Annotated in this window: 90 protein-coding genes, 7 tRNA genes and 1 pseudogene; 34 read left to right on the top strand and 64 right to left on the bottom strand. The window is 66.6% G+C overall.

The genetic code is table 11. The features are described from left to right. Positions 1–5: 5 nt before the first annotated feature. From UYS_RS0213380 to UYS_RS0213350, 9 genes are all read right to left on the bottom strand, one after another. Positions 6–632 carry a hypothetical protein gene (locus UYS_RS0213380; RefSeq protein ID WP_026068551.1) on the bottom strand — a complete coding sequence of 209 codons (627 nt, stop codon included), beginning with the start codon at positions 630–632 and terminating at the stop codon, positions 6–8. A gap of 69 nt (positions 633–701) precedes the next feature. Next, positions 702–1,511, bottom strand: a complete 810-nt coding sequence (locus tag UYS_RS18695; protein ID WP_192813934.1) for a cation:proton antiporter domain-containing protein — start codon at positions 1,509–1,511, stop codon at positions 702–704. Further along, the gene (locus UYS_RS18690; protein WP_192813933.1) at positions 1,469–1,939 is read right to left on the bottom strand and encodes a cation:proton antiporter; all 471 of its coding nucleotides are present in this window, start codon (positions 1,937–1,939) and stop codon (positions 1,469–1,471) included. Before UYS_RS18690 ends, UYS_RS18695 begins: the two co-directional genes overlap by 43 nt. Positions 1,940–2,000: 61 nt before the next feature. After that, positions 2,001–2,774 (bottom strand): DUF5131 family protein, encoded by a 774-nt coding sequence (locus tag UYS_RS18120; protein ID WP_083868142.1) that lies wholly within the window; start codon positions 2,772–2,774, stop codon positions 2,001–2,003. A gap of 2 nt (positions 2,775–2,776) precedes the next feature. Then, the gene (locus UYS_RS0213370) at positions 2,777–3,160 is read right to left on the bottom strand and encodes a VOC family protein (RefSeq protein WP_016856022.1); all 384 of its coding nucleotides are present in this window, start codon (positions 3,158–3,160) and stop codon (positions 2,777–2,779) included. 50 nt (positions 3,161–3,210) lie between these two features. Continuing rightward, the gene (locus UYS_RS0213365; RefSeq protein ID WP_016856021.1) at positions 3,211–3,858 is read right to left on the bottom strand and encodes a DsbA family oxidoreductase; all 648 of its coding nucleotides are present in this window, start codon (positions 3,856–3,858) and stop codon (positions 3,211–3,213) included. Between the two features lie 40 nt (positions 3,859–3,898). Further along, complete coding sequence (locus UYS_RS0213360) at positions 3,899–4,396, bottom strand: YybH family protein (protein ID WP_083868141.1); 498 nt, start codon at positions 4,394–4,396, stop codon at positions 3,899–3,901. Next, complete coding sequence (locus UYS_RS18550; protein WP_016856019.1) at positions 4,341–4,736, bottom strand: YybH family protein; 396 nt, start codon at positions 4,734–4,736, stop codon at positions 4,341–4,343. Before UYS_RS18550 ends, UYS_RS0213360 begins: the two co-directional genes overlap by 56 nt. Positions 4,737–4,981: 245 nt before the next feature. After that, a complete protein-coding gene (locus UYS_RS0213350; RefSeq protein WP_016856018.1) occupies positions 4,982–5,794 on the bottom strand; it encodes an isocitrate lyase/PEP mutase family protein in 813 nt (270 codons plus the stop codon). 118 nt (positions 5,795–5,912) lie between these two features. Here UYS_RS0213350 and UYS_RS18115 point away from each other — a divergent pair, with 118 nt between their 5' ends. After that, positions 5,913–6,947 (top strand): GlxA family transcriptional regulator, encoded by a 1,035-nt coding sequence (locus tag UYS_RS18115; protein ID WP_083868140.1) that lies wholly within the window; start codon positions 5,913–5,915, stop codon positions 6,945–6,947. A gap of 111 nt (positions 6,948–7,058) precedes the next feature. On the opposite strand, the gene UYS_RS18110 is transcribed toward UYS_RS18115, so the two are convergent. Genes UYS_RS18110 through UYS_RS0213315 form a run of 7 tightly spaced genes read right to left on the bottom strand, consistent with a single transcriptional unit; the run spans position 7,059 to position 14,685 of the window. Beyond that, the gene (locus tag UYS_RS18110) at positions 7,059–7,466 is read right to left on the bottom strand and encodes an SMP-30/gluconolactonase/LRE family protein (RefSeq protein ID WP_272943091.1); all 408 of its coding nucleotides are present in this window, start codon (positions 7,464–7,466) and stop codon (positions 7,059–7,061) included. 31 nt (positions 7,467–7,497) lie between these two features. Continuing rightward, positions 7,498–9,075: a zinc-binding metallopeptidase family protein gene (locus UYS_RS0213340; protein ID WP_016856016.1), complete on the bottom strand. Its 1,578-nt coding sequence runs from the start codon at positions 9,073–9,075 to the stop codon at positions 7,498–7,500. A gap of 9 nt (positions 9,076–9,084) precedes the next feature. Further along, positions 9,085–10,410: a TRAP transporter large permease gene (locus tag UYS_RS0213335; protein ID WP_026068549.1), complete on the bottom strand. Its 1,326-nt coding sequence runs from the start codon at positions 10,408–10,410 to the stop codon at positions 9,085–9,087. Beyond that, positions 10,400–10,936 (bottom strand): TRAP transporter small permease subunit, encoded by a 537-nt coding sequence (locus tag UYS_RS0213330; protein WP_016856014.1) that lies wholly within the window; start codon positions 10,934–10,936, stop codon positions 10,400–10,402. The genes UYS_RS0213335 and UYS_RS0213330 overlap by 11 nt, the downstream gene beginning before the upstream one ends. Then, complete coding sequence (gene dctP / locus UYS_RS0213325) at positions 10,933–11,976, bottom strand: TRAP transporter substrate-binding protein DctP (RefSeq protein ID WP_026068548.1); 1,044 nt, start codon at positions 11,974–11,976, stop codon at positions 10,933–10,935. Before dctP ends, UYS_RS0213330 begins: the two co-directional genes overlap by 4 nt. 40 nt (positions 11,977–12,016) lie before the next feature. Then, positions 12,017–12,943 (bottom strand): CobW family GTP-binding protein, encoded by a 927-nt coding sequence (locus UYS_RS0213320; RefSeq protein WP_016856012.1) that lies wholly within the window; start codon positions 12,941–12,943, stop codon positions 12,017–12,019. Further along, positions 12,940–14,685 carry an amidohydrolase gene (locus UYS_RS0213315; protein WP_016856011.1) on the bottom strand — a complete coding sequence of 582 codons (1,746 nt, stop codon included), beginning with the start codon at positions 14,683–14,685 and terminating at the stop codon, positions 12,940–12,942. The genes UYS_RS0213320 and UYS_RS0213315 overlap by 4 nt, the downstream gene beginning before the upstream one ends. 94 nt (positions 14,686–14,779) lie before the next feature. Here UYS_RS0213315 and UYS_RS17430 point away from each other — a divergent pair, with 94 nt between their 5' ends. Beyond that, positions 14,780–15,847 carry an AraC family transcriptional regulator gene (locus UYS_RS17430; protein WP_016856010.1) on the top strand — a complete coding sequence of 356 codons (1,068 nt, stop codon included), beginning with the start codon at positions 14,780–14,782 and terminating at the stop codon, positions 15,845–15,847. A gap of 920 nt (positions 15,848–16,767) precedes the next feature. On the opposite strand, the gene UYS_RS0213300 is transcribed toward UYS_RS17430, so the two are convergent. From UYS_RS0213300 to UYS_RS0213180, 27 genes are all read right to left on the bottom strand, one after another. Then, on the bottom strand, positions 16,768–17,328 hold the full coding sequence (locus UYS_RS0213300; RefSeq protein WP_016856008.1) for a tail assembly protein: 561 nt from the start codon (positions 17,326–17,328) through the stop codon (positions 16,768–16,770). Further along, the gene (locus tag UYS_RS19080; RefSeq protein ID WP_156821625.1) at positions 17,267–17,446 is read right to left on the bottom strand and encodes a hypothetical protein; all 180 of its coding nucleotides are present in this window, start codon (positions 17,444–17,446) and stop codon (positions 17,267–17,269) included. The genes UYS_RS0213300 and UYS_RS19080 overlap by 62 nt, the downstream gene beginning before the upstream one ends. Before the next feature lie 35 nt (positions 17,447–17,481). Further along, positions 17,482–17,649 (bottom strand): hypothetical protein, encoded by a 168-nt coding sequence (locus UYS_RS18540; protein ID WP_016856007.1) that lies wholly within the window; start codon positions 17,647–17,649, stop codon positions 17,482–17,484. A gap of 208 nt (positions 17,650–17,857) precedes the next feature. Further along, a complete protein-coding gene (locus UYS_RS0213290; RefSeq protein WP_420319340.1) occupies positions 17,858–18,190 on the bottom strand; it encodes a hypothetical protein in 333 nt (110 codons plus the stop codon). Positions 18,191–18,476: 286 nt separating this feature from the next. Then, complete coding sequence (locus UYS_RS17425; RefSeq protein ID WP_016856005.1) at positions 18,477–19,568, bottom strand: phage major capsid protein; 1,092 nt, start codon at positions 19,566–19,568, stop codon at positions 18,477–18,479. Next, entirely contained in the window at positions 19,565–20,029 is a 465-nt protein-coding gene (locus tag UYS_RS18535) for a hypothetical protein (RefSeq protein WP_156821624.1), read from the bottom strand. Before UYS_RS18535 ends, UYS_RS17425 begins: the two co-directional genes overlap by 4 nt. 270 nt (positions 20,030–20,299) lie before the next feature. Then, a complete protein-coding gene (locus tag UYS_RS0213275) occupies positions 20,300–20,596 on the bottom strand; it encodes a hypothetical protein (RefSeq protein WP_016856003.1) in 297 nt (98 codons plus the stop codon). Then, positions 20,596–22,149 carry a DUF3631 domain-containing protein gene (locus UYS_RS0213270; RefSeq protein ID WP_016856002.1) on the bottom strand — a complete coding sequence of 518 codons (1,554 nt, stop codon included), beginning with the start codon at positions 22,147–22,149 and terminating at the stop codon, positions 20,596–20,598. Before UYS_RS0213270 ends, UYS_RS0213275 begins: the two co-directional genes overlap by 1 nt. After that, a complete protein-coding gene (locus tag UYS_RS0213265; RefSeq protein WP_237738467.1) occupies positions 22,127–22,657 on the bottom strand; it encodes a hypothetical protein in 531 nt (176 codons plus the stop codon). The genes UYS_RS0213270 and UYS_RS0213265 overlap by 23 nt, the downstream gene beginning before the upstream one ends. Continuing rightward, entirely contained in the window at positions 22,642–22,815 is a 174-nt protein-coding gene (locus tag UYS_RS18530) for a hypothetical protein (RefSeq protein ID WP_016856000.1), read from the bottom strand. The genes UYS_RS0213265 and UYS_RS18530 overlap by 16 nt, the downstream gene beginning before the upstream one ends. Beyond that, on the bottom strand, positions 22,808–22,987 hold the full coding sequence (locus tag UYS_RS18525) for a hypothetical protein (protein WP_156821623.1): 180 nt from the start codon (positions 22,985–22,987) through the stop codon (positions 22,808–22,810). Before UYS_RS18525 ends, UYS_RS18530 begins: the two co-directional genes overlap by 8 nt. Beyond that, on the bottom strand, positions 22,984–23,277 hold the full coding sequence (locus UYS_RS0213250) for a hypothetical protein (protein WP_016855998.1): 294 nt from the start codon (positions 23,275–23,277) through the stop codon (positions 22,984–22,986). Before UYS_RS0213250 ends, UYS_RS18525 begins: the two co-directional genes overlap by 4 nt. Before the next feature lie 442 nt (positions 23,278–23,719). Continuing rightward, complete coding sequence (locus UYS_RS18105) at positions 23,720–23,899, bottom strand: helix-turn-helix transcriptional regulator (RefSeq protein WP_083868138.1); 180 nt, start codon at positions 23,897–23,899, stop codon at positions 23,720–23,722. A 93-nt stretch (positions 23,900–23,992) separates the two neighbouring features. After that, entirely contained in the window at positions 23,993–24,613 is a 621-nt protein-coding gene (locus UYS_RS0213245) for a hypothetical protein (protein WP_016855997.1), read from the bottom strand. Further along, positions 24,610–25,866: a tyrosine-type recombinase/integrase gene (locus tag UYS_RS0213240; RefSeq protein ID WP_016855996.1), complete on the bottom strand. Its 1,257-nt coding sequence runs from the start codon at positions 25,864–25,866 to the stop codon at positions 24,610–24,612. Before UYS_RS0213240 ends, UYS_RS0213245 begins: the two co-directional genes overlap by 4 nt. A gap of 151 nt (positions 25,867–26,017) precedes the next feature. Further along, positions 26,018–26,105 (bottom strand) — tRNA-Ser (locus UYS_RS0213235). Between the two features lie 121 nt (positions 26,106–26,226). Then, positions 26,227–26,730: a YiiD C-terminal domain-containing protein gene (locus UYS_RS0213230; RefSeq protein ID WP_016855995.1), complete on the bottom strand. Its 504-nt coding sequence runs from the start codon at positions 26,728–26,730 to the stop codon at positions 26,227–26,229. Positions 26,731–26,732: 2 nt separating this feature from the next. Further along, positions 26,733–27,293: a nitroreductase family protein gene (locus UYS_RS0213225; RefSeq protein ID WP_016855994.1), complete on the bottom strand. Its 561-nt coding sequence runs from the start codon at positions 27,291–27,293 to the stop codon at positions 26,733–26,735. 111 nt (positions 27,294–27,404) lie between these two features. Continuing rightward, positions 27,405–28,241, bottom strand: a complete 837-nt coding sequence (gene queF / locus UYS_RS0213220) for an NADPH-dependent 7-cyano-7-deazaguanine reductase QueF (protein ID WP_016855993.1) — start codon at positions 28,239–28,241, stop codon at positions 27,405–27,407. Positions 28,242–28,243: 2 nt separating this feature from the next. Next, the gene (locus UYS_RS0213215; protein ID WP_016855992.1) at positions 28,244–29,017 is read right to left on the bottom strand and encodes an ABC transporter permease; all 774 of its coding nucleotides are present in this window, start codon (positions 29,015–29,017) and stop codon (positions 28,244–28,246) included. Beyond that, on the bottom strand, positions 29,014–29,970 hold the full coding sequence (locus UYS_RS0213210) for an ABC transporter ATP-binding protein (RefSeq protein ID WP_016855991.1): 957 nt from the start codon (positions 29,968–29,970) through the stop codon (positions 29,014–29,016). Before UYS_RS0213210 ends, UYS_RS0213215 begins: the two co-directional genes overlap by 4 nt. A 258-nt stretch (positions 29,971–30,228) precedes the next feature. Continuing rightward, positions 30,229–30,303: transfer RNA gene (locus UYS_RS0213205), tRNA-Gly, on the bottom strand. Positions 30,304–30,324: 21 nt separating this feature from the next. Then, a tRNA-Glu gene (locus tag UYS_RS0213200) sits at positions 30,325–30,400 on the bottom strand. A gap of 112 nt (positions 30,401–30,512) precedes the next feature. Then, positions 30,513–30,587: transfer RNA gene (locus UYS_RS0213195), tRNA-Gly, on the bottom strand. A gap of 27 nt (positions 30,588–30,614) precedes the next feature. Further along, positions 30,615–30,690: transfer RNA gene (locus tag UYS_RS0213190), tRNA-Glu, on the bottom strand. Between the two features lie 4 nt (positions 30,691–30,694). Then, a tRNA-Gly gene (locus UYS_RS0213185) sits at positions 30,695–30,769 on the bottom strand. Positions 30,770–30,793: 24 nt separating this feature from the next. Next, a tRNA-Glu gene (locus UYS_RS0213180) sits at positions 30,794–30,869 on the bottom strand. 171 nt (positions 30,870–31,040) lie between these two features. Here UYS_RS0213180 and msrB point away from each other — a divergent pair. The 4 genes from msrB to htpX all read left to right on the top strand — a co-directional run bounded on the left by msrB (position 31,041) and on the right by htpX (position 34,866). Next, a complete protein-coding gene (msrB, locus tag UYS_RS0213175; RefSeq protein ID WP_016855990.1) occupies positions 31,041–31,442 on the top strand; it encodes a peptide-methionine (R)-S-oxide reductase MsrB in 402 nt (133 codons plus the stop codon). 76 nt (positions 31,443–31,518) lie between these two features. Further along, on the top strand, positions 31,519–32,487 hold the full coding sequence (gene ylqF / locus UYS_RS0213170; RefSeq protein ID WP_040478464.1) for a ribosome biogenesis GTPase YlqF: 969 nt from the start codon (positions 31,519–31,521) through the stop codon (positions 32,485–32,487). A gap of 105 nt (positions 32,488–32,592) precedes the next feature. Continuing rightward, the gene (locus UYS_RS0213165; RefSeq protein ID WP_016855988.1) at positions 32,593–33,822 is read left to right on the top strand and encodes a pyridoxal phosphate-dependent aminotransferase; all 1,230 of its coding nucleotides are present in this window, start codon (positions 32,593–32,595) and stop codon (positions 33,820–33,822) included. A 144-nt stretch (positions 33,823–33,966) separates the two neighbouring features. Further along, positions 33,967–34,866: a protease HtpX gene (gene htpX / locus UYS_RS0213160; RefSeq protein ID WP_016855987.1), complete on the top strand. Its 900-nt coding sequence runs from the start codon at positions 33,967–33,969 to the stop codon at positions 34,864–34,866. Between the two features lie 95 nt (positions 34,867–34,961). On the opposite strand, the gene pdxB is transcribed toward htpX, so the two are convergent. Beyond that, positions 34,962–36,125, bottom strand: coding sequence for a 4-phosphoerythronate dehydrogenase PdxB (gene pdxB / locus UYS_RS0213155; RefSeq protein WP_016855986.1), 1,164 nt, complete (start codon positions 36,123–36,125; stop codon positions 34,962–34,964). Between the two features lie 120 nt (positions 36,126–36,245). Between pdxB and UYS_RS0213150 the strand changes: the two genes are divergently transcribed. Beyond that, on the top strand, positions 36,246–36,527 hold the full coding sequence (locus UYS_RS0213150) for a hypothetical protein (protein ID WP_016855985.1): 282 nt from the start codon (positions 36,246–36,248) through the stop codon (positions 36,525–36,527). 5 nt (positions 36,528–36,532) lie between these two features. Here the strand turns inward: UYS_RS0213150 and UYS_RS0213145 are convergent, their stop codons facing one another. Both UYS_RS0213145 and rlmKL read right to left on the bottom strand, forming a co-directional pair. Further along, the gene (locus tag UYS_RS0213145) at positions 36,533–36,874 is read right to left on the bottom strand and encodes a glutaredoxin family protein (protein ID WP_016855984.1); all 342 of its coding nucleotides are present in this window, start codon (positions 36,872–36,874) and stop codon (positions 36,533–36,535) included. After that, positions 36,871–39,069: a bifunctional 23S rRNA (guanine(2069)-N(7))-methyltransferase RlmK/23S rRNA (guanine(2445)-N(2))-methyltransferase RlmL gene (rlmKL, locus tag UYS_RS0213140; protein WP_016855983.1), complete on the bottom strand. Its 2,199-nt coding sequence runs from the start codon at positions 39,067–39,069 to the stop codon at positions 36,871–36,873. Before rlmKL ends, UYS_RS0213145 begins: the two co-directional genes overlap by 4 nt. A 259-nt stretch (positions 39,070–39,328) precedes the next feature. Between rlmKL and rmf the strand changes: the two genes are divergently transcribed. After that, positions 39,329–39,535, top strand: a complete 207-nt coding sequence (gene rmf, locus UYS_RS18100) for a ribosome modulation factor (protein WP_083868137.1) — start codon at positions 39,329–39,331, stop codon at positions 39,533–39,535. A 91-nt stretch (positions 39,536–39,626) separates the two neighbouring features. On the opposite strand, the gene UYS_RS0213135 is transcribed toward rmf, so the two are convergent. Continuing rightward, complete coding sequence (locus tag UYS_RS0213135) at positions 39,627–40,643, bottom strand: quinone-dependent dihydroorotate dehydrogenase (RefSeq protein ID WP_016855982.1); 1,017 nt, start codon at positions 40,641–40,643, stop codon at positions 39,627–39,629. Between the two features lie 175 nt (positions 40,644–40,818). On the opposite strand from UYS_RS0213135, the gene mgtE reads away from it, so the two are divergent. Both mgtE and UYS_RS0213125 read left to right on the top strand, forming a co-directional pair. Then, positions 40,819–42,171 carry a magnesium transporter gene (gene mgtE / locus UYS_RS0213130; protein WP_016855981.1) on the top strand — a complete coding sequence of 451 codons (1,353 nt, stop codon included), beginning with the start codon at positions 40,819–40,821 and terminating at the stop codon, positions 42,169–42,171. Between the two features lie 207 nt (positions 42,172–42,378). Beyond that, positions 42,379–42,780: a hypothetical protein gene (locus tag UYS_RS0213125; protein ID WP_016855980.1), complete on the top strand. Its 402-nt coding sequence runs from the start codon at positions 42,379–42,381 to the stop codon at positions 42,778–42,780. Between the two features lie 120 nt (positions 42,781–42,900). Here UYS_RS0213125 and UYS_RS0213120 read toward each other — a convergent pair whose 3' ends face one another. The 4 genes from UYS_RS0213120 to UYS_RS0213105 all read right to left on the bottom strand — a co-directional run bounded on the left by UYS_RS0213120 (position 42,901) and on the right by UYS_RS0213105 (position 50,691). After that, positions 42,901–47,742, bottom strand: a complete 4,842-nt coding sequence (locus tag UYS_RS0213120) for an NAD-glutamate dehydrogenase (RefSeq protein WP_016855979.1) — start codon at positions 47,740–47,742, stop codon at positions 42,901–42,903. A gap of 251 nt (positions 47,743–47,993) precedes the next feature. Next, complete coding sequence (gene trmA, locus UYS_RS0213115) at positions 47,994–49,100, bottom strand: tRNA (uridine(54)-C5)-methyltransferase TrmA (RefSeq protein ID WP_016855978.1); 1,107 nt, start codon at positions 49,098–49,100, stop codon at positions 47,994–47,996. Positions 49,101–49,194: 94 nt separating this feature from the next. After that, the gene (gene murI, locus UYS_RS0213110) at positions 49,195–49,971 is read right to left on the bottom strand and encodes a glutamate racemase (protein WP_016855977.1); all 777 of its coding nucleotides are present in this window, start codon (positions 49,969–49,971) and stop codon (positions 49,195–49,197) included. A 174-nt stretch (positions 49,972–50,145) separates the two neighbouring features. Continuing rightward, on the bottom strand, positions 50,146–50,691 hold the full coding sequence (locus UYS_RS0213105; RefSeq protein ID WP_026068546.1) for a hemerythrin domain-containing protein: 546 nt from the start codon (positions 50,689–50,691) through the stop codon (positions 50,146–50,148). 195 nt (positions 50,692–50,886) lie between these two features. On the opposite strand from UYS_RS0213105, the gene UYS_RS0213100 reads away from it, so the two are divergent. Then, a complete protein-coding gene (locus UYS_RS0213100; protein ID WP_016855975.1) occupies positions 50,887–52,224 on the top strand; it encodes a replication-associated recombination protein A in 1,338 nt (445 codons plus the stop codon). Between the two features lie 243 nt (positions 52,225–52,467). Here UYS_RS0213100 and lolA read toward each other — a convergent pair whose 3' ends face one another. Together lolA and UYS_RS0213090 are read right to left on the bottom strand one after the other, a co-directional pair. Beyond that, positions 52,468–53,097, bottom strand: coding sequence for an outer membrane lipoprotein periplasmic chaperone LolA (lolA, locus tag UYS_RS0213095; RefSeq protein WP_016855974.1), 630 nt, complete (start codon positions 53,095–53,097; stop codon positions 52,468–52,470). Positions 53,098–53,204: 107 nt separating this feature from the next. Continuing rightward, positions 53,205–56,531: a DNA translocase FtsK gene (locus tag UYS_RS0213090; RefSeq protein WP_016855973.1), complete on the bottom strand. Its 3,327-nt coding sequence runs from the start codon at positions 56,529–56,531 to the stop codon at positions 53,205–53,207. A 237-nt stretch (positions 56,532–56,768) separates the two neighbouring features. On the opposite strand from UYS_RS0213090, the gene aat reads away from it, so the two are divergent. The 3 genes from aat (at position 56,769) to infA (ending at position 58,617) form a co-directional block, all read left to right on the top strand. After that, positions 56,769–57,548 (top strand): leucyl/phenylalanyl-tRNA--protein transferase, encoded by a 780-nt coding sequence (gene aat / locus UYS_RS0213085; protein WP_016855972.1) that lies wholly within the window; start codon positions 56,769–56,771, stop codon positions 57,546–57,548. After that, positions 57,538–58,275 (top strand): arginyltransferase, encoded by a 738-nt coding sequence (locus tag UYS_RS0213080; protein WP_016855971.1) that lies wholly within the window; start codon positions 57,538–57,540, stop codon positions 58,273–58,275. Before aat ends, UYS_RS0213080 begins: the two co-directional genes overlap by 11 nt. Before the next feature lie 123 nt (positions 58,276–58,398). After that, entirely contained in the window at positions 58,399–58,617 is a 219-nt protein-coding gene (infA, locus tag UYS_RS0213075) for a translation initiation factor IF-1 (protein WP_013332816.1), read from the top strand. 125 nt (positions 58,618–58,742) lie between these two features. Here infA and clpA read toward each other — a convergent pair whose 3' ends face one another. The 3 genes from clpA to UYS_RS0213060 form a co-directional block, all read right to left on the bottom strand. Continuing rightward, entirely contained in the window at positions 58,743–61,019 is a 2,277-nt protein-coding gene (clpA, locus tag UYS_RS0213070) for an ATP-dependent Clp protease ATP-binding subunit ClpA (RefSeq protein WP_016855970.1), read from the bottom strand. A 135-nt stretch (positions 61,020–61,154) separates the two neighbouring features. Next, a complete protein-coding gene (gene clpS, locus UYS_RS0213065; RefSeq protein ID WP_016855969.1) occupies positions 61,155–61,517 on the bottom strand; it encodes an ATP-dependent Clp protease adapter ClpS in 363 nt (120 codons plus the stop codon). A 222-nt stretch (positions 61,518–61,739) separates the two neighbouring features. Next, positions 61,740–63,974, bottom strand: a complete 2,235-nt coding sequence (locus UYS_RS0213060; RefSeq protein WP_016855968.1) for an NADP-dependent isocitrate dehydrogenase — start codon at positions 63,972–63,974, stop codon at positions 61,740–61,742. A gap of 275 nt (positions 63,975–64,249) precedes the next feature. Between UYS_RS0213060 and UYS_RS0213055 the strand changes: the two genes are divergently transcribed. From UYS_RS0213055 to UYS_RS0213010, 10 genes are all read left to right on the top strand, one after another. Next, positions 64,250–64,900 carry a pseudouridine synthase gene (locus tag UYS_RS0213055; RefSeq protein WP_016855967.1) on the top strand — a complete coding sequence of 217 codons (651 nt, stop codon included), beginning with the start codon at positions 64,250–64,252 and terminating at the stop codon, positions 64,898–64,900. Beyond that, complete coding sequence (locus UYS_RS0213050; protein WP_016855966.1) at positions 64,897–65,346, top strand: NUDIX domain-containing protein; 450 nt, start codon at positions 64,897–64,899, stop codon at positions 65,344–65,346. The genes UYS_RS0213055 and UYS_RS0213050 overlap by 4 nt, the downstream gene beginning before the upstream one ends. Before the next feature lie 101 nt (positions 65,347–65,447). Continuing rightward, positions 65,448–66,578 (top strand): tRNA 2-thiouridine(34) synthase MnmA, encoded by a 1,131-nt coding sequence (gene mnmA / locus UYS_RS0213045; protein ID WP_016855965.1) that lies wholly within the window; start codon positions 65,448–65,450, stop codon positions 66,576–66,578. Next, the gene (gene hflD, locus UYS_RS0213040) at positions 66,575–67,216 is read left to right on the top strand and encodes a high frequency lysogenization protein HflD (protein WP_016855964.1); all 642 of its coding nucleotides are present in this window, start codon (positions 66,575–66,577) and stop codon (positions 67,214–67,216) included. Before mnmA ends, hflD begins: the two co-directional genes overlap by 4 nt. Positions 67,217–67,259: 43 nt before the next feature. Next, entirely contained in the window at positions 67,260–68,639 is a 1,380-nt protein-coding gene (purB, locus tag UYS_RS0213035; protein ID WP_016855963.1) for an adenylosuccinate lyase, read from the top strand. Between the two features lie 309 nt (positions 68,640–68,948). Further along, complete coding sequence (locus UYS_RS0213030) at positions 68,949–70,133, top strand: ribosomal protein uL16 3-hydroxylase (protein ID WP_016855962.1); 1,185 nt, start codon at positions 68,949–68,951, stop codon at positions 70,131–70,133. An 18-nt stretch (positions 70,134–70,151) separates the two neighbouring features. After that, complete coding sequence (locus UYS_RS0213025) at positions 70,152–70,583, top strand: GNAT family N-acetyltransferase (RefSeq protein ID WP_016855961.1); 432 nt, start codon at positions 70,152–70,154, stop codon at positions 70,581–70,583. A gap of 372 nt (positions 70,584–70,955) precedes the next feature. Further along, the gene (locus UYS_RS0213020) at positions 70,956–72,554 is read left to right on the top strand and encodes an isocitrate lyase (RefSeq protein ID WP_016855960.1); all 1,599 of its coding nucleotides are present in this window, start codon (positions 70,956–70,958) and stop codon (positions 72,552–72,554) included. Positions 72,555–73,035: 481 nt separating this feature from the next. Further along, positions 73,036–73,254: a hypothetical protein gene (locus UYS_RS0213015; RefSeq protein WP_016855959.1), complete on the top strand. Its 219-nt coding sequence runs from the start codon at positions 73,036–73,038 to the stop codon at positions 73,252–73,254. A gap of 280 nt (positions 73,255–73,534) precedes the next feature. Continuing rightward, the gene (locus tag UYS_RS0213010) at positions 73,535–74,002 is read left to right on the top strand and encodes an outer membrane lipoprotein (RefSeq protein ID WP_016855958.1); all 468 of its coding nucleotides are present in this window, start codon (positions 73,535–73,537) and stop codon (positions 74,000–74,002) included. An 81-nt stretch (positions 74,003–74,083) separates the two neighbouring features. Here the strand turns inward: UYS_RS0213010 and UYS_RS0213005 are convergent, their stop codons facing one another. Then, entirely contained in the window at positions 74,084–74,365 is a 282-nt protein-coding gene (locus tag UYS_RS0213005; RefSeq protein ID WP_016855957.1) for a hypothetical protein, read from the bottom strand. A gap of 207 nt (positions 74,366–74,572) precedes the next feature. On the opposite strand from UYS_RS0213005, the gene UYS_RS0213000 reads away from it, so the two are divergent. After that, the gene (locus UYS_RS0213000) at positions 74,573–75,055 is read left to right on the top strand and encodes an FKBP-type peptidyl-prolyl cis-trans isomerase (protein ID WP_016855956.1); all 483 of its coding nucleotides are present in this window, start codon (positions 74,573–74,575) and stop codon (positions 75,053–75,055) included. Positions 75,056–75,148: 93 nt separating this feature from the next. Here the strand turns inward: UYS_RS0213000 and UYS_RS0212995 are convergent, their stop codons facing one another. Together UYS_RS0212995 and UYS_RS0212990 are read right to left on the bottom strand one after the other, a co-directional pair. Then, complete coding sequence (locus UYS_RS0212995; protein ID WP_016855955.1) at positions 75,149–75,775, bottom strand: CDP-alcohol phosphatidyltransferase family protein; 627 nt, start codon at positions 75,773–75,775, stop codon at positions 75,149–75,151. Further along, on the bottom strand, positions 75,775–78,036 hold the full coding sequence (locus UYS_RS0212990; RefSeq protein WP_016855954.1) for an FAD-dependent oxidoreductase: 2,262 nt from the start codon (positions 78,034–78,036) through the stop codon (positions 75,775–75,777). The genes UYS_RS0212995 and UYS_RS0212990 overlap by 1 nt, the downstream gene beginning before the upstream one ends. 141 nt (positions 78,037–78,177) lie before the next feature. Here UYS_RS0212990 and msrA point away from each other — a divergent pair, with 141 nt between their 5' ends. Then, positions 78,178–78,819, top strand: coding sequence for a peptide-methionine (S)-S-oxide reductase MsrA (gene msrA / locus UYS_RS0212985; RefSeq protein ID WP_016855953.1), 642 nt, complete (start codon positions 78,178–78,180; stop codon positions 78,817–78,819). On the opposite strand, the gene UYS_RS0212980 is transcribed toward msrA, so the two are convergent. Continuing rightward, positions 78,741–80,006 carry an MFS transporter gene (locus tag UYS_RS0212980; protein ID WP_016855952.1) on the bottom strand — a complete coding sequence of 422 codons (1,266 nt, stop codon included), beginning with the start codon at positions 80,004–80,006 and terminating at the stop codon, positions 78,741–78,743. The two genes, msrA and UYS_RS0212980, sit on opposite strands and share 79 nt — an antisense overlap. Before the next feature lie 87 nt (positions 80,007–80,093). Here UYS_RS0212980 and UYS_RS0212975 point away from each other — a divergent pair, with 87 nt between their 5' ends. Further along, positions 80,094–80,972 (top strand): LysR family transcriptional regulator, encoded by an 879-nt coding sequence (locus UYS_RS0212975; RefSeq protein ID WP_016855951.1) that lies wholly within the window; start codon positions 80,094–80,096, stop codon positions 80,970–80,972. Between the two features lie 260 nt (positions 80,973–81,232). On the opposite strand, the gene UYS_RS17420 is transcribed toward UYS_RS0212975, so the two are convergent. Then, the gene (locus UYS_RS17420) at positions 81,233–81,847 is read right to left on the bottom strand and encodes a C40 family peptidase (RefSeq protein WP_337587464.1); all 615 of its coding nucleotides are present in this window, start codon (positions 81,845–81,847) and stop codon (positions 81,233–81,235) included. Between the two features lie 85 nt (positions 81,848–81,932). Continuing rightward, positions 81,933–84,395 (bottom strand): DUF1266 domain-containing protein, encoded by a 2,463-nt coding sequence (locus tag UYS_RS0212965; RefSeq protein WP_016855949.1) that lies wholly within the window; start codon positions 84,393–84,395, stop codon positions 81,933–81,935. A 194-nt stretch (positions 84,396–84,589) separates the two neighbouring features. Between UYS_RS0212965 and UYS_RS0212960 the strand changes: the two genes are divergently transcribed. Together UYS_RS0212960 and UYS_RS0212955 are read left to right on the top strand one after the other, a co-directional pair. Continuing rightward, a complete protein-coding gene (locus tag UYS_RS0212960; protein ID WP_016855948.1) occupies positions 84,590–86,035 on the top strand; it encodes an NAD-dependent succinate-semialdehyde dehydrogenase in 1,446 nt (481 codons plus the stop codon). Between the two features lie 33 nt (positions 86,036–86,068). Then, positions 86,069–87,361 (top strand): aspartate aminotransferase family protein, encoded by a 1,293-nt coding sequence (locus UYS_RS0212955; RefSeq protein WP_016855947.1) that lies wholly within the window; start codon positions 86,069–86,071, stop codon positions 87,359–87,361. A gap of 90 nt (positions 87,362–87,451) precedes the next feature. On the opposite strand, the gene UYS_RS0212950 is transcribed toward UYS_RS0212955, so the two are convergent. Beyond that, positions 87,452–87,694, bottom strand: a complete 243-nt coding sequence (locus UYS_RS0212950; RefSeq protein WP_016855946.1) for a GlsB/YeaQ/YmgE family stress response membrane protein — start codon at positions 87,692–87,694, stop codon at positions 87,452–87,454. Positions 87,695–87,764: 70 nt separating this feature from the next. Continuing rightward, complete coding sequence (locus UYS_RS0212945; protein WP_016855945.1) at positions 87,765–88,313, bottom strand: DUF924 family protein; 549 nt, start codon at positions 88,311–88,313, stop codon at positions 87,765–87,767. Between the two features lie 98 nt (positions 88,314–88,411). Between UYS_RS0212945 and UYS_RS0212940 the strand changes: the two genes are divergently transcribed. The 5 genes and pseudogenes from UYS_RS0212940 to UYS_RS17415 form a co-directional block, all read left to right on the top strand. Beyond that, positions 88,412–88,630 (top strand): hypothetical protein, encoded by a 219-nt coding sequence (locus UYS_RS0212940; RefSeq protein ID WP_016855944.1) that lies wholly within the window; start codon positions 88,412–88,414, stop codon positions 88,628–88,630. A 152-nt stretch (positions 88,631–88,782) separates the two neighbouring features. Beyond that, positions 88,783–90,375 carry a solute:sodium symporter family transporter gene (locus UYS_RS0212935; RefSeq protein ID WP_016855943.1) on the top strand — a complete coding sequence of 531 codons (1,593 nt, stop codon included), beginning with the start codon at positions 88,783–88,785 and terminating at the stop codon, positions 90,373–90,375. 184 nt (positions 90,376–90,559) lie between these two features. Next, positions 90,560–91,738 (top strand): MFS transporter, encoded by a 1,179-nt coding sequence (locus UYS_RS0212930; RefSeq protein WP_016855942.1) that lies wholly within the window; start codon positions 90,560–90,562, stop codon positions 91,736–91,738. A gap of 22 nt (positions 91,739–91,760) precedes the next feature. Beyond that, on the top strand, positions 91,761–93,137 hold the full coding sequence (locus UYS_RS0212925; RefSeq protein ID WP_016855941.1) for a YcjX family GTP-binding protein: 1,377 nt from the start codon (positions 91,761–91,763) through the stop codon (positions 93,135–93,137). Beyond that, a pseudogene (locus UYS_RS17415) lies at positions 93,134–93,337 on the top strand (hypothetical protein); the annotation flags it as partial. The gene UYS_RS0212925 and the pseudogene UYS_RS17415, both read left to right, overlap by 4 nt.

The raw sequence follows: 93,337 nt of genomic DNA, 5'->3' as shown, positions 1-93,337 counted from the left end.
GGGAATCAAGCCCCCTTCTTTGCCATCATCAACAGAAACCAAGTAAAGGCAGCATTATTATCCCCGAGAGCACTATCCACCTTTCCCTTCATCCTGATTATTCTCTCTCTAAAGGAACGGTAAAATTCGTAAGTCGGAAGCGGATCGTACTCGATATCCTCAATTTCATAGTAATTAAGGATCCCTTTGACGGTCGTTGGTTTCACAAACACCTCATCAGCGGGCGCGTAGTAATAGGGAATCACGGTTATCAACGGCCATTTCGCCATTCTCTCGCGCTTCAGGAGTTCTACCATAGTGTTGAAACCCTGCTCCTGGTCTCCATGGAGCATGTCGCGCAACGCAAGAGCGTAACTTTCCCTGTCTTCCGATGTCATCCCGTCAACCAACCTCTTCAACCTCGGTTTTTCGAACCTCGATACCAAGGATGATTGAGTGATAACCTTCACCATGTTGTCAGCCACAGCATGAGGAAAGGCAAAGGCTTCTTTGGAAAAGAATTCTCTTGCTTGTTTCGTCCGACGCGATGTGTGGTGTTTTTTTCCTTCCTGAACTAGGGCTGGATTTTCGAATCCGTCAGGGAACATGGAGAGAAACTCACTCTCAGCTTCTTTAAGCTTTTTCTCATTCATTGCTTCACTCCTCCTGAGACAAGTTGATATCACAGAAATAACGCCGCTTAAAAAGCCTATCACAACGACTCAACATCGTTTACTCACATGACACAAAAGAAAACTAGATAAAGGCTTAGCGCTAATGCCATGCAGAAAGATACTGCAGGCAACGGTCAGAGCGACGACAGAAGTGATTGGTGATCTTTCAGAGATAACACCGCGGTCAACGAGCAACATCATGAAAGCTACCGTCGCCAGTCCCTTTGGCCCGAACCAGGCCATAAACAGGCGGTCAGCTTTCGGCATACCGGAAAAACCTAGTGAAATCAAAACTGATAGAGTCCTTACCAGGAACACACTCGCAAACGCATAAATCACCACGGAACCCGACAGGTTGTTGGCGACCAGAGGCACCAACAACACCCCAAACGCAATCCAGGCCAACGATGAAACAATGTTGGCAAGGCTCTCCGTTTCATCAATCAACTTGAACCGCCTTTTCTGATCATCAAATGACACCACGCATCCAGCGGCGAAGGACGCGATCAAACCACTGCCGCCGAGCCATTGAGCCACGCCAAAAGACGAAAGCGCCAAGGAGGCAAATGGCAATACTCGCCAACTGCCCCCCACAAAAAACTGGCCATGCGTGCCGCGGGCTATGCCAACAAAAAATATCGACAGAATAACTCCGACCAAGAGACCGACACCGAACTCACTCGCCAGAAATTCCAAAATAAAAAATGGTGAAAGAGACTCTCTACTCTCGCTTGTAAGCGTCAATGCCGCCAACGCTAACAGGAGCGGCAGACACAGACCATCGTTCATTCCACTCTCAATCTCGACGCCAAGAATCACTTTTTCCGGGAGACCTTCGGTAGAGGTGATGGGGCGCACGAGGTCGGCATCCTCGGAGCGAGTATTACCGAGAGGATTGCCGCTTCCAACCAAATCATATCCGGAAACACAACAACGGCGAGGACGAAGCCAAGCATCATGGAGGCAGGAAGCCCGATTGACAACAGGCGCAGAGGTACTGTCAAAACCCTTCTGAATGCCCTGAAATCGATTCGAGCCGCCTGAGTGCACAACACCAGGGCCAGTGTAAGCTCCGCATAAACTCTCAGGAGCACTCTCGACCCATCGCTGGAGACAGCATCCACTCCCAGAGGACCGACAAAAACCCCCGTCAACGTAAAGAACATCGCACTGGTGAGCGAGAAACGCTCGAACAGCTGCCCCATTGCCCCATAAACAAGAAAAGCAATCCCTACCGCAGAAATGGCGAGGTAGGTCGAGGATGTAATGGTATAGAGCTCGTTCACCAGGAAATATCTTCTCTGAACTTACAGGGCTATTCAGGGAACATGTCCGCAGCCAAATTCGTCATAGTGCAAGCTCGTCGGGAATGGAAAGATACGACTTTCCTTCAATCAAGTGCCCCGTTCGGCTTTTGCTGCTGCGAGAGCCATCAGGTCCATAGGTTCCCCATTGTTTCCAATACAGATGGACGTTCTGGGCAAGGCATTGATCTCGGAGAGAACTTACCCATTCGGGCATCGCGCGCCGAGCCTCTGGTCCACTTTCTCCGCCGCCTACCACAAGCCGTATGCCCGACAAGTCCAGCTCATCAAGGTCACCCAGGAGAGGCTCACAACAGATATGCTTGTTCCTCACCCTTGTTTTCTTGAGATCTTCAAGGCGCGGGAGGCCATACTTCCGGTCTTCAACAGTCACTCCCGCCCACAGATTTTCGGGAGCCTCTCGCCTGTCGAAATACGCTCGCATGTTTTGGCTTCGCTTGGTCAGAATGTAGAACACATGCCAGTGTGCTTTTCTGACAACATCCATCACCTGATCGATGCTCTCATCATCCGCTTCTTCGTGAAAGATGTCGCTCATGGAGTTGATGAAGTAGAAAGTTGGCTTCTTGCGTTTCATGGGAGCTGCTTTTGCTATGCGGTCCGTATGAATCGTGAACTCGAAGCCGTTTTCGTAGCCCGACGTGCCCCATTTATGTAGTTTCTGGGCGATGGTTTCTGCGTAGCAGTGCTTACAACCCGAGGAAACTTTCGTACAGCCGGTAAACGGGTTCCAGGTCTTGGCGTCGATCTTCATCTCCTCATCGTAGGAGATCTTTCCATTGTCCGTCGTTGTCATGGTTACTCAGGCCCTATTTCACCAGCTTTCTCATAGTCCCAATAAGCCGCCTCAATATTGTGACCGTCCGGGTCGATGAAGAAAGCCGCATAATATCCTGCCCAGTAGTCCGCGCGGTAGCCGGGACCACCGTTGTCCGTCGCCCCCTCGGCCAAGGCGGTTTCATAAAAGGCACGAACCTCTTCCTTGGACTTAGCCTCGAAGGCCAGATGCGTCGGAACGACGTCCTCTTTCAGAACCCAAAGATCAGTATTTTTTCCGTCGAAAAAACCTGCAGCCTGACCAAACTCCATGTTGTTCGTGTAGCCAAGAGTGGCGAGCACCTTTGTGTAAAAAGCTTTGGACGCCTCGTAGTCACTGACGTGCAGATGGGCATGGGCGATCATGACGGCTTCCCTTTACAGGCCTATTATATCGTGAAAGCTGTTTACAGGTGTTAAGCTACTCGGCATTCTATCATACGGTTCAGCGTACGAGCATACGCTTCCACTCCCTGGACACCGCTGATCAAATGCTCATGCTCGAAAAGCATGGTCGGAACACCAGAAATACCAAGAGATTTTCCAAACGCTTCATGCTCTTTGACTATCTCGGCATGGCTTCCTGACTGCAGTACGTCCGAAGCAGACTCAGGATTGAGACCTGCCCGTGAAGCGGCAGCAACCAGGACTTCTCTTTCGTCGAGGTTTTCAGCGAACGTGAAATACGACTTGAAGATTTCCAACGTCATTTCGAGGCCAAAACCCTGTTCTGAGGCCCACTCGATCATTTGATGCGCCTGAAATGTGTTCATCAAACGCAATTCGTCTGTGAAATTGAAGGAGAAGCCGAGGTCATTCCCCATTTCCGTCAGGTTCTTTCGCAAGTGACGAGTCTCTTCGGCAGAGACCCCGTAATTTTCTACCATATGCTGGATCAGGTTTTCCCCACCAGACTCCATTTGAGGGTTCAGCTCGAACGGATGCCAATAAACCTCGATGGGAATGCCAGCTTGGGTCGACGCACATGCCAACTGATGATATCCAATAACACAGAAGGGGCAGACGACGTCAGACACAATATCCACACGGACGGGCCTGGTCATATGGGATCCTTTGGGGTAAGTTAAACGACTGCGTTTTGGCTTACTCATTTGCATTGCGTGCTTGCAGAACGACCTGCCACTTTCCGTGCTTCTTCCTCCAGATAGTGACATATTTTTCTGTCTGCTGGCTTCCGTCAGGAAGTTTCATGGAAATTTCACCGTAGGCGAAGGCCATGTCACCGGATGAGCTGATCTCGGCACCCGTCGGTTGGAATGACATGTCCAAGCCTTCGGTGTCCCGGGCCGCCTCCAGGCCTTCTTTTTCGTGGTGATTACCGACAAGAAGTTCCATTCCCGGGTTAAGGAGCTTCACGTCTTCAGCCATGTATTCCATCATCTTGTCCACATCCCCCGACGCCAACAGCCTCGAGTTCATGCGTTCCAATTCCAGGATGTGGTCTGCAGTATCAATTTGGTCTGTCATCTCAACCTTCTCCATTTTTTCTGGGCGGTCGCTCAACCCTGTAAATATCTCTGCCAGGCTATGCGTCGTTGAAATTATTGGCCTCAACAACACAGCGCCACTTTCCGTTTCCATCGATATCTCGCCAAATGGAAACGAATTTACCGATACGGGCGTGTTCTCCGGCTTGCTCCAACTTGGTTTCACCGATGACGTAAGCCATTTCGCCAGACTCACTGACTTCAATGTTCGTAGGCTCGAAGCTGAAGTTGAGACCTTCAACCGCAGAAATTTCCCGCATCCAGCTGGAGTAGCCAGTGCCGTCCATTAGCGCCATCCCGGGAGTAAGCTGAACAGTTTCAGGAATAATGATTTCATTATCTAAAAAATCGAGATCGCCTTTTTGCCAGTGTTCATTGGCAGCGCGTTCGAGCCTGAAAATTTCATCACGGATTTTCTTTTGAACGTCATTCATCGGCTTACTCCTGGTGCTTCAACTATCTCAGATATGGACGTGCCAGTGAAAACGATAAGCACACAAACCTCATGACATAATGAGACAAAATAGACCGGCAGTTAATTTTGGCGCTTCAGGCTTGACCCTTAATAGTCATTCATCATCTTCAAGCCGCATTAGAAGGCCTACGACTGCATAACCCCAAGTTATTATAACTTCAGATAAAACAACGTTAGATGCATGCGCTTTGTGATTGCTTCGAATTAACGCCGAGACGTGAGCAACGGCTCTATGGCGTTTTCCGATGAGAGATTTTTCATCCAATCGAAAGTGCCCTCTTCCTTCATCTCGCGCGCCCCCTCGATCAGGGCGGCGTAGGCAGCCATCGCCATGGCGGCTCCGATACTTACCCTTCTTGCACCGGCCTCGGCCAGCTTGGCAACCGAGAGATCGGGCGACATTGCCACAACGCTCAGCGGAGTCTTGATCTCATCCACCACCGCTTTGACTTCCTCCGCCGTGCGCAAACCGGGAGCAAACAAGACATCAGCGCCTGCAGCTTCATAGGCTTTCAAGCGGCGAATGGTATCGTCCATGTCATTCTTCCCGCGAAGCAAATTCTCACAGCGGCCAATGACGGCAAACGGAATATCGAGCGTCCTCGCAGCCTCGACCGCTGCCTCGATCCGTTCGACAGCATGGTTGAAGTCGTAGATGCCCTCACCACTCCAGTCCTCTATAGACCCACCAACAACGCCCGTTTCTGCAATCCGGCGAATCGTTTCCGCAACACCGTCCGGGTGGTGAGAGTAGCCATTCTCCAAATCGGCCGTGATCGGGATCTGGGTAGCCGCTGAAAGAGCGCGGCAATGGGCAAGTTTCTCATCGAGAGTGACTTCCCCATCAAGCTTGCCCAGGGCGTACGCCAGCCCACCGCTCGTCGTGGCCAGCGCCTGAAATCCGAGTGCCTCGAATACGCGCGCCGAGGCAACATCCCACGGCCCTGGTATCAGGAAGGTCTCAGAACCTTCGTGAAGGGCCTTCATTGTCTGAGCTTTCTCCAGCTGTGTCGGCATTTCTCGCCCTCTCAGTAACTGCGTTTTTCAATCCTAGATGGTGTAACTGTCAAAGCCGTGTCACAATGACAGATATCCCGACGATCGTGCCATATTGCTCCCCCCCTTTGGATTGCCCATGCCTCACTACCAAGTTCCCACGCTACAAACCACGTTGAATGGAGATGGCTTCCCACGACGTGTCGTCATTGTCACCAACCATGCCTCTTCTTCTTTGGAATATATTGATTTTATAAGAACTTTTTCAGAAACGACGTTCTTTTTGGAACAGGCCGGTCAACCTCCCGCCTATCAAGTGGAAGTCGTATCACGTGGAAAGGGAACGATTTACAACGTCCAAGGGCTCAGCATCGTGGCATCCAACGCCTATGATGAGCTCGAGGGCGCAGTGGACACACTGATCGTCCAGGCTGCCGATGATGACGATGAATGCCTAAATGACACCGACTTCATTGACTGGATCAGGAAGATGGTGCCGCGCGTTCGCCGCACCGTCAGTGCCTGCACCGGGGCGTTCATCCTGGCTGAGGCGGGGCTTCTCGATGGAAAGTCAGCAACCACGCACTGGGCCGCGGCTAACGACTTCCGGAAGCGGTACCCCAAGGTCAAACTCATTCCGGAACGTATGTATATCAGGGATGACGGTGTTTATACGGCGGCTGGCGTCACGGCTGCTATAGATCTCGCTATCGCATTGATTGAAGAAGATCTCGGCCCCGAATTGGCACGAAGGGTTGCTCAGGCGATGGTGATGTTCATGAAGCGTCCCGGCAACCAGGCTCAATTCCATGCCCAAACGGCTCCCCACGATTTTGATACCCCCGCGGATCCTTTCGTGCAATATATCGTGGATCATCTTGAAGGTGACTTGCGCCTTGAAAAACTCGCTGATCACTTCAATCTTAGCCTGAGGAGCTTCAACCGAAAATTTCGAGAACGAGTGGGTATTCCTCCGGGTCGCTTCATTGAGCAACGTCGAGTAGATCGCGCGCGGCAGTACCTTGAAAGCACTCACGAACCGATTTCAAGAATCGCCAACTGGTGCGGCTATGACACATCAGATGGCCTTTTACTTGCTTTCGAACGCCACCTGGAGATTTCTCCTCGTGAATATAGAAAGCGCTTTACCAGTTCGATAGATATCGAGTATTGAGCCACTTAAACCTTCATAAATAAGTTTATTGGTCAACGTATGGGGCTTTTTTCTCAAATATCGCCTGACTAGATGTCAAACAATAACCAGGCGATAACCTAGGCAATCAGTTTAGCTATACATGCACAACTTCCCAGGCGCGTCTACCTGAATCGTTAACAGTGAACCCGTTGCTGATTCCGTCATATAGAGCGTGCGCCGGTCCGGGCCACCGAAGGCCAGATTGGTGAGCGTTCGCCCCTCGGTCGGGGAACGCAGGCGCCAAAGTGGCACACCATGACGATCAAACACCCATACGCAGCCATTACCCGCGTCACATACGAAAAGGTTGCCGGCCTCATCGAGCGCGAGGCCATCGGCGCCGGAGACACCACCCGCCAGAGCCACGAAGAGCCCCACTTTTCCAATGGGGCCGTCGTCGCGCAACGGCAGCCGCCAGACGCCGTTGCCTCGGGTCATGGCCACGTACAGGGCCTTTCTCTCAGTCGTTGCCCCTCCAGTGGGGCGTAGCCGCAACACCGTTTCTTGTGTCTACCTCAACCGAGAGGGTTTAGCCTTGGCGTGGAATCCACCAGTCGTCGCCACGCACCGTTTGCACATACTCCGGCCAGCGGAAATCATGTGGCACGGGATAGTCGCCTAGCGGTTTCAACCACTGGCTACCGCCGATACCACCACCCGTGCGCTCCTCGAACTCGGCCCAGGCTCGCCGGCGGGCATCCTCGTCGGTGAGCAGGCGCAGCATGGTGTAGGCGATAGTCTCGGCCGCGCATTCGATCATCGGATCGATGGTCTCGCGCATGCCGCCCAGGGCGTTCATCACCCAGCCGGGGTAGCGATACCCTTCCGGCGCGCGCAACGCAGGACGGGCGATGTATAGCCGCACGGTGGGGGTGTGCCAGCACATCTCGGTGTAGTCGTCGGAGGTGAAGTTCTTCTGCTCGGCCGGCAGGGTTCGGCGTAACTCGGCCTCTGCCTCACGCGGATCGCGCAGGCGCTGGCACGCTTCCAGTAGGGGATCATCCATCGGCGCCAGCCCCAGCGATGCCTGGATCGCACGGGCCTTGTCGCGCGCCGCCTCGCCCCACTGCGGCGCTCCCACTTCCTGCAACGCCTCCCAGGTGAGCTCGGCCATGGCGTGATTGGGTAGCCCCGGGCGCGAGCGCGACACCCAGTGGCGCTCCCAGCGGCAGTGCGTGGCCAGTGCCGACGCCTCGGCGTTACGGTCCAGCGCCTCGCGCACGCGCTCGGCCATGTCGAGGTCGGCCACACGTATCATGTACTGGATCTCGGCGGTGCGCGCCGGCAGGTTGTCAGCGGTGGCCTGCCCCGCGGTAAGGATCGCCTCGCTGATCGACCAGCCGCCCATGTGTGGCAGGATGCTGTCGCGGATCTGCTTGGAGGTGTTGTACATCAAGAACAGCGCGTCGGTGGCACCCGGTGCCCGAGTCGCAGCATGCGACTGGGGAATCGGGCTGGCCAGGCCATCGTGCTGCCAGGTCTCGGGATCGTCGCAGACGAAGCGATAGACCATCGCATAGCAGGCCCCGCAATGGGTGTCCCATCGCACGGTATTGCACAGTGGCAACATGTAGAAAGGGTGGAAGCTGATCATGGCGTCCAGCCCGTTGTAATAGCCGCGCGCGGCGTGGATCGGCTTGGAACCGCGCACCTTCTCCGCCGGTTCGCCGAAGAATTTCAGCGTGCCGGTGATGCCATTACGCTCCATCGCCGCCTTGGTCGCCAGCAAGCCGCCGAGCGACGAAATGCCCAGTGCCGAATGCGGATCGGTGTGCCCCGGCGCCTCGGGGTGTAGGCCTTCCCGTGTGGCGGCATGGGGCTCGGCGACCTGGCAGTTGCCGGGCACCGCATCGTACTCGGCATAGCCACCGATCGTCGGCCCCGGGCCGTTGGTCCAGGTAGCGGCGAAGGCCGTGGGCATGCCCCCGCTACCTTCCTCGACCTCGAAGCCCTCAGCGCGCAGGAGTTCGACGTACCACTGGCAGGAGCGGTACTCGCGCCACGCCGGCTCGGCATAGTGCCAGATGCGTTGATGCCAGTCGGAGAGTGCCTGGCGGTGTGCCTCGATCCAGCCGCGCGCGGTGTCCTTGGCGGTGTTGAGTTTCATGATCGTCCTCTAGCCAAACAGCTTTTCGGGGAGCCACAGCGCGATCTGCGGAAACGCCACGACCAGTGCCAGGCCCGTGATCTGCAGCAGGATGAACGGCACCACCGCCTTGTAGAGATCCACTGTGGTGATCTCGGGTGGCGCCACCGAACGCATGTAGAACAGGTTGTAGCCAAACGGTGGCGTCAGGTAGGCAGACTGCATCGCCAGGATGAAGACCACGCCAAACCACACCGGGTCGAACCCTAGGTTGGCGACGATCGGCACGAACAGCGGAATGGTGATGAACATGATCGACGAGTCGTCGAGGAACATGCCCAACGCGAAATAGGTCAGCAGGATCACGCCGAGCACCAGATAGGGCCCCATGCCGGTATCAGCGATCAGATCCTCGACCACGCGCCCGGCGCCGAGGCCGATGTAGACCTTGGAGAAGATCACCGCCGCAACCATGATCCACATCAGCATGCCCATGATGCGGGCCGTCTCGTGTAGCGCGCTCTTGACCACCTCGCGCGACAGGGTGCGGTAGGCTGCGGCGCACACCAGGCTGCCGGCGGCGCCGATGGCTGAGGCCTCGGTCGGCGAGGTGATGCCGAAAAAGGTGAAGCAGAGCACCGTCGCGATCAGCAGTCCCGGCAGGGCCAGCGAACGAAGCGAGGCCAGCTTGCCAAGCCAGTCTACGCGCTCGGCCTCATCGATAGGCGGGCCGAGGCTAGGATTCAGTCGGCAGCGGATGCCGATGTAGATCATGTACAGCACCGCCAGCAGCAGGCCCGGGCCGATACCGGCGGCGAACAACTTGCCCACCGACTCGCGGGTCAGGAAGGCGTAGAGGATCATGGTCACGCTGGGCGGGATAAGAAAGCCCAGCGCTCCGCCGGCCATGATGCTGCCGGTGACCAGACGCTTGTCGTAGCCCCGCGCCAACATCGCCGGCAAGGCGATCAATCCCAGGCTCACGGTGGCGGCGCCGGTCACTCCGGCCATCGCCGCGATGATCGCGCAAATTAGCACCGTGCCCATGCCCAGGCCGCCGCGCACGCCGCCCATTAGCTTGTGAATCATCTGGAACAGCGCGTCGGTGATGCCCGAACGCTGCAGAATCAGGCCCATGAAGATGAACAGCGGCAGCGCCACCAGCACGAAGGTGTTCATCACTCCGAATGCGCTGAGCACCATCATGTCCAGCGAGAACGGCCCCCACAGCAGCCAGGCCGAGCCGGTACCCACGATCAGTAGCGTCCAGGCCAGCGGCGTGCCGATCAGCATCAGCACCAGCATCGCACCGAACATCGCGAGCGTCGTCGCACCAGGACCGAGATCAAGTAACATCCCAGACCTCCTCATCCACCAGGGAATGACCCAGTACGCGGCAGAAGCTTTCCAGCCAGCCAGCGACGTGCTGCAGCAGCAACAGGCACACGGTGAGCGGGATGACCGCCTTCAATGGCCATAGCACCGGTGCCCAGGGGCTACGCGACGACACCTCGCCACGCTCCCAGGACTGCCAGGCGAAATCCCACGACACCTCGAGCAGCACGATCAGCGCAGCGATCAGCAGCGCTCCCGAAATGCAGTCGAGCACGGCGCGGCCGCGCGGCGGGAACAGGTTGTAAACCACATCGACCCGCACGTGGCCATCGTGGCGCTGGGTGTAGACGCCGGCGGCCAGGCAGAAGGCACCGTAGATCATGGTCGAGGCCTCGTGCGCCCAACTGGTGGGCGAGGAAAAGAGGTAGCGCGAAGCTACCTCCCACACCAGTACCGCGATGATGGCTAGGTTCGCCCAGGCAATCAGACGACCGAAGGCGTCCATGGCGCGGCGCTGCCAGCGTAGCCAGTGGATCAGCCAGGTCATTGCAGGCGCCCCGAGGTCGTGGCCATGTCACGCAGCATCTCGATGGCCTTGGCATTGCGATCGCTGCGCGCGGCCTCCTCGTCCCACAGCGCCTGAGCCGACTCGGTCAACTGCTTGACGTCCTCGTCGGGCAGCGAGTGCTGGACGAAGAAATCCTTCTGCAGGGTGTTCCGCGTCCCGGCCTCGAACCAGTCGTGGTGGCGCCGCGCCAGGTCCCGCGCAGCCAGGCTGACGACAGTCTTGAGATCTTCGGGCAGCTGGTCCCAAGCCCGTTGGTTGACCAGGAGGTTGTCCACATAGCCCGGATAGAGTAGGCCCAGCTCGGTGTAGTGCTCGGCGGTCTCCTGCAGCTTGAGCAGCTCGTAGTCGAAGGCCCCACCGTAGATCACTCCGCCGATGGCGTTGGTGCTCATCGCCACGTAGAGCTCTTCCGGCGGCAGATAGACGGTCGGCACGCCGAGCGGGTCGAGCACTTCGGCGAGCGTCGAGGTGGCGCGGATCTTGATCTCGCGCATGTCGTCGAGCGATTCTACCGGCTCCTTGGAAAGCAGCTCGTAGGGGCCACCGAAGACCGGTGTCAGATAATGCACGCCTCGCTCGGCGTAGGCCTCATCGAGCATGTCGCCGAAGCCCAGCTCGCCCCACAGGTAACGCACGTCGTCCAGCGACGTCCAGGCCAGCGGCAGCCCTGCTTCGATGCGGCCCAGGTCGAAGTTGCCGGCCCAATAGGCGCCGTGGCCGTAGGCCATCTCGATCAGCCCACCACCGGTGGCAGCAAGCAGCTGTTCGTTGGGGACAAGTTCGCCGCCACTGAACAGGGTGATCTCCAGGCGACCGTCGCTCGCTTGCTTGACCTGCTGGGCGAAAGTCTCGAACAGCTCCGCGGTTTCGGGGCCAGTATAGCGCTGCATGCGCCAACGGAACTCAGGTTCCTGCTGGGCGTACGCCAGGCCGCTGGCAAGGGAGAGGGTCGTCGTCAGTCCCAGCACGGCGCCCAGCTTGGAGAGAGAGTGGGGCCAGCTCATCGGTTGCGTTGTCATGGGATCTCTCGCGTTGTTGTAGTGAATGTCCATGGCACCTCTAGGAGGCGTCTTGCGTTGCCCGACAGGCGTCGAGCGTCTGATGAAGCCGTTGCGGATCGGCGCCGTCGCGACGCTGAATAACCACCAGCCGCGAGGTCGCATCCGCCGCATGCGCGGTCGTCGGTTCAAAGCGGTGGCGCGGACCGACACCGTGCAGCCGGTACGGGCGTTCGCGGCCGGTGAGCCACACCGTGCCCTTGAGACGAAAGACGCTCGAAGGCAGCTCGTTCAGCCAGCGACGCAGGGCCGCCGCTTCCAGCGGGGTCTCGCTGGTCCAGTGCCAGGTCGTGAAAAGCCCCGCGTGCCGCGGCACCACCGCGTCATCCACGGCGTGGGCCTTGTGCTGGCCGGGCTCGAGCAGCACCTCCGGCGGCACGCGACCGTACTTCGCGGAGAGCCGGCGCACGCCAGGCGGCAGTAGCGCAGCCAGGGCGTCGAGGACAGCCGCAGACGCCAGGTCGATCTTGTTGACGACGACGATATCGGCGGCGGCGACCTGCGCCCGGGCGAGCATCGCATAGTCACCCTCCAGCGCAGCATGGTGCTCGGCGTCGACCACCGTGACGACGCAGTCCAGTCGCACCCGGCCGGCGAGCTGCGGGTAACCCAGCGTCTGGACAATGCGCTGCGGGTCCGAGACGCCGGAGCACTCGATGATCAGCTGCTCGGGGGGATCGGCCAGGTCGGCGAGCCCGGCCAGTTGCGCCAGCAGATCGGATTGCACGCTGCAGCAGATGCAGCCATTGGCCAGGCTGTAGACGTTGTCCACGATCTCGCCGACGATCTCGGCGTCGATGTCGAGCTCGCCGAAATCGTTGACCAGCACCGCCACGCGGTGCCCGCTCAGTTCGCCGAGCAGGTGGTTGAGCAGCGTGGTCTTGCCGGCGCCGAGAAAGCCGGCGACCAGGGTGACGGGAATGCTCATGTCGCCTCCACCTCCGGGGCTTCGCCCCGCCAGCGCGCGGTCATGTGCTCTGCCGGCCACCGACTCAATCGATCATGCACCAGTTGACCGTCGAGGAAGGTCAAGTCGACCTTGGTGCGATGCAGGTAGCCCCGGGACGCGGCGGCGAAGGGGTCGCGATCGAGCACGATCAGGTCGGCCAACTTGCCCACCTCGAGACTGCCAGTGTCGTGCTCGGTCCCCATGGCGTAGGCCCCGTTGAGCGTCGCGACCCGCAGCGCCTCCTCGAGGGTGATCGGCTCGCCGAAGCGGGCCGGATCGTCGCTCCAAGGATTCTGTCGAGTGACCAGGGTCTCCAGCGCCAGCCATGGGTCGATCGAGGCGACCGGCCAATCGGTACCCATCGCCGCGATGCCGCCGGCGTCGATCACGCCACGCAGGTCGTAGATGCGCCGGAGGCGCTCGGCCCCGTAGCCGGAGCGCGCCCCGCTGGCATAGGGCGTGGGATACCAGGCGGCGGGCGAGAACTCGGCGATGACGTCGAGACGCTTGAAGCGCGCCAGATTGTCGGCGTGCAGCAGCGTGCTGTGCGCGCACTGGTGGCGAATACCCGAGAAACCATTGCGTTCACGCGCCGCCTCCACGGCATCGAGGAACACGTCCGAGGCGGCGTCGCCGGTGCAATGCGCAATGACGCGAATGCCGCGGCGGTCCATGTCGCAAACCATGTCGGTCAAATGCTCCGGCGTCAGATTGAGCTTGCCCCGCCACTGGGTCTCCCCCGGCCACGGCGACAACAGAAACGACGAACGCGGCTCGACGGTACCGTCGAAGTGGAACTTGACCGCGTTGGCGTTGAGCCGACGGCTGCGATAGTAATGACGCTCGCCGGCGAGCAGTTCCCAGCGCCGGCGCACCGGGAAGATATCGTCCTGCCAACTGATCGCCGCCTCGACGCGCACCGTCAGTTCGCCGTCGTCGTCGAGCGACTTGAGAGCCTCGAGGCGCTGCTCGCAGACATGCACGTACTTGCTCGCCGTCACGCCGCGTGCGCTCTGGAAGCGCACGCCGTCGCGGTAGGCCTGACGCAGTACCTCGACCGGGGTCGGCGGCATCGCCGCATGCACCATCGCGTAGGCGCCATCAATCAAGAGCCCCGTCGGTGTGCCGTCAAGCGAATCGCGCTCGAGGTAACCATTGCGCGGATCACGGGTCGCGGCTTCGATACCGGCCAGTTCCAGAGCCTTGGAATTGGCCATCATGGTCCCCCACATGCGATCCATCAGGGCCACCGGACGATCGGGCATCACGCTATCGAGCCACTCGCGACCCGGCTCGAGACCCGCCTCGCGGAAGGTGTAGCGCACCCAATACTGGCCGTAGATCCACCCATCGCCGGGATGCGCCTCGGCATAGGCGTGAATCGCCCGAGCCACCTGAGCCGGCGTGGGATCCTCGATGCCAACGTCGAGATCGTCGGCGTAGCGCGGCGCCAGGGCCAGGTCGGGATGGGTGTGCATGTCATGCAGCCCGGGCATGGCGAAGGCGCCATCGAGATCGTGCACCCGCGTCTGCGGTCCGATGAACGCCTCGACCTCGCCGCGCTCGCCGACGGCCAGCAACCTGCCTCCGCCGATCGCCACCGCCTCGGCCCAAGGCCGTGCGGGATCGACGGTATAGAAGCGCCCATTGACCAGTGCCAGGTCCGCCTGGTGAGGCGTCTCTTCTGAGTGAGTCGAGGCGTAATCATCGAAGCCGCGCATCAAGTTCCACTCCATTGTGCTTGTCGTTGCAGTGGAGTATAAAAACGCTTGAGCATCATCTAACTAGCATTACATGACAAAGAGCTAGCATTTTATGACAATCGGCGCGACGACCACCGCCCCGCCCTTCGACCTCAACTACGCCGCGCGTCAACTCTACGGTCGCTTCTTGGCCATGGCTGAGGCCAGCGGCAAACGCGATGACTCGCTGATGGCGTTGATCCAGGGGCTCAAACTGCCGCGCGACGCCGCCGACCACGGCATGACCATCAGCCTGACGCAGTACTTTCGACTGCTTCAGGAGAGCGCGCCGCTGCTCTCCAGTGAGCATTTTCACCTGCGTCTGGGCCACAGCTACGACATCTTCGACCTAGGCATCCTCGGCTACGCCTTGATCAGCGCCTCCAACCTACAGCGTTCCTGGGACATCTCGCTAGGACGCTGGGGCGCTGGCCTGCTGCCACATCCCTTGAGAACGCAACGGGAGGTCAACGAGCGTCACGCCAAGCTGCTGCTCGTCGTGCCGGCGATGAGCGCCTCGGCACGCGACGCCTTCTGTGACGAGTGGCTAGCCGGCACTTGGCGCTGGATCTGCCAGCGCCTGCCCGAATTGACGTCGGACACACACATGGAGGTACACTTTCCTTATGCTAGGCCCGGCGATACCAGGCTATATCATGAGATCTTCCCAGGCCGGGTAGTCTTCGCCGCCTCGCAACCGGGCCTGTATGTGCCGGTCGAGTATTACCGGCGGCGTTTCTCGTCGGCCAATCCCTCGGTATCCCGGCTATGCAACGAGTATGCGCTGGAGGCCCGCGACAAGCGGCAAGCCCAAGCCTCACTGGTCGAGGATGTGCGCTATTACCTGGTGCAGAACGCGCGCATTCCTTTCCCGACCCTGGAACAGACGGCGGTGCATTTCCGCCTGCCACCGCACACGCTGCGCCGGCGACTGAGGGAACAGGGACGCACCTTTCGCCATATCAACTACGAGGTCAGGATGAGATTGGCCAGACGCTATCTGCTGGGCAGCGATCTCAGCGTGCAGGAAATCGGATTTCTGGTGGGCTATGAACAGGCCACGAGCTTTCATCGCGCCTTCGTGAAATGGTTCGGCCAGACGCCCCTGGCGCTCCGTCAAAAACATTGGGCTGACGGTTGAGAGCTTTCCCCGAATGCGACTCGGGGCCCTTGAAAGGAGCCCTGGGCCGCACCTCCAGCCCTTCAGGGACGCTCCCGATGAATAACCTACAGAGAGATCACACCTAGCGGTGGAGTCAATACGCGGCAACACGCTGGGCCCTGTAAAAGACGAGGCGATCCTGTTCCAGAGCAACGACATCAGCCAGTGGCTGCAACTGGCGCTGGCTGCCGATACGTCCGTTGCTAGAGCTGTTGGGCGAACCCAACTTCTCTTTTCCTAGCATCCTGCTAGATGCACTACGGCCTGTGTAGCTCAGTAGGGAGCGCTTTCGAAGGAGTGGAGCAACGCGGCAGAAAACACTATCCAACGGCATCCAGGTCGTACCTAAGAAAGCCAGGCACAAAGTATGGGCTGGAGTATGGGTTGTGAGGATATAGATAAAGAAAAAGCCGCTGATTTCTCAGCGGCTTTTCTCAGAATTCGTGGCGGAGGGGGAGTCTGCTTTCATGCTTTTTTAATCAGCGACTTATGAAGCCTATATATACATACCCAACATTAAAGCCAACATATACGATGATCTCCTATGATACGCCATGGTAGGGGCCGGCCACGGCGTCGGAGGTATAGCCACGCCTGCCGGCTGACGGGGTTTTGTCCATGCGGGGCACTCTCCGACTGATCCCCGTCCAGCTACTACGGTCCAGGCAGGCTCACATGCCGAGCCCTACCCGATGAAAGTGCAGCAGGCGTTCGTCCGTGATGCGTCCCATCACCTGGGCTTCGCGGTTCTCGTGTATCCACCAGAACAAAGCCATCCATCCTCACCGTTGTCCGATTCTCGGACATCAGCGCCAGCAACATGCCCCCAGACATGCCCCCTTACGCGAGAGCTTGCGGCTGGCGACTCGAACGCATCCGGCATCCTGTTTGGTCGCGGTTCAAAGCTCCTCGGCGTTCATCCCGGCACTGATCACCACGCTGCCGGCGCGCACGCGGCCATAGACCAGCGGCACTGGCAGCCCTTGGGTCGAGGTGTTCACAGGGCCATCGAAGAGGAAAGACGGCCGCTGATCGGGGCGCTCACGGTTGCCGTAGTCGCTCACCTGGGGCGAAGGGGCCAGCATCTGAGAGGCCCCGCCCAGAGCGAGGCCGACGCCTGCTTTGACCATCCAACCCTGCTTCGTATAGAAGCCGACCGCGGCGATGACGACGCCGGCAATGGTCTGGAAGATGCCATCGCCACCGGCACCGGCCACGGCCGGCATCAGGTGAAGCTCGCCGGCCGCGCCCAGCCCAACCGTCAGATCGTTCTCGCTGAGCGATTCTCCGTCCTCGAGCGAGCCACGGATGACGTGCCAGTCGCCGGCGCGAATCGCGGCGTCGAAGCCAGGCAGTTGGATCGACAGCGCGCGCACCGCCTCGGCCGGGTCGCGAACATCAAGCGAGAAGGATTCGCCAAACTGTTTGGCCAGCGCGCCGTGTAGATGGATCGTCTTCATAGGTGCCTCGCAATAGCCATGCTGATTCGGGAAGGGGTGCGCCGAGGTAGAGGGCGACATGCTCCTGTGCGGCCTCAATCAGCGCCGTGATGTGGGCGTCCTCGGCGGTATCGTCCACGCGGAGATACGCTTACGCTTCGTCCAGGGTAATCATCAGACTTGCGACACGGTGACGATGGCTCGATGCCAGTTCATCGCAGAGGCGTAGCGGTGGGCGCGTTCTTTCAGCTCCTCGGGATCTCGCCCGCAAAGGGTGGCCATCACCCGCGAGCGGTTCACGATCTGGGCTTCATAGGTGGGCGCGGTCAGCGGTTCGTTCATGCGTCATTCTCCTTGTTCGGTTGCCCCCAGCACGACAGCGCCCAATCTCCCGGACGGGTGCGGAGGTGTTGATCGCCGTGCTCGTCCCATAGGCGCTTGAACTCGTCATCGCCGATGGTGCTGTGGCCGCAGCCAACGTCGAACAGGGCTTGAATATGGGCCGGCAGGGCCGATTTCCGGCGTCCTCGGCGTGTTCTGGTGGTAGGCATCAGGCAATCCCCGGCGGGCGGCCTGGGCCGTCTCTCAGCGGCTCCAGGTCAAGATTCATGGCCTTGAGGGCGGCGAGCATCTGCGAGCGGGAATCACGCTCCCCGTTCAGCAGCGGATGGGGCTTGATCTGCTCGAAGCGGTCCACGATCGACACCCCGTCGCGGGCAATCGCGGCCTGGCATTGGCGCATCCGGTCGAACGCCTCGAGGGCGGTTTGCAGCAGCAGTAGACCGGCCTCGTCGTCGATGCCGTACTCGTCAGCCAGCTTGCCCCACCAGGCGCGGGCCTCATCGCTCAGGTGCTCTGGCGCGGAATTTTTCAAAGCGGGCACTCCATTTGATGAAAGCGAGACTTCGTCGGCGGTCTGGGCCGGGTCGCTGTGGAGGATCCGACTACCCCTCCCCCTTGCTGCCTCGTCATCCAGATACAAAAATCCCGGCCATTTCCCGCCAGGCCAACGCATGCCGGCCGGGTAGCATGCGAGGGTGATTACCCTGGCGGGCGCGGGATGCAGGCTGTCAGACGGACCTGCATGCGCCGCTACCAGCTTGACCCCGTGGGCTGGTGGCCACGTCCAGGTCATACGCTCACGCGCCCCGCCTGGCCCGGGTCATTCCTTACGCGACCGGGATGGTGAACTTCTGCACCGCGGTCGGAGCCATCACAGCCAGGCCGGCACGCAGCTCGGCGCGCCCGGTGATGACGTTGGTGGTGAAGCCATCGCCGGAGTAGTTGAAGGCAAAGCCAGCCGACATGCGGTCGAGCATCACGGTCTGCGCCGGATCCATCACGACGACCGTGCCCTCGGTCATGGCGGAGGTAACGACGGCAGGCACGCCCCAGACGTTCGGGCCGGCGGGGGAATCCCAGCCGGTGGCCACATACTCGCCACCAGAGGTGCGCTCGCTACGGATGGTCTGCCAGTCGTTGGGGTGCAGCAGCACGGCGCCGGGCATCCAGCCAAGGGACTCGAGGTGCGCGATGGCTTCCCCGATGGCGTCGGCACTCGCAATGCTGGCGGTCGGGGTGAAGGCGGTCGCCTCGGTCAGCAGGCCGCTAATCTGTCCGGTTCCACCAGCGCCCGCGACAATCTCGGCCTCGAGCTTCTGGCGAACGCCATAGACCAGGCGGGATTGAATGAACTGCGACAGCGCCGGGGTGTCGGCCAGCACCTGCTCAGAGGCATGCAGCACGGCCGCAATGGTGGCGATGTTCGCGGTTTGCAGCGCGGTCGGCATGGCCTGCTCGGCCTTGGCGTCACCCTCGGCCAGCTGGTAGGCGGCAGCGTCCACGAAGCCGTCCAGCGAGACGAACTCAAAGCTGTTGGTGCTCACCTGGATGGTCGGCAGCAGGTCCAGCAGGGACAGGCGGCGGCGCGGGTCGTTGAAGACACCCGTGGCGCGGTTCGGTTGGACGTTAAAGGCATCGTCACCGTCACCACCTGCATCGCCGACCACGGCCTTGATGCTCGCGTCACTCGGCACGATCACCGACTTCACAGAGCGGTCGCGCAGGGCTTGCAACTTCTCGCTAGTGGCCACGGTGGTAGACACAGACTTCTGCCCGGTCTGGCCGAAGCCGGCCGGGGTGCCGTTCTTTTGGGCCAGCTCGTCAATCTGGTCCTGCATCTTCTGGTAGTGCTCATTGAGCCGGCCGTTGAACTCGTCCAGGGCGTTCTCTACCAGCTGCACATCATTTGACTTGGTCATTGCGGTGTTTCCTGTTCGGCTTGGGTTGGGTGCTCGTTCCCCAAGTCGCGGCGAGACTCGCTCACGCCTGAACTCGCAGGGTCGCCACCAGCGGCCGAGCCAGCCTTGCCGGTGGTTTCGGCAGGTGCGGCATCACGCAGCCCTTGCCCTTGCTGAAGTCCAGCGGCATCGCGCGGCTGGTCTTCGTCGATCTGTTCGGCCAGGTCCAGCAGGTAGCGCCGGCCCCGGCCAAGAATCTCGCTCATCGTCCCGCCTTCGCTCTCTAACTCACGGCGCAGTCGATCCGTGCGCGCCTGTCGGCAGTGGCGGTCCACGGTGTCGTTCATCACCAGCACGCCAGCAGCCAGGGTGTCGCCCTGGTCGGCAGCGCCCTGGAGCAATCGGTAATAGTTCGCCACGGCGGCCTTGCTGGGCTTGGTATTGGGTCGGCCACGCGGGCGGCCTGGGCGGGTATCAGTCATGGCAGGCATCAGACTGTGGATTTATACAGTCAATGTTAGTCGATAAAATCGAATGCATCCAGCGATTAATGTGCTATTTATTCAATTAAATAGAATAGATGGGCGGCTTACAGACGGTGGCGGTGATCTCGTACAGCAGGAGGCCACGCCTGGGGGCCATGCTCAAGGTGGCGCCTTGGACTGCGAAAACGCCTACGGGATGCGCCGGAGGGATGGCTGCTCTTGCTCCTTGCAGCCCCGACCACGGATGGTCAGCCCCGGCGCTTTCATTCACCCCTTGATGCGGGCGTCAGTCCAGCGGGACCGGGCGGCTTCCAGCGCCTCCTCTGGCGAAAGCAGCCGATCCCGCGACACCATGGTCATGGCCTTGCCGCCGACGATCACACGCCAGCTTCTTTGCCGGTCGCTGTTCGCCGGGGACAGCTCTCGCAGCAGATCGGCCTTGTGTGACTTGATCCAGACGCGGGCCTCATCGGTGATGTTCTCGGAAGGCCACACATAGAGGCGCCCGCCCGGCATTGGCTCGGCGTGAAGGTCGTGGGCTCGGAGGTAGTCGAGGGCAGCCATCAAAACTCCTCCCCGTTCTTTTCGCTGGCATGGGGGGATCCAAGTGGAACATTGGAACAATTCTTTATTTTCAGTGGCTTAGCATCGAATCCATCTGGAACATCGACCCCCTGTGTTCCACTTCCAAAACCATCTAACTGGCTGTTTTCATTGGAATGTTCCATTGTTCCACTTGGAGAGGGGGTGCCCGGAGAAAGATACCTCTGGAACGCGTCCTTGAAGTCAGCCAGCTCGTACCCGCGCTTGTTCGTTTCCCCGATACGCAGCCGCTTTGACTTGATGCCGAACTCGACCAGCTTGGCCGCCACCTGACGGTCAGTGATCGGCTTGCCTCGATTCCACGAGTTCCAGGGGGCCTCTGGCGTACCGTGCAGCGCCTCCACGAGCGAGGCAGTATGGATACGCTGAATCATTCGCTCATCGAAGACCGACTTGATGTCCTTCAGCAGCTCGGTCCCGATGTCCGACGCCTGATCCTCGTCATCCATCCTTGCAACGGTGATGGCGACCACCTTGACCCGCTCCGGCCACTCTCCGCCGATGGCCTCGGCCACTTGCTGCAATGGCTCCCAGTTGTCGGCAGCACGGTTGCTCAGACCAGGAACGGGCTTTGGCCGGCACGCTGCCACGGTTGGGGCTAGATCCTCGTGCAGACGAGCTAGCTGCCGCTGTAGGCGGTCACGCAACTCGGGCTCCATGAAGCGGATATTCTCCGCCGACTCGTCGGGCATCTTGCGGCGAAGCTCCAGGCGGATCGACCGACTGGCGAGCGTGCTGGCAATGCTGCCGATACCGCACAGCGCCTTGGCTCCCCATGTTGCGAACCGCTTAGGCTCGTGGTCATCCCCCACCACCCGGATGATGAAGCCATTGCGGCGATGTCCTGAGTTGAGCACGCCCCTGGCGTCTTCGTTATCGCGCAGGAAGGTATCCACCTCGTCCACCAGCATCGTCGGCTGCCACTTGTCCATGGACCGGAACAGCGCGGCGGGACTGATCCCGTCGCACTTGAGCGGCTGGAAGACGAACGTTTCGAGGAACTCGAGCAAAGTGGACTTGCCGCAGTTCGGTAGCGGCGCGGTAATGTTTGCGATGGGCGCGACATGCACCTCGTCAATGAACCAAGTGAAGGTGATCCATAGCGCAGCCGCGTCGGCCACTTCTGGCTCACAGACCACGAAGCGCCGCAGGGTGCTAGACAGCTCCCTGACCAGGGCGGCCCCGTCTACTGGCTCCGCCCATGGCTGAATGGTCGGGAAAAGCTGGTCACTCTCCCCGCTACCCATGGTCCGCGTCAGCTTGTCGAGTTCGCCAACCTGCACCCTGGCTTTCTTGGCGGCTGCCCTGACACGCTGCCAGTCCGCCGGGCTCTCCTGGCGGATGGCGGTGATGTCGTCAAGGATGCTCTGCTCGAATAGTGCGCCTGGGTCATCTTCCAGCCGTGAGATGGCGGCCTGTACGCGCTCGAGGCGACCGCCCTCCTGCTGGTGCTGATCTACAAGGCTGTCCAGGTAGGCGATGCCTCGATCCTCAATGGAAGCGGCTGAAGTCATACCCCACCTCCTCAGCAGCGGCCCGCAGGCGGCCAGCAGCCGCCATCAGGCGTTGACGATCATTACCCGACAGGGCTACTCCCTTGGCGGCCTCCTCCGCCCCGAGAGCGGCGATAAGCGCCTCGTGAGCCAGTGACGCAAGCACGTCACGAGGAACCCATCGCTGGCTTGGCGATACCGGCTTGCTCCAGGTGTCGCGCTCGCGTCGGGGGAATAGGTCGGACAGCTCCATACCCACGGCGGCCACGATGTCGGCGGCACCGCACCCGGTCCAGCAGCGGACCAGGATCTTGCCGTCATCAGCCAAGCGGATATTGAGCGAGGGGCGGCGGTCGTCATGCGCTGGGCAGCAGGCTACCCAAGCATCACTCCGGGTCTGCTTCACCTTATCCAGCCGAGCCAGCAAGGCATGCACATCGGCGGGGCCGGTGCTAACATATGAGGTGCCTGCATTACCCTTGAGCGCCTGCCCCTGCCGGGGGGCGGGCGTTTTCATTGGATCGACCATTCGCGCCCCTCCATCTTCTTCGCCAGCTTCTCCAGGCGCTCGGCGTAGCTCATGAGCGCCCACAGTCCGATGGTTGCCCTGCCAGCGCTCTCGGCACGCTGCAAGTCGTCGCGGATTTCAGCAGCCAGCAGGGCGATTTGATGCGCGTCCTCAGTCATCTGCGTCCCTCCAGCCGAAGGAATCCAGCTCGGCGTCGAGTTGACGTTTCTCGGCGTCAGTCACCAGGCCACGGTCGAGCGCATCGGCGGGCAGAATGAAGGCGCCCAGCTCCTCGAAGTAGTAACGGACTGAGCCTTCACGCATGTCACGGTGCAGGGCGGTCGGCATCATGATTTTCCCTCCCCGGCTTTCAGCTTCCGGGCGGTGCTATCAACCAGCCGCTCGAACTCTTCATCGCTGCCCATCACCTCGTCGCGGAGGTAATCGGCGCGTTCGTCCAGGGTCTCGGCGGCAAGCTCCAGGGCGGTCAGCAGTCGGGAGCGGGTGATATGGCATTCCGCGACCTCATCGGATCGCAGGGCCGCCACGATGCCGGTGATAGCCGAGGAGGCACGGCCCATGGTGCGGGCATCGCCACCGAAGGCGGCGCGGTCGAGGTTCAGCTTATCGACAGGGCTCATGACGCCACCTGGCCGGCAGTGCGGGCTTCCAGGCGGCGAGCCTTGGCCATGTGCGCGTTGTAGCGGCGCAGACGGACGCGGGCGCTTGAGTCGGAGAAAAGGGCAGCGCGGGCCATCGCTCGATGCGCGGCGGCGCGTGATTTGGACGGATTGAGGGAGGGGAATCGCATGGGTGACGCTCCTTTCGTTGTGGAGCCGTCCCCGGATGCGGCCAAGCATCGGATGGGGGCGGCTGTACGCGGGTTGGCCGACCGGGACGAAAGGAACCCGGCACGCCCGAAGGCGTCCCACGCACAGCCACCATGACGCATGGCAGGCACAAAAAAAGCGCCTGACATGGCTGGGGCGCTTGTGCGCCTTTCGTATTCCGACCGGCCAAGGTCGGCCGCCGATTTTGCGGCAGCGAGGTAAGAATAGCCGGGGGCGAGGATGAGCGTCAACATCAGGCAGCACCCCGCTCGGCTTCCCATGCCTCGATGTCTTCAAGTTTCCAGCGGGTGCAGTTGGAGGACAGCTTCACCGGCTTTGGAAAGTTGGTTTCTGAGTCCCGACTCCAGCGCCAAATGGTCGGCACTGAGGCACTGTAGCGGGCGGCGAGTTGTTTAACGGTGAGGTAGGTCATTGATGATCTTCCCGTGTTGCGTGAGTACGGGAACGATCATGTCGGGTTACGGGATTAGCCTCGCGGGGGCATTTCGCAAGTATTTTTGTAGACTTAGCCCCCGGCAAGTGCTCGGCGGATCAGGTCGCGATGATCCTTAACGGTCGGTATAGCGACCTCGATGATCTGGTGGAAGTGTCCGCGATCGCTCGTGCCGACGATTATGCAATGGTCGCGGCAAACCCTCGCGACCTCCTGAACCAGCCACAAATCGAAGCGTTGGCGATCTCCGGGTCTGGGCGCATGTTGCTCGAGATAGGTGTCAGCAAGGGATTCCAGCAGCAGCAGCAGCTCCTCCGGTTCGACCAGGGCGATTTGCCGACACAGCTCCGGCGGCAAGGTGCCCTGGTAGACCATCGCGCTCGATTGCATGGCATCAGCCACTTGAGGCGGTAGGGATTTGCACAACCGGCGAGCCTTGGCGAGCGTGTCGCGGTATCGCTCCAGCTCGATACGCTGCTCCCTGGCGGTCAGGTTAGTAGCTTCCTCCTGCCGGCACAGCTCGCTATAGGCGCAAGCGCGATCAATTTCATCGGCTAGGCCGGCAGGGTCGTCAGGTCGTCCAGAACGCCACCCCTCGAACATTTGCTCTAGTTGCTCGCGGCGGGTTTTACTTAGCGGCAACGCTCCATAGCTCATGCTCTCACCTCGCCAGCATGACTTCATGATGTTCATGACTTCGGTTCGGCAACTTTCTTTTGCCGTATCGGGGTGATGTTCTCGCCCTTGGCCGGCTTGGTGTCAATGAAGTCTGCCCACTGCTTCATGAGCGTCGCCCGCTTCTCCAGCAGGTCGCCACGCCGGTAGGCGGCTTCCACGCCGTTGGCGATGGTATGGGCCAGGGCCATCTCCGCAACATGGTGCGGGGTGCTGGTGCGCTCGGCGGTCCAGTCGCGGAAGGTGGAGCGGAAACCGTGGACCGTCACCTTGTGCCCCATGCGCTTGAGCACGGCACCCATGGCCGCGTCGGACAGCTTGCCGCCCCTGGGCGCGGGGAACACCAGGGCGTCGTCTTCGCCCCTTGGCAGCGACTCCAGCAGCCGGACGGCGGGCTTCGACAGCGGGACTTGATGCTTCTTGCCGGCCTTCATGCGCTCGGCTGGAATGGTCCATACCGCCTTGTCGAAGTCGATTTCCGACCAGACGGCGCCACGGGCCTCGCCGGAACGCACAGCCGTGAGAATGACGAACTCCAGGCACCGGGCGGCCATGCCCTGCCGCTGGCGAAGGTCGGCCATGAAGTCGCGGGTAGCGTCGATGTCCAGGGCGCGGTGGTGCTCCACCTTGGCGATCTTGGCCGGCGCCGGCAGAATGGCGTCGAGGTTATTCTTCCAGGCGGCCACGTTCGGGCCTTCACGGTATCCATGGGCGGAGGCCCACGACAGCACGGCCTCGATGCGCTGACGAACTCGGGTCATGGTCTCTGTCTTCTCGGACCAATGCGGCTCCAGCACCTCAACAATGTGCGCCAGCTCGATGTCGTCCACCCCCATCTTTCCGAGGATCGGGAAAGCATAGGTCTCCAGGGTGGTCTCCCATTGCTTGCCGTGCTTCTTGTTGCTGGCCTCTTTCTTTTTCTTGTCGATCACCTTTCGGGCGCACTCCTCGAAGGTGATGGCCTTTGCCTGGGCGGCCAGCAGGGCACTACGGGCGGCCTGGCGCTCGGCTACCGGGTCGATGCCCTCCTCCTTGATCTTGCGCTTGATCTCCAGGGCGTACTCCCTGGCCTTGGCCACGGACACCTCCCTGGCGCTGCCGAGGCCGATGTCCCGGCGCTTGGTGCCGACCATCGTGCGCAGAATCCACGAGCGGGCGCCGCTTTTCGTCACTTGCAGGTGCAGGCCCGCCGCGCCCCCGACCGAATAGAAGCCAGGCTCCACGAGCCGCTTGATCTCCAGCGGTGTCAGCGTCTTCGCAACTCTCGGCATCTATCCCCCAACTTCCTACCCAACATAAAAAGGTGCCATTGGATGATAGTAGGCGATTCGGCGTGATACAAGCGAATAGGCCAGGAATGGCGCAGTGGCGGGGCTCAGACACGAAAAAGCCGCCCCGGAGGGCGGCTTAATCTTGGTGTTCTGGCGGAGGGGGAGGGATTCGAACCCTCGAAGCCTTTCGACTTACACACTTTCCAGGCGTGCTCCTTCGACCACTCGGACACCCCTCCGCATTTTGGCTCTCGAACCGTTTGGCTTGCTGCCTTTGCCTCGAGAACGGGGCGTATATTATCCACTTAAGTCCGTGTACGCAAGTGGTTTTTTCGATTTCTTGCGGATCGGGCCGACGGCTCAGCCTGCCGGGCGCACGGCGTAGTCGCCGCGGGCCTCGAGGCACAGGGTCTCGCCGCAGTACAGGCGCTGCACCAGGGCGATGCGCCCCCTGCCCCGCTCCGCCAGCTGCTCCTCGAGGCGAGCCGGGCCGTCCTCGCTCTCCGGCGTGCAGACCAGCCGATAGTCGCCGGTCACCGGCGCCAGGAAGCGCTGGCTGGCCTCGGCCACCACCACGTCGCGCTCAACGCCGTGTCGCCGCAGCCAGAGCGTGGCCCAGCACCAGCCGAGCAGCGTGGTCTGGGCGGTCAGGGCACCGCCGAAACCGGTGCCCTTGTCGTTGAGGCTCGGGGCGATGGCGAGCCGCCATTCCAGCGCCTCGCCGTCGCGCCGCATGGCCTCGACGCCGAGATGCGCGGCCAACGGGATGGCCTCGCGCAGCCAGGCCAGGAAGGCCGCCGGATCGTCTTCCCCGCCGGCCGACGGCAGCGGCAGGCGGGGATGAGGAACGCCGAGCTCGCGCATGCTCAGCTCCAGCGTTCGACGAAGGCGTCGAGGTCGTGCTCGGGCACCGGGCGGTGGCGGCCGCCGACCTGCCCCAGGTAGAGGAAGCCGACCAGCTCGTCCTGCTCGGCCAGGCCGAGCCCTTCGCGCACGGTGGCGTCGAAGGCGTACTTGCCGGTGCGCCACATGGCGCCCAGGCCCTGGGCGTGCGCGGCCAGCAGCAGGCCATGGGCGGCGCAGCCGGCGGAGATCACCTGCTCGACCCGCGGCACCTTGGGCTCGTCCGGCGTGACCCTGGCGACCACGGCGATGATCATCGGCGCGCGCCTGGGCTTCTTGCGCGCGCCCTCGAGCACGGCCTCCGGGGCATCGGGGTTCTCGGCCCGCTCGGCCTCGGCGAACAGCTCGCCGAGGCGGTCGAGCCCGTCGCCCGAGAACTCGATGAAGCGCCAGGGGCGGAGCTCCTTGTGGTCCGGGGCGCGCAGCGCGGCCCGATACATCGCCTCGAGCTGTTCCGCGTCGGGGGCCGGGGCCATCAGCTTGCCCATGGAGCTGCGTTGTTGCAGCAGCGTCATCGCATCCATCGGTGTCTCCTTGCCGAGGTCAGACGAGAAAGGTTCTCGATACTCTATCAAGCCGCTCGATGGCTGTCGCGCCGGGCCGGGCGGCGAGACACGCCTACTGCCGCGCCAGGCCTACTGTCTCGCCAGACGCAGGGGCGTCGGCGGCTGCTCGCCGGGGGTGCCGCGCCAGGGGCTGATGTCGAGGCCGCCGCGGCGCACATAGCGCGCCAGCACCAGCAGCCGCTCGGGGTTCGCCCGTTCCATCAGGTCCATGAAGATGTGCTCGACGCAGTGCTCATGGAAGTCCTGATGCTGGCGATAGCCGATCAGGTAGCGCAGCAAGCCGTCACGGTCGAGGCGCGGCCCGCGGTAGCGGATCATCACGCTGCCCCAGTCGGGCTGGCCGGTGACCGGGCAGTTGGACTTGAGCAGGTGCGAGTGCAGCGTCTCCTCGACGATCTCGTCATCCGTGGTCAGATGCTCGGCGCTGGGCGTGTAGCCCTCGACCTCGATGTCACGCTCGTCGATGCACTCCCCCGGCAGGCGGCGCAGGGCGAGCGCCTCGTCGTCGACGCCGAACAGCTCCACGGCCACCGGCGCGCCGGCCGCGGCGGAGAGGTCGCGCGCCATGATCGCCCGGGCCTCGTCCTGCGAGGCCAGGCGGGTCTGGTTGAAGCTATTGAGGTAGAGCTTCCAGGACTTGGACTCGATCAGCCGCGGCGACTCGGCCGGCAGCCGGAAGCGCGCCACGGCGACGATCGGCTTGCCGCGGGCATTGAGCCAGGAGACCTCGAAGGCGTGCCATTCGTCCTCGCCGACGAACGGCAGCGCGCGCTCCTCGATGCCCAGCGGCGCGCGGTTGGCGGCGCGGGCAATCGGGTACAGCAGCCCGGCGTCGTAGTGCTCCGGGTAGGCGGACTCGCGGCCCAGCGGGGCCTCTGCGAGCGTCTCGGGTCGTTCGTGTGCCATGGTCAACTCCTGATGCCCTTGCCGTTGTTGAGCATCCACAGGGCGATGCCGAACAGTACCACGATGAAGCCGAGGATGGCGGTCAGGGCCCAGCCTACGGGGATGTCGGAGACGCCCAGGAAGCCGTAGCGGAAGACGTTGACCATGTAGAGGATCGGGTTGAGCATCGAGGCGCCCTGCCAGAAGGCCGGCAGCAGCGAGATCGAGTAGAACACCCCGCCCAGGTAGGTCAGCGGCGTCAGCACGAAGGTCGGCACGATGGAGATGTCGTCGAACTTCTTGCCCAGCAGCGCGTTGATGAAGCCGCCGATGGCGAACAGCGCCGCGGTCAGCACCACCACCCCGATGGTCAGCAGCGGGTGGGCCACGTCGATGCGGGTGAAGAACAGCGACACGCAAGTGACGATGACGCCCACGCCCAGGCCGCGCGCCATGCCGCCCAGCACGAAGCCGGCGAGGATGACCCAGTTGGGCATCGGCGAGACCATCATCTCCTCGACGCTGCGCTGGAACTTGTTGGAGAAGAAGCTCGAGGCGACGTTGGAGTAGCTGTTGGTGATCACCGCCATCATGATCAGGCCGGGCACGATGAAGTCCATGTAGCTGTAGCCATCCATGGCCCCGATGCGCGATCCGATCAGGTTGCCGAAGATGATGAAGTACATGGTCATGGTGATCGACGGCGGCAGCAGCGTCTGCGGCCAGATCCGGGTGAAGCGGCGGATCTCCTTGGACACCAGCGTCCAGAGGGCGATGGCGATCTGGGTGGCGTTCATGAACGGGCCTCCTGGTCGGATGTCGCGGTTTTCTGCCCCTCTTCCACCATGGAGACGAACATTTCCTCGAGTCGGTTGGCGCGGTTGCGCATCGAGACCACCTCGATGCCCTGCCGGCCCAGGGCGTCGAAGACGTCGTTCAGGCGCTGGCCGCGATGGACCATCACCGCCAGCTGGGCGTCGTCGGACTGGCGCACGTCGAAGCCGTCGATGACGGGTGCGTCCTCGAGCGGATGCGCCAGGTCGAGCAGGAAGGTCTCGGTGTCCAGCTCGGCGAGCAGGTCACGCACGCTGGTGTCACGGATGATCTCGCCGTGGTTGATGATGCCCACCCGCCGGCACAGGCTCTCGGCCTCTTCCAGGTAGTGGGTGGTGAGAATGATGGTGGTGCCTTCCTTCTCGTTGATGCGGCGCATGTACTCCCACATGCTGCGGCGCAGCTCGATGTCGACCCCGGCGGTCGGCTCGTCGAGGATCAGCAGCTTGGGGCGATGCATCAGGGCGCGGGCGATCATCAGCCGGCGCTTCATGCCGCCGGAGAGCATGCGGGCGCTGCCGTTGCGCTTGTCCCACAGCCCCAGGTCGCGCAGCAGTTCCTCGGCGCGCGGCAGGGCCTCGCGGCGCGACATGCCGTAGTAGCCCGCCTGGGCCAGCACGATGTCGATGACCTTCTCGAACTGGTTGAAGTTGAATTCCTGGGGCACCACGCCCAGATGGTACTTCGCCTTGGCGAAGTCCTTGTCGATGTCGATGCCGAAGATCGAGACCTTGCCGGCGGTCTTCTGCACCAGCGAACAGACCACCCCGAGGGTGGTGGACTTGCCCGCACCGTTGGGGCCCAGCAGGGCGTAGAAGTCGCCCTGCTCGACATCGAGGTCGATGCCCTTGAGGGCTTGGAAGCCATTGCCGTAGACCTTGGTCAGGCCACGAATGGACAGCGCCGGTTCGGCCATGAGCAGTCCTGTGTACTTGGATGAATGTCGTCGAAGGCCCACTACTATGGGGGCGATTCCGCCAGGTTCAATCGCTGGCGAACGAGTTGGGCCGTTTGCCGGGAGGCAAGCGCTTGCGGCACGGCGAGGAAAGACGCCTATCGACAGACGCCAGGGGCAGAAAAACGACATCCCGGGCAGGCGCATTGGGCCGGACCGGTGATCAGAGAAGTGCTTAAGACAATCTGGAGCGGGAAGAGAGATTCCCTGGAGGCCTACTGGAGCGGGAAACGAGATTCGAACTCGCGACCCTCGCCTTGGCAAGGCGATGCTCTACCACTGAGCTATTCCCGCTTGGAAGGGAGTACTGCGTAGTGGCGTCCCATAGGGGGTTCGAACCCCTGTTACCGCCGTGAAAGGGCGGTGTCCTAGGCCACTAGACGAATGGGACGCAATCATTGCTCTATGAGCAAATGGAGCGGGAAACGAGATTCGACCGGGCTGGCGCACCAGCTCGCGACCCTCGCAGGCCCTACTCTAAAACCCATCATCCCGAAGGAAGATGGAGCGGGAAACGAGATTCGAACTCGCGACCCTCGCCTTGGCAAGGCGATGCTCTACCACTGAGCTATTCCCGCAGCTTTCGCATTGTCAAACACCGGAAGTGGCGTCCCATAGGGGGTTCGAACCCCTGTTACCGCCGTGAAAGGGCGGTGTCCTGGACCACTAGACGAATGGGACGCATTGGAGCGGGAAACGAGATTCGAACTCGCGACCCTCGCCTTGGCAAGGCGATGCTCTACCACTGAGCTATTCCCGCGCTCCGGTATCTCATCGAGAAGAGTGGCGTCCCATAGGGGGTTCGAACCCCTGTTACCGCCGTGAAAGGGCGGTGTCCTGGACCACTAGACGAATGGGACGCTGTGTCTCGCCTCGTCGAGATGGCGCATATAGTACTGACACGGCGGGAAAGTGTCAAGCATGGGAGTGGCACGACGATCTAGCGTTAACGATCGGGCTGGAAAAAACGCCGTGTCTTGATGTCACAATGAGGTGCACGCACCTGGCGACGCAACCGAGGAGTAGAGGCCATGCGCAAGAAGCTAGAGAAGAGCGAGGCCGAATGGCGTGAACAGCTCACCCCCGAGCAGTACCACGTGACCCGAGAGAAAGGCACCGAGCGCCCCTTCTCCGGCGACTACCGAGTCAACGACGAACAGGGCATCTATCACTGCGTGTGCTGTCACGCGCCGCTGTTCGAGAACGAGCACAAGTTCGACGCCGGCTGCGGCTGGCCGAGCTTCGACCGCCCCCTGGGCACCGGCTGCGTGGAACACCAGGCGGATTCCAGCCATGGCATGCAGCGCGTCGAGGTGCTCTGCGCCCGCTGCGACGCTCACCTCGGCCACGTCTTCCCCGACGGTCCGCAGGAGACCACCGGCCAGCGCTTCTGCATCAACTCGGTGGCCATCGACTTCCACCCCGGCGAATAGCGCCCTGCCCCGCCCTGCAGCGGCCGGCCATCTGCTATGATGGTCGGCCGTTTCATTGAGTAGCAGGAGAGGGATGATGCTCGGCTGGTTCCCGGGACACATGAACAAGGCGCGCCGGCAGATCCTCGAGGCGCTGCCGGAGATCGACGTGGTGATCGAGGTGCTCGACGCCCGTCTGCCCTACTCCAGCGCCAACCCCATGCTGGCGGAACTCACCCGCCACAAGCCGGTGCTCAAGATCCTCTCGCGCGCCGACCTGGCCGATCCGGTCCGCACCAAGGAGTGGACCGCCCATTTCGACGCCCAGCCCGATACCCGCGCGCTGGCGGTGACCACCACCCAGTCGCGCGAGCTCAAGCGCATTCCCAAGCTGTGCCACGAGCTGGCCGGCCAGGTGCGCGCCGACCGCGACGTGCGGGTGATGGTCATGGGCATTCCCAACGTCGGCAAGTCGACACTGATCAACGGCCTGGCCGGACGCACCATCGCCAAGACCGGCAACGAACCGGCGGTCACCAAGCGCCAGCAGAAGGTGCGCATCAACGGCCAGGTGGCGCTGATCGACACCCCCGGGGTGCTGTGGCCGAAGATCGAGGATCAGGCCAGCGCCTATCGCCTGGCCGCCAGCGGCGCGATCCGCGACACCGCCATCGACTACGTCGACGTGGCCGTGGTGGCCGCCGCCGAGCTGGCCAAGCGCTATCCCGAGGCGTTTTCCGCGCGCTACAAGCTGAAGGCGCTGCCGCCCTACGAGGGGCATCCTGACGCCGACCGGGTCGAGGCCGACGGCGACGCCCAGCTCGATCTGCTGGCCGAGGCCGGCTTCGACGGCCACGCCCTGCTCTCCACCATCGCCAGCAAGCGCGGTGGCCTGCGCCCCGGCGGCGAGGTCGACCTGCACCGCGGCGCCGAGGTGCTGCTGCACGAGCTGCGCGACGGCAAGCTCGGCCGCGTGACCCTCGAGACCCCCGCCGACATTCCGGCACAGGCGCCCGAAGAGGACGCCGACGCCTCGGCCAGCGCCGACGACGAAGCGGCCGGCTGAGACGGCTCGCGTGACCGGTGTCACGCGCCCTTCTCGCGCACCTTTCTCTCACCAAGACGATCACCCCGCCGCCCGGCGGCCCTGGACACCACTGGACTCGACCCCATGGACACTGCCTCGCTCAGGAAATCGCACAAGCTCGACAACGTCTGCTATGACATCCGCGGCCCGGTGCTCGACCACGCCAAGCGCCTGGAAGAGGAGGGTCAGCGCATCCTCAAGCTGAACATCGGCAATCCCGCGCCGTTCGGCTTCGAGGCCCCGGAGGAGATCCTCCAGGACGTGATGCGCAACCTGGCCACCGCTCAGGGCTACTGCGATTCCAAGGGGCTCTACTCGGCGCGCAAGGCGATCATGCAGGAGTGCCAGCGCAAGGGCATTCCCGGCGTCGGCGTCGAGGACGTGTTCGTCGGCAACGGGGTCTCCGAGCTGATCACCATCTCGCTCCAGGCGCTGCTCAACGACGGCGACGAGGTGCTGATCCCGGCGCCGGACTATCCGCTGTGGACCGCCGCCACCAACCTCTCCGGCGGCCGCGCCGTGCACTACCTGTGCGACGAGCAGGCCGACTGGGCGCCCGATCTCGACGACATCCGCAAGAAGGTCACCGAGCACACCCGGGCCATCGTCATCATCAATCCCAACAACCCCACCGGCGCCGTCTATCCGCCGGAGGTGGTGCGCGAACTGCTGGCGATCGCCCACGAGCACAACCTGGTGGTGTTCTCCGACGAGATCTACGACAAGATCCTCTACGATGGCACCGAGCACGTCTCCACCGGCTCCCTGGCCGGCGACGACCAGCTGGTGGTGACCATGAACGGGCTGTCCAAGAGCTATCGCTGCGCCGGTTTCCGCAGCGGCTGGATGACGCTGTCGGGCAGCATCGCCAAGCAGCGCGCCCAGGACTACATCCAGGGCCTCAACATGCTGGCCTCGATGCGCCTGTGCGCCAACGTGCCGGCCCAGCACGCCATCCAGACCGCGCTGGGCGGCTACCAGTCGATCAACGACCTGGTGCTGCCCGGCGGCCGGCTGCTGGCCCAGCGCGACATCACGCACGAGAAGCTGAACGCCATTCCCGGCGTGTCCTGCACCAAGGCCAAGGGCGCGCTCTACGCCTTCCCGCGCCTCGACCCCAAGGTGTTCAACATCCAGGATGACCAGCAGCTGGTGCTCGACCTGCTGCTGCAGGAGAAGATCCTGCTGGTGCAGGGCACGGCCTTCAACTGGCCCGAGCCGGACCACGTGCGCATCGTCACCCTGCCCTGGGCCGAGCAGCTCGACGACGCCCTGGATCGCTTCGCGCGATTCCTGTCGCGCTACCGCCAGTGAGCCGCATGGCCATCGTCGATGAGCCCACGGCGACGTCGCGCTTGAAACCCTCGACGAAAGTCCGTATCTAAGCAGTTGCTTCTACTCGCCGCGCCCATCCGGGCGCGGCGCCTGCACGACAACCCTCATGGGAGAGTTCCGGCAATGATGAGAATCCTGCTGTTCCTGGGCACCAACCTGGCGGTGATCCTGGTGGCCAGCATCACCCTGCGACTGCTCGGCGTGGAGCCCTACCTCAGCGCCCAGGGCATCAACTTCAACAGCCTGCTGATCTTCTGCTTCATCTTCGGCATGGCCGGCTCCATGGTGTCGCTGTTCATCTCCAAGTGGATGGCCAAGCGCAGCACCGGCACGGTGATCATCGAGCAGCCCTCCAACAGCACCGAGCAGTGGCTGCTGGACACCGTGGGCGAGCTGGCCCGCGAGGCCGGCATCAAGATGCCGGAAGTGGGCATCTTCCCCGCCGAGCAGTCCAACGCCTTCGCCACCGGCTGGAACAAGGACGACGCCCTGGTGGCGGTCTCCGCCGGCCTGCTCAACCGCATGCGCCCGGAAGAGGTGCGCGCGGTGCTGGCCCACGAGATCGGCCACGTGGCCAACGGCGACATGGTGACCCTGGCGCTGGTTCAGGGCGTGCTGAACACCTTCGTGATGTTCTTCGCCCGCGTAGTGGCCCAGCTGGTCGACAGCTTCCTGCGCAAGGATGACAACGAAGGCCTGGGCTTCTTCGGCTATTTCGCGGTGGTGATCGTCGCCGAGATCGTGTTCGGCCTGATCGCCTCGGCCATCGTCGCCTGGTTCTCGCGCTTCCGCGAGTACCGCGCCGACGCCGCGGGCGCCAGGCTGGCCGGCAGCGGCGCCATGATCAATGCCCTCGGCCGGCTCAAGGCCGAGACCCAGATGGCCGACCAGATGCCGGACACCCTGACCGCGTTCGCCATCACCACCGGCCAGACCCGCAAGCTGATGGAGCGGCTGTTCGCCAGCCACCCGCCCCTGGACGACCGCATCCGCGCGCTCAAGGAAGCGGCCTACCGGCAGTAAGCGGCAACGCGACAGCGTGAACCGACTGAAGCAAACGAAAACCCGAGGGCCTTGGCCTTCGGGTTTTCTTGTGGCTCGGCGCTTGTGGCCCGGCGCTAGGCGCTTGTGGCCACCCGGAAGCCGGCGGCCGCAAGCGGCGCGGCCAGGGCCTCGGCCGCCGGGCGCAGCCCGACGGCCAGGGTCGAGAACTCCCGGCGCAGCGGGTAATTCGCGCGGCAGTCGTCGAAGCCGACCGCCATGCCCTGGCGGCGGCTCTCCCGGTGCAGGGCATCATGGTCGCGGCGCACGTCGTAGACCGCGCGCATGCACAGCCGCAGCGCCTCCTCTACCGTCAGGCCGCCGTCGAGGGTCAGGGCGGCCAGCGGCGGCGCCGGCGACAGATCCGCCAGGGTCAGCCGCGCCGGCAGGCCGAAGCGCTGGGTCAGCGCCTGATAGATGGCGTGGGTGCCGCGCAGCTTGCCGTCGCGGCTGTGGCCGGCGATATGCGGCGTGGCGATCGCCGCCAGGTCGCACAGCGCGGCGTCGATGCCGGGCTCGTCCTCCCAGACATCGAGCACCGCCGTGATGTCGCCCCGCCCCGAGAGCCGCGAGCGCAGCGCCTGGCCGTCCAGGCAGTCGCCGCGCCCGGCGTTGAGCACGATGGTCCCCGGCGCCAGCTCGGCGATGCGCCGGGCATCGAGCAGGTGCCGGGTGGCGTGGTGGCCGTCGCGCACCAGCGGGGTGTGCAGGCACAGCACGTCGCAGGCGTCGATCAGCGCGTCAAGCTCATGGAAACCTGCCTCGCCCTCCGCCTCGATGCTCTCTGCTTCCACCCTGGGCGGGTCGCAGGCCAGGCAGGCGATGCCCATGGCCTCCAGGCGCGCGCGCAGCCGGCCGCCGACGTTGCCGACCCCGACGATGCCGACCGTGCGCTCCAGCAGCGAGAAGCCCTGGCGCTCGGCCAGGGTCGCGAGGCTCGTCAGCACGTAGTCGACAACCGCCTCGGCGTTGCAGCCCGGGGCGCTGGCGAAGCCGATGTCGCGCGCGGCCAGCGCCGCCTGGTCGACGTGGTCGGTGCCGATGGTGCAGGTGCCGACGAAGCGCAGCCGGGAACCGGCCACCAGGGCCTCGTCGACGCGGGTGATGGAGCGCACCACCAGCGCATCGGCGTCGCGCACCGTGTCGGCATCGATCTCGCGGCCGGGCACCCGGATCACTTCGCCCAGCGGCCCGAAACAGGCCTCGGCGGCCGGCACGTTGGCGTCGACGACGATTCTCATGGGTCCTTCCTCTCGATTGACTTGTCCATGGAAACTTGTCCATGGAACACAAGGCCTTACAATACGGGTCATGTTACACGAGCGGTGCGCGTCGCGCCGCCGCCGACCTCGGGAGTCGCCGTGATCGTCCGCTGGGAAACCGACCATGACTATGTGCTGGTACATGTCCATCAGGACATGTTCGGCGACTGGATCTTCAGCCGCGCCTGGGGCCAGATCGGCACCCAGTTCGGCGGGCTCAAGCATCGGCTCGCCGACGACCACGGCCAGGCCATGATGTGGCTCGAGGACGAGGCCACCATCCAGGCCTCGCGCGGCTTCCACAAGGTACTGGAAGCCGACGACCACAGCCCGGAAGGGCGCGATGCGGTCAACCAGCTGTCGCTGCTCGACCCGCTCTAGGCTCGTCAGCTCAGGTAGCGCCGCCCCCGGCGCATCACCGCGCCACCCGGCTCCGACGGCGCCTCGCTCTCACCACCCGGCATCGCCTGCCAGGCGTTTTCGTCCAGCCAGCCCCGTGCGGCCAGCCACTCGGCCAGCCCCGCCGGGGAGACGGCGCCCTCCAGCGCCGCCCCCGTCTCGTCCACCAGCACCGGAATGCGCTCGCCGAAGCGCGCCAGCAGCGCCTCGTCGTCGCCGATCTCGACCCGCGTCAGGCAATACTCGACGCCGGCCAGGCGCGAAAGCCCGGCCTCCAGCGTCTCGCAAAGGTGGCAGCCGAGCGTGGTGTAGAGCGTCAGCTGGATCATGCCTCGGCGGCACCCTCCTTGTGGCGAATCAGGAAGACGTGATGCAGGTCCGGGCGACGATTGAAGTCCGGGTCGAACGTCTTCGCCGAGATGTCCTCCACCGCGTAGGCCTCGCCCAGCTCGGTGTCGAGCTTGAAGCGGCGCTGGTTGTTGGAGAACACCAGGGTGCCACCGGGCGCCAGTCGCGCCATGGCCAGGCGCACCAGCCGGCCGTGGTCGCGCTGCACGTCCAGGGTGTCGGCCATCTTCTTCGAGTTCGAGAAGGTCGGCGGGTCCATGAAGATCAGGTCGAAGTGGACACCGGCGGTCTCGAGCCACTGGAAGCAGTCGTCGCGCACTACGCGGTGACGCGAGGGATCGAGCCGGTTCAGGGCGAAGTTGTCCCGGGCCCAGTCGAGGTAGGTGTTCGACAGGTCCACGCTGACGCTGTCCGAGGCGCCGCCGAGGGCGGCCTGCACGGTGGCCGTGGCGGTATAGCAGAACAGGTTCAGGAAGCGCTTGCCCTGGGCCATCTCGCCGAGCATGCGCCGCACCGGACGGTGATCGAGGAACAGCCCGGTGTCGAGGTAGTCGCGCAGGTTCACCCACACCCGGGCCGCCCCTTCCCGGACCTCGAAGCGCTCGCCGCTGGCGGCCTGCTTCTGGTACTGGGCGCGGCCACTCTGGCGCTCGCGGCGCTTGACCACCACCCGGCTGGCATCGACCTCCAGCTCTTCCGGAATCACCGCCAGCGCCTCGAACAGCCGCTTCTGGGCCTGGCCGGCATCGATCGACTTCGGCGGCGCGTACTCCTGCACGTGCACATGATCGCCGTAGACGTCGATGGCCAGGGCGTATTCCGGCATGTCGGCGTCATACAGCCGGTAGCAGGTCTCGCCGGAGCGCTTGAGCCACTTCTTCAGCCGCTTGCGGTTCTTGGTCAGGCGATTGGCGAACATCTGCGCGCCCTCGGAGCGCGGCGGCGGAGCGGACGCTGCGGGCTCGCCGTTGCCAGCGTCATGGGCGCCCTCCGGCACGTCCATCAGCAGCAGCTTGGCGTCCAGCGGGCCGTTCTTCAGCGAATACTGCTTGTGGGCGCGCAGCCCGGTGCGATGGCCGAGGTCCGGATTGCCGGTGAACAGCGCCAGGCGCCAGCCCGGAAAGGCCTGGCGCGCCCGCTCGCCGAGATCGGCGTAGAGGCCGACCAACTCGGGCAGCTCGCCGAGACGCTCGCCGTAGGGCGGGTTGGTGATCACGAGGCCCTTCGCCTCCGGGTCGAGATCCTCGGGGCGCTTGAGCTCGGTGAGGCTCGCGCCCTTCAGGGTGATCAGCGCCGGAATGCCGGCGCGCATGGCGTTGGCCTTGGCCGACGACAGCGCCGGCGGGCTCTGGTCGAAGCCGTGGATCCGGCAGCGGCAGCGCTTGCGGCCGATGCTGGCCCGGGCCTCGGCCTCGCGCTTGATCTCCTGCCAGCGGGCCTTGTCGTGGCCGGCCCAGCCCTGGAAGCCGAAGCGCTCGCGGTTGAGGTTGGGCGCCATGTCGGCGGCCATCATCGCCGCCTCGATCAGCAGGGTGCCGGCGCCGCACAGCGGGTCGACCAGCGGCTGGCCCTCGCGGGCCCGCTCGGGCCAGCCGGCGCGGATCAGCAGCGCGGCGGCCAGGTTCTCCTTGAGCGGCGCGTGGCCCACGTCGCGGCGATAGCCGCGGCGATGCAGGCTGTCGCCGGCGAAGTCGATGCCCAGGGTCAGCCGGCCGCGATGCAGGTGGGCGTAGAGGCGCAGGTCCGGCTGGCGGGTATCGACGTTCGGCCGCGGCTGGCCGTCGGCCTGCAGGCGATCGACCACGCCGTCCTTGACGGTCTGGGCGCCGAAGCGGGTGTGGCGAATCTCGGTGGAGCGGCCGTGGAAGTCCACCGCCAGGGTCGCGCCCCGCGGCAGGTGCTCGCCCCAGGCCACGGCGGCCGTGGCCGCGCGCAGCTGGTCGGGGGTCTCGATGCCCTCCTCGCGCACCAGGCACAGCACCACCCGGTTGGCCAGCCGCGACCACAGGCAGGCCCGATAGGCCGTCTCGAGATCGGCCTGGAAGTGCACCCCGGCCAGGGTCGTCTTGCCGGGCGTGGCGCCCAGCGCGGCCAGCTCGTCGGACACCAGCAGTTCCAGCCCCTTGGGACAGGTGGCGAGGAAGGCCAGAGAGTCGGTAGCTCGTCGTTCGGTCATGAGAAATCCATCGGGTGGCTTCAGGCCCGCCACGTCCGCGTGACGCCTGAATGTACGCTTTGTTACAAATCACCTGTCGACGGCATCGACCAGGTTGCGCTATGAATAAAGTGGTAGCTACCAGACAACGCATGCGTTCCTGTCATGAGGGCAAGGACCTGTCGACACAGTACGCGCTGTGCCGTATCGACACCCTCAAGTCACGGTCGTGACGCCCAGAGCGTCGCTGCCATCGGTGCCTTTAGCAAGAGGTAGACCAATGAAACGACAGAAACGTGATCGCTTCCAGCGTGCCTTTGTTCACGGGTACAAGGCGGGTGTCTCAGGTCGTTCCCGCGATGATTGTCCGAACCAGGACATCAACCTAAGAGAGTACTGGATGAGCGGTTGGCGTGAAGGTCGTGGAGACCAATGGTCCGGAATGACAGGGGTCTCCGGTATTCACAAGAACCCCATGGTGATCTGACCCCGATCAGGCAGATCGTCCCTTCGTTCCCCAGACGAACCCAACCTCCCAAGCCCGCGCCCAGCGCGGGCTTTTTAATGCGTCGCCCGCCTCAGCGACGACGGTCGCGCAGCGCCCGGGCGCATTCCCCGACCAGCGCCGGCCCGCGGTAGATGAAGCCGGAATAGAGCTGGACCAGGTCCGCCCCGGCCTCGCTCTTGGCCGCCGCCGCCTCGCCGCTGTCGATGCCGCCCACGCCGATGATCGGCAGGGTCGGCAGATGACGGCGCAGCTCGCGAATCACGGTGTTGGAGGCCTCGAACACCGGCCGGCCCGACAGCCCGCCCTGCTCGTCGCCGTGGGTCAGCCCGACCACCGCCTCTCGCGCGATGGTGGTATTGGTGGCGATCACCGCGTCGATGCGATTGGCCTCGAGGCTGCGCGCCACCAGGGCGACCTCCTCGGCGTCCATGTCCGGCGCGATCTTGACCGCCAGCGGCACGCGACGCCCGCTGTCGCGATCGAGCCGGTCCCCCGCCTCGCGCAGCGTGCCCAGCAGCTCGTCCAGATGCTCGCCGAACTGGAGGTTGCGAAGCCCGGGGGTGTTGGGCGAGGAGATGTTCACGGTGATGTAGTGGGCGTGGGCATGCACCTTCTCCAGGCAGTGGAGATAGTCGTCTACCGCCTGCTCCACCGGCGTGGTCAGGTTCTTGCCGATGTTGATGCCGATCACGCCCCGGTAACGGCTGGCCTTCACCCTGGCGATCAGGTGGTCGACGCCGGCGTTGTTGAAGCCCATGCGGTTGATGATGGCGCCGGCCCCGGGCAGGCGGAACAGCCGCGGCTTCGGGTTGCCGTCCTGGGGCTTGGGCGTCACGGTGCCGACCTCGACGAAGCCGAAGCCGAGCGCGCCCAGGGCGTCCAGATGGTCGGCGTTCTTGTCGAGCCCGGCGGCCAGTCCCACCCGGTTGGGGAAACGCAGCCCCATCAGCTCCACCGGATCGTCGACGCGCTCGCCCATGGCCTTCGCCAGGCCGAGGCGGTCCGCCAGATCCAGCCCCGACAGCGCCAGGCCATGGGCCTTCTCGGCATCGAGACGGAACAGCAGCGAACGGGCGAGGGAATACATGGCGGCTCCTGAGACGGCGGCGGAAAATCGGGCGCGAGTATAGCGCAGCCGACCCGCCACGACGAACGCCAATGCCAACGACCGGCCGGCACTTCTTGTATGATGGACCGACCGGACATCGGAATGTCCGACACGGAACAGACCGCGGGCGACGCCGCCCCGCCAGGGAGACGCCATGACCGAAACGACCGAGACGCTGGAACACCGCCTGTCGCGCATACACCTGGCGCTGGAGAAGGAACACCTGGAGTGGGTCGACGACGTGATCGCCGACCTGGAACCCGCCGAGGTCGCGCTGCTGCTGGAGTCGCTGCCGCTCGACGCGCGCATCCGGCTGTGGGAGCGCGTGCCTCAGGAGGTCGACGGCGAGGTGCTGCTGCACGTCCACGACGAGGCGCGCAGCACCCTGATCGACGACATGGACCACGCCGAGATCGTGGCCGCCACCGCCGGGCTCGACACCGCCGACCTGGCCGAGCTGTTCGAGGACCTGCCGCAGCAGGTCGCCGAGGACATGCTGCGCTCCATGGACGAGCTGCAGCGCGCCCGCCTGCAGGAGACCCTGGCCTTCGAGGAGGACTCCGCCGGCCGCCTGATGCGCACCGACACCATCGCCGTGCGCGCCGACGTCAGCCTGGAGACCGTGCAGCGCTTCCTGCGCTGGAAGCAGGAGGTGCCCGACAACACCGACAGCCTGATGGTGGTGGACCGCAACGGCCTGTTCATGGGCGTGCTGCCGCTGGCCCGGCTGGTGGCCAGCGATCAGGAACAGGCCGTGGCCGACCTGATGGACAGCGACGTGGACAGCATCCAGGTGACCATGAAGTCCCTCGACGTGGCCACCCTGTTCCAGACCCACGACCTGGTCTCGGCGCCGGTGGTGGATAGCCGCGGCCTGCTGCTCGGCCGCATCGTGATCGATGACATCGTCGACGTGATCCGCGAGCAGTCCGAGCAGGCGCTGATGAACATGGCCGGCCTCGACGAGGAGGAAGACCTGTTCGCCCCGGTGCTGCCCAGCGCCAAGCGCCGCGCCGTATGGCTCGGCATCAACCTGCTGACCGCCTTCCTGGCCGCCTGGGTGATCGGCCGCTTCGAGGCGGCCCTGGATCAGCTGGTGGCGCTGGCCGTGCTGATGCCGATCGTCGCCAGCATGGGCGGCATCGCCGGCAGTCAGACCCTGACCCTGGCGATCCGCGGCCTGGCCCTGGGCCAGATCAGTCGCACCAACAGCAACTGGCTGCTGCGCAAGGAAGTCGGCATCGCGGTGCTCAATGGCCTGCTGTGGGCGCTGGTGGTGGCGGTGCTGGCGGTCATCTGGTTCGGCAGCATCGGCATCGGCGCCATCATCGCCGCCGCCCTGGTGATCAACATGCTCGTCGCCGGCGTCGCCGGCATCGTCATCCCGCTGCTGCTCAAGCGCCTCGGCATCGACCCGGCGCTGTCCGGGTCGGTGGTGCTGACCACGGTCACCGACGTGGTCGGCTTCATGTCCTTCCTGGGCCTGGCCACCCTGTTCCTGCTCTAGCCGCTCGTCGAGAAGGCGCGTCGCGTTTCGCCCGCGGCGCGCCCGTTCAGACCGTCGTCGATGTGCGACGCCTGGCGTCGCCGCCACGACACTCTTGCACCCTGCCTTCAGCTCGTTAGCATGAAAGTGGTCGGGTCGCCGCAGGCGGCCATCGTCGATGCGGGGAAAGGCTTCCCCCCCAGGTGCGACGGAGATAAGGAGAGACCCATGTTGACCAAGACACAGTTGACCAAGACAGCGCTCACCAAGACACGCCCCCTGATGATCGCGGCCGGCGCCATCGCCGTGATGGGCATCGCCGGCTGCGCCAGCGACAGCGCCTCCATGGAGATGAAGAGCACCGACTACGTGGTGACCGGCCTCGGCGACGATCGCCAGGAAGCCCTGGAAGAGGCCAAGGAGCGCGCCCTGGAGGTCTGCGAGGCTCGCGACCGGGACGAGTTCATCATCCAGGACCAGCAGGTGCTGGGGCCCGACGCCAGCGACGAGAAGCGCGACAAGGCCGAGGCCATGGTGGAAGGCGGCACCGTCAACGAGGACACCAACCTGGCGGCCCTGAACGATGACGGCGAGGACTACAAGGCCATCTGGAGCATCAGCTGCCGCTGATCGCTGGCAAGCCGGAAAAGTCAGGCATGAGAAAGGGCGCCCCGCGGGGCGCCCTTTTTCGTGTCGGCACGAGTCAGCGGCGTGCGTGCCGACCCGTCATCGGGCCGGCACGCTGCCCGGCTAGGCCTCGCTGTTGCTCTCGGCCAGGTCCACCAGCTCGCGCACGGCCACGGCGAACAGCGGGAAGCCACCCTGGCTGCCGCCGCCGACCTCCTCGAGCAGGCGTCCCCAGCGCTGGTGCATGCTCTCGTGGAGCGACAGCCAGCGCTCGACGCGCTCGGCGCTGTCGCGCGGCCCCCCTTCCATGCTCAGCACGCTCGAGGTCAGCGCCAGCTGCTGACGCTCGATGTCGTCGCGGAAGGTCTCGCGGGCCTTCACCTGCCAGCCGTCGCGCACCTCGAGCCGCGTGACCTGCTGCAGCAGCCAGGGCAGCTCGAGGCGGGCGCCCACCTCGTAGAACACCTCGGCGACGCGCTGCGGCTTGTCGTCGTTCTGGCGCGCGGCATGGATGATGCCCAGCGCCGCATAGAGGCTGTTGGCCGCGGCCATCGTGGCGGCCAGGGCCTCGGGCACGCCGGCCTCGACCAGCTCCTGGCGCCGCGCGTCCCACTGGGCCTTCTCCTCGCCGCGCAGGCGCTTGCCGATGCCCTCCTGCAGCTGGGCCAGGCGCGGGCCGAAGTACTCGATGGCATCGCGGGTGCTCATGCTGGTGCGATGGCGCAGGAACCAGCGGGTGGAACGGCGCAGCATGCGCATCAGGTCGAGCATCATCGCGTACTGGACGTCGCTGGCCACCTTGTTGTCCAGCGCCTCGACCTGCTCCCACAGCTTGGGCAGCTGGAAGCTGTCGCGGGCGATCACGTAGGCCCGGGCGATATCGGCGCGACCGGCACCGGTGGAGTCCATCAGCCGACGCATGAAGACGATGCCCATGTGGTCGATGATGTCGTTGGCCAGCTGGGTGGCGACGATCTCGCGCTTCAGGCGGTGATCGTACATCTCGTCGCGATAGCGCTCGGCCAGCATGGTCGGGAAGGCGCGTTCGACGAAGCGGATGATGGTCGGATCATCCGGCACGTCGGAGGCGATCAGGTCGCCCTTGAGCACGCTCTTGGCGTAGGAGATCAGCACCGACAGCTCGGGCGGCGTCATGCCCTGCTCCTGCTGGGCACGCTCCTGGAGCTCCTCGTCGCTGGGCAGGAACTCCAGCTCGCGATCGATCTGGCCGGCGGCCTCCAGCTCGCTGATGAAGCGGCGGAAGGGGCCGATGCCCTCGCGGGTCAGTCGCTCGGCCAGGTCGAGGGCCTGGGTCTGGCGATAGTTGTCGAGCAGCACCAGTTCGCTGACCTGGTCGGTCATGTCGGCGAGCAGCTGGTTGCGCTGCTTCTCGGTCATGTCGCCGCGGGACACCACCTCGTCGATGAGGATCTTGATGTTGACCTCATGGTCGGAGCAGTTGACGCCGCCGGCGTTGTCGATGAAGTCGGTGTAGACCCGCACGCCCCGGGCCGCGGCCTCCATGCGCCCACGCTGGGTGAGGCCGAGGTTGCCGCCCTCGCCGACCACCCGGCAGTTGAGCTCGCAGCCGTCGACGCGCAGGGCATCGTTGGCCTTGTCGCCGACCTGGGCATGGGTCTCGGCGCTGCCCTTGACGTAGGTGCCGATGCCACCGTTCCAGATCAGGTCGACCCGGGAGACCAGCATGGCGCGGATCAGCTCGTTGGGCGACAGCTTGTCCTCGCGGATGCCGAAGGCCTCTTTCATCTGCGGCGTGATGGCGATCGACTTGGCGCTGCGCTTGAACACGCCGCCGCCCTCGGAGATCAGCGACGCGTCGTAGTCCTCCCAGCTCGAGCGCGGCTGATCGAACAGGCGCTGGCGCTCGGCGAAACTGGCCGCGGCATCCGGGGTCGGGTCGACGAAGATGTGCAGGTGGTTGAAGGCGCCCTTGAGCTGGATCTTGTCGGACAGCAGCATGCCGTTGCCGAACACGTCGCCGGCCATGTCGCCGACGCCGACCACGCTGAACTCGTCCTCCTGGGTGTTGATGCCCAGCCCACGGAAGTGGCGCTTGACCGACTCCCAGGCGCCCTTGGCGGTGATGCCCATCTTCTTGTGGTCGTAGCCGTGGGCGCCGCCGGAGGCGAAGGCATCGCCCAGCCAGTGGCCGTACTCGACGGAGATCTCGTTGGCGATGTCGGAGAAGGTCGCCGTGCCCTTGTCGGCGGCCACCACCAGATAGGCGTCGTCGTCATCGTGGCGCACCACGCGCTCGGGCGGCACCACCTCGCCGCCCACCAGGTTGTCGGTGACGTCGAGCAGCGCCCGGATGAAGGTCTGGTAGCAGGCGATGCCTTCCTTCTGCACGGTCTCGCGGTCCGCGCCTTCCGGCATGCGCTTGCAGACGAAGCCGCCCTTGGCGCCGACCGGCACGATCACCGCGTTCTTGACCTGCTGCGCCTTGACCAGCCCCAACACCTCGGTGCGGAAGTCCTCGCGACGATCGGACCAGCGCAGCCCGCCGCGGGCCACCTTGCCGCCGCGCAGGTGCACGCCCTCGACCCGGGGCGAGCAGACGAAGATCTCGAAGGCCGGACGCGGCTTGGGCATGCCGGTGACCTTCGACGGCTCGAGCTTCAGGGCGATGTAGTCCTTGACGCCGCCATCCTCGGTGCGCTGGTAGTAGTTGGTGCGCAGGGTCGCCTGGATCAGCTCCATGTAGCGACGCAGCATGCGGTCGTCGTTGAGGCTCGGCACCTCGTCGAGCATGGCGCGGATGCGCGCCTCGCACTCGGCGATGTCGTCGCCCTCGGGGCGATCGGCGGGGTCGAAGCGCAGCTCGAACAGGGTCACCAGCTCGCGGGTGATCTCGGGATGATTCACCAGGGTGGTGGCGATGTAGTTCTGCGACATGCCGAAGCGAATCTGCTTCAGGTAGCGCGCGTAGGCGCGCAGCATCGCCACTTCCCGCCAGTCGAGGTTGGCGCCGATGATCAGCCGGTTGAAGGGATCGTTGTCGGCCTGGCCGGTCCAGATGCGCTGGAAGGCCTCGATGAAGGGCTCGCGCATCTCCTGGAGGTTCACCTCCACGCTGGTGTGGTGCTCCAGAGTGAAGTCGTGGATCCAGTAGTCGCGGTCCGTGGCGCTGACCTCGTAGGGGCGCTCGCCGAGCACCCGCAGGCCCAGGTTCTCCATCATCGGCAGCACGTCGGACAGCGGGATCGAGGCGTCGGGATGGAACAGCTTGAGGTTGACGCCGCTGCCCTCCTCCTCGATCAGCCGGTACAGCGACAGCGCCAGCGGCGCGCCGTCGTCGAGCTCGCCGAGGTGCTGCAGGTCGTAGACCGCGGTGCGGGCGCTGAAGTCGTCGCGATAGCTGGCCGGGAAGGCGTCGCGGAAGCGCCCCAGCATCAGGTTGGCCTGCTCCTCGCCGAAGCCCTCGATGGCGGCATTGAGCAGGTCGTCACGCCAGTTGCGGGCCAGCTTGACCAGCTTGTCCTCGAGGCGCTTGATGTCGTAGTCCGCCGGGCCGTCGCCGTTGAAGCGCAGGATGAACTGGATGCGCGCCAGCACCGACTCGGAGAGATAGGTGTTGAAGTCGCCGAAGGTGGCGTCGAGCTCCTCGCACAGCAGCTCCTGCAGGCGCAGGCGCAGCTCGGTGGAGAACACGTCGCGCGGCACGAACACCAGGCAGGAGAAGAACTTGCCGAAGCGGTCCTCGCGGATGAACAGCCGCACCCGGCGGCGCTCGCGGATGTCGAGGATGCCCAGCGCCGTCTGCGCCAGCTCGTCGACGTCGATCTGGAACAGGTCGTCGCGGGGGTAGACCTCGAGGATCTGCAGCAGCTGCTTGCCGTTGTGGGCCTTGGGATTGAAGCCGGAGATCTGCATCACCGAGCGCAGCTTGCGGCGCAGGATCGGCACGTGGCGCGGCGAGTCGTTGTAGACGGTGGCGGTGAACAGCCCCAGAAAGCGCCGCTCGCCGACGATGTTGCCCTCGGCGTCGTAGCGATCGATGGAGATGTAGTCCGGGTAGGTCGGACGGTGGATGCGCGCGTGATGGGCGCTCTTGGCGAACGACAGCAGCTGGGGCACCAGCACGAAGCGGTCGCCCTCGACGCCCAGGTCGGTGCGGATGCGTTCGCGATAGCGCGGCTGATCGAGGCGGAACACGCCGAGCTCGCTGTCCTCGACCTTGTCCAGGCGCTGCCGGCTGCCGTCCTCGTGGACCTCGTACTCGTCGTAGCCGAAGAAGGTGAAGTTGTCCGCCAGCAGCCACTCGAGGAAGGCGATCGCCTCCTGGTGATCCTCGACCTCGACCTGCTCGGGACAGCCGGACTCGAGCTCGGTGATGGCCTCGCGCACCTTGTCGCGCATGGGGTCGAAGTCGGCCACCGCGGTGCGCACGTCGCCCAGCACCTCCTGCAGGCTGGCCTCGATCTCCTCGAGCTCGGCCGGGTCGGAGTGGCGATCCACCTCGATGGCGATCAGCGATTCTCGGGTGGCGGGAGCGCCGGGCGTGCCGGGATCGCTCACCCGGGCCAGGCGATGCTCGGCGTCGCGCTCCACCGCCAGCACGGCGTTGTGGATGGCGTGCACGGTCATGCCGCGGCGGTTGAGCTCCACGCGCACCGAGTCGACGAGAAACGGCATGTCCTCGTGCAGCACGGCGATGAAGGTGTGGGTGGACTGCCAGCCGTGCTCCTCGAAGTCCGGGTTGAAGACCCGCACCTTGGGCGCGCCGGGATCGAACTGCTGGATGAAGTGCCACACCGAGAGGGTCGCGCCGTAGAGATCGTCGAGGCGACGGTCAGCGAGGTCCTCCAGGGGCACCGCGGCGTAGAAGTACCGCGAAAAGGCCTCGACCGCCTCGGCCTTGCCCTGTTCCAGACGGCTCTGCAGCCGTTCCTCGAGCTGCTTGAGGAGATCCTGACGGCTCTCCTCGTGTGCGACTTGTAGCATCCATCACCTCGACTGCCAGCGGCCGCCTCATGCGGCCGGATCATTGGACCGGATCGACGGGTCCCGGCACGCCGTGACGCGCCTCGACTCGCGAGGCGCCACGGTCCTGGCCAAAGACCTGCATTGCCAACAGCTTACGCCTCTGACACGAAACACCCCAGCCACATGCCGGTTCCCTCATGTCCATGTCGGTTGCGCATCGCCCTTGACAATCCTTCTGGCAGCGAGGCGTCCCTTTCGGGCGGGCCGGGCTAGCGGCGCCGCTCCAGCAGGACGCCGCATTCGCAGTGGTGCGTCCAGGGGAACTGGTCGAAGAGCGCGAAGCGCACCACCTCATGGGTGCGGGTCAGGGTCTCCAGGTTGTCGGCGAGCGTATCCGGGTTGCAAGAAATATAGACGATACGCTCGTAGTCACTGAGTTGGCGACAGCTGTCCTCGTCGAGCCCGGCCCGCGGCGGGTCAACCAGCACGGTGGAGAAGTCGTAGTCGTCGAGGCCGAACTCGGCGACCCGACGGCCGCCCTTCTCGCCGCGCAGCGCCTGGGAGAATTCCTCGGCGGACATGCGACCCACGACGGCGTTGTCGACGCCGTTGGCGGCCAGGTTCTCGCGGGCGCTGGCGACCGAGGTGCGCGAGATCTCGGTGGCCAGCACGCAGCGGAAGTTCTCGGCCAGGGCGATGGTGAAGTTGCCGTTGCCGCAGTACAGCTCCACCAGGTCGCGCTCGGCGCTGCCGGCGGTGACGTCCCGGGCCCAGGACAGCATCGAGCGGCAGATCTCGGCGTTGGGCTGGGTGAAGCTGTTCTCGACCTGCTGGTAGACGAGCTCGCGGCCGTCGACGGCGAGCCGCTCCCAGACGTGGTCGCGGGTCAGCACCAGGCGCTGCTTGCGGGCCCGGCCGATGATCATGATGCCCAGCGCCTGCTCCAGCGCGCGGGCCTCGGCCTCCCACGCCTCGTCGAGCTGGCGGTGATAGATCAGCGTCACCAGCGCCTCGCCGGTCAGGGTGGTGAGAAATTCCACCTGGAACAGCCGATGGCGCAGGGTCGGGTTGTCGAGCAGCCGCTCGCGCAGCGCCGGCATCAGCTCGTTGATGCGCCGGCCGGCCACCGGGTAGTCGTCCAGGCGCACCACGGTCTTGTGCTTGGGGTCGTCGGGATCGACCTCGAACATCGCGTAGTAGAGATCGTCGCCCTCGTGCCAGACCCGGAATTCGCAGCGCTGGCGGTAGTGGCTCGAAGGCGACGGATACACCTCCAGCGACGGCGGGTTGAAGCGGGCGAACTGGGCGGTCAGGCGGTCGCGCTTGGCCGCGAGCTGCTCGTCATAGCGGTCGGGGTCGACAACGGGAATGGCCACGGCGGCTCCTGGAAGATGGTCGGTCGAAGGAAAGGGTCGAATACGGGCAGAAAAGACGGAAGGCGCGGCGCCCCGAGGGGGATTCGCCTCGGCCTCAGGGCAGCACGAGCGGGTGCGTCTCGACGAAGCCGAAGCCGGCGAGCCCGCGGGCCAGCGCCGGATCGGGGCCGGTGACCCAGCCCCGCTCGACGGCCGGGCGGCGCTGCGGCGCGGCGATCACCTGGCCGGTGCGCCGGGCGATGGCGTCGCCGGAGTCGACCCAGCGCACCGGATGCGGCACCGCGGCCTCGAGGCTCTCGCGCAGCAGCGGGAAGTGGGTGCAGCCGAGCACCAGGGTATCGAGATCCGGCAGCTCGGAAAGCGGCGCCAGCACCCGGCGCAGCACCTCGGGGTCCGGCGACTCGCCGGCCACCAGACGCTCGGCCTGGCCCACCAGCGGATCGGCGGCCAGGCGCGTCACCCGGCAATCGCCGGCGAAGGCCTCTATCAGCCGCGCGGTGTAGGGCCGCGCCACGGTGGCGCTGGTGGCGAGCAGGCCGATATGGCGGCTCTCGCTGGCCCCGGCGGCGGGCTTGATCGCCGGCACGGTGCCCACCACCGGCACCGACAGCCGCTCGCGCAGGGCGTCGAGGGCCAGGGTGCTGGCGGTGTTGCAGGCGACCACCAGCCCGCAGGCGCCGCTGGCGGCCACCGCCGCCTCGCACACGGCGAGGATGCGCCCCACCAGCCAGTCGTCCTCGCGCACGCCGTAGGGCAGCATGGCGTTGTCGCAGGCGTAGGCCAGGGCGACCTCCGGCAGGCGGCGGTGCAGCGCCTCGACCACCGAGAGCCCGCCGACGCCGGAATCGAACACCAGCACCGGCCCCGTCATCGGCACGCCACCACGCGTTCGCCCCCCGGGCGGATCGGCACGGGGGGCGAAGTGACACTGTGGAGGATCGAGGCGAACATTGGCATCGCAGGCCTTCCGTCAGACGATGCGGCGCATTCTACCTCAGTGGCGCCGGGACTCGAAGCCATCGCCCGGCGGCGGCGGCGGCGAGGATCAGGTCACGGGCTCCGGCGCATCGCGCAGCTCGGCGTAGAGCTCGGGATAGGCTTCCTGCAGGCGCTCGAGCTGTGCCGTGGCGCCATCGGGCAGCGCCTCGGCCAGCCGTTCGAGGTCGCCCTCGGCGAAGTGCTCGCGGATCAGCGGGAAGAGCAGCTCGCGCTCGTCGCGCAGATAGGCCCGGTGCGCGTCGAGATAGGCCTTGAGGTCGTCGGCGAAGCGATCCATGGGCATGACGGCATCCATGAGGATCATGTCGAGGTCGCCGGAGAGCCGCTTGAGCTGGGCCTTGAGGGCGCGATAGTCCTGGGCCAGCCGCTCGGTCACCTCCTCGGTCTGCGGGGCCAGCTCCTTCAGGCGCTCGGAGCAGACGCTCTCCAGCGGCTGACTGAAGCCGTCCTGATAATCAAGAATATAATCCACGACTTCCCGCACCAGCTGGAAATTGGGGCGTTCGCCCTCGGCCAGGGTCTTCTGCTTGAGCTGTAGAACGTGCAACATGCGGGCCATGTTGGCATGATCCTGGCGCAGTTGGTTCAGCATGGGCATTGCGGCAGCCTCCTCAATATCGGTCATGGACGGAAGGCACGGGTGTTAGACGCGCCTTCGCCCTCCGGGTTCCTGGCCAATGGCACCGGCCGTCAGGGTTCGCCCACCTCGTTCGGGATCTGGCGATGCCGGGAGCGAATGCCCGACATCGCGTATCCAACATAGCAGCCGTCAGCGAAGGAGTCAGAAATGGACCTGTTCCAGCAGGCCAGCAGCGAGGAGAGCGCCCCCCTGGCCTGGCGCATGCGCCCCCGCCGGCTGGCCGATTACGTGGGTCAGCCGGCGCTGGTCGGCCCCGGCAAGCCGCTGCGCCGCATGGCCGAGGGCGGCCCGGTGCGCTCGATGATCCTGTGGGGCCCGCCGGGCACCGGCAAGACCACCCTGGCCGAGATCCTCGCCGAGGAGTCCGGCGCCCACCTCGAGCGCCTCTCGGCGGTGATGGCCGGGGTCAAGGACATCCGCGCGGCGGTGGACCGCGCCCGCGCCGCCCAGGGCCAGGACCGCCCCACCCTGCTGTTCCTCGACGAGATCCACCGGCTCAACAAGAGCCAGCAGGACGCCCTGCTGCCCCATGTCGAGTCCGGCCTGCTGACGCTGATCGGCGCCACCACCGAGAACCCCTCGTTCGAGGTCAACTCGGCGCTGCTGTCCCGGGCCCGGGTGCACGTGCTCAAGTCGCTCACCGACGACGACGTGACCGAGGTGCTCAGGCGCGCGCTCGCCGACGCCGACCGCGGACTGGGCGCCCGCCACATCGCCGTGGACGACGAGGTGCTCGCGCTGCTGGCCCGGGCCGCCGCCGGCGACGCCCGCCGCGCCCTGGGCCTGCTGGAGACCGCCTGCGACTTCACCATAGCGGAAGGCAACGGCGAGCGCCTGCCCCGCGAGGCGCTGGAGGACGTGATCGGCCACCAGGCCAGCGCCTTCGACAAGCAGGGCGACCATTTCTACGACCTGCTCTCGGCGATCCACAAGTCGGTCCGCTCCTCGCGGCCGGACGCCGCCCTGCTCTACATCGCCCGCTTCATGCAGGGCGGCGGCGACCCGCTGGACGTGATCCGCCGGCTGACCGCCATCGCCTCCGAGGACGTCGGCAACGCCGACCCCAAGGCGCTGCCGCTGACCATGGCGGCCTGGGACGCCTACCTGCGGCTCGGCGACCACGAGGGCCAGCGCGCCATCGCCCACGCCGCCGTGCACCTGGCGGTGGCGCCCAAGAGCAACGCCGTCGACCAGGCCTGGCATCGCGCCAAGGCGTTCGCCGCCGCCCAGCCGCGCCTCGAGGTGCCCACCTACCTGCGTAACGCCCCCACCAAGCTGATGGAATCGCTGGGCCACGGCGACGGCTACCGCTGGGCCCATGCCGAACCCAACAGCTACCCCGCCGGCAGTGCCCATAATTGCTGGCCGGACGACGTGCCCCTCGAGCGCTTCTACGAGCCGACCGCCAACGGCCAGGAGAAGCGCTACGCCCAGATGCTGGAGTGGCGCGCCGAGCTCGACGCCCAGGCCGATCGCGGGGAATAGCGACAAGCGGCACATCCCCGGCGTGACACCGCCCGAAGCAAAAGAAAACCCGAAGGCCAGGGCCTTCGGGTTTTCTTGTAGCTCGGCGCTTGTAGCTCGGCGCTTGTAGCTCGGCGCTTGTAGCTCGGCGCTTGTAGCTCGGCGCTTGTAGCTCGGCGCTTGTAGCTCGGCGCTTGTAGCTCGGCGCTTGTAGCTCGGCGCTTGTAGCTCGGCGCTTGTAGCTCGGCGCTTGTAGCTCGGCGCTTACCGCGATTCGCGGATCACGTCGGTGCCTTCCGGCAGATCCATGTCGAAGCGCGAGTCCTCCACCGACACGTTCTGCTCGACGTCGTCGAACTCGATGGCGGTGCGCTGGCCGGTGCTGTCGGTCATCTGCAGGAAGCCGAGCCGTTCGCCGTAGAAGGTCAGCTTGAGCTCCTCGAACAGGGTGTCGGGACTCTTCGGCACCAGCTCGAAGGTCTCGGCGGTGCCCTGCTGGCTGCTGGAGACCTCGTAGCTGTCGGTCAGCTGGTCGGCGCTGCCGGACAGCAGCAGCGCCGGGGTGTGGGTCACCCGGTCGTCCAGCGGCTGGACGGTGGCCTGCTGGAGGTCGGGGTCGTAGAGCGTGACCTCGTCGCCGTCGGAGACCACGACCTGCTCATAGGGCGCGTTCACCTCCCAGCGGAAGCGGCCCGGGCGCGACAGCCACATGCGGCCGCTGGCCTCCTGCAGGCGCTGGCCGGAGCCGTCGAGGATCTGCTGCTCAAAGTCGGCGACGTAGGTATCCAGCGGCTCGAGCATGCGCGCCAGCCGCTCGGCGCCTTCGTTGGCCATGGCGGTCAGCGGGGTCAGGGCCACCAGGGCCAGCGCGGCGAAGGATCGTTTCATGGTCATCTCCTGTTTCCCTGAGGGTCTAGGGCATCCTGCCCGATAAGACTGCACAAGCCGCGGCGGGTTGCCTCCCCGCCGCGGCTTGCATGGTGGTTGCACGATCGGCGGGCTCAGTCGCCCGCCGGGGGCGGCGCCAGCACCTCGCGGGCGCCGTTGGTACCCATGGTCGAGACCACGCCGGCCGTCTCCATCGTCTCGACCAGGCGCGCCGCCCGGTTGTAGCCGATCTTGAAGCGCCGCTGGACCGCCGAGATGGAGGCCCTACGGCTCTCGGTGACGAAGGCCACCGCCTCGTCGTAGAGGGCATCCTGCTCGGCGTCGTCGTCGCCGCCACCGCCGCCCTCGGCTTCGAGGCCGGCCAGGGCGTCGGCGGACACGCCGCCGGAGAGGATCTCGTCGATGTACTCCGGCTCGCCGCGACGCTTCCAGTCCTCGACCACCCGATGCACCTCGTCGTCGTCGACGAAGGCACCGTGCACGCGGGTCGGCATGCCGGACCCGGCGGGCAGGTAGAGCATGTCGCCGTGGCCCAGCAGGTTCTCGGCGCCGCCCTGGTCGAGGATGGTGCGCGAGTCGACCCGGGAGGAGACCTGGAACGCCATGCGGGTGGGGATGTTGGCCTTGATCAGGCCGGTCACCACGTCCACCGAGGGCCGCTGGGTGGCGAGGATCAGGTGGATGCCGGCGGCACGGGCCTTCTGGGCCAGGCGCGCGATTAGCTCCTCGACCTTCTTGCCGACGATCATGAACATGTCGGCGAACTCGTCGATCACCACCACGATGTAGGGCAGCTTCTCGAGCACCGGCGGCGCCTGGTGCATCTCCCACGGCTGCGGTTCCCACAGCGGATCGGCGACCTGGGCCCCGGCGCGCTCGGCCTCGTCGAGCTTGGCGTTGAAGCCGGCGATGTTGCGCACCCCCATGGCGGCCATCAGCTTGTAGCGCCGCTCCATCTCGGCCACGCACCAGCGCAGGGCGTTGGCGGCCTCCTTCATGTCGGTGACCACCGGGGCCAGCAGGTGTGGAATGCCGTCGTAGACCGACAGCTCCAGCATCTTCGGGTCCACCATGATCATGCGGACCTCTTCCGGCTTGGCCTTGAGCAGCATGGAGATCAGCATCGCGTTGACCCCCACCGACTTGCCCGAGCCGGTGGTGCCGGCCACCAAGAGGTGCGGCATCTTGCCGAGGTTGGCGACCACGGCGCCGCCGCCGATGTCCTGGCCGAGCGCCATGGTCAGCGCCGAGGCCTCGTGCTGGTAGCGGTCGGAGTCGATCACCTCGCGCAGGCGGATCATGGCGCGGTTGGGGTTGGGGATCTCGATGCCCACCGTGGGCCGGCCCGGGATCACCTCCACCACGCGCACGCTCTTGACCATCAGCGAGCGCGCCAGGTCCTTGGCCAGGTTGCTGATCTTGGAGACCTTCACCCCGGCCGCCGGCTTGATCTCGAAGCGCGTGATCACCGGCCCCGGCCAGGTGTCGACCACCTCGGCCTTGACCCCGTACTCGCGCAGCCGCACCTCCAGCAGTTCGGCCATCTCGGCCAGCTGCTCGTCGGTGTAGTTGGGCTGATGGTCCTGGGGCGGCGTCAGCAGGCGCAGGCTCGGCAGCTCGCCCTCGGGCTCGGCGAACGCCTCCACCTCGGCGCCCTGGTTCTGCAGGTGCTCCACGGTCCACAGCGTCGGGCCGTCGGGCTCGTCGGCGGCCTGACGCGCCTGCTCGGCGGTCGCCACCTGCGCGGCGGGCGTCTCCTGCGGGTGCGGCGTCTCGGTCGACCGCGAGGCGGGCGCGGCCGGCATGGAAGACGACGTCAGCGGCGCCTCGTCATCGTCGTCCGGCAGCACCGGGTCGGGGATCACCTCCGGCACCCGGCGCGGCTCGGCCCGCTCGGGCGGCGGCGTCGATACCGGCTCGCTGCGCTCGCGCTCCGCCGGCGCGGCCGGTTCGGCCGAGGGCTCGGGAGCCGCCGGCTCGTGGGGCGCCTCGGGCGCCTGGGGCTCGGCCGGCTGATTCGGGGCGGGATCGCGCTCGGCCCGGGCCGAGTGGTCGATCTCGTCACGCGACCAGGGCGGCGCGGCGGCCTCGGACGGGGCGTCCTCGACCGGTTTCCCGGACGACGGCATCCCGGATGACGGACGCTCGGCCGTAGACGGTGCGGGCTCGCGCGGCGGCTCGGCCTCCGGCGCCGGCGCGCGGGACGGCGACAGCGCGGGCTCCCGAGACTCCGGTGCCGGCTCCTCGTTCTTCTCCTCGTTCTCGCGCGACACGAACGACTCGTGCCGCGACTCCCGAGGCTCGACCGGAGCGCTCTCCCGCGGCGCGAAGGCCTGGGGCGACGGCGCGACGGTCTCCCGGGCAGGCTCGGCGGGCGAACGCGCCGCTTCGGGCGACTCGCGACGCGGCGCCGGTTCCTCGGCCTTGGGATCGGGGGCGGACTCGACCGCACGAGACGGCGTCGGCGCTGCCGGCGCCTCCGGCTCGGTGGCGCGCAGCGGCATGGCGGCGACGGGCTCGCTGGCCTGGCGCGGCTCGCGGCGTTCGGCGGACAGCGAGAGGCTCGGCTCCTGGGCGGTATAGGCCGCCTCCGGGCGCTTCGCCGAGGGCGTGCGCTCGGGCACCTCCCAGGGAATCTCGGTATTGCCGTCGTCGCCGAAGCCGGGCTCGCGGCGTCCGCTCTCGGCGGCCAGCGCCGGGGCCGGCTCGCGACGCGCCGGCAGCCAGCGGCGCCACCAGGGCGCGCGTTCGGGGATTGCCTCGTCGTCGTGCCCGGGCCGGGCCGAGTCGTCGGCGCTCTTGCCGTCCGGCGAGGCGTCCTTGGCCGGCGCGGGTTCGGCGTCGTTCGCGTCGTCCCGGTTGAAGGCGAAACGCTCGCTGATGCCGGCCCACAGCGAAGTGGCACGCCGGCCCAGCTCGTCCATGATGGTCAGCCAGGACCAGCCACTGAACAGCGGCACGCCGCACAGGATTGCCACCAGCGACAGCAGCGCGGTGCCGCCGGCGCCGACCAGCGGCAGCAGCGCACCGACCAGCCCCTCGCCGAGGATGCCGCCGGCCCCGTAAGGCAGCAGGCTCTCGGGATCGTAGAAGTGCAGCGCACCCAGCGTGGTCGAGCCGAGCAGCAGCAGCATCAGGCCGCCGCAGCGCACGGCGAGCGCCGTGGCGTCCCACTCCAGGCGCACCTGCCCGGCGCGGATCAGCCACCAGGCGGCGAAGCCGAGCATCGCCGGCCACCACAGGGCACTCCCGCCGAACAGCGAATAGAGCACGTCGGCCAGCCAGGCGCCGATCTGGCCCATCCAGTTGGCCACGTCGGTCTCGGGGCCGCTGCGCGACCAGCCGGGGTCGTCGGGACGAAAGCTGTACAGCGCCAGCAGCAGGAACACGCAGCTCGCCAGCAGCAGGATCACCACGCCCTCGCGCACCGATCCCTGCAACCGCAGTCCGAAGCGTCTGGCCGTTTCCCTGGCAGTCGCCGCGCGTTCGCGCGGCGACGTGGTTGTCTTCTTGGCACTCAAGCTGCCAACCCCCTTGCGCCGAGATGGCGTCTTCCAAATCCAAGGCCATCAATCATACCGAGCCAGCCGCGCCCGTCACAGGGGGCAGACGACGACTTGAGCCCCGCCATCGCGCCGGTCACACTTGGGCTTCCACGCCCCGAGGATGTCCGCCCCATGCTGCCCTGGCTCCCCGAGCTTCCCGTTCGCTTTCCGCCGGTCGAGTCCGCCCTCGACGACCCCGGCGGCCTGCTGGCCGCCGGCGGCGATCTGAGCCCGGCCTGGCTGCTCAGCGCCTATCGTCACGGCATCTTCCCCTGGTACAGCGAGGGCCAGCCGCTGCTGTGGTGGAGCCCGGACCCGCGCATGGTGCTGTTTCCCGAAGAGGTCCGGGTGCGGCGCAGTCTGGCCAAGCGGCTGCGCAACGGCGGCTTCACGGTCACCGGCGACCGCGACTTCGAGGCCGTGATCACCGCCTGCGCGGCGCCGCGTGACGACGAACCCGGCACCTGGATCACGCCCGAGATGGCCCGGGCCTACGGCCGGCTGCATGCGCTGGGCGCGGCGCACTCGGTGGAGGTGTGGCAGGGCGAGACGCTGGTCGGCGGCCTCTACGGCATCGCCCTGGGGCCGGTGTTCTTCGGCGAATCGATGTTCTCGCGAGTGCCCGACGCCTCCAAGGTGGCACTGGCGTGCCTGGCCCGCACCATGGCGGCCGAGGGCGGCCGGCTGATCGACTGCCAGATGCACACCGCGCATCTGGCGAGCCTGGGCGCCCGGGACATCGCCCGGGCGGCGTTCATCGGCTATCTTGATGAGTGGCTGGACGATGCGATGCCGGCGCCACGCAGCGACGCCAGGCTCGCCTTTCCGCCGCCGGCATGGTCGTTCGAACGCCTCGACGCCGCGAGACAGATGCCCCCGGGAGCCACAGGAGGCGGCCGCCTTGAGCAGTAACACGCCCCAACAGCCGATTCGCGACCTGCGGTTCTTCCTGACCGTGCCGCACGCCTGCAGCTATCTGGAGGGACGCGAGGCCACCACCCTGTTCCTGGACCCCCAGGAATCGCCGGGCAGCGGCGTCTACGACTCCCTGGCGCCGCTCGGCTTCCGGCGCAGCGGGCGCCACCTGTACCGCCCCCACTGCGAGGGCTGCAACGCCTGCGTCTCGGTGCGCATCCCGGTCAGGGGCTTCGCCCCCAACCGCACCCAGCGCAAGCTCTACCGCCGCAACGCCGACCTCGAGATCCGCATCCGCCCGGCGCTGTTCGATGCCGAACACTACGGGCTCTACGCCCATTACATCCGCACCCGGCACGCCGACGGCGACATGTACCCGCCCAGCCACGAGCAGTACCGCACCTTCCTGACCCTGAACCAGGACTACGCGCGGATGCTGGAGCTGCGCCTCGACGGCCGGCTGCTGGCCGTGTCGGCCTTCGATCAGCTCTCCCACGGCCTGTCGGCCATCTACACCTTCTTCGACCCGGCCGAGGAGTTCGACCGCCGCTCGCTGGGCACCTACGCGGTCCTGGCACTGGTGGAACACGCCCGCGCGCTGGGACTGCCCCACGTCTATCTGGGCTACTGGATCGAGGAGTGCCGCAAGATGGCCTACAAGCAGGCCTTCGCTCCCCTGGAACGGCTCGAGGGACGCCACTGGCGGCGCCTGATCCCGACCTGACGTGGCGGCGCTTTTTGCCTTGACGCCCGGCATGCGGCACAATATCGCGCTATCCTGATCGGCACGAGCGGACACACCGCCATTCGTGCCGCCGTTTGTTATCACCAGCGAGGAATTGCCTATATGGCACGCGAAGACCATATCGAAATGGAAGGCGTCGTCGTCGACACGCTGCCCAACACCATGTTCCGGGTCGAACTCGAGAACGGCCACGTGGTGACCGCCCACATCTCGGGCAAGATGCGCAAGAACTACATCCGCATCCTCACCGGCGACAAGGTCAAGGTCGAGCTGACCCCGTACGACCTGTCCAAGGGCCGCATCGTCTACCGCTCTCGTTAAGAGCGGCTGCGCAGCGCCCACCTCCTGGGCGCCGGCGCCTCCCCCGCCAGCACGGCTCCCAGACGCACAACGCCCCGTCCGAAGACAGGGCGCTGATGGTTGGCGGGAGCGATCGACGCGCCGCCTCAGGGCGCGTCGGCCAGTTCCGACTCCGATGCCAGGTGCAGCTCGCCGTCCTCCACGCTGACGTGCACCACGCCACCGTGCTCGGCCAGCTCGCCGAACAGGATCAGCTCGGCCAGCGGCTTCTTGAGCCTGTCCTGGATCAGGCGCGCCATCGGCCTCGCCCCCATGTCGGGGTCGTAACCCTTCTCGGCCAGCCAGTCCCGGGCCTCGTCGTCCACGTCGAGCTGCACGCGCTTCTCGTCGAGCTGCGCCTGGAGTTCGATCAGGAACTTGTCGACCACGTTGCGCACCACCTCGGTGGGCAGGGCGTGGAACTGGATGATGCCGTCCAGACGGTTGCGGAACTCCGGCGAGAAGGTCTTGCGGATGACCTCCATCGCATCGGTGGAGTGGTCCTGGGTCTGGAAGCCGATCGAGCGCCGCGTGGCCTGCTCGACCCCGGCGTTCGAGGTCATGATCAGGATCACGTGGCGGAAGTCCGCCTCCCGACCGTTGTTGTCGGTCAGCCGGCCGTGGTCCATCACCTGCAGCAGCAGGTTGAAGACTTCCGGGTGCGCCTTCTCGATCTCGTCGAGCAGCAGCACGCAGTGCGGCTGCTTGGTGATCGCCTCGGTCAGCAGACCGCCCTGGTCGTAGCCGACATAGCCCGGGGGCGCACCGATCAGCCGCGACACGGTGTGGCGCTCCATGTACTCGGACATGTCGAAACGCACCAGGTCGATCCCCATGATATGGGCCAGCTGGCGAGCCACCTCGGTCTTGCCGACGCCGGTGGGGCCGGCGAACAGGAAGCTGCCCACCGGCTTGTCCGGCGCCTTGAGGCCGGCCCGCGACAGCTTGATGGCCGCCGACAGGCCATCGATCGCCTCGTCCTGGCCGAACACCAGCATCTTGAGGTCGCGGTCGATGTTGGCCAGCAGCTTGCGATCGGAGCTGGAGACGCTCTTCGGCGGAATCCGCGCGATGGACGCCACCACGGCCTCGACCTGGTCGGTGTCGATGGTGTCGACGCGCACCTCGGGCGGCAGCAGCCGCTGGTGGGCGCCGGCCTCGTCGATCACGTCGATCGCCTTGTCGGGCAGGTGGCGGTCGTTGATGTAGCGATCCGCCAGCCGCGAGGCGCTTTCCAGCGCGGCGTCGGTGTACTTGAGGCGGTGGTGCTCCTCGAAGCGCGAACGCAGCCCCTTGAGAATGCGGATGGTGTCCTCCACCGAGGGCGCCATGACGTCGACCTTCTGGAAGCGACGGGCCAGCGCACGGTCCTTCTCGAAGATGCCGCGGAACTCCTGGAAGGTGGTGGAACCGATGCAGCGCAGCTCACCGGAGGACAGCAGCGGCTTGAGCAGGTTGGAGGCATCCATCACGCCGCCCGAGGCCGCCCCGGCGCCGATCACGGTGTGGATCTCGTCGATGAACAGGATGGCGTTGGGCTGCTTGCGCAGCTCCGCCAGCAGCGCCTTGAGACGCTTCTCGAAGTCACCGCGGTACTTGGTGCCGGCCAGCAGCGCGCCCATGTCGAGGGAGTAGACGACGGCGTCACCGATCACCTCGGGCACGTCCTCCTCGACGATGCGCTTGGCCAGCCCCTCGGCGATGGCGGTCTTGCCCACGCCGGCCTCGCCGACCAGCAGCGGGTTGTTCTTGCGCCGCCGGGCGAGGATCTGCACCACCCGCTCGAGCTCGTGATCGCGCCCGATCAGCGGGTCGATCTTGCCCATGCGGGCCTGCTCGTTGAGGTTGGTGGCGTAGCCCGTCAGCGGATTGCCGCCCTGCTCGCTGCCGGCCTCCTCGGCGTCCTCGGCCTCGGGTGACGGCGAGCTCTGGCTCTGGCCGTGACCGGCGACCTTGGAGATGCCGTGGGCGATGTAGTTGACGGCGTCCACCCGGGCCACGTTCTGCTGCTTGAGGAAGTAGACGGCCTGACTCTCCTGCTCGGAGAAGATCGCCACCAGCACGTTGGCGCCGGTCACCTCGCTCTTGCCGGAGGACTGCACGTGGAACACCGCGCGCTGCAGGACGCGCTGGAAGCCCAGCGTCGGCTGGGTCTCGCGGTCGGCCTGATCCTCGGGAATCAGCGGCGTGGTGGAATTGATGAAATCCTGCAGGTCGGACCGCAGCTTATCGAGGTTGGCCCCGCAGGCTCGCAGCACGTCCGCCGCCGAGGCGTTGTCGAGCAGCGCCAGCAGCAGGTGCTCCACGGTCATGAACTCGTGACGCTTGGAGCGCGCCACGGTGAAGGCCGTGTTCAGGGTCAGTTCAAGTTCTTTGCTCAGCATGGCAGTCCCCTTCTCGCCGCTTAGGGCTTGCGTCGGATCCTTCTGGGTCCGGCATCATCAACATCGAGCACAAACATCGGCGTTGCAAGTCGCCCCGCCAACGCTGGCGATTTCCTTACTTCGACACGCCGACGCTCAATCCGTTGCCTCGATGTCGCACAGCAGTGGATGCTGGCACTCCCGGGCGTATTCGTTGACCTGATGGCTCTTGGTCTCGGCGATGTCGCGAGTAAAGACCCCGCAGGTCGCCTTGCCCTGGGTATGCACGGCCAGCATGATCTGCACCGCTTTCTCGTTGTCCATGTTGAAGAACGTCTGCAACACTTCCACCACGAACTCCATGGGGGTGAAGTCGTCGTTGTGCAAGACCACCTTGTACATCGGCGGCTGCGCCAGCGCCGGCTCCGACGCCTGTACCGCCAGGTCGTCATCGCCCTCCTCGTCCGGCCCCGGGGGGCGCGTCATGCCGGCATGAACCGACGCGCGCGGCGACGTCATGCCCTCTTCCTGTGTCTTGAACATAATCTTCACTGTCGCTATCGACAAGCCGGCCGTTGCCGGGCATTCCAACCGTGTTTGGACGCCGGCGTGACGACCGGGTTCATCGGGGTTCGTTCACTGTGCCGTCTTTGTCCGCCGCCAGCAATGCAACGGCCCCCGCCCGGGAACGGGCGGGGGCCGGAACACGTCGTCAACGTGCCTGTCGCGGGGCGGTCGCGCTTAGCGCTCGGCCACCAGCTCCAGGGCCGCGTTGAGGGTGCGGCTGGGGCGCATCACGGCGTCGGCCAGCTCGCCGTTGGCGTGATAGTAGCCACCGATGTCGACCGCCTGACCCTGCACGGCGTTGAGCTCCTCGACGATGACCGCTTCCTTGGCGGTCAGCTCGGCGGCGAGCTTGCCGAACAGCGCCTTCAGCTCGGCGTCCTCGTCCTGGGCGGCCAGCGCCTCGGCCCAGTACATGGCCAGGTAGAAGTGGCTGCCGCGGTTGTCGAGCTCACCGACCTTGCGCGACGGCGACTTGTTGCTGTCGAGGAACTTGCCGTTGGCCTCGTCCAGCGCCTTGGCCAGCACGCGGGCACGGGAGTTGTCGAAGGTCTTGCCCAGATGCTCGAGGGACGCGGCCAGGGCCAGGAACTCGCCCAGCGAATCCCAGCGCAGGTGGTTCTCCTCGAGCAGCTGCTGGACGTGCTTCGGCGCGGAGCCGCCGGCGCCGGTCTCGAACAGGCCGCCGCCGTTCATCAGCGGCACGATGGACAGCATCTTGGCGCTGGTGCCGAGCTCCATGATCGGGAACAGGTCGGTCAGGTAGTCGCGCAGCACGTTGCCGGTCACCGAGATGGTGTCCTCGCCGCGACGGATGCGCTCGAGGGAGAGCTCCATCGCCTCGACCGGCGCCATGATGCGGATGTCCAGGCCGTCGGTGTCGTGTTCCTTGAGGTAGGCCTCGACCTTGTTGATCAGCTGGGCGTCGTGGGCGCGCTCGGCGTCGAGCCAGAACACCGCCGGGGCGCCGCTCTCGCGGGCGCGGGACACGGCCAGCTTGACCCAGTCGCGGATCGGCGCGTCCTTGGTCTGGCACATGCGCCAGATGTCGCCCTCTTCCACCGCGTGCTCGAACAGCACCTCGCCGGCCTCGTCGGTCACGCGCACGGTGCCATCGGCGGGAATCTGGAAGGTCTTGTCGTGGGAGCCGTACTCCTCGGCCTTCTGCGCCATCAGGCCGACGTTGGGCACGCTGCCCATGGTGGTCGGATCGAAGGCGCCGTTCTTCTTGCAGTCCTCGATGGTGGCCTGGTAGATGCCGGCATAGCAGCGATCCGGGATCACCGCCTTGGTGTCGTGCAGGGCGTCATCGGCGCCCCACATCTTGCCGGAATCGCGGATCATCGCCGGCATGGAGGCGTCGATGATCACGTCGCTCGGTACGTGCAGGTTGGTGATGCCCTTGTAGGAATCGACCATGGCCAGGCTCGGGCGCTCGGCGTACAGCGCCTCGACGTCGGCCTCGATCTCGGCCTGCTTGTCGGCCGGCAGCTTGGCCATGGTGGCGTACAGGTCGCCGATGCCGTTGGTGGCGTCGAAACCGACCTCTTCCAGCGCCTCGGCGTGCTTCTCGAGCACGTCGCGGTAGAACTCGTCGACCACCATGCCGAACATGATCGGGTCGGAGACCTTCATCATGGTCGCCTTGAGGTGCAGGGAGAACAGCACGCCCTGGGCCTTGGCGTCGGCGATCTGCTCGGCGACGAAGGCGGACAGCGCCTTGCGGCTCATCATGGCGCCGTCGATCACCTCGCCGGCCAGCACCGGGGTGCGCTCCTTGAGCACGCTGACACTGCCGTCCTGGCCGACCAGCTCGATCTTGAGCGCGCCGTCGGCGCCGATCACGGCGGACTTCTCGCTGCCGTAGAAGTCACCCTCGCTCATGTGGGCGACGTGGGAGCGCGAATCGGCCTGCCACTCGCCCATGCGGTGCGGGTACTTGCTGGCATAGTTCTTGACCGAGCGCGGCGCGCGGCGGTCGCTGTTGCCCTCGCGCAGCACCGGGTTCACGGCACTGCCCTTGACGCGGTCGTAGCGGGCCTTGGCCTCGCGCTCGGCATCGCTGCTCGGCTCGTCCGGGTAGTCGGGCAGCGCATAGCCCTGGCCCTGGAGCTCCTTGATGGCGGCCTTGAGCTGCGGCAGGGAGGCGCTGATGTTGGGCAGCTTGATGATGTTGGCTTCCGGCGTCTTGGCCAGATCGCCCAGCTCGGCCAGGTGATCGCCCAGCTGCTGCTCGTCGGTCAGGACATCGGGGAACTGCGAGATGATACGCCCGGCCAGGGAGATATCACGGGTCTCGACGGTGATGCCGGCGGAATCGGTGTAGGCGTCGATGATCGGCAACAGGGAATGGGTCGCCAGAGCCGGCGCTTCGTCGGTCAGCGTATAGATAATCTTCGGCGTTTTGGACATGTGGCGTAGATCTCTCTGGTCACTGCGGTACATGAAACGGATCGAAGCGCACACTCTCGATGTCGGCAACACGGGCAACCAGGGCGACCGCCGCTCGGCACGATCGCCGACACTGCGGCATCGGCCATCCCTCTGAGCGGGTCACGCCAGGCCCGGAAAATGACGAGGGCGCTCCGGCGAGCGTCGCGCAGTATACCAGCCCGCCGCCCACGACGCATGGCAGCGATCGTCGCCGATCCCTGCCATCCCGCCGCGCCGGGCGGTAAGATAGGCCCATGAGCCGCTTATATCTCTTTCACAAGCCCTATCGGGTGCTGTGCCAGTTCACCGACAAGGGCGACGCCGAGGGCACGCCCCGCGCCACCCTGGCCGACTATCTCGACGTGCCCGGCATCTATCCGGCGGGCCGACTCGACCACGACTCCGAGGGCCTGCTGCTGCTCTCCGACGACGGCGAGCTGATCCACCGCATCAGCCATCCGCGCCACAAGCAGCCCAAGACCTATCGCGTGCAGGTCGAGGGCCGGCCCGACGATGCCGCCCTGGACGCCCTGCGCCGTGGGGTCGAGCTCAAGGACGGCCCGACCCGGCCGGCCCGGGTCCGCCGCCTGGAGGCCAGCGAGCTGCCCGAGCGCGAGCCGCCGCTGGACCCGAGGCGCCACCCCGACACCTCCTGGCTGGAGCTGGTCATCTCCGAGGGCCGCAATCGCCAGGTGAGACGCATGACCGCCCATGTGGGCCACCCCACCCTGCGCCTGGTGCGGGTGGCGATCGGCCCCTGGTCGCTCGACGGCCTGGCCCCCGGCGAATGGCGCCGCGAGACCCTGCACGCGCCCGCGCCGCCCTCGAACCGTCGCGATAGCGGCCGCCGGGACGCCGGCCGCCGGAACGGCAAGCCACGCCCCGGCGGGAGGACGCGCCGATGAGTCGCTGGCACCCCCTCGTCACCGTGGCCACCGTGGTCGAACGCGCCGGACGCTTCCTGATCGTCGAGGAAGACCGGGGCGGGCCGCACACCGTCTTCAACCAGCCCGCCGGGCACCTGGAACCGGACGAGCGCATCCAGGACGCCGCCCTGCGCGAGCTGCGCGAGGAAACCGCCTGGCAGGTCGGTCTCAGCGACTATCTGGGCATCTACGTCTACCGAGCACCGGACGGCACCACCTTCCACAGCCACGGCTTCTACGGCATGGCGCTGGCCCGGCTGGGCAACGAGCTGGACCCGGCGATACTCGCCACCCACTGGGTGACGCTGGAGGAGCTGGAGGCGCTGGAGCGCCTGGGCCGGCTGCGCAGCCCGCTGGTGCTGCGCCGCGTGCGCGACGCCCTGGCCGGGCGCTTCTATCCCATGGACGTGATTCACGAACGATAGCCGCGCAAGCCGCCCCGAGACGACACCGATGGCGCTCGAAGCGCGCCATCGGTGTCGTGTATAATCCCGCCCATTTGCGACCACCCCAATCCGAGAGCGTCATGACAGCCACCCAAGGCAAGGTGATCGTCGGCATGTCCGGCGGCGTCGATTCCTCCGTCTCCGCCCTGCTCCTGCTCGAGCAGGGCTATGAGGTCGAGGGCCTGTTCATGAAGAACTGGGACGAGGACGACGGCACCGAATACTGCACCGCCAAGGAAGACCTGGCGGACGCCGAGGCCGTATGCGCCAAGCTCGGCATCACGCTGCACACCGCCAACTTCGCCGCCGAGTACTGGGACAACGTCTTCGAGCACTTCCTGGCCGAATACCAGGCCGGGCGCACGCCGAATCCGGACATCCTCTGCAACCGCGAGATCAAGTTCAAGGTGTTCCTCGAGTACGCCGAGATGCTCGGCGCCGAGCGCATCGCCACCGGCCACTACGTGCGTGGCGGCCACGCCCGCGGCGAGCTCGACGGGGTCGAGCGCCCGCGGCTGCTCAAGGGGCTCGACGCCAACAAGGACCAGAGCTACTTCCTGCACGCCGTGCCCGAGGCGGCCATCGCCCGCACCCTGTTCCCGGTCGGCGAGCTGGAGAAGCCCGAGGTCCGCGCCCTGGCCGAGCGCCATGACCTGGTGACCGCGCGCAAGAAGGACTCCACCGGCATCTGCTTCATCGGCGAGCGCCGCTTCCGCGACTTCCTGCAGCAGTACCTGCCCGCCCAGCCCGGCACCATCGAGACCCCGGACGGCGACGTCATCGGCGAGCACATGGGCCTGATGTACTACACCCTCGGCCAGCGCCAGGGACTCGGCATCGGCGGGCTCGCCAACTACTCCGACGCGCCCTGGTTCGTGGCCGACAAGGACCTCGAGCGCAACGTGCTGGTGGCCGTGCAGGGCAAGCATCACCCGCTGCTCTACACCGACAGCCTGGCCACCGAGCCGATGGACTGGGTCGCCGGCGAGCCGCCGGCCGCCGAGGGCCGCCTCACCGCCAAGACCCGCTACCGCCAGGAAGACGTGGCCTGCCGCTTCGAGACCACCGAGGACGGCGGCGTGCGGGTGCGCTTCGACGAGCCCCAGCGCGCCGTGACCCCCGGCCAGTCGCTGGTGCTCTACGACGGCGAGATCTGCCTGGGCGGCGGCGTGATCAAGGCCATCTGGAACGCCGAGGAGCGCGCGCGATGAACGGCACCACGCCCATTCACCGCGCCCCCGACTCGCCCGTCGCCCGCCAGGCCCTGGCACTGGCCGGGGTCTTCCAGGCCGCCAGCCAGGTCGACCAGCTGGCCCGCACCGGCCAGGTCGACCAGCGCGCCTGGGAGACCCTGATCCACGCCACCCTGGACACCGACCCGGCCAGCTTCGAGGCCATCTACGGCGGCCATCCCAACAACCTGCGCCAGGGCATCGAGACCCTGGAGGGCATGCTGGGCCGCCGCCAGGCCAACCCGGTGGTGATGCGCTATGGTTTCTCGCTGCTGATGCTGATGAGCAAGCTGAGAAACGACGCCGACATGATGGACACCCTGGGCACCCGGCTGACCCGCATCCAGGGCCAGGCCGAGCACTTCGGCGAGACCCACGAGAACGTGGTCGCCAGCCTCGGCGAGGCCTACCAGGACACCATCTCCACCTTCAAGAGCCGGATCGTCGTCCAGGGCGATCCCTCGCTGCTGCAGAGCCGCATGATGCCCGAGCGCGTGCGCGCCTGCCTGCTGACCGGCATCCGCTTCGCGCTGCTGTGGCACCAGCAGGGCGGCCGCCGCTGGAAGCTGATGTTCCAGCGCGGCGCCCTCAAGAAGGCCCTGGACGAGCTGAACTGATTTCCCCCACTGATTTCTCCACCACGCCACCCGGAATGCGACCATGCAGCCCAAGTCACTCCCCCTGACCGCCCTCACCGCCCTCTCTCCCGTCGACGGCCGCTACGGCAGCAAGGCCGAGGCCCTGCGCGAGCACTTCAGCGAGTTCGGCCTGATCCGTGCCCGCGTCATCGTCGAGGCCCGCTGGCTGCAGCGCCTGGCCGAGCAGCCGCAGATCACCGAGGTGCCGCCGCTCTCGGCCGGGGCCACCGCGGCGCTGGACGCCATGGTCCGCGACTTCTCCGTGGAAGACGCCGAGCGCATCAAGGACATCGAGCGCACCACCAACCATGACGTCAAGGCGGTCGAGTACTTCATCAAGGAGCGCATCGCCGACCAGCCCGAGCTGCACGCCATCACCGAATTCGTGCACTTCGCCTGCACCAGCGAGGACATCAACAACCTGTCCCACGCGCTGATGCTGCGCGGCGGCCTGGATGCGCTGCTGCCGGTGATGCACCAGGTGGCCGATGAGGTGGCCCGCCTGGCCGAGGAACACGCCGCCCAGCCGATGCTGTCGCGCACCCACGGCCAGACCGCCAGCCCCACCACCCTCGGCAAGGAGATGGCCAACGTCGCCTACCGGCTGCGTCGCCAGCTCAAGCAGATCGAGAGCGTGGAGCTGTTCGGCAAGATCAACGGCGCCGTGGGCAACTACAACGCCCACCTGGCGACCTACCCGGAGGTCGACTGGGAAGCCAACGCCCGCACCTTCGTCGAGGGCCTGGGCCTGACCTTCAACCCCTACACCACCCAGATCGAGCCGCACGACTACATCGCCGAGCTGTTCGACGCCGTGTGCCGCTTCAACACCGTGCTGATCGACTTCGACCGCGACGTCTGGGGCTACATCTCGCTGGGCTACTTCAAGCAGAAGACCGTGGCCGGCGAGATCGGCTCCTCGACCATGCCGCACAAGGTCAACCCGATCGACTTCGAGAACTCCGAGGGCAACCTGGGGCTCTCCAACGCCGTGCTGGGTCACCTGGCCGAGAAGCTGCCGATCTCCCGCTGGCAGCGCGACCTGACCGACTCCACCGTGCTGCGCAACCTGGGCGTCGGCATGGCCTACGCGCTGGTGGCCTACCAGGCCTCGCTGAAGGGCATCGGCAAGCTCGAGGCCAACCCGGCCCGCCTGGCCGAGGACCTCGACAACAGCTGGGAAGTGCTGGCCGAGCCGATCCAGACCGTGATGCGTCGCTACGGCATCGAGAAGCCCTACGAGAAGCTCAAGGAGCTGACCCGCGGCAAGCGCATCGACCAGGCCGGCTTCGCCGCCTTCATCAACACCCTGGAGCTGCCGGCCGAGGTGAAGGGCGAGCTCAAGCAGCTGACCCCGGCCAACTACATCGGCAACGCCGAGGCCCAGGCGCGCAATCTGTAAGCGCCCGGCCGGTCAGCCGATCAGGGGCGGGCATCTTAGCGATGCGATATCTACCCGGGGACGCTGACACCAGCGCAGCCGCGCGCGTGGCTCGCCAGGGATGGCGAGCCAGCTTCACCCGTGAGGGATTATGTTGTGAAGCGACGCGCAGGCGGCAAGCGCAGTGTCAGGGTTTCGTTCCCGGGATCGCGAGCACGAGGCCCGACCCTTAATCAGCCATGCCCCTCGTCGGCTGGCCCCACATGCTAGTATCCCGACAGGCGCCACTCGGCGCCTGTCGCCGTTTCATCCCTTCGCGAGCGCGAGCCAATGTCACGACAGTCCCGAGACGAACCCCTCACCCTGCTCGGCGGCCGCACCGCCGCCGACTTCCTGCGCGACCACTGGCAGCGCCGGCCGCTGCTGATCCGCGGCGCCATCCCCGACTTCCAGAGCCCGCTCGAGCCCGACGAGCTCGCCGGCCTGGCCTGCGAGGAGAACATCGAGGCGCGTCTGGTCGAGGAAAACGGCCCCGACGGCCCCTGGCAGGTCAGCCACGGCCCCTTCAGTGATGCCACCTTCGCCCGCCTGCCGGAGCAAGACTGGACCCTGCTGGTCCAGGCCGTGGACCACTACGTGCCCGAGGTCGCCGAACTGCTCGAGACCTTCGACTTCCTGCCCGGCTGGCGCCTCGACGACATCATGGTCAGCTACGCCCCGCCGGGCGGCAGCGTCGGCCCCCACGTCGACCAGTACGACGTCTTCCTGCTCCAGGCCAGCGGCCAGCGCCGCTGGCAGCTCGGCGGCAAGGTCGGCGACGACGCCCCGATCCTCAAGGGCATCGACCTGCGCATCCTCGAGACCTTCGAGGTCGAGGCCGACGCCGACTGGGTGCTGGAACCGGGCGACATGCTCTACCTGCCGCCGGGCTGGGCCCATCACGGCGTCAGCCAGTCCAGCGACTGCATGACCTTCTCGGTGGGCTTCCGCGCCCCCTCCGCCGACGAGGCCGTGACCTCCTACGCCGACTACATCGGCGAGCAGCTGCCGCCCTCGCTGCGCTACGCCGATGCCGGCATGGCGCAGCCCGCCGACCCGGCCGAGCTCGATGACGCGGCCCTCGAGCGCATGCGCGCGCTGATCCTCGAGACCCTGGACGACCCGGCCCAGCTGGCCCAGTGGTTCGGCCGCGTGATGACCCAGCCCAAGTACGTCGACCAGCTGGTAGCCAGCGAGACGCCCACCGACCCGAACGACCTTGTCGCCGCACTACAGGACGGCGAGACGCTGGAGCGGCCGCCCGGCTCGCGCTTCGCCTGGCGCGCGCTGGACGACGCACGCGCCACCCTGTTCGTCGACGGCGACGGCGTCGAGTGCTCGACCGCTCTGGCCCGCGCCCTGGCGGGCGGCGAGCCGGTCGACGCCGAGCTGCTGGCCTTCGACGACGCCCCGCGCGTGCTGACCCACCTGCTCGACGCCGGCAGCCTGGCCTGGTGGAGCGACGAAGAAGAATGAACACGGAGGAGTGAGCGCATGAGCACCAGCGTCGAGATCCGCGAGGGCGACTGGCAGACCCTCGGCGAGGCGGCCGGCGAGATCCGCCGCGTCGTCTTCATCGAGGAGCAGGACGTGCCCAGGGACGAGGAATGGGACGGCCGCGATCCCGAGTGCCTGCACTTCCTGGCCCTGGCCGACGGCCGCGCCCTGGGCACCGCCCGGCTGCTGCCCGACGGCCATATCGGGCGCGTCGCGGTGCTCGCCGAGGCGCGCGGCCTCGGCATCGGGCTGGCGCTGATGGAGGCGGCGATCGCCGCCGCCCGCCAGCGCGGCCTGCCCGCCGCCGAGCTCGCCGCCCAGACTCATGCCCTGGCGTTCTACGAACGACTGGGCTTCGAGGCCTTCGGCGAGACCTTCATGGAGGCCGGGATTCCGCACCGCAACATGGCGCTGCGCCTCGACGCCTGAGCGTTTTCTCCCTTCCGTTTTCCGACCCCATCGGGAAACCCGACTACAGGAATGGCGATTCCCGCCCCCGTCCTGTAGTCGGACTACAACCCTCGCTGCCCCCAAGGATCAATTGTTGAGCCGCGCCATGCCGGCCCATAGTGATATCCAAGGCGAGCGAGGGACGCCCGGCATCAACGGTTATGCCATGTAGTCGCCGGGCACCTTCCTCTCTCGACGAGGTTCGACCAACACCCTAGAGACAGACTCGGGAAAGCGGACGAACCTGATAGCGCTTCGCGGTCGCAGCATAAGGCTTCGTCGAGAAGAAACGGCGGTGACGCCGGGACGAGACCGGGCGACCTTCCCCCTGAAGGCAGAGAGGATGGCTCCATGGCAACGTTTCAAGATCAACTCAAGACCCTGGCCCAGCTGCGCGAAGGCCAGCGCGGCAAGTGGGACAACATCACCCCCGAGCATGCCGCCCGGCTGCGCGTCCAGAACCGCTTCCAGACCGGCCTGGACATCGCCCGCTACAACGCCCGGATCATGCGCGAGGACATGGCGGCCTACGATGGCGACACCGCGAAGTACACCCAGTCGCTGGGCTGCTGGCACGGCTTCATCGGCCAGCAGAAGATGATCTCCATCAAGAAGCACTTCGGCCAGACCAAGGGCCGCTACCTGTACCTGTCGGGCTGGATGATCGCCGCCCTGCGCTCCGAGTTCGGCCCGCTGCCCGACCAGTCGATGCACGAGAAGACCAGCGTGCCGTCGCTGATCGAGGAGCTCTACACCTTCCTGCGCCAGGCCGACAGCTGGGAGCTCAACCACCTGTTCCGCGACCTGGAAGCGGCCCGCGAGGCCGGCGACAGCGCCCGGGCCGCCGAGCTCGAGGGCAAGATCGACAACTTCGAGACCCACGTGGTGCCGATCATCGCCGACATCGACGCCGGCTTCGGCAACGCCGAGGCCACCTACCTGCTGGCCAAGAAGATGATCGAGGCCGGGGCCTGCTGCCTGCAGATCGAGAACCAGGTCTCCGACGAGAAGCAGTGTGGCCATCAGGCCGGCAAGGTCACCGTTCCGCACGAGGACTTCATCGCCAAGCTCAACGCCGTGCGCTACGCCTTCCTGGAGCTCGGCGTGGAAGACGGCGTGATCGTCGCCCGCACCGACTCCCTGGGCGCCGGCCTGACCCAGAAGATCGCCGTCAGCCACGCGCCGGGCGATCTGGGCGACCAGTACAACGCCTTCCTCGACGGCGACGAGATCGCCTCCGCGGACGACATCGCCAACGGCGACGTGGTGATCAAGCAGGACGGCAAGCTGGTCAAGGTCAAGCGCCTGGCCTCGGGCCTCTACCAGTTCAAGCCGAACACCGGCGAGGACCGGGTGGTGCTGGACTGCATCACCAGCCTGCAGAACGGCGCCGACCTCTTGTGGATCGAGACCGAGAAGCCCCACGTCGGCCAGATCAAGGGCATGGTGGACCGCGTGCGCGAGGTCTGCCCGGACGCCAAGCTGGTCTACAACAACTCGCCGTCCTTCAACTGGACGCTGAACTTCCGCCAGCAGGTGTTCGACGCCTGGGAGGCCGAGGGCCGCGACGTCAGCGCCTACGACCGCGCCGATCTGATGAACGCCGAGTACGACGCCACCGAGCTGGGCCGCCAGGCCGACGAGTGGACGCAGAACTTCCAGCGCGACGCCGCCCGCGAGGCCGGCATCTTCCATCACCTGATCACCCTGCCGACCTACCACACCGCGGCCCTGTCCACCGACAACCTGGCCAAGGGCTACTTCGGCGACGAAGGCATGCTGGCCTACGTGGCGGGCGTGCAGCGCCGCGAGATCCGCGAGGGCATCGCCACCGTCAAGCACCAGGACATGGCCGGCTCCAACATCGGCGACGACCACAAGGAGTTCTTCCACGGCGAGGCGGCGCTCAAGGCCGGCGGCAAGGACAACACCATGAACCAGTTCGGCTGATCGAGCACCGCGACGACACGGCGACAGGACCCTCGGGGAGGCTTCGGCCTCCCCTTTTTGCTGCCGGCCCGCCCGACGCGCGCACCTCTGGCGCCGTCTTCTGCCCTCCGTCCCTCGCCGCCTGGCTCTCGTTCCGCGACCCGCGAATCGCGCTTCTGAAGGGTACCGACAACAACCGCGATGATCCTTACACGATGTAGTCGGGTTACAACGCCGGCTGCGGCCAAGGAGGCATGGTCGATTCTGCCGTGCTGCACCATAGTCAACTCACAGCGCAGGACAACGCGTCGCTACCCCGACCGGCGACCTGCTCTGAAAGCTACAACGAAGGCGCTTTCACGATGATCCAGGCGCCGTAGGCGATGGTCTTTCCAAGCTTGTGACCACTTCGCGACTGCAGCACCGGGCGCTTACCCGGCCCGGCATGAGTAGCAAACGCCCATCACGCCATCGACGATGGCCACCGCACGAGGTGTTACACATGAACTGCATCGAACTGAGCCACCAAGCCGACCTCATTGCCAGCACGTTCAGCAAGCAGGAACTCGCCAAGCTGGTGCTGGCCCTGAAAGGCAACCGGGAATCCCTGCAGCACGCCGTCGAGGTGATCGACACCGTCGACAGCCGCGCGGGCTACTCCCTCGACGATGCCTGGGACGAGGTACTGACCGGCGACGCGTCACAGCTCGAGGAGGAGTGAGGCGGCAAGGAAGCCGCCTGGAGCGGAATGACTCGCCTCACCGATACCCGGCTTGACTAGCCATTGCCCATCCCGCCCGGCGGGGTGGGCTTTTTCATGCCCGACGGCGTCGCATGACGGGATGCCCTTCGCCGCTGCACCTCTTCGCCTTTCACTGGTCAAAGCTTCCATCCACAGGCAGGCTATCGGGCAAAGGCGAGCGCGCCCGCCGCGCCATGCCCACGGAAGCCATACGGCGAGACGCCCCCGGCGTCGCTCACCGACTCCAAGGAGGTCACCCATGAAGCGTTTTCTTCCCCTCGTCGCCCTCGGCGCCCTGACCCTGGCGGGCTGCGCCAACACCTCGCCCTACTCGGGCAACGTCTACAGCGGCAATCAGGCTCAGGTCGCACAGAACGTGAGCGTGGGCACCATCACCGCCATGCGGCGGGTGCAGATTCAGGCCGACGATCAGAACAGCGGCGCCCTCGGCGGCATCGGCGGCGCCGTCATCGGCGGCCTGCTGGGCAATCAGATCGGCGGCGGCTCGGGCCGGACCCTGGCCACCGCGGCCGGTGCCATCGGCGGCAGCGTGGCCGGCAAGAAGATCGAGGACAGCGCCAACCGCACGGATGCCTGGGAGCTCGAGATCCGCAAGCAGACCGGCCAGACCGTGGTGGTGGTGCAGAAGGCCGACCAGCCGTTCCAGGTCGGTCAGCAGGTGCGCCTGATCGGCACCGGCAGCCGCGTCAGCGTGGCGCCCTACTGAGCCCCGACGGTTCGACCACGCCCGACGCAAAAGGCCCGCGGCAGACGCCGCGGGCCTTTTTGATCGCAGGCGATGCCTTCCTCAGTGGAAGTTGGCCTTGCGCATCGCCCAGCACGCCAGCTTGCCGCCCACCAGCGCGATCACCGCGATGATGATCAGCGTCAGCAGCAGGTCCACCGGCCGCACGATGGCGGTGGCGCCCAGCACGGCGATGGCCGGGCTCCAGACCCAGCGGTCGTCGTCGCTGCGCAGCACGGCGGGCATCAGCTTGTCGAGCCCCGCGCTGACAGAGGCCTCCCAGCGGCTCAGGCACAGGAAGAGGATCACGGCAAAGGCGATCAGCCAGATGACGGTCACGGTCATGGAGGGTCTCCAACAGGGAACGAAGGACAAGGGGAAAAGATGTCGCAGCAAAGGGTATCCCTGCCTTCGGAAGCACGCAACCACGGGACATGGCGTGAATCGCGCTCAGGATCGTCCCGGGCAAGCTGAAAAATCTCCTTGCGCCACTGACAGTCCCCGGGAAGCCACGTTACCATGCGCGCACACGCACTCATCGATAGGTTCATCATGCAAATCGCACAGAACGCCGTTGTGGCCTTCCACTACACCCTGACCAATGACGCAGGGGAAGTGCTGGACAGCTCGGAAGGCCGTGAGCCGCTGACCTACCTCCACGGCGCCGGCAACATCATCCCGGGCCTCGAGAAGGAAATGGAAGGCCGTGCGGCTGGCGACAAGCTCCAGGCCAAGGTCGCGCCTGAAGAAGGCTACGGCGAAGTCCAGCCGCAGCTGGTGCAAGAAGTCCCGCGCGACGCCTTCCAGGGCGTCGAGAGCATCGAGCCGGGCATGCAGTTCCAGGCGCAGACCCAGGGCGGCCCGCTGATGGTCACCGTGACCCAGGTCGAAGGCGACACCGTCACCGTCGACGGCAACCACCCGCTGGCCGGCCAGACCCTGAACTTCGACGTCGAGATCGCCGAAGTCCGCGAGGCCAGCCAGGAAGAGGTCGAGCACGGCCACGTCCACGGCGAAGGTGGCCACGAGCACTAAGCTCGCCGCCAGCCGGAACGAAAGAGGGGCAGCCCATGGGCTGCCCCTTTTTCATGCCCGCCCGATACCTGCCGGGCGGTCAGCCGCCCCGTCTCACTCCGAGGCCGGCATCGCCTTGAGGGTCAGGTAGCCGCCGGCCAGCCGGGTCGCGGTGGTGATCAGGCAGGCCGCCGCGAAGAGACCGGCCAGCAGCGGAAAGTGCGCCGGCCACAGGCAGAAGCTCACCAGCGCCAGCACCGTCTCGGTGCCCTCGGTGAGGCCGTTCAGATAGTAGAAGGCCTTGCGCGGAAAGCGCGGCCGGTCCAGCGCGTGGCGGGCGGCCATGATGGCGAAGGCCAGGAAGGAGGTGCCGGTGCCGATGAAGGCGAACAGCAACAGGCTCGCGGCCAGGGCGTTGGCCCCCGGATCGGCCAGGGCGAAGCCCAGCACCACCGCCGCATAGAAGACGAAGTCCAGGCCGATGTCGAGAAAGCCCCCGGCATCGCTGTCATGATCGGTCAGTCGCGCCAGGGTACCGTCCAGGCCGTCGCCCAGCCGGTTGAGCAGAATCGCCACGAGCGCCGCGCCGTAGGCCTCCATGGCCAGCAGCGGTAGCGCCAGCATCCCGACCGCGAAGGCCGCGACGGTCACCTGGTCCGGCCGCACGCCGGCCGTCGCCAGCCCCCGGGCCAGCCATCTCAGCGGCCGCTGGGTCAGCGGCATGGTCCAGCGATCGAGCATCAGGCCTCCCTTTTCTCATTCACACCGTGCTTGTCCGACGGCTCGCTTCCCGTCGCATCGCGATCCGCCCTGCCCGGGGCGTTCGACGCCTGCCCCTTGCCGCGTCGCCAGGCGAAGTAGCGCTGAAGCCAGCCCAGCACGCGCTCCGGCTTGTGGGCGTTCTTCCATACGCCCGCCGTGGCCTTCACCGCCTCGCTGTGGGTCGGGTAGGGATGGATGGTGCCCAGCAGCTTGTTGAGGCCGATGCCATGGGTCATGGCCAGGGTGAACTCGGCCAGCATCTCCCCCGCCCCCGGACCGACGATGGTCGCGCCCAGCAGGCGGTCGCGACCGGGGACGGTCAGCACCTTGACGAAGCCGCGGGTCTGGCCCTCGGCGATGGCCCGGTCCAGCTCGCTCAGCGGGTAGTGGGTCACCTCGACCGCCACGCCCTGCTGCTCGGCCTCGCGCTCGTTGAGGCCGACCCTCGCCACTTCCGGGTCGGTGAAGGTCACCGCCGGCAGGGCCCGGTAGCTCACGCGGAAGCGCTTGAACTCGCCGAACAGCGCATTGACCGTGGCGTGCCAGGCCTGGTGGGCGCTGGCGTGGGTCAGCTGATAGGGACCGGCGACGTCGCCACAGGCCCAGACATTGGGCAGCACGCTCTGCAGCGCCTCATCCACGGCCAGGGTGCCGTTGGCACGCGTCTCGACCCCCAGCGCCTCGAGGCCCAGCCCCTCGACGTTGGCCTGGCGCCCCACCGCCACCAGCAGGTGGCTGAAGGGCAGCCGCTCGAGGCGTGCTTCGCCGTGGTCGTCCTGATATTCGACCTCCAGCAGGTGCCCGCCGTGATCGTCGGGCAACACCCGCCGCGCCCGGGTGGCGAGGCGCACCGCGACGCCCTCCTCGGCGAGGCGCGCCTCGACCTCATCGGCCACGTCGCGATCCTCCCGAGGCAATAGCTGCTCACCCATCTCGACGAGCGACACTCGACTGCCCAGCCGGGCGAAGCTCTGACCCAGTTCGCAGCCGATCGGTCCGCCGCCCAGCACCACCAGCCGCTCGGGGAGCGCCTCGAGCCGCCAGAGGTTGTCCGAGGTCAGCACCTCGATGGCCTCGAGCCCCGGCAGCGGCGGCACCCGGGGACGAGCCCCACTGGCGATGATCACGTGGCGCGTGGTGATGACCCGCTCCGTCTCGCCCTCGCGGATCCGCACCCGCCAGGGGTCGTCGAGGACGGCGTCACCGGCGATCACCTCCACCCCGAGCCCCTCGTAGCGCTCGCGACTGTCGTGGGGCTCCACCTCGCGGATGGCCCGGTGGACGTGATCCATCACCGCGCGGAAGTCCACCTCGGGCTCGCCGGCGGTGACGCCGTAGCCCGGCGCCTCGCGGATCTCGCGGGTGAGACGGGCGGCGCGAATCAGCGCCTTGGAGGGGACACAGCCGGTGTTGAGGCAGTCGCCGCCCAGCCGGTGACGCTCGACCAGCGTCACCTTCGCCTTCACCGCCGAGGCGATGTAGCTCGCGACCAGCCCCGCCGAGCCGCCCCCGATCACCACGATGTCCTGATCGAAGCGGGCCGGACGCGCGAAGCGACGCGTCAGCTGGCGCCGCTTGCCGATGGCCACCAGGCCCCGGGCCAGCCAGGGGAAGAGGCCGATCAGCACGAAGGAGCCGATCAGGCCCGGCGAGAGGATGCCACCCAGCGACTCCAGCTGGCCGAGCTCCCGGCCCGCATTCACGTAGACCGCGGTGCCGGGCAGCATGCCCAGCTGGCTGACCCAGTAGAAGGTGGTGAGCCGCATGCGGCTCAGGCCCAACACCAGGTTGATCACGAAGAAGGGAAAGAGCGGGATCAGCCGCAGGGTGAAGAGATAGAAGGCCCCCTCGCGCTCGATCCCCGCGTTGATGCGCGAAAGCTGGGCAGCGAACCGCCGCTCAAGCGGCTCGCGGGCCAGGGTGCGGGCGATCAAGGCGGCCAGGGTGGCGCCCAGGCTGCTGGCGAACGAGATCAGCACCAGCCCCCAGCCGAAACCGAACAGCGCGCCGCCGAGCAGCGTCAACAGCACGGCGCCGGGCAACGACAGCGCCGCCATGGCCACGTAGATCAGGAAGAAGCCACCGGCCACCGTCAACGGGTCCTCGGCCAGCCAGGCCTGGAAGCGAACCTGCTCGGCCTTGAGGTTGTCGAGTGTCAGTGCCTGATCGGCACCAGAAAGAAAGAAGCCGGCGAAGACGAGGGCAATGAGGCACAGAAGTATCAGGCGTCGCTTGGTCAAGTGGGTCTCCCTGTTCCATGGTGGGGTATCGCGTCTTGAGTCGACGCCACCCCGCTCTCCTTACATCCGGTTCCACAACATCGTGTAAGGACGGACGGCCAAGGCCGACTACCCTACACGCTGCCCTTAACGAGGTCTTTCATGATGACAGTCAACACGCTCCTTCGCCCTGCCGCCCTGCCCTTGCTGCTCCTCGCCTCCGGCCTTTCGGCCCCCGCCTGGAGTGCCGACGGCGACGCCCCCGACACGCAAAGCGCGATATTCGGCGGCGGTTGCTTCTGGTGCGTGGAGCAGGCCTACGACAAGGTCGACGGGGTGGTGGCGACGATATCGGGCTATTCCGGCGGGGAGATCGAATCCCCCAGCTACGAGCAGGTCTCCGCCGGCGACACCGGCCATATCGAGGTGGTGAAGGTCGAATACGATCCCGATGTGGTCGACTATCGCGCCCTGTTGCACGTGTTCTGGCGCAATATCGACCCCTTCGCCGTGGACCGCCAGTTCTGCGACCAGGGCCGCCCCTATCAGAGCGCCCTCTTCCCGATGGACGCCGAGCAGCGCGCCATGGCCGAGGCCAGCCGCGACGCCGTGGCCGAGCGCTTCGATCGCGAGATCGGCGCCGAGATTCTCGACTTCGAGGCCTTCTACCCGGCCGAGGACTACCATCAGGACTACTACGAGAAGAACCCGGTGCGCTACAACTTCTACAAGTCGGCCTGCGGACGTTCCGACCGCCTAGAGGAGGTCTGGGGCGACGAGGCCGAAGCCTCCGCCATGCCCTGAGTCGACGGCTCGGCGGCTGCCCTGCGTCGCAGCCCCCAGGCCAGCGTCAGGGTCACCACCAGCACCAGGCCGCCGCCCACCAGGACGCCCGGCCATGCCCCCGCGCGCCAGAACGGCTCGAGCCAGAGGCCACCGAGGCTCGCCCCCAGGTAGTAGAAGACCAGGTAGAGGGCCGAGGCGCTGCCGCGCGCGCCCCGGGCCCGTCGACCCACCCAGCCCGAGGCCATGGAGTGAGCCAGGAAGAAACCGAAGGCCGCGAGGGTAAGCCCCACCAGAATGACCGCCAGGGAGGGTGCCAGCGTCATCGCCATGCCCGCCGCCAGCAGCAGCGTTCCCAGCGCCATGCAGGTCGGCGGCGCGGCCCGCCTTGCCAGACGCCCGGACAGCGAGGACCCCAGGGTTCCGCCCAGATAGGTCAGGAACAAGAGCCCCAGCCAGCGCGCATCCAGCGAGAAGGGCGCGGCCGACAGCCGAAAGGTCAGGTAGCTGTAGAGGTTGATGAACACCAGGAAATTGAGCCCGCCCAGCAGATAGGCCCCGCGCAGGTCGGGCTGGCGCAGATGGCCGGCCAGATCGCCGAGCGCCTCGCTCAACCGGAAGCGTCGCGGCGCGAAGCCACGGGCCGCGGGCAGCAACCGCCAGAACAGCGCCACCCCGACCAGCGTCAGGCTGCCGACCGTGAGAAAGCTTGCCGGGATCCCGGCCACTGCCGCGACCCAGCCGCCGATCACGCGACCGGCGATGCCGCCCAGCGAGTTGGCGGCGATGTAGAGCCCCACCGCCGGCAGCATGGCCGAGCGCTCGAACTCATCGCCCATCCAGGCGATGGCCACCGCCGGCAATCCCCCCAGCACGAAGCCCTGCAGCACACGCAGGCTCAGCAGCACCTCGAAGTTCGGCGCGAGCCCCTGGACCAGCGACAGCCCACCGGCCGCGAGCAGGGTCAGGCGCATGATGCCGCCGCGGCCGATGGCATCGGACAACGGGCCGAAGACCAGCAAGGCCGCGGCCAGCGACAGCGTCGCCAACGACATGGCCAGGTTGGCGACCAGGGTCGAGACGCCGTGCACCCGATGAAGCTCGGGCAGCAACGGCTGCACCGCGTAGAGATTCAGGAACACGAGGAAGGATCCCAGGCTCAGGGCCAGGGTCGCGCGCCACCAGGCGCGACTGTGAGCGTCGATCATGAGGGCCTCCGGGTTGGCCGACCATGATCGAAGGCGCACAATGATAAGCCAAGCAGAAGTTAATGATCGAACTCATCGGATTGTCTTATGGCCTTGCCCTTCGACCTGCGCAGCCTCGGTGTCTTCCTGGCGGTGGTGGACCAGGGCGGCTTCAGCGCCGCCGCCCGTTCGCTGCACCTGGCCCAGTCCGCGGTCAGCCAGACCGTCGCCAACCTGGAGCATCGCCTCGAGCTCACCCTCTTCCACCGTCACGAGCGGCGTATCGGCCTGACCGCCGAGGGCGAGGCGCTGGTCGAGCACGCCCGCGACCTGCTGGCCCGGGCCGAGGCGGCCGAACTGGCCATGCGCGAGCTGCACGGGCTGGTGAAGGGCGAACTGCGCATCGGCATTCCCTCGATGCTGGGCTCCTACTATTTCCCGCCGCTGCTGATGGGCTTCAAGGAACGCCATCCGGGCATCCGGCTGACGGTGGTGGAGGCCGGCGCGCGCCGCCTGCAGCGCATGATCGCCGCGGGCGAGCTGGACCTGGGCGTGGTGATCGACGACGGCGAGAGCCGCCATCTGACGCGACGACAGCTGGCGCGGGAGGAGATGGTGGTGTGCGTGCCCCGGGAGCATCCCTTCGCCGGACGGGATCACGTCACGCCCGAGGCCTTCTTCGCCGAGCCGCTGGTGCTGTTCCAGGACGGCTACTTCCATCGCGAATTCATCGACGCCCTGGCGCGGGACACCGGCGCCAGCGCCAACGTGGCCTTCGAGTCGAACCTGATTCCGCTGACCAAGGCCATCGTGCGCCAGGGCTACGGCATCACCACCTTTCTCAGGCGCGTGGTCGAGGAAGCGGAGCTGGCGGCGGTGCCCTTCGACCCGCCGGCCTGGCTGGCGCTGTCGCTGGCCTGGAAGGAAGGCGCCTACCTGTCCCGGGCGGAACAGGCGTTCGTGGAATTCGCGCTGGAGAACCGCTGAATCAAGACCACGGGACGAGGCTCGCCAACATGCCCCAGCCGATGGGCTTTACCGACGACAAGCCTTCGCGAGGGCGCTGTGAACCCATCCCTGGGAGCTACTTTTGCTCTGCTTCGCTATCGCATCCTGCTCCGCTTGCAGAGCCGGTGCTGGCCATCCATGGCCAGCCCGTTCGGCGAAGACGCCTCACCCATGGCAAAAAATCCTCGCTATACCTTGTCCTCGGCGCCCATCACTTCCAAGCGGCCAGGAAGACAGACTCAGCCCTCGCCGCGATCGTACTGGATATCGTCGAGGCGCTGGGCCAGATGCACGTCGTCCAGCGGGCGGCGCGCCTGCCAGTAGTAGTGGCGCCAGTAGCGGTTGTCGAGAGAGGAGATCTTGACGCCGCGGGAGGTCGAGGCGTGGAGGAAGCGCCCCTGTCCCACGTAGATGCCGACGTGGTGGTAGTAGCCGGGCGGCTGGAAGAACACCAGGTCGCCGGGCCGCAGGGCGTCGCGCGACACCGACTCGCCCTCGCGCACCTGCTGGGTGGTGGTGCGCGGCAGCTCCAGGCCGAAGGCCTCGGCGAACACGCGCTGCACCAGGGCGGAGCAGTCGATGCCGCGGCGGGTGGTGCCGCCGAGCCGGTAGGGGGTGCCGAGCCAGCGTTCGTGCTCGTCGAGCAGCGCCTGGCGCACCTGGGCCGGCGGCGGATGACGCAGCCCACGCAGCTCGAGGACAGGATTGTCGACCGGCGACATCTGACCGGGCAGCCCCGGCATGTCACGGGCGAAATAGTCGTCCACCGGCGCCTTCGTGCCGCCGCTGCCAACACAGCCGGTCAGCAGCAGCAGCGTCATGCCTGCGAGTGAAGCGCGACTCCAGGTCGGCATCCCTGTCCCCCTTTCCGTCCTTGAACCCCAGTGATCATCGAGCCGACCAGCGCCGGCAGTCACGCATCATACCCAGCGCGAGGGTTTAATGCAGCTGTCGGCCGTCACCGGGCAGCGTGTCCACGTGCATCGGCGCCCAGTGACGCGGGCGCGCGCCGGGGAAATCCAGGCTCGCCCAGGCACCGGCCATGGGGGGCGCGGCGGACAGCCAGCTCACCAGCGCCTGTCGGAAGCCACCGAGGAAGGCCTCGCGCTCCGGCGTCTCGCCCATGAAGAAGGAGAAGCCGGCGAGCAGGCCGCGGGCGTACTCTTCCCAGCCGCCGTAGTGGCGCGCGGCCAGGGCGTGGGCTCGGCCCAGGAAGGCCAGGAAGTCGCTCTCCGTGAGCCAGCCGAGCTGGCGTCCGGCGATCGCCAGATCCACCGCCTGGGCCAGATCCCAGGCGGTCATGTCGAGCTCGTTGCAGCCGTCCTCGCCCTCCCGCACGCGGATCAGGCGCAGCAGATGGTTGCGCTCCTCCTCGCTGCACTCGCCGGACTCCAGGGTGGCGATCTCCGACAGCAGACGGCTGCGGTTGAGCGTGTAGGGCGCATAGTTGATCTGGTATTCCTGGCGGTCGCCCGCCTCCAGCAGGTAGTCCACGAAGTCGGTGAGCTCGCCGGCCGTATGCAGGGCGTAGTGGCCGTCGACCCACTCGCGGATCGAGGCGCACTCGCGCTCGCTCTCCGGCTGGGGCAGGCTCCAGGCCGGGCTGTTCAGCGGCCCCACCAGCGCCATGGCGGTGAAATGCGACAGGCTCGGCCGTGGACCGGGCTCCTGCCACTCGCCGCCGGTCCAGTCCAGCCAGTGGAACAGGCTGCCGGGATCGTCCTGGTGCCAGCGGATCTCGGCCACCAGCGACGGCTGCTCGGGCTCGGGCAGCAGCGCCTCCCACTGCGCCCAGGCCGCCAGCAGGCGCCGCGGGCTGGTGTAGAAACGGCTCAGCGACCCGTGCAGGGCCCGGGTCAGCTCGGCCAGCCGAGCGCTATCGAACAACCCGCTGTCCATGGCCATCTGCAGGTGAAACGCATACTTCTCGGCCATGTGAATGGTCGCCGCGTGGCGGCTGGCCTGGCCCAGGGCATCGCGGTCGGCCAGGTCCTGCTTGCCGGGCCGGCCGAACGGCGTGGCGGCCGTCGACAGGGCGCCGTGGGCGCCGTCCGCCGCCAGCTGGTTGAGATGATGCGCCTGGGCCGGCAGCCAGTAGCGCGAGAGCGCCTCCGGGCCCTCGTCGGCGTGCAGATCGAGGGTCTCGGCGAGATAGCGGCGGGCGTCCTGCCGGCGCGCCTCCGGCAGCGTCGGCGCCACGCCCTGGCGCAGCGCCAGCTCCGGCTCGCGCACCGCGGCCAGCGCCAGCACCCAGTGCCCGGGATCGCGTCGCCAGTCGCGCATCGCCCGACGCGAGGCCTCGAGCTGCGCCTCGTCGACGACCTCCCCCAGCGGCGTGCGCCAGGGGCTGACCGGCGACTGCAGCAGCAGCGCCCAGTCGGCGTCGAAGGCGCCGCGCAGATCGCGGGCCTCGAACAGGCTGCGGCCGCGCTGATAGGCGCGGGCCAGCGCCACCCAGTCGCTGTAGCGATGCATCGCCAGATCGGCGCCGTGAAGCGCGAAGTGGCGCGCCTCCTCGTCGCTCAGCCAGCCGAGGCACAGGCCGGCCCAGGCCAGATCGACCAGGCGCAACCAGTCCCAGGCCGCCCACTCCAGCGGCTCGCCGCTCTCGACCAGGGTCAGCAGCACGCGACCGGCCGACTGGTCGCGGGGCGCCAGCCCCTCCCACCAGGCCCGGCGCTCCTCGGCGGCCGCCGACAGCAGGCGGGTGGCGTCCAGGTCCCAGGCCTGACGATCGCCCTGGGAGGCCAGCCACAGCAGCACCCGGATCAGCTCGTCGCGGCCCTGGATCTGCCAGGCCTCGGTCAGCCAAGCCTCGACGCCCTGCCAGTCGAGGGGCGCGGCCCGCGCCTCGAGCACGGGGCTGAAGGCCGCGCGCAGCCGCCATACCCGGTCGGCCTCGTCGTCCGGCCACAGCGGCTGCTCGCGGCGCGAATCGGCCAGCCACTCGTGCATCATCTCCCAGGTGACGCCCTCGCCCTGACGCTCGAGGGCGGCCAGGGCGTCGCAGGCCTCGCTGAAGCCGTCGTCGCCCTGTACCCAGCCCACGGCGCTGCGCGCGCGGCACAGCGCGTCCAGCCAGGCATCCAGGCCGTGGTAGCGGCTGCCGATCTCCTCGGCGAGACGCCGCGCCCAGGCCCGGGCACGATCCTCGCCGAGCCAGCCGGCGGCGCCGGCCAGGGCCGCGAGCTCCAGCGCCGCGAGCAGGCGCGTCGGATCGGCCTCGCCGCCGGCGCCGAACGCCTCCAGCAGGCGCCAGCCCAGCTCGCTGCGGTCGACGACCCCCAGCCCCTCCAGACGCGCCTCGGCCACCTCGGCCTCCAGCGTCAGGGGATCGGGAGCGAAGGCCCAATCACACAGCACCAGCTGCTGGGCCCACCAGGCATTCAGGGGATCGACCAAGGCTCACCTCGCCACACAAGCAAACGTTCGAATCGGCACCTAGGCGCCGCGGGAAATTTGGCGACATAGTGTAACGGAAAGCGCCGCCAACGCCGATGCTCGAAAGCGTTCGCGGGGGAAGTCGAATCGGGGCTTGGCGCAGTGTTTTAAATAATGCACACTCGTCAATCATAACACTCCCCGAGGGATTACCGATGTTTTCCGAAGGCGACCTGCTGATCGACAAGGCCTACGTGGCCGGCCAGTGGCGCGAGACCGAACGCCGCTTCCCCGTGACCGACCCCGCCACCGGCGAGGTGCTGGCCGAGGTGGCGGACCTGACCGCCGATGACGCCCGCGACGCCGTGGCCGCCGCCGACGCCGCCTGGCCGGCCTGGCGCCGCCAGACCGCCAAGCAGCGCGCCGCCCTGCTGCGCGGCTGGTACGAGCGCATCATGGCCCACCAGGAGACCCTGGCACGGCTGATGACCCGCGAACAGGGCAAGCCGATCGGCGAGTCCCGCGGCGAGGTGGCCTACGGCGCCAGCTTCGTGGAGTACTACGCCGAGGAGGCCAAGCGCGTGGCCGGCGAGACGCTGCCGGGCCACGGCGCCGACAAGCGCATCCTGGTGATGCGCGAGCCGATCGGCGTGATGGCCGCGATCACGCCGTGGAACTTCCCGCTGGCGATGATCACCCGCAAGTGCGCCCCGGCCCTGGCCGCCGGCTGCCCGGTGGTGATCAAGCCCGCCGAGGCCACGCCGCTGACCGCCCTGGCGCTGGCCAGGCTGGCCGAGGATGCCGGCTTCCCGGCGGGCGTGATCAACGTGGTGACCGCGGCCCGCCCGGCCGAGATCGGCGAGGTGCTGACCACCGATCCCCGCGTGCGCAAGGTGTCCTTCACCGGCTCCACGCCGGTCGGCAAGACGCTGCTGGCCCAGTGCGCCGGCACCGTCAAGAAGGCCTCCATGGAGCTCGGCGGCAACGCGCCCTTCATCGTCTTCGACGACGCCGACCTGGACGCCGCCGTGGACGGCGCCATCGCCTCCAAGTTCCGCAACGCCGGCCAGACCTGCGTGTGCACCAACCGCTTCCTGGTGCAGGACGGCGTCTACGACGCCTTCATCGAGAAGCTGGCCGCGCGCATGGCCGAGCTCAAGGTCGGCAACGGCCTCGAGGAAGGCGTCCTCCAGGGCCCGCTGATCAACGCGGCGGCGGTGGACAAGGTCCAGTCGCACATCAGCGATGCCCTCGAGCACGGCGGGCGCCTGGTGTGCGGCGGCGAGCCCCACGCCCTGGGCGGCACCTTCTTCCAGCCGACCCTGATCGCCGACGTCACCGCCGCCATGAAGGTGGCCACCGAGGAGACCTTCGGTCCGCTGGCGCCGGTGTTCCGCTTCCACGACGACGAGGAAGCGATCGCCATGGCCAACGCCACCGAGTTCGGCCTGGCCGCCTACTTCTATGCTCGCGACTACCAGCGCATCTGGCGCACCATGGAAGGGCTGGAATACGGCATGGTCGCCGTCAACGAGGGCCTGCTCTCCACCGAGCTGGCGCCGTTCGGCGGCGTCAAGGAATCCGGCCTCGGACGCGAGGGCTCGCGCCACGGCCTGGATGAGTACACTGAACTAAAATACGTCTGTGTCGGCGGGCTCTGAGGCCCAATCGCTCTCTCAACAGGAGTCGTCTCCATGAACAACGCACAACTCAACGAGCTCAAGCAGCGCTATGTCGCCAGCGGCGCCGCCAGCCCGGCCACCCAGTTTGCCGACCGGGCCGAGAATGCCCTGATCTGGGACGCCGACGGCAACCGCATCATCGACTTCGCCGGCGGCATCGGCGTGCTCAACATCGGCCATCGCCATCCCAAGGTGGTGCAGGCGGTCAAGGACCAGCTGGACAAGGTGATGCACACCTGCCAGACCGTGATGCCCTACGAGGGCTACGTGAAGGTGGCCGAGAAGCTCAGCCAGGTGACCCCGGTGCGCGGCCACGGCAAGGTGATGCTCGCCAACTCCGGGGCCGAGGCGCTGGAGAACGCCGTCAAGGTGGCACGCGCCGCCACCGGCCGCGACAACGTGATCTGCTTCACCGGCGGCTATCACGGCCGCACCTTCATGACCATGGCCATGAACGGCAAGGTCGCGCCCTACGCCACCGACTTCGGCAGCATGCCGGGCAACGTCTTCCGCGCGCCCTACCCGGTGCCGAGCGAGGGCGTCAGCGACGAAGACGCGCTGCGCGGGCTGAAGATGGCACTGAAGACCGACGCCAATCCGAAGGACACCGCGGCCATCGTGCTCGAGCCGGTGCTCGGCGAAGGCGGCTTCCATGCGGCGTCGCCGGGCTTCCTGAAGGCCGTGCGTGAGCTGTGCGACGAGCACGGCATGCTGATGATCGTCGACGAGGTGCAGTCGGGCTTCGGCCGCACCGGCAAGCTGTTCGCCATCGAGCACAGCGGCGTCGAGCCGGACATCATCACCATGGCCAAGAGCATGGCGGACGGCATGCCGATCTCCGCCCTGGTCGGCACCGACAAGGTGATGGACGCCTCCGGCGGCAACTCCCTGGGCGGCACCTACACCGGCAGCCCGGTGTCCTGCGCCGCGGTGCTGGCGGTGCTGGAGGTGTTCGAGGAAGAGAATATCCTCGACAGGAGCCTGGCCCTGGGCGACGAGCTCGGCGCGCGCTTCGACCAGTGGGAGCAGGCCTTCGACTGCGTGGTGAACGGCCGCCACCTGGGCGCCATGGCCGCCTTCGACCTGGTCGCGGCCGACGGCAGCCCGGACGCCGACCTCGCCGGCGCGCTGTGCAAGAAGGCCCGCGAGAAGGGGCTGATCCTGCTGTCCTGCGGCCTGTGGGGCAACACCATCCGCTTCCTGATGCCGGTGACCATCGAGGACGAGGTGCTGGAGGAAGGCTTCTCGATCATCGAGGCGTGCCTGAAGGAGCTGGTCGGCAGCCAGGCCACCGCCACCGCCTGATCCTGCGCCAGCCCCGAACGCACGCCGCCCGGCCAGCTGGCCGGGCGGCGTGTTTCTGCGCGGGCCTGTCGGCGCGCTGAGCGCCTCGGGTCAGGCCTTCTTCACTTTCGCGATCACCCACAGCAATACCACCGCGCCGACGATGGCGGTGACCAGCGAGCCGATAAAGCCCCCCGCTTGCAGGCCCAAGAGACTGAAGAGGCCACCGCCGACCACTGCGCCGACGACCCCCACCCCGATATTGCCCAGCAGGCCGAAGCCGCCGCCGCGCATGATGTTGCCGGCGATCCAGCCCGCCAGTCCGCCGATGATCAACCAGGCGATGATGCTCATGGATATCTCCTTTTCCACTTCCTTGGGATGTGCCTGCCAGACTGCCGGCAGGCGGCGTCATAACGCAAGCTCAGAACGATGATCCGGGCCGGGCCAGGAAGGCCCGCTCTTCCTCGGTCGAGGCTCGCCCGAGGGCGGCGTTGCGGTGCGGATAGCGGCCGAAGCGCTCGAGGATGTCGCGGTGCCGGCGCTCGGCGCGCAGGCTGCCCTCCAGGCCGGGCTGCTCGAACAGCCGCTGCGCCTCGTCGTGAACGGCCAGCGACTCGCTGTGCATGAAGGGCATATAAAGGAAGGCTCGCTCGCGCGCCGCAAGCGCTGCGTCGTCCCCGACGGCGACCGCCTCCCGGGCGAGTGCCAGTGCCCGGGCGTCGGCGGCATAGGCCTCGGCGCCGTCGCGATGAAGGTGGCGCGAGAACTGATCCAGCACGATGATCTCGGCCAGCCGCCCGCGTGCCGTCTGCCGCCAGTCGTCGAGCTCTCCGCGGCGGGCGGCCTCCAGGGTCGTGGCGAAGCGGCGACGCACCTCGTCATCGAGGGCGCTGTCCTTGCGGAACCACTGCGCCGGCGTCAGCTCCTCGAACCAGAAGGCGAGCACCTCGCCTGCAGTCTGGCCTACCATGGCGTCGCTGCCTCCCTGTGGCGGCGAGGTGGATATGCTCCCAGCATAGCAGCCCGCTCTCGATACCCGAACGACCCCCGATAACGCCCGGAGCCACCATGACCGCCTATCAGCTGATCTCGATGCTCGGCTATGCCTTCCACCTCGTCGGCCTGCTCGTCTGCCTCGGCGGGCTGAGCCTGGCCCGCCGGCCACGGCATCGCTGGCTGGGCCGGCTGCTGGCCGTCGCGGGATTCGGGATCGCCGCGACCCCGCTGCTGGCGCAGCTGTTCGGCTGGGTGGAGCCGACGCCGGCGGGCGTGGTGCCGCCTTCCTGAAAAAGGACTACCAACCGTTATACGAAAGGCGTATGGCATGGGTAAGGCAGTCCCCTAGACTCCCCCGTCACTGTCGTAAGGTTAGCAAGAAAAACACGGTCCCTACGCGGCGAAAACGCCAATGTGCGCCAGACATTAAGGATCTTTCCGATATGCACGCCCTCACCCTCGGCTCCTTCCTGTTCTTCACAGGACTGGTGGCCTTCCTCACCTGGCGGATCACCCGCCGCGACGACCATTCCAGCACCAACGGCCTGTTCCTGGCCGGGCGCAGCCTGACCTTTCCGCTGATCGCCGGCTCGCTGCTGATGACCAACCTCTCCACCGAGCAGATGGTCGGCCTCAATGGCGCCGCCTTCGCCGATGGCCTGAGCGTGATGGCCTGGGAAGTGGTGGCGGTCATCGCCCTGGTGATGCTGGCGCTGTTCTTCCTGCCGCGCTTCCTGCGCAGCGGCATCGCCACCGTGCCCCAGCTGCTGGAGATCCGCTTCGACAAGGGCACCCAGCGCATCGCCAATGTGATCTTCCTGCTCGCCTATGCGGTGATCCTGCTGCCGATCATCCTCTACTCCGGCGCCATGGGCCTGCAGGGCATGCTCGACCTGCACGGCCTGACCGGCATCGAGTCCGACACCACCCTGCTGTGGCTGACCGTATGGCTGGTGGGCCTGATCGGCGCGGTCTATGCCCTGTTTGGCGGCCTGCGCACCGTCGCCGTGTCCGACACCCTGAACGGCATCGGCCTGCTGGTCGGCGGCTTCGTGATCGTCTACTTCGGCCTGCAGGCCGTCAGCGACGGCAACGGCGTGCTGGCCGGCTGGGACATCCTCAAGGAATCCCAGCCCGAGCGCCTGAACTCCATGGGCCGCGAGGACCAACAGGTGCCCTTCGCCACCCTGTTCACCGGCGTGTTCCTGATCAACGTCTTCTACTGGACCACCAACCAGCAGATCATCCAGCGCACCTTCGCCGCCAAGAACCTGGCCGAGGGTCAGAAGGGCGTGCTGCTGACCGGCCTGTTCAAGCTGCTCGGCCCGCTGTACCTGGTGCTGCCCGGCATCATCGCCTACCAGCTGTATGCCGATCAGGGCATCCAGGCCGACGAGGCCTACGGCCACCTGGTGTTCAACTTGCTGCCGCCCTACCTCACCGGCTTCTTCGCCGCGGTGATGGTCGGCGCCATCCTGTCGTCGTTCAACTCGGCGCTGAACTCCACCACCACCCTGTTCAGCCTCGGCGTCTACAAGGGCGTGCTCAACAAGGACGCCAGCGAGGCGCAGGTGGTGCGCGCCAGCAAGACCTTCGGCTGGATCATGGCCCTGATCGCCATGACCATCGCCCCGCTGCTGGCCGGCCAGGAGAGCCTGTTCGGCTACCTGCAGAAGATGAACGCCATCTACTTCATCCCGCTGCTGGCGGTGGTGCTGGTCGGCCTGCTGACCAAGCGCGTGCCGGCCATGGCGGCCAAGATCGCCCTGGTGGGCGGCTGCCTGCTGATCTTCGCCGGCTACTTCATCCCGCCCTTCGACCGGCTGCCGCAGGTGATGCACGAGTTCCACTTCGTCGCCTCGGTGTTCGTGCTGCTGGTGGTGGCGATGCTGGTGATCGGCAAGCTGCGTCCGCGCGCCGAGGCCTGGGTCCACGAGGACAGCGGCGCCGTCGACCTGACCCCGTGGAAGGGCGCCGTGCCCGCCGGCATCGCGCTGGTGGTGCTGGTGATCGCCATCTACGCGGCCTTCGCCTGACGCCACGCCGGCTTCTTTGCCCCATGACGATGCCCCGCCCCGTGCGGGGCGTCGTCGTTTCGGGCCGCGCCATGTCTCCACGGTGGGAAACGGGGCGTTGTGGACACCGCCGCCACGGCGTCCCGCCGTCGGTCTATCATGAGCGCTGCGGCGCTCGCCCCGTCCCCCTCGAGGAACCTGCCCCATGCCCCTGACCGTTATGCTGCTCTCGCTGTGCCAGGCCCTGCTGGTCAGCGGCAACATCCTGCTGATCGCCGTGTCGCCGCTGATCGGCGCCCAGCTGGCGCCCGCGCCGGCGTGGTCCACCGCCCCGGTGGCGACCCAGTGGCTGGGGCTGATGTGCGCCACCATTCCCGCCTCGCTGATCATGGCGCGGCTGGGTCGGCGCCGCGGCTTCGTGCTCGGCCACCTGCTGGGGCTCGCCGGCACCGGGCTGGCCGTGGCCGCCCTCCGGGCCCAGGCGTTCGGCCTGTTCCTGCTCGCCACCTGGCTGATCGGGATCGGCATCGGCTTCGGCCAGCTGTACCGATTCGCCGCGGTGGAGGCGGCCCCCGAGGGCGGCCGCGACCGGGCCATCGGCCTGGTGATGGGCGGCGGCGTGCTGGCGGCCTTCTTCGGCCCCTGGCTGGCCCGCCACAGCCATGCCCTGGCCGAGGTGCCCTACCTGGGCAGCTTCCTCGGCCTCGGAGCCCTCTACCTGCTGGCGCTGGCGCTGCTGGCCGGCGTGCGCCTGCCCGAGCCCGGCCGGGATGCCGCCGAGGGCGAACCGCGCCGGCTGGGCGAGATCGTCCGCCAGCCGGTGTTCCTGCTGGCGGTGGTCAGCGCCATGGTCGGCTACGGGGTGATGAACCTGGCCATGACCGCCACGCCGCTGGCCATGGCCGAGGTCGGCCACGGCTTCGATCACGTGGCCACCACCATTCAATGGCACGTGGTGGCGATGTTCCTGCCCTCCTTCGTCACCGGGCGGCTGACCGCCCGCTTCGGCGCCCCGCGGATGATCGGCGTCGGCTGCCTGCTGCTCACGGCCAGCGCCCTGACCGCCCAGCTCGACGCGGGGCTCGCCGGCTTCCATGCCGGCCTGGTGCTGCTCGGCCTGGGCTGGAACTTCGCCTTCCTGCCCGCCACCGGGCTGCTCACCGAGGCCCACTCCCCGGCCGAGAAGGCCCGCACCCAGGCCGCCAACGAGTTCCTGGTGTTCTCCACCGTGGCGATCACCGCGCTGCTGGCCGGCCCCCTGGTGTCGCTGCTGGGCTGGGCGAGCCTCAACCTGCTGCTGATCCCGCTGTGCCTGCTGCCGCTGGCGCTGCTCGGCGCCCGCCACCTTGCCTTCCGGCGTCGCCGCCCGCAGATTAGGGGCTGACACGGATGCCGAGCGACGCCCCATGCCCCGAAACCTGACACGCGACCTGCTCGAACGCGGCCGCGACCGCCAGCTGCGCCTGGCGGTCACCGGCCTGTCGCGGGCGGGCAAGACCGCCTTCCTGACCTCGCTGATCGACCAGCTTCGCCACGCCGGGCTCGAGGCCCGCCTGGACCTGCTGCCCGCGGCCCGGGAAGGCCGACTGCTGGGCGCCCGCCGGGTCGAGCAGCAGGATCTAGGCGTGCCTCGCTTCCCCTTCGACCGCGCCCTCGCCGCCCTCGACGCCGACCCGCCGCAGTGGCCCGAGCCGACCCGCGGCATCAGCGAGCTGCGCCTGTCGATCCGCTACCGCCCGGGCCGCCCCGGCTGGATCGGCGGCGACACCCGCCGGCTCACGCTGGACCTGTTCGACTATCCCGGCGAATGGCTGCTCGACCTGCCGCTGCTGGAGCACGACTTCGCCAGCTGGTGCCGGGCCCAGCGCTTCGACGGCGAGCGCGCCGCGCTGTTCGCCGACTGGCAGCGCGAGGTGGCGGACCTGGACCCGGCCCAGGAGGTCGACGAGGCGCGCCTGGCCGAGCTCGCCGAACGCTACGCCGAGGGCCTGCGCGCCGCCCGCGAGGCCGGCTTCTCGGACCTGCAGCCGGGCCGCTTCCTGCTGCCCGGCGAGCTGGAGGGCGCCCCGGTGCTGCAGTTCTTCCCCCTGCCGGGGCTCGACGAGGCCGACCCGGCCGTGCTGGCGCAGCTGCCGCCGGAGAGCCTCTACGCCACCCTGGCGCGGCGCTTTCGCCACTACCAGCAGCACATCGTCAAGCCGTTCTACCGCGATCACTTCCGGCGCTTCGACCGCCAGATCGTGCTGGTCGACGTGCTCGGCGCGCTGAACGCCGGGCCCGAGCGCTTCGAGGACCTGTCCCGGGCGCTGACGCGGCTGATGCAGAGCTTCGACTACGGCCGGCGCAGCCTGCTCTCGCGGCTCTTCGCCCCGCGCATCGATCGCCTGGCCATCGCCGCCACCAAGGCCGACCACGTCACGCCCGAGCAGCATCCGCGCCTCACCGGGCTGCTCCAGTCGCTGCTGGCCGAGCCGCTCAAGGACCTGCGCTTCGCCGACGTGCCGGTGCGCGCCCTGAGCCTGGCCGCGATCCGCGCCACCGAGGCCCGCGAGGTCGACCACCGCGGCCAACGCCAGCCGGTGCTGCGCGGCACCACCCTCGAGGGCGAGGACACGCTGCTGTTCCCCGGCGAGGTGCCGGCCACCCTGCCCGACGCCAGCTTCTGGCGCCGCCAGGGCTTCACCTTCACCGCCTTTCGCCCCCGGCCCCGCGACGGCGGCGCCCTGCCGCACATTCGCCTCGACGCCGCCCTCGAGTGGCTGATCGGAGACAAGCTGACATGACCGCGCCCCGCGAATCCGACCCGCGCCCCGGCCGGCGCTTCACGCTGGAGACCGAACCCGCCCCGGAGGCACCCGAGACGCCGGCCCCGGAGTACCTGTTCGATCCGACGCAGGCCCACCATCCACCGACGCCGGCGGCGCCGGACGCCGCCCCGGGCGAGAGCGAGGCCGCCGTCACCGCCGGCCTGGCGCCGCCGAAG

Source organism: Halomonas smyrnensis AAD6 (genome assembly GCF_000265245.1).
Lineage (GTDB): Bacteria > Pseudomonadota > Gammaproteobacteria > Pseudomonadales > Halomonadaceae > Halomonas > Halomonas smyrnensis.
This window is presented reverse-complemented; position numbering and strand designations above follow the sequence as displayed.

Coding starts and splice junctions, on each gene's coding strand:
- UYS_RS0212935 (WP_016855943.1), top strand. CDS start 88,783: ATGCACGCCCTCACCCTCGGCTCCTTCCTGTTCTTCACAGGACTGGTG.
- UYS_RS18550 (WP_016856019.1), bottom strand. CDS start 4,736: ATGAATGACGTTCAAAAGAAAATCCGTGATGAAATTTTCAGGCTCGAA.
- UYS_RS0212980 (WP_016855952.1), bottom strand. CDS start 80,006: ATGATCGACGCTCACAGTCGCGCCTGGTGGCGCGCGACCCTGGCCCTG.
- pdxB (WP_016855986.1), bottom strand. CDS start 36,125: ATGAGAATCGTCGTCGACGCCAACGTGCCGGCCGCCGAGGCCTGTTTC.
- UYS_RS0213365 (WP_016856021.1), bottom strand. CDS start 3,858: ATGACCAGGCCCGTCCGTGTGGATATTGTGTCTGACGTCGTCTGCCCC.
- lolA (WP_016855974.1), bottom strand. CDS start 53,097: ATGACCATGAAACGATCCTTCGCCGCGCTGGCCCTGGTGGCCCTGACC.
- UYS_RS0212925 (WP_016855941.1), top strand. CDS start 91,761: ATGCCCCGAAACCTGACACGCGACCTGCTCGAACGCGGCCGCGACCGC.
- UYS_RS0213330 (WP_016856014.1), bottom strand. CDS start 10,936: ATGACCTGGCTGATCCACTGGCTACGCTGGCAGCGCCGCGCCATGGAC.
- UYS_RS0213230 (WP_016855995.1), bottom strand. CDS start 26,730: ATGCGCGAGCTCGGCGTTCCTCATCCCCGCCTGCCGCTGCCGTCGGCC.
- queF (WP_016855993.1), bottom strand. CDS start 28,241: ATGGCACACGAACGACCCGAGACGCTCGCAGAGGCCCCGCTGGGCCGC.
- UYS_RS0212960 (WP_016855948.1), top strand. CDS start 84,590: ATGTTTTCCGAAGGCGACCTGCTGATCGACAAGGCCTACGTGGCCGGC.
- dctP (WP_026068548.1), bottom strand. CDS start 11,976: ATGACAACGCAACCGATGAGCTGGCCCCACTCTCTCTCCAAGCTGGGC.
- aat (WP_016855972.1), top strand. CDS start 56,769: ATGCTGCCCTGGCTCCCCGAGCTTCCCGTTCGCTTTCCGCCGGTCGAG.
- UYS_RS0213020 (WP_016855960.1), top strand. CDS start 70,956: ATGGCAACGTTTCAAGATCAACTCAAGACCCTGGCCCAGCTGCGCGAA.
- UYS_RS18120 (WP_083868142.1), bottom strand. CDS start 2,774: ATGACAACGACGGACAATGGAAAGATCTCCTACGATGAGGAGATGAAG.
- UYS_RS0213225 (WP_016855994.1), bottom strand. CDS start 27,293: ATGGATGCGATGACGCTGCTGCAACAACGCAGCTCCATGGGCAAGCTG.
- infA (WP_013332816.1), top strand. CDS start 58,399: ATGGCACGCGAAGACCATATCGAAATGGAAGGCGTCGTCGTCGACACG.
- UYS_RS0213250 (WP_016855998.1), bottom strand. CDS start 23,277: ATGAGCCCTGTCGATAAGCTGAACCTCGACCGCGCCGCCTTCGGTGGC.
- UYS_RS18115 (WP_083868140.1), top strand. CDS start 5,913: ATGCCTCACTACCAAGTTCCCACGCTACAAACCACGTTGAATGGAGAT.
- UYS_RS0213335 (WP_026068549.1), bottom strand. CDS start 10,410: ATGTTACTTGATCTCGGTCCTGGTGCGACGACGCTCGCGATGTTCGGT.
- UYS_RS0213210 (WP_016855991.1), bottom strand. CDS start 29,970: ATGGCCGAACCGGCGCTGTCCATTCGTGGCCTGACCAAGGTCTACGGC.
- UYS_RS0212975 (WP_016855951.1), top strand. CDS start 80,094: ATGGCCTTGCCCTTCGACCTGCGCAGCCTCGGTGTCTTCCTGGCGGTG.
- UYS_RS0213165 (WP_016855988.1), top strand. CDS start 32,593: ATGGACACTGCCTCGCTCAGGAAATCGCACAAGCTCGACAACGTCTGC.
- UYS_RS18525 (WP_156821623.1), bottom strand. CDS start 22,987: ATGATGCCGACCGCCCTGCACCGTGACATGCGTGAAGGCTCAGTCCGT.
- murI (WP_016855977.1), bottom strand. CDS start 49,971: ATGACGGGGCCGGTGCTGGTGTTCGATTCCGGCGTCGGCGGGCTCTCG.
- UYS_RS0213120 (WP_016855979.1), bottom strand. CDS start 47,742: ATGCTACAAGTCGCACACGAGGAGAGCCGTCAGGATCTCCTCAAGCAG.
- UYS_RS0212940 (WP_016855944.1), top strand. CDS start 88,412: ATGACCGCCTATCAGCTGATCTCGATGCTCGGCTATGCCTTCCACCTC.
- UYS_RS0213215 (WP_016855992.1), bottom strand. CDS start 29,017: ATGAACGCCACCCAGATCGCCATCGCCCTCTGGACGCTGGTGTCCAAG.
- clpS (WP_016855969.1), bottom strand. CDS start 61,517: ATGACGTCGCCGCGCGCGTCGGTTCATGCCGGCATGACGCGCCCCCCG.
- UYS_RS0212930 (WP_016855942.1), top strand. CDS start 90,560: ATGCCCCTGACCGTTATGCTGCTCTCGCTGTGCCAGGCCCTGCTGGTC.
- UYS_RS0212995 (WP_016855955.1), bottom strand. CDS start 75,775: ATGCTCGATCGCTGGACCATGCCGCTGACCCAGCGGCCGCTGAGATGG.
- UYS_RS0213380 (WP_026068551.1), bottom strand. CDS start 632: ATGAATGAGAAAAAGCTTAAAGAAGCTGAGAGTGAGTTTCTCTCCATG.
- UYS_RS0212950 (WP_016855946.1), bottom strand. CDS start 87,694: ATGAGCATCATCGCCTGGTTGATCATCGGCGGACTGGCGGGCTGGATC.
- purB (WP_016855963.1), top strand. CDS start 67,260: ATGCAGCCCAAGTCACTCCCCCTGACCGCCCTCACCGCCCTCTCTCCC.
- UYS_RS0213320 (WP_016856012.1), bottom strand. CDS start 12,943: ATGAGCATTCCCGTCACCCTGGTCGCCGGCTTTCTCGGCGCCGGCAAG.
- rlmKL (WP_016855983.1), bottom strand. CDS start 39,069: ATGACCGAACGACGAGCTACCGACTCTCTGGCCTTCCTCGCCACCTGT.
- UYS_RS18535 (WP_156821624.1), bottom strand. CDS start 20,029: ATGACTGATACCCGCCCAGGCCGCCCGCGTGGCCGACCCAATACCAAG.
- UYS_RS18105 (WP_083868138.1), bottom strand. CDS start 23,899: ATGACCTACCTCACCGTTAAACAACTCGCCGCCCGCTACAGTGCCTCA.
- UYS_RS0213030 (WP_016855962.1), top strand. CDS start 68,949: ATGTCACGACAGTCCCGAGACGAACCCCTCACCCTGCTCGGCGGCCGC.
- UYS_RS0213370 (WP_016856022.1), bottom strand. CDS start 3,160: ATGATCGCCCATGCCCATCTGCACGTCAGTGACTACGAGGCGTCCAAA.
- UYS_RS0213315 (WP_016856011.1), bottom strand. CDS start 14,685: ATGCGCGGCTTCGATGATTACGCCTCGACTCACTCAGAAGAGACGCCT.
- UYS_RS18530 (WP_016856000.1), bottom strand. CDS start 22,815: ATGACTGAGGACGCGCATCAAATCGCCCTGCTGGCTGCTGAAATCCGC.
- UYS_RS17420 (WP_337587464.1), bottom strand. CDS start 81,847: ATGCCGACCTGGAGTCGCGCTTCACTCGCAGGCATGACGCTGCTGCTG.
- UYS_RS0213270 (WP_016856002.1), bottom strand. CDS start 22,149: ATGACTTCAGCCGCTTCCATTGAGGATCGAGGCATCGCCTACCTGGAC.
- UYS_RS0212945 (WP_016855945.1), bottom strand. CDS start 88,313: ATGGTAGGCCAGACTGCAGGCGAGGTGCTCGCCTTCTGGTTCGAGGAG.
- UYS_RS17425 (WP_016856005.1), bottom strand. CDS start 19,568: ATGACCAAGTCAAATGATGTGCAGCTGGTAGAGAACGCCCTGGACGAG.
- UYS_RS0213100 (WP_016855975.1), top strand. CDS start 50,887: ATGGACCTGTTCCAGCAGGCCAGCAGCGAGGAGAGCGCCCCCCTGGCC.
- UYS_RS0213350 (WP_016856018.1), bottom strand. CDS start 5,794: ATGCCGACACAGCTGGAGAAAGCTCAGACAATGAAGGCCCTTCACGAA.
- UYS_RS0213300 (WP_016856008.1), bottom strand. CDS start 17,328: ATGAAGACGATCCATCTACACGGCGCGCTGGCCAAACAGTTTGGCGAA.
- rmf (WP_083868137.1), top strand. CDS start 39,329: ATGAAACGACAGAAACGTGATCGCTTCCAGCGTGCCTTTGTTCACGGG.
- msrA (WP_016855953.1), top strand. CDS start 78,178: ATGATGACAGTCAACACGCTCCTTCGCCCTGCCGCCCTGCCCTTGCTG.
- UYS_RS0213360 (WP_083868141.1), bottom strand. CDS start 4,396: ATGGAAACGGAAAGTGGCGCTGTGTTGTTGAGGCCAATAATTTCAACG.
- UYS_RS0213275 (WP_016856003.1), bottom strand. CDS start 20,596: ATGGCTGCCCTCGACTACCTCCGAGCCCACGACCTTCACGCCGAGCCA.
- UYS_RS0212955 (WP_016855947.1), top strand. CDS start 86,069: ATGAACAACGCACAACTCAACGAGCTCAAGCAGCGCTATGTCGCCAGC.
- UYS_RS0213000 (WP_016855956.1), top strand. CDS start 74,573: ATGCAAATCGCACAGAACGCCGTTGTGGCCTTCCACTACACCCTGACC.
- UYS_RS0213050 (WP_016855966.1), top strand. CDS start 64,897: ATGAGTCGCTGGCACCCCCTCGTCACCGTGGCCACCGTGGTCGAACGC.
- mnmA (WP_016855965.1), top strand. CDS start 65,448: ATGACAGCCACCCAAGGCAAGGTGATCGTCGGCATGTCCGGCGGCGTC.
- mgtE (WP_016855981.1), top strand. CDS start 40,819: ATGACCGAAACGACCGAGACGCTGGAACACCGCCTGTCGCGCATACAC.
- msrB (WP_016855990.1), top strand. CDS start 31,041: ATGCGCAAGAAGCTAGAGAAGAGCGAGGCCGAATGGCGTGAACAGCTC.
- UYS_RS0213060 (WP_016855968.1), bottom strand. CDS start 63,974: ATGTCCAAAACGCCGAAGATTATCTATACGCTGACCGACGAAGCGCCG.
- UYS_RS0213025 (WP_016855961.1), top strand. CDS start 70,152: ATGAGCACCAGCGTCGAGATCCGCGAGGGCGACTGGCAGACCCTCGGC.
- UYS_RS0213240 (WP_016855996.1), bottom strand. CDS start 25,866: ATGCCGAGAGTTGCGAAGACGCTGACACCGCTGGAGATCAAGCGGCTC.
- UYS_RS0213015 (WP_016855959.1), top strand. CDS start 73,036: ATGAACTGCATCGAACTGAGCCACCAAGCCGACCTCATTGCCAGCACG.
- ylqF (WP_040478464.1), top strand. CDS start 31,519: ATGCTCGGCTGGTTCCCGGGACACATGAACAAGGCGCGCCGGCAGATC.
- UYS_RS17430 (WP_016856010.1), top strand. CDS start 14,780: ATGACAATCGGCGCGACGACCACCGCCCCGCCCTTCGACCTCAACTAC.
- UYS_RS0213125 (WP_016855980.1), top strand. CDS start 42,379: ATGTTGACCAAGACACAGTTGACCAAGACAGCGCTCACCAAGACACGC.
- UYS_RS0213005 (WP_016855957.1), bottom strand. CDS start 74,365: ATGACCGTGACCGTCATCTGGCTGATCGCCTTTGCCGTGATCCTCTTC.
- htpX (WP_016855987.1), top strand. CDS start 33,967: ATGATGAGAATCCTGCTGTTCCTGGGCACCAACCTGGCGGTGATCCTG.
- UYS_RS0213105 (WP_026068546.1), bottom strand. CDS start 50,691: ATGCTGAACCAACTGCGCCAGGATCATGCCAACATGGCCCGCATGTTG.
- clpA (WP_016855970.1), bottom strand. CDS start 61,019: ATGCTGAGCAAAGAACTTGAACTGACCCTGAACACGGCCTTCACCGTG.
- UYS_RS0213055 (WP_016855967.1), top strand. CDS start 64,250: ATGAGCCGCTTATATCTCTTTCACAAGCCCTATCGGGTGCTGTGCCAG.
- UYS_RS0213010 (WP_016855958.1), top strand. CDS start 73,535: ATGAAGCGTTTTCTTCCCCTCGTCGCCCTCGGCGCCCTGACCCTGGCG.
- UYS_RS18540 (WP_016856007.1), bottom strand. CDS start 17,649: ATGAACGAACCGCTGACCGCGCCCACCTATGAAGCCCAGATCGTGAAC.
- UYS_RS0213265 (WP_237738467.1), bottom strand. CDS start 22,657: ATGGTCGATCCAATGAAAACGCCCGCCCCCCGGCAGGGGCAGGCGCTC.
- UYS_RS0213245 (WP_016855997.1), bottom strand. CDS start 24,613: ATGAACATCATGAAGTCATGCTGGCGAGGTGAGAGCATGAGCTATGGA.
- hflD (WP_016855964.1), top strand. CDS start 66,575: ATGAACGGCACCACGCCCATTCACCGCGCCCCCGACTCGCCCGTCGCC.
- UYS_RS0213135 (WP_016855982.1), bottom strand. CDS start 40,643: ATGTATTCCCTCGCCCGTTCGCTGCTGTTCCGTCTCGATGCCGAGAAG.
- UYS_RS0213340 (WP_016856016.1), bottom strand. CDS start 9,075: ATGAAACTCAACACCGCCAAGGACACCGCGCGCGGCTGGATCGAGGCA.
- UYS_RS0213145 (WP_016855984.1), bottom strand. CDS start 36,874: ATGATCCAGCTGACGCTCTACACCACGCTCGGCTGCCACCTTTGCGAG.